Source organism: Winogradskyella alexanderae (assembly GCF_020166335.1).
Lineage (GTDB): Bacteria > Bacteroidota > Bacteroidia > Flavobacteriales > Flavobacteriaceae > Winogradskyella > Winogradskyella alexanderae.
This window is the reverse complement of the sequence record NZ_JAIUJR010000009.1, coordinates 1-115343: the sequence shown is the minus strand read 5'-3', so window position 1 is coordinate 115343 and position 115343 is coordinate 1. Positions and strand designations below refer to the sequence as shown.

Here is a 115343-nt window from a genome sequence, read left to right as displayed (position 1 = left end):
TACCTTTGTGTTTAGTTTTTTTACTTCCGTTAGTAATTCGGCGATTGAGTCTTTAATTGTTTTAAAATCAGTTCTTGAGACATTTCTCCAATCGTCAATCGGAACTTTCTCCAAGAGATCTTCACCAAATTCACTTATTTGATCTTGTAAATGAGCAACTTGTTTTCTCGGGTCTTTTATCGTTTCCATGATTACTTTAGGCCCTTCTGTTGTTACCGTTTTCCATAGTGATAAACTCTTAGTGAATAACGATTCTTGTTGCTCTTGTGATTTATGTTTAGTCGCTTCTAGGGTTAACTCTGCCAACTGTTCTTGTATAAACTTTACAGCATCACTAAAGTCTGAAAAGCTTTGATCTTTGCCTCCTTGCACATGAGACACCCTTCCTCTCCACTGCACTTTAGATTCACCTTTTTCCTCGTAGAAAATTTGATTAAATCGAATCATAAATGAAGCTGTTTGACCTGCTTTTTTTTCCATATCACTAATATTTATTTGAACTACAAATTACGATTCTTTTTTTATAAACTAGACAAAAGTCTAGGTATAGAAATACTAAAACAAAAGTTCACCATTAGATTTTACAATTGTTCATCTATTCTGAAAATTATGTAACTTTAAACTGCTGAATTTTTTAGTGGCCTTAACTCGCAAATGTTCAACTTTGTAGATTAGTAGTTAAGATTTTGCCTGTAACTGTATCTAATTTTAACAAATGGTATCCCTTTTTTTTCAAGTATCATTAGTCATATTTATCCTCGTAACCTTGTTATGGGTCTGGAGTGTGCTTATAAAAAATGTAAGTATCGTCGATATTTTTTGGGGTTTGGGGTTTGTAATTGTTAATGCGTTTTATGTGTTTATGTCGGGAGAACTAAATCCTAGGAAAATAGTAATTCTAACATTAGTTAGTATTTGGGGACTTAGGCTTGCCATTTATCTAGCCCATAGAAATATTGGTAAAGGTGAAGATTTCAGGTATCAGGAATTCCGAAAGAATTTTGGCTCAAAACGGTATTGGTGGATTAGTTATTTCCAAACTTTCTTATTACAGGGTGCCTTAATAATGATTATTTCTTTACCCCTTTGGGGCGTCAGTTTTAGCACAAGCACAGGAACACTAAATCTATTGGATTATGTTGGGATTGTAGTATGGGCTATTGGATTTGCCTTTGAAGTTGGTGGTGATTATCAGTTGGCACGATTTAAAAGTAACCCCAACAATAAAGGAAAGGTCTTAAATTTAGGATTTTGGAAATACACCCGACATCCGAACTATTTTGGTGACGCCACAGTTTGGTGGGCTTATGCCGTTTTTAGTATTGCTGCCGGAGGTTATTGGCACATCATAGGTTCTATTGTAATGACCTTCTTGATCATAAAAATATCTGGTGTAAGCTTACTTGAAAAAACCCTAAAAGAAACAAAACCACAATACCGAGAATACATTCAGAAAACAAGTGCCTTTTTTCCATGGTTTCCAAAAAAATAAATGATAATGGATTTTATAACTAAGAATATTTGGTTCATACTTTTTGTGGTTTGGGGATTACCATTGGGGTATTACAGAAGTAAATTTCGCAAAATCGTATATCAAACCGATAGTTGGCTCATAAACATAAAACCTCTTTTTTTAAAAGAAATCAAAGGTCTTTTCGGTAATATTTATCCTGAAAATCGCAAGTACATTAAGTTTAGAAACTTCTATCTTTTCTATCTCACTATTTATTTCTTATTATTCATTGCTTATCTAGTTTTTGATAAAAACCAATAACCATAAGCCTAACAAACTATATTATTAGTGCTTAGATATTGCTTAAGTAGAATAAATAATCTTACATTTAATAGTGATTTTCAACGGAATTATCTTTTAGTATTTATCTTATGTTTAAAAACTTAAAAGTAGTAGAACTGGCAAGCGTTTTAGCTGGACCTTTAACAGGAACTTTCTTCGCGGAGCTAGGTGCTCAAGTTATTAAAATAGAAAATAAACTCACCAATGGAGATGTTACAAGAACATGGAAACTCCCAACTGAATCCAAAGAAAGAGCTATCTCTGCTTATTACTGTGCTGCAAATTTCAACAAAGAAAGCCTATTACTTAATATTACGGATAGCTCAGACTATGAGATTTTAATCAGTCATATAAAGGATGCCGACATTGTCATAACCAATTATAAACCAAGTACTGCTAGAAAACTTAAATTGACTTATGATGATTTGAAACAACACAAGCCATCTCTCATTTTTGCGGAACTTACTGGATTTGGTGACGGCGATTCAAGGCCTGCTTTTGACGTTGTATTACAGGCTGAAACTGGGTTTATGTTTATGAATGGTGAACCCAATAGGAACCCTGTAAAAATGCCAGTAGCTTTAATTGATGTACTCGCAGCCCATCACTTAAAAGAAGCGATTCTCTGTGCAATTATTAACAAGTTAAACACTGGCAAAGGAAAACATATTAAAATTTCGCTTTACCAAAGTGCTTTGGCTTCTTTGGCAAATCAAGCTACCAACTGGTTAATGGAAAATCATATTCCACAACCCATGGGCACACAGCATCCCAACATTGCACCCTATGGAGATATGTATAAAACAAAAGATGGCAAATTGCTTGTCTTAGCCATTGGTTCAGATAAGCAATTTGAAAATTTGTGCATTCTTCTAAAAATAGAATTGGATGAGTTTAGAACGAATGACCAAAGGGTAGCTAAAAGGGAAGCCTTAAACAGGAAAATAAGTGAATACATGATCCAAAAGACATCAAATTATTGGGTTTCTCATCTTGATAAAAGAAACATTCCTTATGGCATTGTAAAAAATATGCAAGAAGTTTTTGAAGATCGCAAAGCACAGAAAATGTTACTTCATGAAGATATTGAAGGCATTGAAACGGTTAGAGTTAAAACCTCGCTTGTTTAGCAATTGATGGATATTTTTAAAACCCCAGCAAAAACTTAAAAGCTAATATCTTCAAATGCTATTAATAAATTATGTGCGAACCGTTTTGTGTTCATTGGATAAGAAGAAATATAAAATGAAAAAAATAATTAAAAGAAGTCTGGTATCATTCCTAGAAAAAAAAGGATTTCTGATGGCCAGGGTTACCGAGAGGAAAAAAATTATTGAATTAATTGAGAGTCTTCGCCCTATTAATGTTCAAAATGAATTGATTAGGCTTGGACCAAAGGGTGATGGTGGTTATTTGGTACCAGACGATCTGGAAAATATTGAAGCATGCTTCTCGCCTGGTGTTGATAAAATAAGCGAGTTTGAGTTAGAATGTCTAAAACGAGGCATGAAGATTTTTTTGGCGGATAAATCTGTAGAAAAACCTAATTTCAATTTACCTGAAGACAAGTTTGACTTCATAAAGATGTTTGTTGGATGTACAACTAATGATGACTTTATAACTATGGATGATTGGGTAAGCATCAAATGCCAATCGGATAATTCAGACTTATTATTACAAATGGACATAGAAGGTAGTGAATACAATTCACTAATAAATATGTCTAATCACTTAATGAATAGGTTTAGAATTATGGTTATTGAATTTCATTCATTGCAAGACCTTTGGAATCCACATTTCTTTAATTTGAACCAAACTGTATTTGATAAAATATTGCAAACGCACATTTGCGTCCATATACATCCCAATAACTGCTGTGGTATTTACTCAAGATACGGCATTGAGATTCCGCGAGTGGCAGAATTTACATTTTTAAGAAAAGATCGGGTTACATCTAAAACTTATGCTAATAGGTTCCCTCATCATTTAGATTATGACAATACAGACAATGAACCCATTTCACTTCCTAAAATATGGTATAGAAATATCTAAAGTGATTGATAATACTGTGCGATTCTGAGAAAGAAGATAATATTACCGCTCTTTAAACATTATATCTATAAAAAATAAAAACAGCACCAAATTGGTGCTGTTTTATCTTAATTGGACTAATTTATTATACCAATTCACCCATTTCTTTATGCATTCCTTTTTTAATCAAAAATTCCTCTATAACACTTTCAAAACTTGGCTCTCCGATGGATTGTAGGTCATAAAAAACTCTTGTACTAGGCTTATTGATATTTATAACGCGACTAAGATCTATAGGCGTACCTATAATTACTGCATCACAATCACATGCATTTATAGTTAATTCTAGATCTCTCAATTGCTCATCACCATATCCCATTGCTGGTAAAATGGTTCCGATTTCTGGATATATTTCAAAGGTTTCCTTTAATTTGCCAACGAGATATGGACGAGGATCGATAATTTCGGATACGCCAAATTTTTGAGCAGCAACGGTTCCCGCTCCTATCTTCATACCACCATGGGTTAAGGTTGGCCCATCTTCTACAACTAATACCTTTTTGTTTCTAATCACCTTAGGATCTTCAACTCTTACTGGTGAAGCCGCATCAACTACAGTGGTATTCGGAATTACTTCAGCTAAGATATTTCTAACCTTAGTAACATCCTTAGGTCTTGCTGTATCTATTTTGTTGATAATTACAGCATCAGACATTCTAAGATTTACCTCACCAGGATAATACTTCATACCATGACCAGGGCGATGTGGATCTGTTATGGTTATATGGAAATCGGACTCATAAAATGGGAAATCATTATTCCCTCCGTCCCAAACAATAACATCGCAGCCATCAGGATCATTTTCTGCTGCGCGTAAAATAGCTTCGTAATCAACACCTGCATAAATCACATTACCTCTAACAACATGAGGCTCATACTCCTCCATTTCCTCAATTGTACAGTCATGTTTCTTAAGGTCTTCTAATGTTGCAAAGCGTTGTACTTTTTGTTTTTCTAAATCACCATATGGCATAGGATGTCTAATAGCAACAACCTTTAGATCATGTTCCATCAATAGTTCTATTAACCTTCTGGCTGTCTGACTTTTTCCACAGCCAGTTCGTGTTGCACAAACACTAATTAGAGGTTTGAAACTTTTTATAGACGTATCCTTTGTGCCTAATAGAACAAAATTGGCACCAGCTGCATTAACAATGGCGCTTTTATGCATAATGAAATCATAAGAAACATCAGAATAAGAAAATGCAACATCATCAATTTGTAATTCCTTTATGAGTTCAACAAGATCTTTTTCATCATAAATCGGAATGCCATCAGGATATAATTTACCAGCTAATGCAGCAGGATACTTTCTGTCCGAAATATCAGGAATTTGAGCTGCAGTAAAAGCCATAACCTTGTAAGCTTCATTATCACGATAAAAGGTATTGAAATTGTGAAAATCGCGACCCGCTGCTCCCATAATTAGAACTCGTTTCTTCATAGTATTCAATTATTTAATTTATTATATAAATCAGTGAACTAAAACATTTAAAGGTACGCCATACTTGGTAGGGAAACTATGATTTTTGTCACCTTGAAAAGTCAAAAAAGTAAATCTTTCTATTCCTTTAAATATTTTTTCCTATTGGGCATGTCTAATATTTTTTTGGCATATAGTAATTAGAACCATACTTCCGTTTTTAAACTGACACATATCATTGCTACAGGTAAAAAATCTAAATAGCTTTAATAAGGTATTAATCAATGTGAACTGCTTTGCAGTTCTACAGTCTAAATTATAGAATCATGAAACCTTATGTTTATTTTCTTTTAGTGTTATTTATCCCCTTTGTAATAGCATGTAGTTCAGATGATGAAGATGAAAACCTCACTAAAAATGGACCATTTCCTTTAAGTGAACTTGCGGGAAACTGGGAGGCCTCAAAAGCTCAATTCAGTGTAAGCACAACTTCTGTTGATATCGTTGAGGATGGCGGGACAACTCTGATGTCCGTACAATCCAATGGCCGTTTTACCATTACGCTCAACCCTGTAGACCGCAATTCCTATACGGTGAGTGGTGAAATGTTCTGGGAAGAATGGCAACAAACATTTTACTTTGCAATTATTTGGGATGATTATCCAAATGATTGGGATACGTATGGTCATACTTATGATGGTACTAATTTTACCCTAAATGGTGGTCCTGACACGGGAGAATATGATTTTGACAATGATGGAGATTTGGAGAGTTGTACGGTTCATTTTATTTTTAATCGTATATGACAGGCTTTCAAACCAAAGTTTAAACCATAGATGGTCTCGTAAATAAGTGTGCCTTTAAAAGCTATAATATGAAAAGAAATATAATTGTATGTATTCTGATAATATTAACGATATTTAGAATAAACGCGCAAGATCATAAAAATCATGGAGAAATTGAACCGTTAGGAAAAGGGTTTAGAGTAGTTGGAATCATTGGACATACGCTGGTAAACAATGAAGGTTTAGATAACGTTTTTGTTCCATCTTGGGGTCTCGATTTTGAATATTGGTTTAATCATAATTGGGGAATTGGGCTACATAATGATGTTGAAATTGAAACCTTCGTGATTAAAAAATCAGAAAATGAAGAGATAGAACGAGTTAATCCTCTTGTTCTTACTCTAGATGCACTTTATCAATTCGCCAATGGATTTGTAATTACACTAGGTCCGGGCATTGAGCTAGAAAAAAAAGAATCTTTTTATTTATTTAGAGTTGGTATTGAATATGAAAAAGATATTAGTCAATCGTTCTACATATTACCCAATCTATTTCTAGACCAGAGATTTGATGGCTATAACACTTGGAATATAGGATTGGGAATTGGGATGCGATTATAATATTTGTTAATTCTAACCAAACTTTACACTTCAATATTTTAATTGTAGTTCTGAAAATACAAATCAACGTTAGTCGTGAATGCTTTTAGAACTGATTGATATCATTTCTATTCTTAAAAATTCAAAATAATTTAACCTGTTGTAATTGACGTATAATTTGATACAAGCGTTATGAGACAAACTTAGAATTAAATAAAATTCTAAGGTCCATCATTATATATTGAAAATGACAAAAAAGATGAAGCGCCCTTAACTATCATGAGTTTTGACGTCCCATAATCGTTCCTGCAATAATGGTTTTTATTGATTAAAATGAAACTAAATATTAAAATAATCCACTGGTTGCCTAGAATAATTTGTATTCTAGCAATTTTGTTCATTAGCTTATTTGCTCTTGATGCCTTTGATCCAAAATTAACAGTCTGGCAACAAATTATTGGTTTTCTTATGCATCTTATCCCATCTTTTATCCTTATACTATTCTTAATAATAGCATGGAAAAAAGAATACATCGGAGGTATACTTTTTATACTGATTGGGCTTGGCCTCAGTCCTTTTGTTTTTATTCATAACTACAACATGAACCAGTCGGTTTGGTTAAGTCTATTGATTATTCTTATGATAACTATTCCGTTTGCTATAGTTGGAGTCCTTTTCATTATAAGTAATAGAATAAAGAGAAGGAGACAAGCATTTAATGAAAACAATAAACAAAACTAAGGTTATTAATGATTTAGTGTTAAGACAATACACTTTCTTGACTTTGTTTTTAAATATTAGTTTTATTCAATATTTTTAGCATTGGGAAGAACCTGTAGGTGCAGGTTCTGTATTTAATTAATTAAACAATTCCACCTTAAAATATGAATTTAAAAACAAGAGTAAGGATTATAAGTTATTTAGCTTTCTTTATAATTTTCCTTATTATTTGGTCCATTTTGCATTTTACATTTAATGATTTAGAAAACCCTTACAAAGGAATGATTAGTGCCGTAATAACAGCTATTGTTGCGCCTAGAATTAATATCTACCAAGCACAATCTGGAAAAAAAATACAACTGAAATGGCTATTTCTAAAAAAACCAATTAATATGCGTAATTAATCATGAAACAACTTTTCTTGATAATTCTACTATTTTTTGTAGGTTCCAGTTTGTACTCACAGGAAAACAGAATTGAATACAATCCGGACAAAGATGACAATGACCTCGCAGCATTTATGAATATGATGGGTTTTGATTATCATAAATTTGAAATGAAATCCAAGCAACCGGCCTTCATAAATGTCTATGTAGATGAATATTTAAATGATAAGCTCATTAATCACTTTGATCATATTGCTGCAAATAAAGACAGTATACCAAAAGACTACTTTAATCTGGTATTTACAAAACTGAATGCAAAGCTTTTTACACTTAAAGTTTATACTTTATCTAAAAATGATAGTATTGAACAAGTTCAGTTCAGAATAGGTGAACTCGGTCTTTTTAGAAAGCTCCGTGTGAATAGGAAAACATTTGATTACAGCTGGAAATTGACGGAATTTACGAATAACATAGGGCCAAAAATTGAACTGAATAAAAAAATACCAATCTTATACTATGCCACAGCCCTACAACAGAATATAGATGAGTCAACGGTTAATGCATTTTGCAGTATTCCTAATATCCTGAACAACAGAAATTTGATTGAAAATCAAGGAAAAATTAAACACTTTTTTGAGATTGGGATTGAGCTGGTAGAAAAAATCGAATAAAATTTACATTATAAAAAAGCATATGACCACGACTCCAGAACACGATGCCCGAATCGCAAACATAAAATTTTCTTCCGTATATCCGCATTATGTCAGTAAGGTGGAGAAAAAAGGCAGAACAAAAGCCGAATTGCATCAGGTCATAGAATGGTTGACCGGATTTAACGAGGAAACAATCCAAGACCTCATTGAAGAACAGTTAACTTTTAAGACCTTTTTTGAGCGTGCAACTATTAACCCTAATGCGCATCTCATATCAGGTGTAATATGTGGCTATCGCATTGAAAATATTAAGACACTATTAACCAAACAGGTACGCTATTTAGACAAGTTAGTTGATGAACTTGCTAAAGGACGAAAAATGGAGAAAATATTGAGGCAACCCTAATATGCCTTAAACCATAAATAAATAAAGTAGAACAACCAAATTCAAAATTGAATCGTACTTATAGTAAATATCTTGTCTCATGAAAAATTACACAAACGCCTTAATTTTCGCAATTGCTATTGTAATATCATCAATATTTCTTGGTAAGGCCTATAAAGATAGAGCTAAGACTGACGGTGAAATCAGTGTAACAGGATTGGGTAAGGCAGATTTTTCATCAGATCTTATTGTTTGGGAAGGAAGTTTTGGTGCTCAGAACAAAGACTTAAAACAAGCCTTTGAACTTTTAGAAAATTACAAGGCCATCATAACAAAATATCTCGTTAACAAAGGAATTAATGCTGAAGATTTGATCTATAGTGCTGTAAAAACAAATCAACGAAATAAACAGCTCTATTCTTCAAATGGTAATTACATCGGCGAAGAATTTGTTGGATATGAACTGAGGCAATCCGTTCAAATTGAATCTAAAGATGTTGACAAGATCGAAAAGATATCTCGAGAAATAACTGAACTGCTTAACCAAGGTGTCCAGTTTTATTCAGAGTCACCGAGATATTATTACACAAAATTGGCAGATCTAAAAATTGAAATGATATCAAAAGCCACTGAAGATGCTAGGCTTAGAGCAGAAAAAATTTCACAGTTTTCAGGTGGTGATTTAGGTAAGCTTGTCTCCGCAAAAATGGGAATATTCCAAATAACAGGTCAAAATTCAAAGGAAGATTATTCTTGGGGTGGAACATTTAATACAAGTTCAAGAGAAAAAACGGCATCTATTACAATGCGTTTAGTGTATGAAGTCGATTAGATCATATTTGGAAACGCAACCATTAATCTGTTTAATGTTTCCTCATAAATTGCCTCATATTTTGGCACTACTTTGTGTATGTCAAACTTTTTAGACTGCACTTTAGCATTGGCTTTAAACGTGCTTAATGTGGCTGAATTCCTCAGAATTTGTAGCGCATTACGGGTCATATCCTCAACGGCATTGACATCACTTAAATAACCTGAAAACCCATCTTCATTTACTTCTGGCAAACCACCTGTATTTGTTGATATTACCGGTACACCACTTGCCATAGCTTCCAATGCTGCCAAACCAAAACTTTCAGTTTGCGATGGCAACAAGAAAAGGTCACTAAAACATAATATTCGGTCTATTTCATTACTATTTCCGAAGAATATTACCTTGTCTGAAATACCCAGTTCTTCAACCATAATTTCAGCGCCTTCTTTTTCAGGGCCCTCACCTACCATCATAAGTTTTGCTGGTATTTCCTTTTGAATGTTATAGAAAATCTTAATAACATCAGGAATTTGTTTCACTTCCCGAAAATTACTGATATGTGTAATAATCCGTTCGTGATCTTCTGCCATCATAGCGCGTTGGCAATCGGTAAAGTTGTTAACGTGACGATCTAAATCTATAAAGTTAGGAACAACGTTTATATCTTTCTTAATATTAAACAATCTCAAGGTATCCTCCTTTAAACTTTCAGAAACCGAAGTCACAGCGTCAGATTTATTAATGCTAAATGCTACGGCAGGCTTGTAGAATGGATGACTGCCTACCAAAGTAATATCTGTTCCGTGCAGCGTAGTTACAATTGGAACTAGTATACCTTCATCCAATAGCATTTGTTGGGCCATATATGCGGCATAGGCATGAGGTATGGCATAATGTACATGTAAAAGTTGAATACCATGCAGTTTAACCATATCAACCAACTTACTAGATAGGGCCAATTCATAAGGCTGGTAATGAAACAAGGGGTATTCTGGTACATGAACTTCATGAAAGTGCACATTGTTGCTCAATAATTCTAAACGAACAGGCTGGCTATAAGTTATAAAATGAATCTCATGACCTCTGCGCGAAAGTTCAAGTCCTAATTCTGTAGCCACGACTCCACTACCGCCAAAAGTAGGATAACAAACAATACCAATTTTCATGTAAATTTTATTACGATGGTTGACCTTTAAAAGGTCGAAGTTATTTAAAATACTTACAATCTGTAGTATTTTTAACTAATAATTAAAAGGATCAATCAATAATAGCTTCGTAAATAAGACGTTGTATTTCTGTTCTAACGTTTTCCCTAAGTAAAAGATTTTTCCCAGCCTCAGGATAGGTTCTGTTTGCCAAGAACACGTAAATAATTTCTTCTTCTGGATCTGCCCAGGCATAGGTGCCTGTAAAACCGGAATGTCCAAAACTGGTCATAGATATACATCCGCAAGTAGGACCTTCTTCCCCAAGTTGTGGTTTATCAAAGCCCACGCCTCTTCTGTTATCGGCTTCACAAAAATAACAAGTATTAAATTTATCTATGGTTTCGCGTTTTAAATAGCGTTTGCCACCATAAAATCCCTTCTGTAAAAACATTTGCATTATTTTGGCAACATCATTGGCATTACTAAAAACACCTGCGTGTCCTCCTATGCCACCTTGCATGGCTGCGCCCATATCATGTACATAACCATGAACTTTTTTATATCTAAAATAATCGTCTACTTCTGTAGGCACAATGTCTTTTAAACTAAACTTATCTCTTGGATTGTATGTAGTGTAATTAGCTCCCAAAGATTTATAGAAACGATCTTCTGTTATTTCGTTCATAGGCTTGTCATAAAACCCTTCAAGATATTCCTTCAAAATGTAATATGGCAAATCGCTGTATCTGTAGCGCAAACTAGATAGCAAATCGCTGTCTCGTATAATTCCTTGAATAGAATCCTTATAGTCATTTCGTAAAAACAGTGTATTTGTAACTTCAATATCAAAGCCCCTACTTCTACTTTTTCTGTAATACTTGGCGTCTGGTTTATTTGTAACAGAATCTAATGTTGCGTAGTAAAAGGGTATCCAAGGTTTTAGCTGTGCATAATGTGAAAGCATTTTCTTCAGTGTAATATCCTCCTTGTTGGTACCACGGTACTCAAGCATTAAATCACTTAATTTCGAATCTAAAGAAACAGCACCTTTTTCTTCAATTTCCATTAAAACTGGCAATGTTGCCAATATTTTGGTTAATGAGGCAACATCATAGATATCATCAAAATCAACCTTGTTTTTTTTTGCGTAAGTATGGTAACCAAAATTCTTGTTATAAATGACCTTGCCTCTTCGTGCTACCAATAATTGAATTCCTGGTGTCATTTTATTATTAATGGCATAATTAGAGACCGAATCCAATTTCTTAAGTAATTCTGAATCCATTCCTACATGCTCTGGCAAACCATAGCTTAAATTTGATATTGAGTTAAACCCAATGCCTGTTTCAACCGGGAAAAATTGCCCTGCACTTACTGGCAATTTTCCTTTTGCAGCAATTGCACCAAATATGAGTTGGGCCGATTTCTGCTGCGCAATTTCACTGTTTTGATAACTCATTATTATACCTTCGATATTATCTATTGATAAAAGATCATTCAAGGCATAGGGTCTGGCAAAAATATCAAGGATTACCGTATTGTTGCGCGCAATCTCGTATAACCAAGCGAGTTCTTTTTGTTTAAATCTAAAATCTTTCCATGGATTATCGTTAGACTTATGGAAACCAACAATTACGGTATTATAATTTTGTAGTTTAGCCATAAGGCCATCCAATTTATCATCTTCGATTTTGTGGACTCTTGTATATTTTTTTAGTTCGTTATAAAACGGCGTACCATCGTTATCACCGAGGGCTACATATGCTATATTCCGTGTTTCTAAATCACGGAGAGGTAGTATAGATTTATTACTTTTTACAACAGTTAAGGCATTTTCCATCAAGGATTCATACAATACATCATCTTTTAATCTGACTAAATCCTTTTTTAAATTGATTAGTTCAACAGGCTTGTAGTTGTTTAGACCAACCTTATATTTGGCCATTAATATTTTTTTGACCGAATGTGCTAATCGGTCTTCAGTAATTATACCTTCTTCGTAAGCGTCATGAAATTTTTCAATACCATACACGGGATTTTCAGACATTAACATAACATCATTACCCGCTAAAAAAGCCATTAAATCTATTTTACCACCAGTATTTGTGGAACTCATATTAATGCCATCAATGTCTTTGGCAATATAGTCTGCCGCACCTTTCATTGTTAGCGCATCAGTAAAAATTAGCCCTTTAAAACCTAATTTATCTTTAAGGATATCCGTAACAATGTATTTGGATAATGAAGAAGGGAACCCTTTTCTTTTTTCCAAACTAGGTACATTTAAATGTGCAACCATAACACTAGACAAACCTTCATTTATAAGTTTCCTATATGGATAAAGCTCAACAGAATCAATTCGCTGTTCACTAAATGAAACAGTAGGTAATGTTTTATGGCTATCGTCTTCGGTGTCACCATGCCCAGGGAAATGCTTTGCATTTGCTAATACACCGGCACTTTGCATACCTTTCATAAAGGCCAATCCCTTCTTTGTAACATTATCCCGATCTTCTCCAAACGATCGGTTTCCAATAATGGGGTTTTTAGGATTTGTATTAATATCTACCACAGGAGCAAAATTAAAGTGAACTCCTAAACGCCTACAATGTTCCCCTACCTGTCTACCAGTTTGCTCGATTAGTTTATTATCTGAAATCGCTCCTAGGGTCATATTCCAAGGAAAAGCATATGTAGAATCTAAGCGCATGCTTAGACCCCACTCTGCGTCCATACCAATTAGTAATGGAATCTTTGAAACCGCTTGAAGCTTATTATTCAATTTTGCCTGACGCATTGGACCGCCTTTAGAATAGATAATGCCACCTATTCCGTATTCGTTAACAAGCCTAAAGTTCTTTATATTATCAGATGCATTTGCAGAAGACATTACTTGAATCATAAATAATTGACCTATCTTTTCTTTTGTTGTAAGCGAAGCATAAACACTATCTACCCACCTATTTTGTTCAACAATATCAGAGGCTAAAAGGGGGTCTACAGGATTATTTTGAGCAACTAAAAATTGTAAAAACAAACAAAAGAATATAAGGGCAAATTTTCGCATGTGATAAAATTCTATTCGGATTAATTTATAACGAATACTATGCCAAAATAATATAATTAGAACTAAGAATAAAGTGTTTAAGATTCTTTTATAAACTGTATAGTTAACAGTCGTTAGAAAGGTAAATTAGCCTATCAAGTCTATATGCCTATCATGATATCCTAATAGATAAAGTATACCATCTAGGCCGATGCTCGAAATGGAATTCTGTGCATTATCCTTAACCTTTGGTTTGGCATGAAATGCAATTCCCAATCCAGCTAGATCTAACATTGGTAAATCATTGGCTCCGTCTCCAACAGCAATAGTTTGGCTAATATCAATTCCCATCTTATTTGCTAAAAGTTGAAGGTATTCTGCTTTCTTTTGCCCATTTACAATATCGCCGATATAGCCACCAGTTAATTTGCCATCCTTAATTTCAAGCTCATTGGCATAAACATAATCTATATCGAGTTTTTTCTGAAGATAATGACCAAAATAGGTAAAGCCTCCAGAAAGTATAGCCGTTTTAAAACCATAGCTATGCAATGTGTCTACCAATCTTCGAGCGCCTTTAGTTATTGGTAAACGCTCAGCAACCTCCTTTAAAACATCCTCGCTTAAACCTTCAAGTAATTTCATTCGTCGTTTAAAGCTTTCGTTAAAATCAATTTCGCCTTGCATAGCAGATTCCGTAATGGCCTTTACCTGTTCACCAACACCCGCTAGCTCTGCAAGTTCGTCAATAACTTCTGTCTGGATTAATGTTGAATCCATATCAAAGCAGACCAACCGACGATTTCGTCTAAAGATGTTATCTTCTTGAAAGGCGATGTCTACATCCAGTTCATGAGAAATATCCATGAATTTCTGCGTGAATTCACTTTTATTATCAATTTTTCCTCTTACAGAAAGTTGTATTGAAGCTCTTGGATACTCCTCTTCTCTTACTAAGGAGATGCGACCCGTTAAACGCTTTATCGCATCTATGTTGAGGTTTTTTTCAGAAATAACTTTCGTTACTTCCGATATTTGCTCTGCTGCAAGTTTTTCGCCTAATATAGTTATGATGTAACGGTCTTTTCCCTGTAAATTTACCCAGCTTTCATAATCTTCTTGCGTTATGGGCGTAAATTTTGCTTGAATCCCAAGCTCATACGCTTTAAATAACAAGTCCTTAAGTACAGCGGCAGATTTTTTTCCAGAACTAATTTCAAACAAAATTCCTAGTGAGAGTGTATCATGAATATTGGCCTGACCAATATCTAAAATCTTTGCACCATAATTTGCTAATACACCCGTAAGTCCAGATGTTAACCCAGGTTTATCCTGACCAGAAATATTAATTAAGAAAATGTCTGTAGCCACTATTAAATATTATTGATTTGGTCGTCTGTAAAAATGGCCATTCTAATTGAAAAATAAAAATAATATGGCTTTAGAAAATGAAAAGATTTCTGAGTATCAATAAATAGTGTCAATTCAAAAATCGACTGTGCCAGCTCTCGCTTGCAGGTACCTCCCAATTTTCCTTAAATTCAGCAATATTTGTTACCAGGTTGTTAAATACAATGGTTTTTTTACCAATTGCTCGCTCCTTAGCCATCTTTTTAAAATCCACGAGTGATTTATATGCCACAAACTCCCCTTGCTTGTAGGAAACGTTCATTTTGTCCATTAAATCAACATTATATTTGTTTTCTAAATCCTGTATAAACCGAACTGAGGCATCGATTGAACATCCTGTTGCTATATTCAAGCTTTGGTTTAAAGCTATTACTATAAAACGCTTATAAACAATTTTATAGCCTGATTCCAAATCCTTTCCGTGCGCAGTCCAGTTTTTAATAAAAGTGTCGAGACGTGATTTAATTTCCTCTATCTCGTCTTCAGTAAAACTTCTGTTTGATTGGTATATCCAAACACGAGATTCGTCTGGTAATGTATCGAAATCTACAAGCATTTTAAATTTTTATGTGGCATCAAATAAACGTGTAGTCAACTCTTAAAGTTGCTCTATTTTAGTGATCACCTTTTTAATAATATACTGACGTTCACTTAAATCAAAGTATTCTTCTTCTTTAAATGTGACCTTATAGGATTTTCCAAAGTTAGATTTCTTAAGCAGCTCATAGCCTTCAAACTCTTGAGTAATTAGGAATATGTGATTTTTATCAAAATCATCCTTGGTTTCAATATAAGAGATAGCGTCGTTGCGCATTGAAATGAGTTCTACTTCAATGGACAAATTGCTTTCAACATCGCGACTGCCTTCCATATCATCCTCATCATCTATAAACCCTACGAGCTCCTCCGAAGAAAAAATAGACATAAAATCATCAACACAAATAGTTGCCATGACCATACCAACTTCTTCACCTATTTTCTCAAAATCTGTGGTTTTCTGTTTGCTGAAATATTTTGATTTTGATTTGTGTTCGTTATAGCTTGTTATCAAGCAAAGGCCAAGAGCCATCTGCTTTTGTTCCATTGAATCCGATGGATCTATTTTCTTCTTTTGAATACATTCGCATGTATCATTGGCCATAAGTTCAAGAACTTCTTCTTTAGACTTATTTTGGGCAAAAATTAGGTTAAAGCCAACTAAAGCAATTAAGGTAAAAGTGATTTTTTTCATTTATGCAATCTATGAATTTGCAATTACTTCGGCAATATCCAATACTGATATTTCGCCTTCTTTTTCTTTAAATTTCACACCATCCATCATCATCGTTTTACAATAAGGACAACCAGTTGCGATAATTTCAGGCTTAGTTTCTAACGCATCTTCTGTTCTCAAAATATTAATATCCATATTGCCTTTTTCTGGTTCTTTGAACATTTGCGCACCACCTGCACCACAGCACAGTGCAGTAGATTTATGTCGCTTCATCTCAACCAATGTGGCATTCGTCTTTTTAAGCACATCTCTAGGTGCTTCGTATTCACTGTTAGCTCTGCCCAAATAGCACGGGTCATGAAACGTAATGCGTTTTCCTTTATAGGTATTGCCTTCCAGTGTTAATCGTCCTTTGGACATTAATTCTTTTATATATTGAGTATGGTGAATAACATCATAGATGCCACCAAGACCTGGATACTCATTTTTGAGGCAGTTAAACGAATGTGGATCACAGGTTACGATACGCTTTATACCATAGCCGTTTAAGACTTCTATATTCATCATGGCCTGCATTTGAAATAAAAATTCATTTCCTGCACGTTTGGCAACATCACCTGTATTGCTCTCTTCACTACCTAAAACCGCAAAATCTACATTGGCTTTATTTAGAATTTTCACAAAAGCCTTTGTTATTTTCTTAGCTCTATCGTCATAGCTACCTGCAGAACCAACCCAGAACAATATTTCTGGTTCTTTGCCTTCGGCCATAAATTCTGCCATAGTTGGTACTCTCAGTTTCTCACTCATTACATTAATCTAATTTGTCTTATTATTTTTTGGTGCCGAAATAACCGCTAGAAAACCACCTCCAGCACCAATTATTGCACCACTTATTAAAAATCTATTGTCGTTGCCCTTCAACAATATCATTGCTACAATTCCGATTGCAACAAGAATTAGACCGAGAATAAATAGATTTTTCCTATTCATAGAATTTATTTGATTTAAACCTATAAAAATTTCTAAACTTCATTTGCCCAATTTAAACGGTCTTGTTGATTATATGGCCAAGGTGCGCCGTTGTTTTCAATATTTGACATCATATTGTTCAGTTCCATTGGTGCAGCACTTTGTTCCATTACCAAATAACGTCTCATATCCAATATTATTGATAATGGGTTAATACTTACCGGACACTCTTCTACACAAGCATTGCAAGTTGTACAGGCCCACAACTCTTCGTTGGTGATATAATCGCCAAGTAATTGCTTGCCATCGTCTTTGAATTCTCCACCGTTAGCATCAATATTCTTTCCAACCTCCTCAAGTCGGTCACGCGTATCCATCATTATTTTACGTGGTGATAGTTTTTTTCCTGTAAGATTTGCGGGACATGCAGACGTACAACGACCACACTCCGTACATGTATAGGCGTTTAATAGTTGAATCTGGTTTAAATCCATCACATCACTCGCACCAAACTTTGCTGGCTCCTCTTCTACATCTCCTTCAGCAGGTGCAGCAAATGGATCTGCATTAGGATCCATCATTAGCTTAACTTCATTTGTTACTGTCTCTAGATTATTGAATTTCCCTTTAACTTCTACACTGCCATAGTAGGTATTAGGAAAAGCCAAAAGGATATGCAAATGCTTAGAGAAGTAGAGGTAATTTAAAAACACTAGTATTCCTAAAATGTGCAACCACCAAGCAGTACGCTCGATCGTATAAAGCGCCGATGGCGATAATCCCTCAAACCACGGTGCAATAAATTGCGATACAACATTACCAGACCCTAATTCTTGAAATTGTGTATCTGTTGCGTTCATAACTAAAAACAAACACATTAAAACAACTTCGAAGTAAAGAATTATATTACCGTCGTTCTTGGGCCATCCTTTCATCTCAGCACTTAAAAACCGCTTTACGTTGATAATATTTCTTCTGAGCCAAAATACTGCTACTGCAACTAAAACAAGTACTGCTAGAATTTCAAAAGATCCAATTAAAAATCCATAAACAGAAGGTGGTAGGACCTCTAATCCTATACGATGCGTTCCAAATAGTCCATCGATGATTATTTCTAGAACTTCAATATTAATTATAACAAATCCAATATAAACTACAACATGCATTATACCAGCAATGGGACGTTTAACCATTTTGCTCTGCCCAAGGGCAATCATGGCCATATTCTTCCAACGTTGTGCTTTACTATCACTAGCATCTACTTCTCGTCCAAGTTTAATATTTCGGATTAGTTTTTTAACGTTTCGTGTAAAATAACCTACTCCTAACATTAAGGCGATTGCAAAAATTATATTTGGGATATATTCCATAACGTATTTTAAGGTCTAATTTTTTTGTTCTTTTGCTGGTGCTTGATAGGGTATTTCCTTTTTTGATAATATGCGTCTATATCTTGCAGGATGTAATTTAATGTCCAATAGTAGAAGTTCCATTTCTTTAGAAGCCGCCTCTAGATTATTGTAGAGTGAATCATCGTTAAGTAACTTTCCAATTGTACCTTCATTGTTGTCTATTGCAGATAGCATTTCTTGTGCATTAACAAGTGTCTTGTTCAGATTATCAATCGTTTCGGTCAATCCAGCTTCCTTAATTTCCTTGGAAAGCTCGCTTAGATCCTTGCTGGTTTTATCAAAATTATCTAAAACAGAAGCAATTTTTTCATCATTCGTTGCAATCACTTCCTGAATGCTATTGGATAAATTCTTGAAAGACTTTAAAGTTTCATTGAGTTCCGCAATAGTCTTTTTTAAACTCCCTGCACTTTCATCGACAACCATTGCGTTTATGCTCGTCATTAAAGTATCTGCAGATCTTATGGCGCTATCTAAATCTGTACTTATTCCTGAAAAATTATTCTTTAATGTTGTTACTAATCCTGGTTGCACTTCTGAAGGTATATAATCACCTGGTTTGGCTATGTCCTTATCATTAGCCCTTATAATAGCGAGCGCATTTCCTCCCATTAGTCCAGTCTCATATAATCTAATTGTACTATTTTTTGAAAATTCCAGTTGTGGGTTTACAGAGAAAGAGACTCTAGTCTTTCCTGTTTCAAAGTCATAACGTATATCTTCAATTTTGCCTACTTTATTTCCACGTATGGTCACAGGAGAAGACATACTCAGCGCATTATAATCAAACTCCGTATAATAAGTTTGTTTATCGGTAAATAAGTCTTCGCCTTTTAAATATGAAAATAGATATATAAAGAGTGCTATTCCGGAAAGTACTAGAACAGCCGTTTTGATTTCTCTTGAGATTTTCAATGGCCTTGAATTTGATTGAAAACAAAATTAAAAATATTTTTATTAATAATGTTTCTATTTAGTGGCTATTTAAGGACCTCTGAAAGTGGTATTTGCTTCCCATTTTTAAAAGCAACAATAAAGCTAGAAGCGTAACCTTTTGTTCTGGCTTCTTGTAATAAGGTTTCTGCCTCCGTAAAGTTGGAAGTACTCCCGTAGTAATATTTGTATAGATTACCTACTTTGTTCTTGGAAATACTAGACAAACCATTAAAATTATAGGATCTCGTAGCCAAATTTTTTGAACTAGCAGCAATTTGTATTTTAAATGTTACGCCTTCGTAAATATTATCAAAGTCATTCAAAGATTCTGTTCCTATGGGATCTAATCCTGTAATTCTTGATCCAATATTTTGATCCAATTCTTTTTTATAAGATAGAATTGCATCTTTAATTGCTTTTGCCATTGCGGACTGACCACTTCTTGAATTTAAATAGGCACCTTCATTTTTATTAGTTAAAAAACCAACCTCAACAAGAACACTTGGCATATAAGTGTTTCTAATTACAAGTAAACTCGCCTGTTTTAAACCCCTGCTTTTTCGTTTTGCTTTACCCATGAAATTGTCTTCTATCTTGCGAGCCAAAACTATACTTTGTTCTACATATACCTCTTGCTCTATACCGATAGCGATTGTTGATTCTGGTGAACTCGGATCAAAACCAGCATAGTTCTCTTCGTAATTATCCTCAAGAAAAATAACTTCGTTTTCTCGCTTTGCTACTTCGAAATTACGGCCAGTATTTTTCTCCCCTAAAACAAAAGTTTCTGTACCGTAAGCCTGCGAGCTGTGTGCATTACAATGAATTGAAACAAATAAATCAGCATCTGCTTTGTTGGCGATATTAGCGCGTTCATAAAGCTCAACAAACACATCCTTTTTGCGTGTGTATATAACCTCAATAGCTTCATTTGCTTCCAGTGCCTTACCAACTTCTAGTGCAATTTTTAATGCTATATCCTTTTCCTTATGACCATTGCCTAAATTACCTGGATCTCCTCCTCCATGACCAGCATCAATAACTACAACAAATTTATCTGTTTGTGACACTAAAGTATTTGTCGCTGTTAAATATGTGATAAATGTAAGTAGTAGTGATAATAAGATGTATCTACCTTTCGTTTGCATATGAGATTTAACGATTTTGTGTCTTAGTTATTACACGTTTTATCAGAGTATGTAAAGATTTATAAACTTTATAACTTTAATAAATAATCACAAAAAAATATCTGTACTTTTGGCGATTCAAAAACCGAGCCATACTTTTACAAAAATACATTTAAAAGGATTGCGTACAAACAGCCTACACATACTTTTTACCTTGAGTTTTACAGTGTTTATCAACACTTTAGGATTTGCGCAAGAATTACCAAAAAAAAATACATCCATTCCTCCTAAACAGCTAAAAGATACAGTTATTGTCGGAGTGGATTCAATGTTAAGTAAACCAATAAATACAAAAGAAATTGATTCTACCCAACAAGACTCAGTTAAAAAAGATGAGTTCTTAAAAGATGTAGTCACTTATAAAGCGACGGATTACGTAGCTGTTAATCAGAAGAAACAAAAAATATACCTGTTCAACGAAGCCGTTGTTCAGTATGAGGACATGGAGATTAAGGCTGGAATAATCGAAATAGATTACAGCAAAAATTTGGTATATGCCGGAAGGTTAAAAGATTCGACAGGTTATTCCCAAAAACCAGTATTTACTCAAGGTGCAAATGTAATTGAGCCCGATTCCATCATTTTCAATACCGATACAAGAAGAGCTTTAATTTTTAATTCTGTCACAGAGCAAAGTGGTGGAACCGTTATTGCAGAGCGAACAAAACGTGAAAACGATTCGGTATACTTCATAGGTCGAGGCAAGTTTACAACCTCCGAGAATATAGATGATCCTGAATACTACATCTTAATGAACAGGGCTAAGATAGTTCCTAACAAAAAGATTGTCACTGGCATGAGTCAAATGTACATTTATGATGTACCAACTCCTATTGCTATCCCGTTTGCTTATTTTCCTATGTCTAAAAAACAGACCTCAGGTATCATTTTTCCTTCTTTTGGAGAAGATACAGGTAATGATAGAGGTTATTTCTTACAAAATGGTGGATACTATTTCGCAATTAGTGATTATGTAGATCTAGCAGTATTAGGCGATTATTATACTAATGGAAGTTATGGCCTTAGAATTGAGAACAACTATGCTGTTCGTTATAAATTCAGAGGAAACCTAAGCTTTAGATATGAAAACCTACTCAACAGTGAACGTGGTTTTCCTGATTTTGCTCAAAACACAATTTATAACCTTAGATGGTCTCACAGTCAAGACGCAAAGGCAAACCCAAATTCAAGATTTTCTGCATCTGTTAACCTAGGAAGTAGCCAATATTACCAGCGCTCTATAAATCAATTAAACCAAGCTAACTTTTTAAATAACACACTGGCCTCTTCTGTTTCTTATTCAAAAACATTTCAAGGCGAACCACAAGTAAATTTAAATGTAACTGCCACGCATTCGCAAAACACAAACACTGAGTCTATAAATCTGACTTTACCGACCGTTCAAGCCTCGATGAGCAGAGTTTTTCCATTTGCTCCAAAAACTGGTGCAAAAAAAGGTGCTATCCAAAATATAAACTTTCAAGTTAATACTAGAGGTGAATATAGAATTAACACAACAGATTCACTGTTTGGTAAGAGCGAAATGTTTGATGATGCCATTGCAGGAATGCGCCACAGTATTCCGCTAACCACCAACTTCAAAGTGTTTAATCACTTCAGCGTAAGTGCAAGTGCAAATTTAGAGGAAACTTGGACCTTAAAAACAATCCGTAGGTTCTACGATCCAGTCTTAGAACAAGTTGTTACCCAAGATGTTAATGGATTTGATCGATTTTTAACTTACAATTTTAGTTCTAGTATAGGAACAACCTTGTACGGTATGTATAATTTTCAGAAAGAAGGAAAAGACCCAAAGATTCAGGCGATAAGACATGTTATGAGGCCTTCCATTTCTTATAATGTCACACCTGCTTTTGATCAATATTTTGATACTTATGAAGTTCCGTCTGAGGTAATTGATGCAGATGGTACGACACTAGAGGAATATACCAGGTTTGAGAATTCAATCTTTGGAAGACCTAGCAATAATTTTTCAAGTAGTTTAGGGATCACTGTTGGCAACAATTTCGAAGCTAAAGTGAGAGACAGGGATTCAACCAAAACTGAACCCAAGAAAATTTTTCTGCTTAATAACCTAAATTTTGGTACTGCTTACAATTTGGCGGCAGATTCCTTAAACTGGAGTCCTGTTAGAGTTACAGGTGGAACACAGATTTTGGACAAAAAAATGAATATCAATTTTGGTATGACTTTAGATCCCTACGCCTTAGACAGCAACAATAATAAAATTAGCACCTTTAATATTGACAATGGTGGCAGCTTATTTAGACTGACATCTGCTAATTTGAACATAAGCTATGCCCTTTCAAATGACAGTTTTGGAGGTGGCGAGGACGAAGAAGACAGCGCTTCTTCAAGGGAGGCTGCACGTTCTGGTGGACGAACCGATGGCCTATTTGGTAAAACTCAGGATTTTGCCGATAAACGCCTATCCGATGATGACAAGAACTCAGATGAGGAGAATGAAAACAATGAGTTTTACAATTACAAAATGCCATGGTCATTGAGACTTGCCTATGCAGTAAACTATAGCAATACGAGACGACAAAATCAAATCTCATCACATTCACTCATGTTTTCTGGTGATATTGAATTATCGCCAAGATGGTCTGTTGGCGCTTCATCTGGGTATGACTTTTTGAACAAAGGATTTACTTTTACACAGTTGCGTTTTGAAAGGGACTTGTTAAGCTGGCGAATGAACTTTACTTGGGTACCTTTTAGTAATCGATCTTCATGGAATTTCTTTATTGGTATAAAGTCTAACCTACTCAAAGATTTAAAGTACGACCAAAGACGCCAACCAGATCAACAGCTTTAAAAGTTTAAGTTTAAAACATTCCTATTTTCTTAAATTGGGAGTGATTACGATTAAAAACATACACTATGAAAAAAATTATAAATACTTCAAAGGCTCCTGCACCAATTGGACCATACAACCAAGCAATACTAACTGGAAATACCCTATATACATCAGGTCAGATAGCTATAGACCCAAAAACAAATGAATTGATAAAGGGTTCCATAGAAGACGAAACGACTCAGGTTATGGAAAATTTGAAAGCTGTTTTGGCAGAGGCTGGAATGACGTTTGAAAATGTTGTTAAAACCTCGATATTCATAAGTGATATGAACAACTTCTCAAAAATTAATGCCGTTTACAGTACCTATTTTGATGAATCCTATGCACCAGCACGCGAGACGGTAGAGGTTTCTAGCTTACCAAAGTTTGTAAATGTTGAGATAAGTATGATTGCCATAGTTTAAATACTTAAAGACACCATTGTTTTGAAATTTAAACGAGAGGAACTACGAGATTTTCTGGACGCTAAAGTAGAATTATACAATAATCCTAAATTCATAGAATCTGACCCTATTCAGGTACCACATATATTTTCAAAAAAAGAAGATATTGAAATAATTGGATACTTAACAGCTACAATAGCTTGGGGCAACCGCAAAAGCATTATTACCAATGCTAATAAAATGGCTGAGTTGCTTGACTATTCGCCTTTTGAATTTGTGATGAAACACCAAAACTCTGATTTGCAGAAACTAGAAGGTTTTGTGCATCGTACTTTTAATGATCAAGACTTTAAACAATTTATAAAAAGCTTATATCATATCTATAAAAATCATGGTGGTTTGGAGTCAGTTTTTGAAAAGTATGCTACAAAAGATTCGTTACAGTTAAGTATACACAAATTCAAAGCGCATTTCTTTGAAATAAATCACTTAGCACGAACACAAAAGCATGTCAGTGACCCTTTGAAGAATTCAGCTGCAAAGCGAATAAATATGTTCTTGAGATGGATGATACGCAATGATAATAATGGTGTTGACTTTGGCTTATGGTCACGTATTAAGCCATCACAACTAAGCTGCCCCTTAGACGTACATTCCGGCAATGTTGCCCGTAAGCTTGGCTTACTTAAAAGAAAACAAAATGATGCTAAGGCACTTGCTGAACTAGATAAAAATCTCAGAAAACTAGACCCGATAGATCCTGTAAAATACGACTTCGCTCTTTTTGGATTAGGTGTATTTGAAGCGTTTTAACTTCATATTTTTATTACCCCTAAAAACAAAAGCTTGACCCATTAAATGATGTCACTATTTTTATAGTTTTTAAGTATGGAAAGCCTAATTACTCAATTCTATAAATATGTTTTATTGAAATCCCATGACCATCTTTAGTATCTTTACCTTCTAATAAAATTGCGATAATGAAAAAACTCCTTCTTTTATTCATCCTAGCTATCTCATTGTGCCAGGCTCAAAACTTACAAATTCCAATTGATACAAGCTACATTACAACCAACTCTATTAAAATTAAGGGGAAAACTATAGATTATAAGGCCGAGACCGGTTTTCAACCTGTTTGGGATAATAGCGGAATAGTAATTGCATCACTAAATTACACCTATTATAAGCGCACCAATGACTCTAAAGCAAATAAGAGACCACTATTGTTTTCATTTAATGGTGGACCAGGATCTGCTTCAGTTTGGATGCATCTTGCTTACACTGGTCCTAAAATTTTAAATATTGATGATGAAGGCTACCCTATACAACCCTATGGTGTTAAAGATAATTCAAACTCCATTCTTGATATTGCTGATATAGTTTACGTAAATCCTGTTAATACAGGATACTCAAGAAAAATTGCCAATAAAGAGGGTAAATTACCAGAAGACGAACTTTTTTTCGGAATCAACGCGGATATTGAGTATCTCGCGGGTTGGATGAATACTTTTGTAACCCGTCATAACCGCTGGGAATCGCCGAAATTCATAATTGGTGAGAGTTACGGGGGAACTCGAGTTATGGGATTAGCTTTAGAATTACAAAACCGACAGTGGATGTATCTTAACGGTGTTATCATGGTGTCTCCAGCAGACTATAAAGTCCTGCGCGTGGGTGGTCCCCTATCCTCGAGTTTAAATCTTCCTTATTATACTGCTGCAGCTTGGTATCATAAAATGTTATCTCCAGAATTACAATCTAAAGATTTATTGGATATCTTACCGGAAGCTGAATCTTTTGCTATAAATAAACTAATGCCCGCATTGGCAAAAGGTGGCTTCATATCTAATCCTAAACGACAAGAAATTGCAGAAGAGATGAGCTTTTATTCAGGCCTTTCTTCAAAAGTGATTCTTCAGCAAAATTTGGATGTCCCCAACCGCTTTTTCTGGAAAGAACTTTTGCGCAATAAATCTGGAATGACCATTGGTCGTTTGGACTCTAGATATTTAGGAATAGATAAAGTTGAAACAGGCTCAAGTCCAGAATACAACTCAGAAATTAGCTCATGGCTGCATTCATTTACACCTGCAATTAACTATTATATGGCCAATGAACTAGGGCTCAAAACAGATATAAAGTATAACGTGTTTGGTAATGTTGGAGATTGGGATAGAAGTTATGATAATGTAAGAGATAACTTGAGACAAGCTATGGCACAAAACCCTTATCTTAAAGTCTTAACACAATCTGGTTATTATGATGGTGCCACCACCTATTTTTCGGCCAAATACTCGCAATGGCAAATTGATCCTAGCGGAAAATTTAAAGATCGTTTTTCGTTTAAAGGTTATCGCAGTGGCCACATGATGTATCTTCGAAATGAGGATTTGATAAAAGCCAATGACGATTTGCGTGAATTTATTGAAAGTGCTTTACCCAAAGGAAAATCAGCAAAATACTAACAAAAAAGGCTTTCCAAATGAAAGCCTTTTTTGTTATGACAATATAAGTTTCTAACCTTTTAACCAGGCTTTGCGTAAAGCTATTTGGTCTGCCGAAGCATTCTCATCTTCAATTAAGCCTTCTGCCTCTGCAGTTGCCTCAGTCAACACTGTTTTTATTGAAATCGTTTCTCCGTTTCTATTCAATTCTACGTCTATCTCCTCTCCTTCTTGCCAACTGAACATGCCTGTAATAATCTCCTGGGCATTCATTAAAGTTAAATCTTTGCCATTGACCTTCTTAATAACATCTCCAGTTTTTATACCTTGGGAAGCCCAAAAAGAATTTTTCAAAGCCATTTCCGAAAAGAATATTTCACCTTTCTGAGGGTCTGCATCAAAAATGATATTTTGGCCTCCTGCAAAAATATAATTTGTAGGAGCTTCAGATGTGCCGTAAGTTAAGCCAACCATTTCAAAAAACTCATCATAATTGATTGGTACATCACCCTCAACATGAGTTTTAAAAAACTCACCAATACTTGGGTAGGTCATTGAAGTTATCTCATCAATAATTTTATCGTCTTCAAAAGGTTTATTCTTACCATATTTGTTTGACAATTCTTTCATAAGCGAAAGCATACTGCGTTGACCCTTGCTTTCCTTACGCATTAGAATGTCAATGCACATCCCAATTAAGGCACCCTTCATGTAAACATTGTAATAGTTTGATGCGTATGGTTCTTCCAAAACATTTTCACTCATAATGGTAAAGCTCATTGCATCGTCCAAATTCTTGGAAATGTTAATTTTTTGAATGATCGAGTTGTAAAACTGATTATTGTCAATTAGGCCTTCGTAAACCTGAAAATGTTGTGCAAAGTATTCAGTTACGCCTTCGTACATCCATAAATGCTTTGAAAATGTTGGCTTATTGTAATCAAAATAGTGCACATCCTCAGAATGTACTGATAATGGTGTTACGATATGGAAAAATTCGTGGGCAACAACATCTACCATTTGAGCTTTTAAGCCTTCTAAGGAGCTATCCTCTGGAAAAACTACAACCGTTGAGGTGTGGTGCTCTAGAGCACCAAACCCTTTTGGAGAGGTTTCATCTCCTCGTGAAAGGTAGACATAGATATCGTATCTAGGTGTAGAGTTAATATCTCCTAAGTAGGCCTTTTGAGCCTCCATCATTTCATATACCGTTTCTTTTAGACTTGATGCTGTGTGTTGCTTTGTTGGAGAGTACAAGCTCAACACTATTTTAATATCACCAACCATAAATTCCTCAACATCTAGTTTACCATACATCATAGGGTTATCAGTAATCTCAAAATATCTTGGTGCATAATAGCTACTTGTAATCGAAGCCCCGTCCTCCGATGTTCTTGTGCCTTTAGTTTCTAAGGCAGATGTTCTTATGAAATCTGCAGGAGCGGTAATATCTAAAGTATAAGTACTATTCTTCAAAGAATCGAAATAACCGACAAATCCGTGAAGATTTAAAACGTAGTTTTCAGGTTCTATATTAGTTCCTGCTGGTGAAAAGGGCTGTTCACCCTGTATACCACCCGAGGTTTCAATATCAAAGGTATCATTTACAAAATATTCTATCCTATCGAGCTTGGTAGCATCAGTAATAGTCCATGAATTAGTATCTATTTTAGTCACCTGTAAAGTATTGCCCTCGTAATCTATCGCCTTAAAATCATCAACATATTTTCCAAAATCACTTACAGAATACGTGCCTTGGACTACTCTTGGGAGTCTATACGTTACTGTTTCTTTTGTAAATCTTCCTGGATTAATTGTCACGGGTACTTTATCGTCTGTTACTTCAGAAAGATTAAGACTTGTTACGATTGGGTTACTAACGGCCAAATCATCAATTGTTTGTTTTGCAGAACCACAACCTACTAAAACAATGCTGAGACTAAATAGGGCTAAAAACTTCTTCATTTTTTTAAATTATTTTTCTAAATGTCGCACAAAACTACGACCTGTTACGCCTTATAATCTAAAGGTTTTGTTAAATTCGTTTCGTGTCAAGTCCTGTTATTAGCATATTAATCCCTTTTAAAAATACGTCACATTACATAAGAGAATGTATAGAATCAATTCGTAATCAGAATTATACAGATTGGGAAGCCATTTTTATTAATGATCACTCAAATGATAGCTCACAAGATATTGTAAGGAGTTATAGCGAATACGATACCAGAATTAGGCTTTTTCCAAATGAAGGATCAGGTATAATTAATGCCTTAAGAACAGCATATCTTTTTTCTTCGGGTGATTATATCACAAGAATGGACAGCGATGATATAATGATGACCGATAGACTTTTACATATGTTAAACGATTTAAAAGCTTATGGCAAAAGGCACTTGTCCGTAGGGATGGTCAAATATTTTAGAGAGGATGGCGTAAGTGACGGTTATGCTAGATATGAAAAATGGATCAATGGTCTAACAAAAACAGGCAAAAATTACTCAGAAATTTATAAGGAATGTGTTATTCCATCACCATGTTGGATGCTTCACAGAGATGATTTTGATTTATGTGGCGGTTTTAAACCAAATATTTACCCCGAAGATTACGACCTAACGTTTAGGTTTTATAAAGCAGGTTTTAAGTGTATTCCATGCAATAAGGTATTACTGCACTGGAGGGATTACAGCAACCGAACTTCAAGAACACACGAACATTATGCTCAAAACTATTTTTTAGATATTAAAGTGCGTTATTTCTTAGAATTAGATTACGACAGCACAAGACCATTGACAGTTTGGGGAGCTGGAACTAAGGGTAAGACAATAGCCAAATTATTATTAAAGAATAATATCCCCTTTTTTTGGATATGTGATAATCCAAAAAAAATTACCAAAAAAATTTACGAACAAAAGTTATTAAGTTTTGAGTATTTAAAAGAACTACATAATCCGCAAAGCATTGTAACAGTGGCCAATGAAGATGCGCAATCCGAAATTAAAGACTATTTTAAAAAGCGTCAAATGATATCAATGCAAGATTATTTTTTTTTCTGTTAAATTTCTCCAAAGTGCATTATTGTTATCACCATTCATTTTCTATATTTGAAACGCTTTACACGTCAAGAAGGAATGCAGTTTAAACATCCAGAATTACTTTACGCTCTCTTTATACTAATAATTCCTATTCTTATTCACCTATTCCAGTTAAGGCGTTTCCAGAAAGTTGAATTCACGAATGTAAAGTTTTTGAAATCGGTAAATCTGCAAACCCGAAAAAGTTCTCAAATTAAAAAATGGCTTACACTTATAACCCGGCTGCTATTAACAGCTTCTATTGTTTTAGCCTTTTCACAACCATTTATTCCAAAAACTAACAATTTTAACGAAAAGCAAGAAACTGTTATTTATTTAGATAATTCCTTTAGCATGCAAGCAAAAGGACAAAACGGTTCCTTACTTAACGAAACTATACAAGATGTCATTAATACTATTCCTGAAGACGAAACCTTAAGCTTATTTACTAACGACAAAACATTTGCAAATACGAGTATTAAGGCTATTAAAAACGAGCTAATTAATCTTAATTTCACTCCTATTCAATTAAACTATGATGCCGCACTCCTGAAGGGCAAACAGTTATTCTCAAATGAAACAAATACAGAAAAAAATTTGGTTTTGGTTTCAGATTTTCAAGTTAAAAATGGGCTAACTAATATTGAAACTGATAGTGCTTATAATCTTAGTTTTGTTCAGCCGAAGTCTAATTTAAAAGCCAATGTCAGTATTGACAGTGTTTACGTTGAAAACACAAATGCTGAAACCATAGACTTAACAGTTAATCTTAAAAATTATGGAGAGCCATTAGAAAACGTAAGTGTTTCTTTGTTTAACAATGACGAATTGCTCGCAAAAACTGCTGTTCGTATAAACGATGAAGCAAAAACAACCTTTACAGTGTCTAACAATACAAAAATAAACGGAAGGCTAGAGCTGGAAGATATTGGGCTTCAATATGATAATAGTTTTTATTTTAATATTGAACAAAAACCTAAGATTAAAGTATTAGTAATTAATGAAAATTCTAATAGCGCGTTCTTAAATCGAGTTTATACCGAAGACGAATTTGAATATAGTGCCTACCAGCTTGATGCACTAAATTATAATATAATAAAAGAGCAAAATTTAATAATAGTTAATGAGTTGAAATCATTGTCTAATGCACTTATAACGGCCTTAGTCGATTTTAAAAAAGACGGAGGCAGTATTTTAATTATACCTTCAAATAATATAATATTAAATACTTATAATCAGTTATTTGATAATATAAGTATATCTAGTTATGATATCAATATGCAATCAAATAAACGGTTAACCACAATAAACTATGACCATCCACTTTTAGCTAATTCATTTTATGCTAGAGTAAATAATTTTCAATATCCTCGAATAGACAATACCTACAAGTTTAACAACAATGTAAATGGCATTTTGTTTTTCGAGGATGGTAGTGTGTTTTTACAAGGGATAAAAAATGGTTTTGCTTTCTCATCCTCATTAAATAATGATAATACTAATTTTAAAAACTCACCTCTCATTGTTCCCGTACTTTATAATATCGGACTGCAAAGTTTAAAACTTCCAAAACTCTATTACAAATTAGGACAACCAAATGCAGTAGCAATTGAAACTGCAATTGGGCAAGATGATATATTGAGCCTTCACAAAAACGAATTAGTTATTATTCCGCCACAAAAATCCTACAGTAGAACTGTAACCTTAGAAATCGGTGAATATCCTGATAGCGCTGGCATTTTTCAGGTGAAAAATGGTGATGCAGTACTTCAAAACATAAGTTTTAACTATAGTAGAGATGAAAGCAATACGAATTATTTAAACTTAGAATCTTTTGGAAATATTAATACCCATACAAGTCTTGCAAATACCATAAAAAGCATAAAAAGTAATGCAAATGTTAATGCCCTATGGAAATGGTTTGTTATTTTTGCGCTGATATTTCTAATTATAGAATTGCTCATTTTAAAATATCTTAAATGAACGCACTCCTAAAATCTGCAACAGTGGTTGATTCAAAAAGTGATTTTCACAACCAGACTGTTGATATTTTAATTGAAAAAAGTCGTATCACTAAGATTTCAAAAAGAATTTCCAATCCTAATAACTACAAAGAAGTTAAGCTAGCAAACCTCCATGTGTCATCTGGATGGTTTGATAGTAGTGTCTCATTTGGTGAACCTGGTTTTGAAGAAAGAGAAACAATTTCAAATGGTTTAAAAACCGCAGCAAATTCGGGTTTTACTGCAATTGCGCTAAATCCAAATACACAGCCGGTTTTGGACAGTTATGCTGATATCACTTTTGTGAAATCAAAAGCTGATGGCGCAGCGACCTCCTTGTTACCAATTGGAGCTTTAACAAAAAATAGTGAAGGTACCGATTTAGCAGAACTTTATGACATGGGTAATGCCGGTGCAGTAGCATTTTACGATTATCAAAAACCAATAGCAAATCCAAATTTGGCTAAAATTGCTTTACAGTACGCAAGCAATTTTAACGGTCTAATCTGTTCGTTTCCACAAGAAACTAAAATTTCAAGTTTAGGTGTCGTGAATGAACATGTTAACAGCACAAAGTTGGGCCTGAAAGGCAATCCTAATTTAGCGGAAGAATTGCAAATTATAAGGGATTTGTTTTTATTAGAATACACAGAGGGAAAATTGCATATCCCAACTATATCCACTGCTAAATCTGTTGAACTGATACGAGAGGCAAAAGCGAAAAAGCTTGATGTAACGTGTAGTGTAGCAATCCACAACCTTATTTTAACTGATGACACTCTTAAGGATTTTGATACTAATTTTAAAGTATTGCCACCATTACGGACTCAAAAGGATTGTGATGCCTTAATTGAAGGCTTAAAAGATGGCACAATAGATATGGTAACTTCAGATCACAATCCAATTGATATTGAGAATAAGAAAGTTGAATTTGACTATGCCAAATACGGTACAATTGGTTTAGAATCTGCCTTTGGCGCACTTCAAACAATTTTCACAACAAAACAAACCATAGCGTTATTAACCAAAGGAAAATCTAGGTTTGGAGTTTCAGAAAACTCTATTAATGTTGGTGAAACAGCAAATTTGAGCCTATTTAATCCCGATGAAACATACACTTTTTCGATATCTAACATCTCGTCTAAATCAAAAAACAGTGCCTTCATAAATAAAGAACTAAAAGGTCTAGTCTACGGGATAATTTCTAATAGCAAAATTATCTTATAAAATGAATGCAAATGCCCCAGAAAATGGCAAAACGTTAGCTGTAGTTGCCTATATTACAATTATTGGTGTTTTAATTGCCTTTTTTATGAATCAAGAAAAGCAAAATAAACTAACCGCATTTCACGTTAGGCAAAGTCTTGGGCTATGGCTGCTATACTTTATTTTAGGTTATGTAATTAGCGGTTTTGATAGTTGGATGCTCACCTACAGTTTCTGGATTTTCTTCGCTGTTTTATTCGTTTACGGTATTTTAGGTGCTGTCTCTGGCAAATTAAATAGTATTCCTATTTTAGGCGATGTCTTTCAAAAAATATTCAAGTCTTTGGGCAACTAACTGATTATGACAGATTTATTTTACGTTAAAAAACCTTCAAGCTTAACAACCAATGCGCCCTTATTGATTATGTGCCACGGCTACGGAAGTGATGAAAATGATTTATTCTCATTTGCTCAAGAACTCCCAAAAGAATTTTTCATAATTTCATTACGTGCACCATACAGGATGCAACCTTTTGGCAATGCATGGTATGCTATTAATTTTGATGCCGAAAAAGGCAAATGGAGCAATAATGAGCAAGCGCACAATTCTGTAGAATTGATTTCAGACTTTATAGACTATGCCTGCACCAAATATCCTGTAAATCCCAATAATGTTACACTTTTAGGTTTTAGTCAAGGTACGATTTTAAGCTATTCTGTTGCTCTAAATCACCCTGATAAAGTAAAAAACATTGTTGCGCTTAGTGGCTATATAAATGAAGATTTATTACCTGAAAGTTTAAATAAAGATCATTACAAACACTTAAATTTCTTTTGTTCGCACGGATTTGCAGATCAGGTTATTCCTGTTGAATGGGCAAGAAAAGCACCAGAATTTCTTCATAGATTAGATATTAATCATACTTATAAAGAATATCCGGTTGGGCACGGTGTTGCTCCTCAAAATTTTCATGATTTTAAAAATTGGCTAGAGCAATATATTTAGTACTGTACAGGATACATGAGATACTCAACCAATTTATATTTTAAGTCGTTGTTCTCATCAATTTCATAAGTAACAAATATCTCGCCCCAGTTTTGTGAATCTGTGAAATCTGCAATAAGCCATTTATGATTTAATATCCTTACTTTATTTATAACCATTTTAGATTCTGTCATAGAAACATAAGGTACAATTGGGTGGTCTTCACCTTTATAATTATTCATACTATATAGTCCGTCAATAATGGCAGGAATTAATTCTTCTGTTTTGTAACCCATATCTTCAAAATAGGTCAACGCAGCTTCATTACCTTCAATATTAAAATGAGCAAGCTCATAATTGTTCTCCTCTAATGTAGCAAGCCTCTGTTCTTGTTCTAATATATTTGTTTTATATGCCTGAATATCATTTTCATACTTATCAATGATATTTTTTGAGTTTACATATTGAAAAACAATTAGTAAAACAGAAAACAAAAACAGATACATAAAAATCCTATTCTTCATTATTTATTTGTATTTGTAAGTTATCGTAAGCTAAATAGACGTTTTCAGGAAGTTTTGGTTGTACCTCGTCATGAAAACCCATATGATGACTAATATGTGTTAAATAAGCACGTTTTGGGTTTGCTTTTTCAATAAAATCTAAAGCCTCTTCGAGATTAAAATGGGACATATGAGGTTCTTGACGCAAAGCATTCACGACTAAAACATCTAAATTTTTTAGTTTTAAAATCTCCTCATCCGGAACGGTCTTCATATCGGTGAGATAGGCAAAGTCTTTAAATCTAAACCCAAATACTTGGAGTTTATAATGAAAGCCTTCAATGGGTATGACGTAAAGATTACCAGCCATAAATGGTTTGTTACTTATTTCATTCTTAATTACGCTTGGGACTCCGGGATATTTTGCCTCAGACGTAAAAATATAGTCAAATCGCTTTTCTAAAGCCTTAAAAACGCGCTTATGAGCATACAAGGGTATATCACCTTGCCTAAAAAAGAAAGGCCTAATGTCATCTAGACCCATAGTGTGGTCTGCATGTTCATGAGTAAAAATGATACCATCGATTCTTGAAACCTGAGCATTTAGCATTTGCTGTCTAAAATCAGGGCCACAGTCAACTACAAAAACATGGTCTTCCCATTCAACAAGAACAGAAACTCTTAATCTTTTATCTTTTGGGTTTGTACTTAAGCAAACAGGATGTGTACTGCCAATAATTGGTATTCCTTGGGACGTACCAGTTCCTAAAAATGTTACTGTCAAGACTGTTAAGTTTAAGACAAAAATAATGCAATTTTTTTGTTTAATACCTTAAAATAGTACCTTTACAACATAAAGAAGAACCCAAATTCTATGGAAGACATAAGGTACAAAGGTGACTTTGATTTAGAAAATATACCTTCATTAAATGACAAGGCTCTAAGGATAAATCTGAACAAAGATATTTACGGCACTTTCGCTGAAATTGGAGCAGGACAAGAAACTGTACGTCAATTCTTTAGAGCTGGCGGTGCATCAGGTACTATTGCAAAAACCATGTCTGCCTATGATAAAGACTTCAGTGATGCCATTTATGGTATTGAAGATGATAAAAGATATGTCACTGAAGCACGATTAAGGAAAATGCTTAATCATGAGGTTAATCTTATAGAACAACGGATTACAAGAGTAAAACATCCTAATAAAATATTTTTCTCTTATGCCAATACAGTTGCAACTATAGATTTTGCAAAAAAATATAAAGGGCATGGATGGGTTGGTATTAAATATCAGGTAGCACCAGACCAGGAATACAACGACATCGTTTTACATTTAAGATTTAAGGAAAATGATGCCAGACTTCAACAAGAAACTTTGGGTAAATTGGGTGTTAACCTAATTTATGGTGCGTTTTACAAATACAATCAACCACGTAAATTATTACGTTACCTCTATGATCATCTAGATAAAGACCAATTAGAAATTGACACAATTAATTTCTCAGGCCCAATATTTAAAGATGTAGACAATAGATTAATGAGTTTACAATTGGTTAAAAATGGGATGACTGATGCCGTGATGTTTGCTCCAGATGGGAATAATGTATTGCCTGCTCGAGTTCTTTACAAGAAAAACATCCTTGCATTAAGAGGAAGTTTTAGACCCGTCACAAAGGTAAATATGGATATGCTTGAAAAGTCATATGAAATGTTTATCAAAGAAAATAAGGTCGAAAAGGAAAGAACGCAAGTAATTTTTGAAATTACCCTATCAAATCTTAGAGCAGAAGGTGAAATAGACGAACAAGATTTTATGGATAGAGCACGTCTACTCTGTTCTCTAGGTCAAACGGTACTTATATCTAATTTCCAGGAATACTATAAACTAGTAGAATATTTCTCTCAATATACCAAGGCTAGAATGGGATTGGCAATAGGTGTTAACAACCTTGTCGATATTTTTGATGAAAAATATTACCGCCATTTAAGCGGTGGTATTCTCGAAGCTTTTGGTAAGTTATTCTACAAAGACTTACGTGTTTATCTGTATCCACTAGAAAATAAAGATGGTAGTCTTACTACGAGCGAAAATTTAAAAGTCCATCCTCGTATGAAAGAACTGTACAAATTCTTTAAGTACAATGGTAAAGTTGTAGACATTATTGATTTCGACCCATCGATATTGGGAATTTTTTCAAGAGATGTACTTCAGAAAATAGCAAATGGCGAATCTGGCTGGGAAGAGATGTTACCTGAAGGAGTTTCAAAGCTAATTAAAGAACAAGCCTTGTTCGGTTGCGAAACAGAAGAAGTACTGCGATAGGCTGCTTACTGCATAATTACATTTTACTTTCTTTCTTTCTTTGTTTTTATTAATAATTCTTGATTTTAAACTAAAAAATCAAGAACTAATTACTAATTTCATGCGGAACATTTTAGAATTTAATAATGAAAAACGCATCATACGCCCTTGTAATTTCAATAGCTTCTTTAGTACTCTCCTGTGCAGACGGAAGTAAAGCCAGCTTTAAATCTAGTGGCAATTTTATTTCTCAAGTTACCGATACTGATCAATGGAAACTGGTCTGGTCAGACGAATTTGTAATTGACTCTATAAATACTAAAAATTGGAATTACCAGGTGTTGCCTGCTGGACAATTTAATGGAGAATGGCAAAGTTATACTAGCAGTAGTAGTAACGCATACATTGAAAACGAATGTTTAGTTATTGAAGCAGTGCACGAGAGTGAAACACATGGGTTTAATCAATATACTTCTGCACGTTTAAATACTGCCAATAAGCAAAGTTGGCAATATGGTAAAATTGAAGCACGAATAAAGTTGCCAAAGGGAAAAGGCATTTGGCCAGCATTTTGGATGTTAGGAGCGAATATTAATGAAAATGGTGGTGATACACCATGGCCTTTTTGCGGAGAAATTGATATTTTAGAATTGTATGGTACCAAAAATGACGCTGTTGTTGAAGCCAACCTGCATTATGCAGATCAAAATGATTCACACACTATGATGGGTGCTGTTCCTTACAAATTGAAAGAAGGTATTTTTGCAGACAATTTTCATGTCTTTGGACTAGAATGGGACAAAAACAATATAAGTTGGTTTGTTGATGGCAAGAAATATACATCAACTTCAATTACTAGTGAGGAAAGATCTGAGTTTCATAATGAGTTTTTTATTTTACTTAATCTTGCTGTTGGCGGAAATTATGCCGGTCGTCCTGACGAAACAACATCATTTCCGCAAAAAATGTTAGTTGATTGGGTAAGAGTTTATCAAAAAAATATCGACAACTAAGAAATACCATATTTATAATTAGCCATAAATGACCTATATACTCAAGAATAAGAACCTAGAGCTTCATATTGACGATCCATTAAAACACTACGATTTCCCTCGTTTTGATTGGACAGGAAAACTAACGTTACTCAAATATAAAGGGGTTTTGGTTTCAGGTAATGAGAAAATAAAAGCAAATGAAATTGAACAATTTGGTCGAGGTTTTTATAATGAATTTGGAATTAATACACCAATTGGTTTTGATGAAATTGCGATTGACGATTGGTTTCACAAAATTGGTGTAGGGCTCTTAAGAAAAGACAAGCCTCACTACTTTTTCTTGAACAACTATGATACTGATCCTGCGATTTTTAACGTTAAGGCCAAAGACAACTCCATTGTTATGTCGTGCAAAGGGCAATTTAAGAATGGCTATGCTTACCTACTTGAAAAAAAGATAAATCTGTTAGAAAATGGTTTTATAGTACACTATACTTTAAAAAATAGTGGAGATAAACCAATTGTTACTAAAGAATATAATCATAATTTCCTTGCGATAAACAATAATTTAATAGGTAAGGATTATCGCTTATCCTTTGATTTTGAAATTAATCCAAGTACGTTTAATGATTTGGTTAATCCTAACAATGTAATGACCTTAAATGGACAGCATATAATGTTTAAACATAAGCCAGAAAGCGATTTTTTTATAAGTAATATCTCAGGCGGCAAATTGGTTAAAGCAAAATGGTGTTTGGAAGATACCAAAAACAAAATAGGTATTACTGAAGAAGCTAACTTCAAAACAAACTCTATAAATCTTTGGGGATGCGGACATGTAATAAGCCCTGAACTTTTTATTGATATAAACATAGCTCCAAGTACCAGTAAATCTTGGACACGACAATACTCCATCTATCAACTGGATTAAAATTAAAAAAATTCATTTTAGATTATTACCTTTCCAGCTTCGAGCAAACACTAAACGGTTGAAAAACAACTTGGGCAGTGTTATTTAACTAACTGATCAAAATGAGTAAGAAATCGTTATTTACAATTCGTATTGCACTGATTGTTGCACTTGGTGGCTTCCTGATGGGATTTGACGCATCCGTTATTTCCGGAGTAAATAAATTTATACAGATAGACTTTAATTTAACAGATTTAGAGCTCGGATTTTCAGTGAGTTCACTAACCATAATTGCCGCTTTGTCCATGATGGTTTCTGGTCCTTTAAGCGATAAGTTTGGAAGACGTATTATGCTGAAAATATGTGCCATTGTTTTTACCATTTCAGCTGTTGGTTCCGCCCTAGCACCAAACTTTCTCTTATTTCTAATCTTCAGAATGCTTGGTGGCTTTGGTGTTGGTGCTTCATTGATCCTAGCACCGATGTACATTGCCGAGATTTCCCCACCAGGTCAGCGAGGTAAGCTCGTTTCCTTTAACCAATTAAATATTGTACTTGGAATTACCGTAGCCTTTTTTAGTAATTATTACATTCTTTCTTTAGGGAATTCTAATGCAGAATGGGTTCAGTCTCTAGGAATTGGTGAAAATAATTGGAGATGGATGTTAGGAGTTGAGGCCATACCAGCAGTATTTTACTTTTTTGGATTACTTTCTGTACCTCGAAGTCCACGCTGGTTAGTAATGAAAAACCATTTAGATGAGGCAAAAACTGTACTACAACGTTTCTACGATGCAGATCGTGCAGAAAAAGACATGATAGCGATACGTACTTCTCTAGAGTCTGACAAAAACAAAGAAAAAGTTTCAATAATGGAAATTTTTAAACCAGCTATGCGTTTGGTTATAACCATAGGTTTGGTAGTTGGTGTCCTCCAACAGATTACAGGTATTAACTCAGTCTTTTTTTATGCTCCAATGATATTTGAGCAATCTGGTATTGGCACTGATGCTTCATTTATACAAGCAATTTTAGTTGGTGTAACAAACCTGGTTTTTACTGTTTTAGCCATGTTACTCATTGATAAGCTTGGTCGTAAACCATTACTAATCTTTGGAGTCACAGGAATAGGTGTTTTTATGTGTTTGCTTGCCTACGGGTTCAATACTGCTACATATAGCCTTTCGCCAGAAAAGGTAAATCAAATATCCAATACAGAAATAAGAGAAAAAGTAGCCGTTTTGGAAGGTCAATCATTTAAAAACGATGTTGTGTATAAAAACGAAATCAAAACATTATTAGGCAATGAAAAAGCAAAGCAATACGAATCTGAATTGATAACGGCCGCAATCAGCATGAACCCTAATTTAATACTTATTGGAATTTTGGGCTTTGTTGCTTGTTTTGCAATTTCTCTAGGTCCAGTTATGTGGGTTTTGTTTTCGGAGTTATTTCCACTTAGGATACGAGGTGTCGCTATTTCCTTTGTTGGCTTTGTAAACTCAGCTGTGTCAGCAGGTGTGCAGTTTTTATTCCCCTGGGAATTATCTACAATTGGAAGTGCAATGACCTTCTTAATTTATGGTCTTTTTGCATTTGCTAGTCTCATATTTATTATAAAAGTAATACCGGAAACAAAAGGAAAATCCTTAGAAGAACTCGAAGCGCAATTGGTGAAATAAGTTCTTTTAAGGATTTAAGTACTAAAAAAATCTTCTTAAATTCCTAAGATTTGCTCAGCGTGAGCTTTGGTTTTTACTTTGGTAATTACATCCTCCAATACCCCTTCTTCATTTATTACAAATGTAGTTCTGTGAATACCATCATATTCCTTTCCCATAAATTTCTTTGGGCCCCAAACTCCAAATGCTTCAATTACTGCCTTGTCCTCATCTGCGATTAGTGGATATTGAAATCCATATTTGTTTTTGAAATTGGCCTGGCGCTTTGCACTATCTGCACTTACGCCAAGGATTTCATAACCTTGTGATTGGAATTTATCAAAGTTGTCGTTAAGATTGCATGCCTCAGCAGTGCACCCAGGAGTACTTGCTTTTGGGTAAAAAAATACAACTAACTTTTTGCCTTTATAGTCAGATAATTCCACTTTATTTCCTTGTTCATCTTTGGCCGAAAAATTCGGTGCCTTGTCTCCTACTTTTAAATGTGTCATTGTCATATTTTTTTCAACTATCGTAAAATTACAATGTATCTTAAAGGAACCAAGGACAGATTATGTTATAAATTAGTTAAATCAATTATTCCTGAACCAAAGATTCAAAAAGTAATTTCCATTTTTGCATAATTTTATCTGGTGAATAACGTTGAATATTTTCCTGAGCTCTTTCCCCCATTTGCTTTCTTAAGTTTTTGTTCTCAATAAGTGTCATCAGTGCTTCTGCTAGCTTTTCAGTGTCATTTGGTTTAACTAACAATCCATCCACACCGTGTTTAATAATCGCACGAGGTCCATAAGGGCAATCGAAAGAAACCGCAGGCAAACCAAGGGACATGGCCTCTGCAATAACTAACGAAAAAGCTTCAATTCTCGACGAACATACTAAAATGGAGGACTCAAGGTATGCGCTTTTTATGTCTGTAGTATGTTGATGAAATTCAACGGTGTTATTTATGTTTAGTTGTTGAGCTATTTTTTCAAGATTTAATCTTTTACTGAACTTTCCATATATTTTCAATTTCCAATCTGGATTATTGAATATCACTTTCTGCCAGGAATGTAAAAGCAGATCAAAACCCTTAACAACGTCGTGTCGGCCAACAGCAATTACCGTCTTCTTTTCTAATTTCGCTTTATCATTGGCATCTATGGTAATTGGATTACTTATTGTATAAAGGTTTTTTAAATGGGGCCAATCTCTTTTATGTTCTTCCGTCAATACAACAAATTTGTCATATCCTAACCCTCCTTTATTATTTAAAAATGTTTTAATAGACCTTACTAGTTTTCTTCCATAAAGTACGTTTGTATTTTTGGTAACGTGCCTCTGATAAATTATAGGACAATTTGTAGTAATAAAACGATTTAAATGTAATCCAAAAATATCATCAAAGACAACCATCACAATATCGGGTTTTATATCTTTTAGTGATTTATTAATACGTTTTATTTTATTGAAATAACCTAATAAACCCTTATTGTAAATATCTAAATGATGTAGTTTAACCCTATTATTAATGAAATATCGAATTTTGGTATTATCACTTTTCTGGTCTAGTAAAATAATATCTATTTCATAATGGTAATTTTCAATAAAATAATTAGCTTGTATAGCTATTATTCTTGAAAGCCCACCAACACCACTGACTTCTGGCGTTATATATACTAATCTCATAACTTACTTCTTTTATATCAAACGGAAACAACTAATTTTATAAATAAAATCATATTTTTATTTTTATTTTTTGCTAAAATGCGACAAAAATCGTCTAATCTCTAATAAATTTAAATTTAAATTTAAGTGACCAAAAATGAAAAGGTGGGCTTTGTTATAAATAAGTTAAATGAACTTTATCCTGAAATCCCAATTCCCTTAGATCATAAAGACCCCTACACCTTATTAATTGCCGTGTTAATGTCCGCACAAAGTACAGATGTGCGTGTTAATCAAATTACTCCACTATTATTTAAACAAGCAGATAATCCATATGATATGGTTAAGCTAAGTGTTGATGAAATCAGGGAAATAATTAAACCTGTAGGCTTGTCGCCAATGAAAAGTAAGGGCATCCACGGACTTTCTCATATTTTGATTGACAAGTATGATGGTAAAGTTCCTCAAACTTATGAAGCATTAGAGGCACTGCCAGCGGTTGGTCACAAAACTGCCGCAGTAGTGATGTCACAAGCTTTTGGCATCCCGGCATTTCCAGTAGATACACATATTCATAGACTAATGTACCGTTGGAATCTTACTACTGGCAAAAATGTAATGCAAACAGAAAAAGATGCGAAACGACTATTCCCAAAAGATCTTTGGAACGATCTTCATCTTCAAATAATTTGGTATGGAAGGGAATACTCACCTGCTAGAGGCTGGGATTTAGATAAAGATGTTATCACTAAACGAATTGGAAGAAAATCAGTTATAAAAGACTATTACAAAAACAGAAAATAGGATCTATTGGTATAATTCTTGATAAAACAGTATCAAACAACCATACCTTGAAAAGACTTTTACTTATAATATTAGCAACCTATTTGACCTCTTGTGTACCTACACGAATCGCACCAAGGTTTAAAAGTGAGGATTATAGAATAATGCAGGCTAAAAAGTTTAAACGAAAACTTCCGCGAGAGACATCATTTATATTCAAAGACCCAAAGAAAGCAGATGAGTTCTATCACTACATAAATACAAAGTATCGGTTAAATCATAATAATGTTGGCTATAATGTCCCAATTACAATAGAAGGTAAAACGTGTTATTTAACCTATAACGAGGCTTCAATTGACGATAAAAAAATGAATTTACTAGGTTTGGTAGTCGATGCCAAACTAGAAGATGAAGGCTTCACGCCTTTGTTTGATAATTATATAGAAAGGAAAGGGCATTGGTACATTATATTAACAGTGTACGATGAAAACGTTAAAAACTGTCTGTTAAAAGACCATCCTTTGCAGGAGAGTACGATTGAGTATCTCAGAAATTTAAAAAAGGTGTATCTGAACACACATAATTACCAAGAGCTATTATTCATAAAAAAATCCTGATTTTACAATCAGGATTCTTTTCCAACTTAATTTAGAAGTGCTTCAAACTTCAATTTATTATAATTTATAACACTTAAAGCCTTAGAATAATTCAAAAGGAAACTAATCGTTTCATCTTTTGGTTTTAGGTTTAAATTTTTTGGGGTTCTAGTAGAGTAAATTTTTGCCATATTAATAGTTTAGGATTTATTATATGACTAAAACGCAATTTATTCTACTTTATTATATCAATTTGTTAAAACTATATTATTCTGCTTAATAACCTTGCGCATATTAATTAGCGCGTAACGCATTCTACCCAATGCCGTATTAATGCTAACTCCTGTGCGCTCAGATATTTCCTTAAAGCTCATGTCTTGATACATGCGCATTATCAACACCTGTTTTTGATCCTCAGGAAGCTCTTCAATAATTCGTCGCACATCTTCTTCTACTTGTTCTTTGATAATGGATTTTTCTGCGTTTAAACTCGAATCACTCAAAACAGAGAAAATGCTAAACTCACCGGCATTATCAAACTTTGGCATCCTACTATTACGCCTAAAGTGATCTATTACCAAATTGTGAGCAATACGCATTACCCAAGGTAAAAATTTACCTTCTTCATTGTACTTGCCTAATTTCAAGGTTTTAATAACCTTTATAAAGGTGTCTTGAAAAATATCTTCTGTTATGTCCTTGTCGTAAACTTTCGAGTATATAAAACTGTAAATGCGCTGTTTATGCCTATCAATCAAAGTTGCTAATGCATTTTCATCGCCTCGTATATAACTGGATATCAACGCAGCGTCTTGGATAAGTTCTTTCTTCATAATAATTACTTTAATGCCTAATAACTAGGTTATTAGACTTGGGGTTTCTAGCTTTTAATTAAAGTAATATTATGTTATACGCTGTGTTTTTTTAAAATGATTATGCATCAAATATAACAACAATCATTCCGAAAAAACAAAATTTAGATAGAAATTTTAACATTTTATCGGATAAAATGTTCCTTTAATAGATAAATTAGATGTAGTATCTTTGCAAAATTATATCCTAAAAATTTCTATGAACACTACTATTCTAGACGTAAATCCTAAAGATAACATCATCATTAAAGGTGCGCAATTGCACAATCTTAAGAATATTGATGTTGTTATCCCTAGGAACGAATTAGTAGTAATTACTGGCTTATCTGGTTCAGGCAAATCTAGTTTAGCCTTCGACACATTGTATGCAGAAGGCCAAAGACGTTATGTAGAAAGCCTTTCTAGTTATGCCCGACAATTCTTAGGTAGGTTAAATAAGCCAAAGGTAGATTATATTAAAGGAATTGCACCAGCTATAGCTATTGAGCAAAAAGTGAATTCTACTAATCCGCGTTCTACGGTAGGTACCACTACAGAAATATATGACTATCTAAAACTGTTGTTTGCCAGAATTGGTAAGACCTACTCTCCCATTTCGGGCAAGCTTGTCAAAAAACATACGGTTACAGATGTTATTGACTACATCTCTAGTTTTGAAGAAAATACTAAATTATTACTCTTATCTCCTATTATTTTAGAAGAAGGCCGAACGATAGAAAATAAGTTACAAACGCTCCAAAAACAAGGTTATGCTAGAGTTAAGGTAAATTCCAACGTTTTAAGAATAGAAGATGCTTTAAAGACCAATATTACATCTGAGACAGAGCTCTTTTTAGTAGTTGATAGAATTGTCTTTAAAAATGATGAAGATTTTCTAAATAGATTGGCCGATGCCATTGAAACTGCATTTTTCGAAGGTATAGGCACCTGCATCATTGAAACTATACATGATAGTAAGCAAATCATTTTCAATAATAAATTTGAATTAGACGGCATGACCTTTTTGGAGCCAAATGCCCATTTATTTAGCTTTAATAATCCTTATGGTGCATGTCCAAAATGCGAAGGCTATGGAGATGTAATTGGCATCGACGAAGATTTGGTTGTACCAAACACGGCCCTTTCGGTTTATGAAAATGCTATATTCCCCTGGAGAGGGGAAAGCATGAGCTGGTATAGAAACCAACTAGTGAATAATTCGCATAAATTCGATTTTCCCATCCACAAACCTTTTTTTGAACTGACTGATTCGCAAAAGGCACTTATCTGGTCTGGTAACGACTACTTTGAAGGCTTAGATAGTTTCTTTGCTGAGTTAGAATCTAAGGCTTATAAAATTCAAAATAGAGTGATGTTATCACGCTATCGTGGTAAAACAAAATGTAACGTCTGTAAGGGGAAACGTTTACGAAAAGAGGCAAATTATGTTAAGATAAACGGATGTACTATTACAGACCTAGTCGACCTTCCGATTAAAGAATTAATATCATTTTTCAAGGATTTAGAGCTCAATGATTATGATACCAAGGTTGCTAAGCGTCTACTTGTTGAAATAAATACAAGGCTTGAATTCCTGTCAAGTGTTGGATTAGATTATTTAACCTTAAATAGAAAATCTAACACACTTTCAGGTGGAGAAAGCCAACGTATCAATTTAGCTACCTCACTTGGAAGTAGCTTGGTAGGTTCCATGTATATTTTAGATGAACCAAGTATTGGTCTTCATCCAAAAGATACTGAGCGTTTAATTAGTGTTTTAAAGTCACTTAGAGATTTAGGAAATACCGTTATTGTTGTAGAGCATGATGAAGATATAATGAAGGCGGCAGATACCATTATTGATATTGGTCCAGAAGCAGGAACTTTTGGCGGTAAAGTAGTCGCTTCCGGCAGTTACAAAGACATAATTGTATCCGACACACTTACAGCAAAATATCTAAACGGTCAGTTAGAAATAGAAGTACCTAATAAACGAAGAACCTCAAAATATGAAATTAAAATAAAAGGTGCCCGAGAAAACAATCTGAAAAATATAGATGTTACATTTCCATTAGGTATGTTAACCGTGGTTACAGGTGTTTCTGGAAGTGGTAAGAGTACCTTAGTTAAAAAGATTCTATACCCTTCAATTCAAAAAAAGCTTACAGGATTCAGTGATAAAGTTGGCCAATTCACTGAAATGACTGGTAATCACAGTAATATTCAAAATGTTGAATTTGTAGATCAAAACCCAATAGGAAGGTCATCACGTTCAAATCCCGTGACCTATGTTAAAGCATATGATGATATAAGAGCACTTTTTGCATCTCAAAAGTTAAGTAAAATCCGAAATTACCAGGCCAAACACTTTAGTTTCAATGTAGATGGTGGACGTTGCGAAACTTGCAAGGGCGAAGGTGAAGTTACCATTGAAATGCAATTTATGGCGGATGTACATTTAACATGCGAAAGTTGTGGTGGAAAGCGATTTAAAAAAGAGATATTAGAAGTTCAGTTTGAAGATAGATCAATACATGATGTTCTAAGTATGACTATAGATGACGCTATTGATTTTTTTGAAACCCATAAACAAACTAAGATCAAAAACAAACTTCAACCGTTGCAGGATGTGGGTTTAGGCTATGTTACCTTGGGACAGTCATCTTCAACCTTATCAGGTGGCGAAGCACAACGTATTAAATTAGCCACGTTTCTTGGAAAAGGTAGCAAAAGTGAAAACTCACTTTTTATTTTTGATGAACCTACAACCGGTTTACATTTTCACGATATTCAAAAACTTTTAAAATCATTTCAGGCCTTAATTAAAAAAGGGCACTCTATCATTGTGATAGAACATAATATAGATTTAATAAAATGCGCTGACTATATAATTGATCTGGGTCCACAGGGAGGAAAACAAGGTGGTAATCTTGTTGCCTTTGGCACACCTGAGGAAATCGCTTCAAACAAAGACTCTTTAACAGGCAAATATCTGAAAGAAAAACTTGGTTAATAAAACAAAAATGAAAACGCTAGTAATAGCGCAAATGAAGTAGGTATAATAAAAATGGTAAAAATAAAGGTAATTACACCACTTTTAATCCACGTCAAAAACCAGTGTTGTCCATAGAATTTCATCAAAGCAAATAAGAAATAGAAATAGGTTGAAAGCGCAACTAGCCAGTCTATTCCATCTGGTATTGGGAATACAAATCTGTTTAGCGCAAACAAAATTGCAAAAACGGTAAACAAAAAAGAGAAAAAATAAAAGCTAAATACTAGGTGGTGCGCATATGTCCCCTTATTGAAATAAAAAATCTTAAGAATAAATGCGAAAAGCGGTAAGAGAAAAAACATCGCTATTGGAATACTATCAAAAAAGGCCTGTACCATTCCTCCTGCTCCACTACCTTCAATAAGATTAAGCAGATTGGCAAATAGACGACGTTCAAGAAATCCCGCATTATCGCTCATACCCATTTCTTTATAAATGGATTCTTTACCTGAGCCAGATGCTATCATGGAATCTATGCGCTTTTTGTCAAAACCCCATTCAGATTTAACCATGTTGCGTTCGTTATTGGCATTTTTAATAATAGAATCTGCAATTTGGAAATCTTCATCTTTTAACCCTAACTTTTCCTGATTCTCTTTTAGCGGTTTGAAAACCTTTTCTAATTGGACCGAATCCAAAACGACTTTAGAATTTTCTTTAATTAATTCTTCCTCCGATTGTGCACTAACTACTTGCTCATTGAATTTGTTAGCTTGAGATACCAATTCCCTGGTGCTAAATGAAATAACAAAAAAGAAAATCACAGAGATAAATAAATACATCTGGGCTGGATGTAAATAAAGTAAGCGTTTACCTTTTATAAACTCCATGGCCAAGTGGCCAGGTTTAAACACTAATGGCAAAAAGCTCTTTAAAAACCTTGCATCAAAAGAGAAGTAATTACTTATGGTATTGTAAAATAATACTCCAATTGTTAACTCATCATTTGCCTTTTGCCCACAATGCGGACAAAACTTGAAGTCTTGATCATAGAACTGATCACAATTTTGACATTTCTTCTGGTTGGTACTCATAGTTTGTCAAAGCTTGAACTAAAAATAATGATTTTTATAAGATATACAATATAAAATAAGACGATTAAAGGTAAAGTCATTTATATAGCAAAATGGCAATCGAAACTTCACATTTTACCACAATATTCTAAATATCAGTACTTTATATTTTTTGGCACGCTGTTTGTACCATAGCTAATAGAATAATTTAAAACCCTATAATTATGAAACGATTACTATACTTAATTGCAGTTTTAGTGACGGCTAGCACTACTGCTTTTGCTACGAACTCAAATACAAACGAAGCTGATTTTTCAACTTACAATTATATGAGAGGTTATGGTAATTCTTTCATATTTATGGAAGCGGGAATTGAATTCTCTGTATTTCCAGATGGTCAATTCGATTTCTTCATCCCTCAGTATGGGCCAAATGTAAATGTTGGAATAAACAGACCTGGATTTGCACTTAGTTTTAATACTGGATTCAACTATAATCCATACGTTCAGTATGATAGTTTTGGTGCCATTATTCAAATTGAAAACACACCAATATTCTATGACTTTTATGGTAGGGTAAATCAGATAGGAAACATATTTATAAACTATAATGGGTTTGGACGTATTAATAGAATTGGAGGCTTAAATATTTTTTATAGAAATAATGTCTTTTGGAGATACGACGGGTTCATAAATATCTATAACAGAGCCTACGTTTGGAGACCTTGGCATAGATTTTACGCCATTCCTCCTGTTAACCTATGCATTGTAAATGCATTTCCTTATAGACAGTTTTATAGACCAGTTAGACATATTTGGTACAGACCTTACAGAAACAATGTTAGACATTTTAATATTAACGGTAGGCGCGGTAACACACAATTTGGAAGACGTAATGCAACGCATTCTAATAGATACGCGCAAACACCAAGAAACAGGACTGAACGCAATATCCAAAGATCGGTTCAGCGTAGAAATGCTGAAATTAACAGAACAAGGTCTACACGTTTAGCTGATAACTCTAGTAGTATGCGCTCTAGAACAAACAGAAGTGAATCTTTAACAGGTCGTTCTTCAAGTAGAACTATTGAACGTGGTGCTAATACAAGATCACTAAATAGGGAAAGTACTTTGAACAGAAACAGAACAAACAGAAATAATAATGTGAGTTCTCGATCTAATGCGAGAGTGACTTCTCAAAACAGAACAAGTAGATTAAATAATACACGTTCAAGAAATATAAAAGAAAATGTGACCAGAAGTAGGTCTTCGGTGTCCAATAAGCGATTAGGTACTAAAAGTACTTCGGTTAGAAAACCAAAAGCGACTAAATCTCGTACATATAGCAGAACAACGTCGCCTAATAAAAGAAGTAATAGTATAAGTATAAGTCAAAGTAAAAGTAAAAGAAAGTCGTCGTCTGTATCGACAAGATCTAAAAACAGTAGAAGAAATAACCAGAGTTCTACGAGATCTAATTCAAGACGAACACGAGCTTAATAAAATGATTTTTTTGGTTGGTTAGTAGAAGTCCCGTATGTTGTATGCCTCAGAGCACCTTACGGGATTTCTCGTTTTAAAAAGTATCTAAATATTTAGGTACTTTTTTATTTGCTGAGAAATATCGTTAGAAACTCTTAACCTTAATACCATTGTGAAATATAAGATCATGACAAATAAGGATTTTAATGCAATGTTAACAATTGGATGGAAATTAAAATCCCAGAAATAAAACAACAAGAACAAAATAGCTAATACAATACAAATTTTGATAGATTCTACTGAGTAGGGTTGAATATTAAATTCACTTTTAACAAATAGTACTTTAATTGTGTTATAAATAGCAATCGATAAAAAGGTAGCGATTGCAGACCCGTTTATACCATAAACAGGAATGAAGATAGCGTTTAAGATAATTGCTAAAAGCGCGAGAATAACGCCAAAAACCAATACCATTTTATAATAATCACTATTAAACAAAATTGCATTATTACTCCCTAAACTGTTATCATAGAGTTTGGCGATACTGATAATAAATACAACAAATAGTCCACCAGTGAACTTTGGTGGAAGAATTAAATACAACTGATTGATGTTTAATACAATTAACAGAAAAATAAAACCACTAATCACTAAAAGATTTATAGAGCTACGCTTATATAAGTCCTCTAATGCTTTACTATCACCTTCATTTAAGTATTTAGCCGTTAATGGCATCATTATTTGATGCATAGCACGCTGTGGTACGGCAATTACCGTTGCAATAAATATAGCCACACTATAATAAGCGACCTGTTCAATATCCTCTACCATTAGCCCAATCATAAACTTATCAATATCTAATATCATCATTGCAACAGAGCCCGCAATAATCATAAGCAAGGCATATTTAAGAATGGCGTTAAAATTTTCAGGTATCTGGAAATTAAGTTTCGGGAAGCGTATTGAAAACGCATAAAGTTTCATCAATGCTGTTCTTAAAACATAAACTATAACTAATCCAATAATAAACTCTTCAACATTCAAATATTTAAAATGTACGGCCAACAATAAGAGCATAATAGCGAACCTATGAAAAACCTCTTTCATTAAATTTCCAAATACGGTTTGCAGTTGCACCTTAGTCCAAGCAAAGAATATTTCAAAATATGCCATAGCGATAGCTAAAATGAATATGTGCCAAGTGTAGTTGGCAACAATAGAATTCTCACGCGATAAGATAGCGCCAATTGCATCATAGGAGAAATATCCAATTAATGTCACCGGTATAATTAATACTAAAGGCAAAAAAAGCATAATGGTTAAAAATCCATTAGTACTATTCTTTGAAACAAATGCTGAATAGTATTTAATAATTGCATTATGCGCACCAAAAGCCATAAAAGGCATCATAATATTTGCTGTTGACAAAAGAAAAGCCACTAATCCATAATATTCATCTGTAAGAAAGTTCGTATATAGAAACAGCGTGTTTATGGCCCCCAAACCAAAGCCTAAATATGTGGTTACAGTGTTTTTGAATGATTGGTTTAAAATGATGCCCATTGCAAAGCAATTTACAACATTATTTAATCTTGTAACACCTACTAAACACTATATATTACGTAGTATAATGCTAAGCGATTTTGTCAATGCCTTTCGACTGTAAGACTGCAATCCTATTGCGTTTACTTCTAAGGTGCTGTTTTTAAAATCTTCATAAAAGACCAATATCTGTTTTTTTAGAGCTATCTCATTTTGGTAGTTATAATAAACACCTGTATTTGTAGATTTTAAAATGGTTTCGACATCAGAGCCAACTGGGCCTAGTGCTAAAATCGGTGTTTCTGAAATCATATACTCAAATAACTTCCCTGGAATAATTGCTTTGGTTTCCTCAGAATCTATTTCAATGAGTAAAAGTACTCTAGATTTCATTTGATAGGCAATTGCCTTTTCATGTTCTACATACCCAACAACATTAAGAAACGGCTCTAATTTATGAGCTTTAATAGATTGGATTACGTCATCACTAACAACTCCAATTAAGTTTAACTGAAGACTTTTTGCAAAACTTAAATTTTCAGTCACTAATTCAGATAAGACCTTCCATAAAATTATTGGGTTTCTTTCAGAAAGTAGTGAGCCAATATGTGATAGTGTGAAGTTTATATATTTTGTCTGCTTAGGTATATTATGATGGTCATATCCATTTGTTATAACAGAAATTGGCGTAGTCGTTTTTAATAAAAATTCGTTTTTAGTATTATTACTGGTTACAATTAATTTATCGGCTTTATTTAGTACTTCTTTCTCTAATTTTTGATGTTTTGCTTTGGCTTTCTGAGTTAATTTTAAGGCTTTGTGATAACCAATATTAGTCCAAGGATCACGGAAATCTGCTAGCCATTTTAAATCAAGTCTTTCTTTCAATCCTAAACCAATTAAATGAAGACTATGCGGCGGACCTGTGGTGACGACACAGTCAATTTTATTTTCTGAAATATATTTATCCAAAAACTCAATGGAAGGCTTTACCCAATTTTTTCGGGCATCAGGAATAAAAAAATTACCCCTTATGTAGAGTAGTAACCTTTCGATAATTGACTGTTTCTTCGCTTTAGGAATTACACCTGAACTTATCTTGTTCGTGCTTTTTTTCGAAAACAAACGCGCTAATCTATAAGGCTCTTTTATAGGTTGTTTCAGAACCTTTATCTTTTTTGATACCGTGTCCAATAAACTATTATCAATTATGGGATAGTTTGGATTTTCAGGACAATAAACAATTGGTTCAATATCAAATTCTGGTAAATACTTTACAAATTTCAACCACCGTTGAACTCCCGGACCTCCAGCAGGTGGCCAATAGTATGTAATAATTAAAACTTTTTTAGATGACATTGATGTAGATTAGTCAACATTCTGATTTTGTCGTATCTTATAAAATATGCCTAGACAAAGTAATATTGCCAAAATAGCGGAACTTGCCAAAGCTATTTGACTTCCGGTTTTAACCACTTGCGGTTCAAATTTAAATTCTATTGTATTTGTCCCACTAGGAATTTCCATGCCTCTTAAAACATAGTTTACTCGTTGATGAGGTACTTCCGCGCCATTAATAAGAGACACCCAGCCAGGTTGGTAATAGATCTCAGAGAAAACAGCAAATCCTTTATAGGTGCTATTTGATTCATACTTTAGATAATTTGGTCTGAATTCTTTCAACTCAATTGTAGCAGTAGAATCAACAGAATAATCTCTATTTAAGTTATTTTCTGAAAAAATACTATTCTGAATAATCGCCTTAAATTTAGTATCCAGACTATCTAACAATCTTATTTCTTCATTGGCGCTATCTACAATTTCAAAACCACTAACAAACCATGCGTTTCCATTTGCCTCTTTGTTTGTATACGGCAAAATATTCCCCTCTTCTTCAATAATAATATACTTGGTATTGAGCATGTTTAGAACATTCATGTTATTTCTATAAACATGAAACTCCATAAGTTCGTTATAGCGCCCTAGCTTGGCCGCATGGTAACCAAATAGTGAATTATGGAAATATGCCGCTCTACCCGGTTGACTCTGACCCTGAGAGGACATGTCTAGTACCCTGAAATGGCCTTTATCCTTTAGAATTTCCTTATCGGCTTGTGTTGGCTGATAAGGGTTGTCTACAAGTCTCGCTGGTTTAAAATTATCTTCATTTACATAATTTCTGTTGATGGTTACTAGATCAAACAAAATCAAAATTGCAAAAAGCACAACTACCAGCTTTTCAGATAATTTATCCTTCAAATAAAGATAAACTACTCCAGCTGCAAGTAACACCAAAACTAACGTTCTTATTGTATCTGAAGTGAAAAGGGCTTTTCTATCTTCAATTAAGGCATCTACAAAGGGCTGGCCATAAGCTTGAAGGTAACGATCATCTCTCAATCCTTCAAAATCAAAAAGGGATGTTTTAAACAATAAGAGAGCAATGCAAAATCCTGCCGTTATAAAAACGGAATATTTGAGATACTTTAGTTTTTCTTCATTCTTTTGAAAATCAGTGAATAATCTCACCAAAGCAAAAACACCAAGAACAGGTACGCAAAGCTCTAATATGACCTGAATGGAGCTAACGGCTCTAAACTTATTATAAAGCGGTACAACATCAATAAAAAAGTTAGTTAGTAGCTCAAAATTCTTACCATAAGAGAGCAACAAAGACAAGATTGTACCTCCAAGCAACCACCATTTTAATCTACCTTTCACCAAGAATAGGGCCAAAACAAAAAGAAAAATAATGACAGCACCAACATAAGCTGGAGCTTCAACAATAGGTTGGTTGCCCCAATACATAGGCGCCTCTCTTGATGCTTCTAACGCTTCAATAGGTGATGCTCCAAGATTTATATAAGCTTTGTAAGTTTCAGATTCCTTACCTACATCCTCTCTATTTCCGCCACCCATAAATCTGGGAATATAGAGATTGAACGTTTCCAATATACCATAACTGTATTCAGTGATATAATCATCGGTTAATCCGGTTGAAGGCTCCTTAGACGATCCATCGGGATTAATGGTCAATTCGCTTTTACCCCGTGTACTTGATTTTACATACTCTTGGGTTGCCATAAAATTAGTGGCATTAAGGCCTACAGCTAGAATCGCCGCAATAGCTAATAAACCAATAGATTTAAAAAATTGTAATAATTGGTTTTTCTTGTAAGCATCTACAAAATAGGATATTCCCAAAACTAGCACCAATAGTAGAAGATAATAGGTCATTTGAAAATGATTGGCAACAAGCTCAAGTCCTAAGGCTAATGAAGTTAATAAAAAACCGAATATGTATTTTTTTCTAAAGGTTAGGATTATACCGGCCAATACTAATGGCATATAGGCTATAGCATGAGCTTTTGCATTATGGCCTACACCAAGAATTATAATTAAATAGGTTGAAAAACCAAAAGCTAGGGCACCTAAAGCACTCAATTTAAAATCTACCTTAAGCGATAATAAAAGGATATAAAACCCTAAAAAATATAAGAATAAATAATCTGCCGGTCTTGGGAGAAATCTTAGCGTTAAATCTAGTTTCTTAATGTAGTTATTGGGATACTTAGCGCCTAGTTGATAGGTGGGCATGCCACCAAATGCACTATTGGTCCAGTAAGTCTCCTCACCTGTTTCTTTAGCAAATTCCTTTTGCTGTTGGGCCATACCAATGTAGTGCATAATATCACTCTGATATATCTTTTTGCCTTGTAAAACTGGGCTAAAATAAGCTAAGGAAAGTAAGATAAAACCAATTAAGACTAAGATATGAGGCAATAACTTTTTCAGAAAAAATTGCATGAAATAGATATAATTTGAATGGTTCCGAAAAGTAATTATTTTTTTAAAAAGAATCCGTAGTTCCTTTTAGTATATACTATTCAATTTCTTCATAATCGATATATTCTCCCACCTTATCGTTAGAACTTTTATTCTTATTGGGCATTTTATCGATTACGGTTTCTCCTTCTCTGCCTCTTCTTGTATTGGTCTCATTTTGATTTTGAAAACCTCCAAAACGGTCTTCAAATCTTCTCTCTGCCTTTTTTGCTACAAAACGAAGTAAAAAAGGCGTAACAATGCGCGCCACTATTTTTAATCCAAAATAGACTAACAAAATAATAAGTATAGTACGCAACAATCCCATAACTGACGCTATATAAGTCATTTAATTAAAATCTAATCAAAAATACAATTATCATAATTTATAATACGTTATTATTCCCTAAAAAAACTATAAAATATCTATATTTGATTTTAATCTAACGTAAATGAGAGTACTCAGATCACTTATTACAGGACTAACATTACTATGTTTTTTAAATGCATTTGGTCAATATACCGAGGTTATTAATTCTAATAGGCCGGGAGTTTCTGAAAGTGCTTTTTCAGTTGGTACAAATGTTGTACAGTTTGAAGTCGGAGCTTACACAGTTAAAGAGGAGCATACACCATTAAACTATGAGGTGAGTGGTTTTGGTCTCGATTTTTCTGTTAGGTATGGTCTTTTATTTGAACAACTTGAGTTATCACTCGATGGTGTTTATCAAAATGACAACATAACATTTAACAACGCTGCAATTCCAGTAGAAAATAATCGTTCCAACTTTAAAAATTTTACAATTGGAGCAAAGTATCTTTTATACGATCCGTACAAAAATGCTGAAGAAGACAAACCAAATTTATACAGTTACCATGCGAATAGAAAATTTAAATGGAAATCATTAATTCCAGCAGTTTCCGTTTATGGTGGGGCAAATTTTGATAGTGATATTAATCCTTACACGGCACCAGGAATTGAAGGTGTAAGTCCAAAGGTTATGATAGCAACCCAAAACAACTTTAATGGCGGGTGGGTATTTGTCATGAATTTTATACAGGATAGAATTGGAACAGATGACCCAATATTTCAATATATCCTAACCTTAACACATTCATTTTCCCCTCAATGGGTTGTTTTTGGAGAGGCCCAAGGAATTAATAGTGACTTTTATGCAGATAATATTTTTAGGGTTGGTGGTGCATATTTGTGGACAAAAGATTTTCAGTTAGATGCCAATATCGCATTCAATACTAAAGACACACCTTCAGTTTTTAATATTGCATTTGGTGCATCTTATCGCTTAGATTTCCATAAAGACAAGCAAGTCAATAATGGTTATTAACCGAAAAATCCTTTAACTAACTAAAATGGTTACAATCAAAGAAGTTACGTCTAAGTCTGGGCTCAGGAAGTTTGTAAAATTTCCATTTAAACTTTACAAAGATTCAAAATATTGGGTTCCTCCGATTATTTCCGAAGAGGTCAAAACCCTTAATAAAGATGTAAATCCTGTTTTTAAAGATGCCGAGGCAAGATTTTTTTTGGCATACAGAGAAAAGGAAATCGTAGGTCGTGTCGCAGCAATTATTAATTGGTTGGAAGTGAAAGGTCAAAAACAGAGGAAAATGAGATTTGGCTGGTTTGATTTTATTGATGATTTTGAAGTCAGTAAAGCACTTCTTGATACTGTTGAACACATAGGACGAGAAAATAATCTTGAATATTCCGAAGGACCAGTGGGCTTTTCAAATTTAGATAAGGTTGGTGTCATAACTGAAGGATTTGATAGCGTTGCACCAATGGTTACATGGTATAATCATCCTTATTATATAGAACATTATATTAAACATGGCTATACAATTGAAAAGGGATATGTAGAAAGTAAATTTGCCTTTAGTAATGTAAATCCTGAAACTTTTGTGAAAGCACAAGAATTAATAAAACGCAGGTACAATCTTAAAGCTTTGTCCTTTACAAAAACAACTGAGGTTATGCCCTACGCAGATAAAATGTTTGATTTATTTAATGAAAGCTATGCTGGACTATCATCTTTTGTAGAAATAACTGATATCCAAAAAGCTTATTTCAAAAAGAAATTTATTGGTTTTATTAATCCTGAATACATAAAATTTATTGTTGATGGTAGAGATAATTTAGTTGGTTTTGCTATCGTAATGCCTCGCTTTGCTGAAGCACTGCAAAAAGCTAAAGGAAGATTGTTTCCATTTGGATTTAGACATATATTAAGAGCGAAAAAGAATAGCAAGGACGCTATTTTCTATCTTATTGGTATCCATCCAGAATACCAAAATAAAGGTGTACATGCGGTTATTTTCAATGAATATTACAACACATTTGTTGAGAAAGGAATTGAAAAATGTTACAGAACACCTGAGCTAGAAGATAATGAGGCTATACAAAAAATATGGAAGCATTTTGATCCTGTAATTTATAGAAGACGTAAAACTCTAAAGAAAGTACTATAAAAAATGGCTTTGTTAAAACAAAGCCATTTTTTAATTACATATGTTATGGTATCTATTCTCCCATAGTCTCAATGAGGGCTGCAGACATTCTTTTGTAAGTACCGTTATTAAGTCTATCTCTAATAGCATCAAACGCATCCAAGGTTTGTCTAACATCATCTAAAGTATGTGTTGCCGTAGGAATCATTCTCAACAGAATTAAGCCCTTTGGAATTACCGGATAAACCACTATGGAACAGAAAATACCATGATTCTCTCTCAAATCCCTTACTAAGGCCATTGCCTCAGGAATACTTCCTTTTAAATAAACTGGTGTAACACAACTTTGTGTGGTTCCTATATCAAAACCGCGCTCTTTTAATCCAGATTGCAGTGCTTCTACAATAGTCCAGAGATTTTTCTTCAATTCTGGCATTGTTCTAAGCATTTCCAAACGCTTTAATGCACCTACTACAAGTTGCATTTGAAGCGATTTTGCAAACATCTGAGAACGCAAATTATATTTTAAGTAATCAATAATTTCTTGGTCTCCTGCAATAAATGCACCAGTACTAGCCATTGATTTTGCAAAGGTTGCAAAGTAAACATCTATTTCATCCTGAACACCTTGCTCCTCACCTGCACCCGCACCTGTGGCACCCAATGTACCAAATCCATGAGCATCATCAACCAAAAATCTGAAATTGAATTTTTTCTTAAGCGCTACAATTTCTTTCAGCCTACCTTGTTCTCCGCGCATTCCGAATACACCCTCTGAAATAACAAGTATACCACCTCCAGTTTGTTCAGCCATTTTAGTTGCACGCTCAAGATTTTTTTCAAGGCTTTCAACGTCATTATGCTTGTAGGTAAATCTTTTACCCATATGCAACCGAACACCGTCGATTATACACGCATGAGCATCAACATCATAAACTATAATGTCGTCTTTACCAACTAATGCATCAATCGTAGACATTATGCCTTGGTATCCAAAATTTAAGAGGTAGGCCGCCTCTTTATTGACAAATTGTGCTAACTCGTTTTGCAACTTCTCGTGCAGGTCCGTGTGACCTGACATCATTCTAGCGCCCATTGGATAGGCCGAACCATATTGTTTTGCCGCCTCTTCATCTACTTTTCTCACTTCAGGGTGATTAGCCAGTCCTAGGTAATCGTTAATACTCCATGTAATAACATCTTTACCCTGAAATTTCATTCTATTAGAAATCTGACCTTCTAGTTTTGGAAACACAAAATAACCTTCAGCCTGAGAAGCCCATTTACCTAAAGGACCTTTATCTCTATAAATCTTTTCAAATAAATCTTTCATTAGTTTCGTTTGCCATTAATAATTTTGACAGTGCTCAATGAGCAAATCAATGCTTAAAGTTTAGTTAGTTTAAGTTTTTTAATTCGTGCAAAATTACTTAAATAAATTATGCTGTCATAATTTATTTTAAGGACTATTCACACAGTAATTAACATAAAAAAAGCCTATCATAGTTAAACCATGACAGGCCTTTTTCTTTTCAATTTATATTTTTATTTTATGTATTCAATGGTAGTGTGAACTTCATTTTTACTGTCAAAAAAGCCTTGATCCTGCATCCATTTGTCACTATACACTTTGCTCATATAACGCGAACCATGGTCTGGGAAAACAACAACCACTTTATCAGTTTCTTTAAATTCACCTTCTTCATTCAGTTGCTTAACAGCTTGCATTGCGGCACCACTTGTGTATCCAACGAATATTCCTTCTGTGTTGGAGATTTCCCGAGCAGTATGTGCACTTTCTTCATCAGTAACTTTTACAAACTTATCTATACTATCAAAATCTGTAGCGGTTGGTATTAAATTTTTACCTAATCCCTCAATTCTGTAAGGATAAATCTCCTTATCATCAAATTCTCTAGTTTCGTGGTATTTTTTAAGAACAGAACCGTATGCATCAACACCTATGATTTTTACATCTGGGTTTTGTTCTTTTAAATATTTAGCAATTCCGGAAATTGTGCCTCCAGTTCCACTACATGCAACTAAATGTGTAATCTGGCCTTCTGTCTGCTCCCAGATTTCAGGACCAGTGGTATTGTAGTGTGCATCAATATTTAATTGATTAAAATATTGATTGATATAAATTGAACCTTTGATTTCGTCATGTAGTCTTTTTGCAACCTGATAATACGATCTTGGGTCATCAGCATTAACATGCGCAGGACAAACATAGACCTTAGCTCCCATTGACTTGAGCATATCTATTTTATCAGCTGATGATTTTGAGCTAACCGCTAAGATACACTCATAACCCTTAATAATACTAACCATTGCTATACTGAACCCAGTATTTCCAGATGTCGTTTCAATAATGGTATCTCCAGGAGATAAAATACCCTGTCTTTCAGCTTCTTCTATGATGTGTAATGCGATTCTGTCTTTTGAAGAATGACCTGGATTAAATGCCTCAACTTTAGCAAAATATTCGCCTTTGAAGTCGGCAGTCATTCTGTTTAATTTGATCAATGGCGTACTACCTATTAACTGCAATACGTTATCAAATACATTTTTGTTGTTACTCATAAATGCTATTTATCAATCACCAATTTAACAAATTGATAACTTAAACCTCGCAAAAGTAACATTTTTTTTTAAATCAACTATTTATCCCTTCTAAATCGAGTAAAAATGCGAATTCCTCTGCATCTTCTTTTAAGCTTTCAAACCTACCCGAGGCCCCACCATGACCCGCATCCATGTTTGTTCTTAAATAAAGTGCCTTATCATTCGTTTTCAGTTCTCTTAATTTTGCAACCCACTTTGTTGGTTCCCAATACTGTACCTGTGAATCATGAAGACCAGAAGTAACCAATATATTCGGGTATGCCTTCTCTTCAACATTATCATATGGCGAATAAGATTTCATATAGTTGTAGTATAACTTATCGTTTGGGTTGCCCCATTCGTCATATTCGCCAGTAGTTAATGGAATAGAATCGTCTAACATTGTGGTCACAACATCTACAAACGGCACTGCTGCAATTACACCATTATATAGTTCTGGGGCCTCATTAATCACGGCACCAATTAGCAGGCCACCTGCACTACCGCCCATTGCGTATAGGTGCTTAGAGGAAGTATATCCATCTTTGATTAGCTGGATTGAACACGCAATAAAATCAGAAAAGGAATTTTTCTTCTTTAAAAGTTTACCATCTTCATACCACTTGCGCCCCAAATATTCGCCTCCTCTAACATGAGCAATTGCATATATAAAACCTCTGTCCAATAAACTCAATCTAATTGTTGAAAAGTATGGGTCTACAGTACTCCCATAACTTCCATATGCATATTGAAGCAATGGATTTTTGCCATGTTTAACGAGCCCTTTTCTATAAACTATTGAAATTGGAATTTTTGTACCGTCCTCTGCTACAGCCCAAATCCGCTCTGACACATAATTCTCTTTTTTGAATGTACCACCCAATACCTCTTGTTCTTTGAGTATGGTTTTGGATTTTGTTTGCATATTAAATTCAATAATAGAAGATGGTGTAGTCAAAGCATTATAACCATAGCGTAATGTATCTGTATCAAAATCAATATTTGTTGTAGTATAGCATGTATACGTTTCATTATCAAATGGTAAATAATAATCCTCTTTGTTGTCCCAACGTTTGATTCTTATTTGATTTAATCCGTTTCTCCGTTCACTGATAACCAAATAATCTTTGAATATATCTACATTCTCAATCAATGTGTCCTCCCTGTGGGAAATAAGCTCCTCCCAACCATCAATGCCAGTACTTAATACTGGAGTTTTCATTATCTTAAAATTTGTTGCCCTATCCTTATTTGTTAGTATGTAAAAATGATTGTTGTAATGCGAAATACTATACTCCAATCCTCTAATGCGTTCTTGAAATAGCTTAAATTTACCTTTTGGACTATCCGCTTCTAAAATGTGATATTCATTAGTAAGTGTAGAATAACAAGCAATAACTATATACTTACGTGATTTGGTTTTATAAACAGTCACACCAAATGTTTCGTCACCTTCTTCGAATATTAGTTTGTCTTCTAATTGACCCAATGTATGCCTGTAAATTTGATGCGCTCGCAACGTAACTGAATCCTTTTTGGTGTAGAAAATGGTCTTGTTGTCATTGGCCCAGCTTGATGAACCCGTTGTGTTTTCTATTTTATCACTAAATACTTCACCTGTCTTTAAGTTTTTGATTTGTATAGTATATTGACGCCTCCCTGTTTCATCCACACCGTACGAAACCAATTCATTGTCTGGACTTATACTTATACCTGCTAACTTAAAATAAGGCTTTCCTATAGCCATTTCATTACAATCAAAAAGCAGTTCTTCTGGGTTATCAAGTATCTCTTTTTTTCTTGTATATATAGGGTAATCCTTGCCTTTTTCAAATCTTGTAATGTACCAATAGCCATTATATTTATAAGGTACCGATGAATCGTCTTCTTTAATTCTAGACTTCATTTCTTCAAACAATTCTGTTTGAACTTTTTTTGTATGCGCCATTTTACTATCACAATACTCATTTTCTGCGATAAGGTATTCTCTCACTTTGGGATTTTCTCGGTCCTTCATCCAGAAATAATTATCTATCCGAATGTCGTCGTGCTTTTTAAGTTCAAATGGAATTTTATCGGCTACTGGATAATCGCTATTCATTTTCTTTAACAATGCTTTATTATAATTGAGGTCAAAAAAGTGGCGCAATTTACTAATTTTGTGCGGTACAATTAAAAAATCGCATTTATGTTTGGAGATATGATGGGCATGATGAATAAATTAAAAGAAGCCCAAAAAAAAGTTGAAGAAACAAAGGAACGTCTAAATACGGTCTTACTAAAGGAATCTAGTAATGATGAAAAGCTATCTGTAACTATTACGGCAAATAGATCTATTAAATCTATCTCTGTTGACGATGAACTATTAGGGGACAAAGAAATGCTTGAAGATTACTTAATCCTGACCATTAATAAAGCAATTGAAAAAGCCACAAAAATAAATGAGGCTGAATTAGCGGCTGTTGCTAAAGAAGGAATGCCAAATATTCCTGGCATGGACATGCTCAAATAAATTTAAACAGCCCTAATTTAAAGTTATCAAGTTTAGAATTGTTTTAAATTTTCTAATAAGAAGTTGTGCATACTATCAGTATAATCTAGGTGTGTGACCATTCGTAATTTGTTATTACCCATACCTATAATATGGATGTTTTTAGCTTTTAACCAGTTAAAAAAATCACCTTCAGTTATTGATTCATCGAGTTCAAATATGATGATATTTGTTTCGATTGGTTCCACCTTTTTAATTATGGCTAAGGATTTTAAGACTTCACCAATTTCTTTGGCTTTTTTATGGTCTTCTTTCAGACGATCAATATTGTTATCTAGTGCAAATAGTCCTGCAGAGGCCATGTAACCAACTTGCCGCATTCCGCCGCCAAGAATTTTACGAATTCTTATTGCATTTTGCATTAATTCCTTTTTACCAATCAAAACAGATCCCATAGGACACCCCAAACCTTTGCTTAAACATACTGAAATTGTATCGAATAGTTCTCCATAATGTTTTGGAGTTTCATTGGTTTCAACAAGAGCATTCCATAGTCGTGCACCATCGAGATGGTATCCTAAATTGTGTTTTTTAGCAACTTTCCTCAATTTCTTAAGTTCATTAAAATCCCAACAAGCACCACCGCCCTTATTTGTAGTGTTTTCAACGGCAATAAGTGAGGTTAATGGACTATGGTAAAAATCAGGAGGATTAATTGAGGCTTCTGCATGTTCTGCTGTAAACATTCCCCTATGTCCATCAACAAGCTTACAAGAAATGCCACTATTAAATGAGGCACCACCACCTTCATAATTATAAATGTGGGCGTATTTATCACAAATAACCTGTTCCCCTGGATTGGTATGTAACTTCAAAGCAGCCTGGTTAGCCATACTTCCCGTTGGAAAGAAAAGTGCTTGGTCCATACCAAACATAGCGGCTAACCTGCTTTCTAAAGCATTAACGCAAGGGTCCTCTTTATAGACATCATCGCCCACTTCGGCATTGGTAATTGCTTCAAGCATTTTTGAGGTTGGCCTTGTTACTGTATCACTCCTTAAATCAATAATCATAATGTGAAAAAATTTTCATAAAAATACTGCATATTTTGATTTAAATAAATAGTTGAAGCCTGTGAAATGTAGGGTTAAAATTTGAGCTTTATCCATACAACTGATTAATGAGTCATTTATCAAATATTTTAACTGTTAAAATTTTTAACAAGTATCTTTATAAGGCTATTAATCCAATTTTTCAATTAATTAATCATGAAACATTTAACTAAACTTGCGTTACTAGCTCTGCTAGTAGTATTTGCTTCTTGTCAAAATGAATCTGTTCAACAAAATGGGCCAGAACAGGCGCCATTAAGATTTATTGACGGAGAGGTCGTATCCGATGGACTGATGGATAAAGAATTAGTCTTTGATGAAAACAGTGAAATTCTAAGAAGCCCAAATGAATTATTTGACGCTAAAACAAACAATTGCGAACCAGATATAGATGGTTTAGAAGCAAGTCTTCCCAGCCAAGTTACAGTTACAACTACCTCAAAACCTGGAGATGACGCTTACTTTAATTTAACCATTTCAGATGATTCAGGATTTTTATCTGGAACTGAAATACCAGCGTGGTGCGCTGATCAAGATTTAAGCCTTGAAAATAACGAAACTGCAACTTTTGATGTGTATTCATCTTATGGTGAATTACCTGCAGACAAGTTCGAGGTACCTGAAAATTTTGATAAAGTTAATTGGTTATTGAACCAATCTATTATTGGTACTGCAAGTCCTAATGGATTAGGTGAATATACGTTCGGCCACATACAATACGCAATTTGGTTGTTAATCGATGATTCAACATGTCAATTGTGTACTTTTTTAACAAACCCTACAGGTGATTGGAATATAGATGGGAACGATGTGGCAAAAGCACAAGAACTGAGCGATCTTGCAATGGCACAAGGAGGAGGTTTTGTTCCTGGATGTGGACAACTCATGGCAATTGTACTTGTTCCTGAGGGTAAACAATCGGTAATTATCACCAAAGAAGTTCCTGCCGAGGAAGATTGTGAATATACAACTGTAACGGATGGAGAATGTAATGGATGCGATGCGAGCATGTCAGTAAGTTTTTCTTGTGACTGTCAATGTGTAGAAGTTAGTGCCTGTAAAGATTTATCAAATATTGTATTGTTAACCGCCGATGGGTCTGAAGTAAAATATGAGGACTTAGATGGTCAAACGGCCACTTTATGCTCACCTGACGGATCACCAATAGTGTCAGTATGGGTTAAAGCTGGATGTTTCCGCAGTGGAGATGGGCCAGGTTATGGAAGACGATTTGACAATCCAAATTCCGAATGTGCTCCTACAAATGCATGTCAGGATTGTACAGGTAAAGTTACCGACTTAACTCTAAATTGGGATTGGCATAACGACTACAGAGTAAGAGCTTATCAGCGAAATGAAAACACTTGGCATGCAACTAAGATATTTGACCAAGTTGTTGGGCCAAATGAAGATTTCTCATTGAGTGGAGTTAACCAAGACGGAACTTTTGGTAAATGGGTTTATATATTTGTTGGTCGTAGTTACTACACGAAAATCAAAACCAATTGCCAAATTAATATAGGTCCAGGTTACAGACGTGGTGTGATTGAGGTAGTAAGTGGGCAAAGTTCTTTAGGTGGTGAACTGTGTGAATATGAGCCCCCGCACAATTGGTGCTGGTGGTGGTAATTTAAGAATTATTAAAAGAAACAAAAAAGAGGTGCCGAAAAGCACCTCTTTTTTTTTATTAGTACTGTTCAGAAGCTAAAATTAACATTTGACCTTAATTTCGTTTGAATTTTGATACAATGATATTTTTAGATCTCCATATAAATTTATAGATCATTGGTAAGGGATCTCTTAAAGCAAAAAATAATGTTGAATTGTTTCTTAAGTAAGTTATATTAAATACTAGCATTGGGTTTTTTAATAATTTCTTAACCAAACCTTTTAGGTCAACAAAATCAATCTGTTTAGCAGTTTGAAGGTCAAATTTTTGATTTAAAGTTGCAAGAATACATAGATATGGAAAATTAACACCGGTAACTTCAGATGCATCAACATTTCTCCAAAATCTAGGGTTTAATTCAATAACCTTAAAAATCTGTTGATCTTCATCATATCTAAAATCAATATTAGCCACACCAGACCAGTTAAGACTTTTCATTAATTTCTTTAAAACTTCTAATAATTCTTGATCTTCCACAAAGTTAAAAACCGAAAGAGGTTCTAAACCATTATTATTGAAAATACCTGCTTTCTGAATGGTATATGCCATTATTTCTCCCCTTTCACAAAGCACATTACAGCAAATATCATAACCATTAATATATTCTTGTAAAATGGTATCACAAGAAAATTTTTTGTCATGATAATAAATCTGAATATCTTTTTGATTGTATAAAACTCTTATTCCCATTCCACCACCAAATCCTTTCACAGGTTTTGCTATAATTGGAAATTTTAAATCAATATTCTCGGGGTAAGAATTTGGTTTTATAACTTCACTCTGAGGACAAGGTAGATTATTTTGTTTTAGATGATTATACAATATTCCTTTATCAATGGCTTTCTGGAAATTAGCTAGACTCGGCAAGGGACATAGCTTCCCAACTTCTTTCAGACTTGCCTTATGTTCTAAAATTTTTTCAATACCTATTTCAAATACTGGTAAAATAATATCTATGCTGAATTTTTTTACTGTTTTGTCAATGTTCTGAAACCATTCTAAATCACTTTCATGGGGTAAGTATATAAAACGGTGTACAGAAAAAGAATACCTAAGAAAACTATTTCTTTCTGAGGACAAGATGAAAATCTTAACATTCTTTAAATTAGAAAAACAATTTATGACTTGTAAACTCAGTAGTTTGTGATCATCACTGTCAGGAATAAGAACAGAAAAATTTAGGCCAGGTTGATGCATCCGTAATTATTAATATTGCTAACGTTCTTTATTTATTTAAGCTAAACTAAAGTTATTACACCTATTATCATCTAATAGCAGTTTATTGGCTTGAATTTTCGTTTAACTATTGGTGAATAGAAGATACATATTATATAGTATTATCAATGATGCTCAACTAAGATAATTTTTAATCGATTTTAAAAAATCATTAAAATTTATGGTATCTTATTATCTGAAATTATATTTGTAAAAACGTATAATTAAAATGATTACATCAGATCAAATTAAGAATCTAAATACACGCCTAGCTAAGCTAAGGCAGTATCTTTGACTTAGATGCAAAACTTATTGAAATTACCAACGAAGAAGAGCAAACTTTTGACCCAAATTTCTGGAATGACTCAAAAAAAGCAGAGAAAGTAATGCGCTCCATTAGGGAGAAGAAGAGTTGGGTAAATGACTTTGAAAACGCCAAAACCCTTTATGAAGACCTTGAAGTAATTTATGAATTCTACAAGGAAGATGAGGCCACAATGGATAACGTTGAGGCCAGATTCGAAAAAGCAAAAAATGCCATAGAAAAACTAGAATTTAAAAATATGCTTTCTGAAGAAGGTGACAGTCTTAGTGCTGTTTTACAGATAACCGCTGGCGCAGGTGGTACCGAAAGCTGTGACTGGGCGAGCATGCTAATGCGAATGTACCTAATGTATGCGGAAAAAAACGGCTTTAAAATCAAAGAACTAAACCATCAGGAAGGTGATGTTGCAGGCATCAAAACCGTAACACTCGAAATAGATGGCGACTATGCCTTTGGCTGGCTTAAAGGTGAGAATGGTGTTCATCGATTAGTAAGAATTTCTCCGTTTGACAGTAACGCCAAACGCCATACCAGCTTTGCCTCAGTCTATGTATATCCATTGGTTGACGATTCCATAGAAATTGAAATAAATCCAGCAGATATTGAAATTACTACTGCGAGATCTAGCGGTGCTGGTGGCCAAAACGTTAATAAGGTCGAAACAAAGGTGCAACTGTTACATAAACCAACAGGAATTCAGATTCAATGTTCTGAGACGAGGTCGCAACATGATAACCGTGCAAGAGCGCTTCAAATGCTTAAGTCTCAGTTGTATGAGATAGAGTTACAAAAACAGATGGCACAACGCGATGATATTGAGGCTAGCAAAATGAAAATTGAATGGGGAAGCCAAATACGAAATTACGTAATGCATCCTTATAAATTGGTAAAAGACGTCAGATCTGGACATGAAACAGGAAACGTTGATGCTGTGATGGATGGTGATATAGAACCATTCCTCAAATCGTATTTGATGATGATGGGCCAAAAAGAAGAAAACACAAACAGTTTGTAAATGATTTCTATCGACGCGGTAATATTTGACCTTGGTGGTGTTTTAATAGACTGGAACCCTGAATATGTCTATTTGGATGTATTCAATGGAAACCGTAAGAAAATGCAGTGGTTTTTTGATAACATTTGCACAAACGATTGGAATGAAAATCAAGATGCTGGTTATCCTTTAGAATTAGCTACTGAAGAACGTGTTGCTCTTTTTCCAGAACATGAAGAATTAATTAGAATGTATTATGGAAGATGGGTAGACATGCTTGGTGATTCTATTCCAGGAACAGTAGCTATCTTAAAATCACTAATTAAAAACAATACTCTGAAAGTTGTAGCGCTTACAAATTGGAGCCATGAAACATTTCCAATTGCTTTAAATCGATTTGATTTTCTCCATTGGTTTGAAGGGATTGTAGTTTCAGGTGAAGAAAAAACCAGAAAACCATTTAAAGAAATTTATGAAATTACCTTAAACAGATTTAATATCGAGGCAGAAAATTCAGTTTTTATAGATGACAATTTAAGAAATATTGAAGCCGCAAGACAATTAGGCATTAATGGCATACATTTTGAAAATCCAGAAATGTTAATCAATGATTTAAACAAGTATAATATAAAAGTTTAATATGATCACAATTTATCATAACCCTAGATGCAGAAAATCAAGAGAAGGACTTCAGCTATTAGAAAATTCGGGCCAACCGTTTGAGGTTGTTAAATACCTAGAAAATCAATTATCCTTTTCAGAATTGAAAAACCTAATTAAGAAGCTAGGTGTAAAACCAGAAGATTTAGTCAGAAAGAATGAAGCAATCTGGAAATCTGAATATAAAGGTAAAATAATGACAGATGATGAAATAATTGAGGCCATGGTCACCAATCCAAAATTAATAGAGAGGCCAATTATTGTTAATGGTAAAAAAGCTAGAATTGGCAGACCTGCTGATAAAATTTTAGAAATTATTTAAAAAATGATCATGAAAAAGCTACTATTTATTGTACTTACCCTCGTGCTGAGCACAAATGTGTACAGTCAAGTGCGCAGAGACAGAATGGGTAATCCACAGGTTAGAAGAGAGCCAACAGAACAAGAAATTGAGAAGCGTCAGCGCATGATTGAAGAGCGTAAACAAGAATATATCACAAACTTCCTCACTACACTAGAAGCAGATGAGTTTCAAAAAGAAATCATTAGGCAAAATCTAAACTCCTTCTATGATGCAAAGGTTGCCTTGCTTAAAACACCTTTCGAACATAGTTTTGATAGAGAAAATGCAATTAAACAGCTTGAAAAGTCTCATTTCAAAGAATTAAAGTCCTTAATTTCTGAAAGTGATATGCTTAAAATTGAAGATATGATTTCAGGTGAGTTTGACGAAAAGGCAGTTGTAAAAGAGAAGAAAAAGAAGAAAAAACGAAAGCGTAAAGGTCAATAAAACTTCGTAATCATGACGTTAGCGGAAACGGAAATGGTTACGGTTATGACTTTTAAGGTTAGGTAAACGTTCTCATAAAATAATTCATTAGCTATATTAATTTAGCAACAAAGATGACAATTCTCATGTTAGTCAAATAGATTTTTGTCTAAATTGCTAGTATGAATACTATTGCAGAGCGTATATTCGATTTTCTAAAAAACTTTCCTCCTTTCAATATGCTCTCCCGAGAACAGTTGCTCTCCATTTGCAAAGCTGTCGACGTTATTTACCTTGAAAAGGACGCAACTATTTTTGATATCGGACAACCTGTAAAAGACTACTTTTTTGTTATAAAGGATGGCGCTGTTGGTCTATTTAATCCTGACAATGCTTTTGTAGACGAATGCGATGAAGGTGATATTTTTGGTTTACGAGCTTTATTAAGGAAAGGTGACTATTTGCTTAAGGCAAAAACACTCGAGGAAACAATTTTGTATAGTATCTCATCCAATTTACTTGAAGAATACATTACTACTAATTCTGACGCCAGCCAATTCTTAATGCACTCATTTGTGTCTAACATAGCAATCAATTCTGAAACCTCTAGAGATATTACAGATAATGAAGATTTTGAATATTCAGAATTACAAACGGCGGACTATTCAAAAAATCCAATAACTTGTAGTGATCGCACGACCATAAAGGATGCAGCAATAATTATGTCTGAGGCGCATGTAGGATCGATAGTAATTATAAGCAATAATAAACCCGTTGGAATAATTACCGATAAAGACTTAAGAACTAAAATTGCAACAGGGCTTTTTAAAATTTCAGAACCGGTATTAAAAATAATGTCTACACCCGTAAAGTGCTTTCCTAAAAATATATCAATTGCAGAAGCTCAAATTGCCATGCTAAGGCATCGGATTTCCCACTTGTGCATTACAGAAGATGGTACAGAAGACACAGAATTAGTTGGCATACTCTCCGAACACGACATTATAGTGGTTAGAGAAAATAATGCTTCTTCGCTGGTTAAGGAAATTAAACGTTGTAATACTGTAGACCAACTAAAAAACATCAGATTAAGAGCAAATGAACTCTTATCGCGCTATCTAGAGCAGCAAATCCCTATAAATTTTGTGTCAAAATTAATTTCGGCAATTAATGATACAATTACCCAAAGAGTTATCAACTTAGAAATGAAAAAAATCGGAGCCAAACCTCCTTGCAAGTTTGCTTGGTTGGCAATTGGTAGTCAGGGAAGGCAAGAGCAGTTACTATATACAGATCAAGATAATGCCCTCATATTTGAAGATGTAGCACCAAAAGCATATTCAAAAACGAAGGAATATTACTTAAAGCTCTCAGAAAAAATCAATAACTCATTAGAAATAATTGGATTTGAGCTTTGTCCAGCACAAATGATGGCCAGTAACCCTAATTGGTGCCTATCACTATCAGAATGGTCCAATCAATTTAGAAGTTGGATTAAAACACCCGACCAAGACAATCTTATGTTGTGTACAATTTTCTTTGACTATGAACGCGTGTATGGTGATTCTGAACTCGTGAACTCGTTATCCGAGAAAATATTCGATGCAATTGAAGAACGCGACATATTTCTAAATTATTTAGGGAGAAATACGCTACAAAACCCACCTCCATTAAGTTTTTTTAGACAATTTCTAGTCGAAGATGATGGCAAGCACAAAGATCAGTTTGATATTAAAGCACGCGCTATGATGCCACTTGTTGATGCGGCCAGGCTTTTAATCTTATCACATAATATAAAATCAGTAAATAACACAATAGAACGCTATTTCAAATTAGCCGAATTAGAGCCGCAGAATAAAGACACATATCTATTGTGCATTGATGCTTTTAAAGACCTACTCCGTTTTAGAACCGAGCAAGGTATAGCAAATAACGATTCTGGCAGATTCATAGACTTAGGATCGCTAAGTAAAGGAAACAGATTGAAATTAAAGCGGAGCTTTAAAGCTGTGAAGACAATTCAAGAATTAATTAAAACACGATTTAAACTAACGCAATTTATGTAATATGAAATGGTTTAAATCTAAATCATATCCTACATATTGGGAAAACTACTTAGCTCAATTCAAACAAACCCAATCTGAAAACTTACATGATTTAAGATTTGTTGTTTTTGACACCGAAACTACAGGATTAAACACCAAAAAAGATAGGATTTTATCCATAGGATGTATAGCTATACAAAATTTGAAAATAAAAGTTGCCGACCAATTAGAGTGCTATTTAATTCAAGAAAATTTTAATCCAGATACTGTGAAAATTCATGGTTTACTAAAAGAAGGCTCATTAAAAAAGCTCAACGAAGAAGAAGCAATTCTTGAATTTATTAACTACATCGGAAACTCAATTATTGTTGCTCACCATGCTTCATTTGACATCGCTATGATAAATAGTTCCTTAAAGCGAATGGATCTACCAAAACTTCGAAATAAAGTTTTAGATACTAATCATCTTTTTCGAAAAATGAAGATAAACCAAAACAAAGAACACTTTAGCTTAGATGAAATAGCTAACTATTTTAGTATTCCGCTTCACGATAGACATACAGCCTCTGGTGACGCGTATATTACTGCATTAATTCTTCTTAAAATTATTGCTTATTTAAACAAAGAGAAACAATACAATTTAAATGACTTATTAAGATCAGACCAGAGAATAGGCTTGATTTAAAACAAAACACACCCAAATTTGAGTGTGTTTTCAATCTAACTAAATTAAATAAACATATCTGATTACTACATAACCGCTTTTAAGCTACAATACTTAACTTCTGTTTCTTCTTTTCTATCACATCAGATTCTTCAAATTGATTTGAGGTATTCTTTTCCCCTCCTGCCTTTAGTGCTTTATCACCTGCAAAAAATGTTTTATGATCATCACCTAGATCAGAACCAGCCATTCTCTGATGTTTAACACATGACACTTTTTTTCGGATTTCTTGACGCTGCACGCCTTGCACATAAGCCAGCATGCCTTCGGCACCGAAATAACCTTTTGTCAAATCATCCATATGCAAAGCAGTTGTATGATATGTTGGCAGTGTAATCAAGTGATGGAAAATACCTGCTTCTGTTGCACCGTCTTTTTGGAATGATTTAATTTTTTGATCTGCACGTTTACTTAATTCAGAGTCATCATACTTTTCGTGCATCAGGTTATTTTTATCATAAGCACCCATATTTTGGCCCTCTAATAGCATTTCCTCATAAACCTGATTTCTAAAATTCAATGTCCAGTTGAAAGATGGCGAATTATTATATACTAATTTTGCTTTCGGCTCTACTTCCTTAATTCGATTTACCATATGGGCAATTTGCTTAATATTAGGTGTTGGCGTTTCAATCCACAATAAATCTGCACCATTTTGAAGACTTGTAATACAATCTAGTACTACTCTGTCAATATTTGAACCTTCCTTGAATTTATATAGACCATTTGGTAAACGCTTTGGTCTAACAAGTTTACCATCACGCTTTAATAAAACATCATCTTGCTTAGCATCTTTTATTGAAATTTCTTCTGCATCTATAAATGCCAAATATTTAGAGGCTAAATCTCCAGGTTCGTTGCTTACCGGCAACTTTTGTGTCAATCCTGCTCCTTCAGAATCCGTCCTTGCTACAATAATACCATCGTCTACTCCTAATTCTAAGAATGCATATCTCACGGCATTGAGCTTAGCGATAAAGTCTTCATGTGGCACGGTTACTTTACCATCCTGATGACCACATTGTTTCGCATCCGATACTTGGTTTTCGATCTGAATTGCACAGGCGCCAGCTTGAATCATTTTCTTTGCTAACAAATAAGTCGCTTCCTCATTGCCAAATCCAGCATCAATATCTGCAATAATTGGTACAATATGTGTTTGAAAATTGTCAATTTCATTTTGTACATCCTCGCCATTTTCAAGTCTCCTAAACAAATCGTTTAATTCTATTGCATCCGCCTGGCGCAAAAAATCATAGATTTCTTCGATTAATGAAGGAACAGCTGTTTTCTCGTGCATAGATTGGTCTGGTAATGGTCCAAATTCTGAGCGCAGAGCGGCAACCATCCAACCTGAAAGATACAAATAGCGCTTATTTGTTGTTTTATGGTGCTTTTTAACAGCAATCATTTTTTGCTGTGCTACAAAACCATGCCAACAACCCAAAGATTGTGTATAGTTGGTATTGTCAAGATCGTAGTCTGCCATATCCTTACGCATAATTGATGCGGTGTATTTTGCAATATCCAAACCCGTTTTAAAACGGTTCTGTAGGTTCATTCTCGCAACATGTTCTGGTTTAATTGTCTTCCATGATTCACCGTATTTGCTTTTGAGGTCCTTTACGGCTTCTAGTACTGAGCAATAGTTGCTTTGTGGTAAATTTTTCATAATTTTGATGGGTATTAATTATTAATATCGATCCCGTGTAATGTTGCCGCATTAGCGGGATTTGTTTTTTTTTATAGTTGTTTGTATGCTGACAGCGTTAAAAATTCTTCGAATTCGTCTTGAGTGACCAATCTCTTAAATAGTTCTATAGCTTCACAAAATTTTGTACTTTCAATACGTTCTTCCGTAACCTCAGTTACAATTTTTTCAACTTCATCATCAAAGAAAAAATCGAACAATTCTTTATTAAACGTTCTTCCGTCGTCAAGATTAACTTCATTTTTAAGCCATTGCCAAAGTTGAGTTCTTGAAATTTCCGCGGTAGCGGCGTCCTCCATTAAATGATATAATGCCACAGCACCGTTACCTCTTAACCAGGCTTCCATGTAAAGTATACCAACATTGATATTCTTTCTTATCCCACTTTCTGTAATTGTCCCTTCAGGAATTTCTAACAAATCAGATTCAGTAACGGACAAATCTTCTCTTTTCCTAAAAATTTGGTTTGGAGTGGGCATGTACTTATCAAATTCTTGCATAGCCACTTCAACAAGGGCAGGATGTGCTACCCAAGTACCGTCATGACCATTCTTTGCTTCGCGTTCTTTGTCTATTCGTACCTTTTCGAGTGCTTCTTCGTTTGCCTTAGGGTTGTTTTTAATTGGAATTTGGGCCGCCATGCCACCCATTGCGTGAATGCCTCTTCTATGACAAACCTGTATCACCAAATTAGAATAAGCTGCCATAAATGGTGTTGTCATAGTTACCTGATCTCTATTAGGCACTATGAAACCTTCGTGGTTTCTAAATTTTTTGATGTAGGAGAAAATATAGTCCCATCGGCCACAGTTGAGGCCTACAATATGATCTTTGAGTTCATAGATTAATTCATTTAGTTGAAAACTCGCTGTAATTGTTTCAACTAAAAGCGTTGCTTTAAACGTACCCTTTGGGACGCCTAAATAATCCTGTGCAAATTCAAATACCGCATTCCACCAGCGTGCCTCCAAGTAGTGTTCAAGCTTTGGAATGTAGAAATATGGCGCGGTGTTTTGCGACAATAGAATTTGAGTATTGTGAAATACATAAAGACCAAAATCAAACAAACTACCGGATACCTCTTCTCCATCTACTAGCAAGTGACATTCGTTAAGGTGTAAACCTCTGGGTCTTACCAATAAAACTGCTGTTTCTTTATTAAGTTTGTAATGCTTTCCACGTGTTTCGTCTATAAGTTCAATTTCCTTTTTGTTTGCATCTAGTAGATTTTGTTGCCCTTCCAAATTATTTGTCCAGCTAGGCGCATTACTGTCTTCAAAATCTGCCATGAATGTTTTTGCACCAGAATTAAGGGCGTTTATGACCATTTTTCTATCCACTGGCCCTGTAATTTCAACTCTTCGATCTAGCAAATCATTTGGTATATCGTCTACCGTCCAATTACCCTCTCTAACATCTAAGGTTTCGGTTGGGAAGGTTGGAAAATTACCTTTGTCAAAATAATCCTGTTGTTTTTCTCGGCTTTGAAGTAATTGAATACGTTGTGTGTTAAATTTTTTATGCAGTTCACGAATAAACGTCAATGCTTCTTCAGTTAATATGTTTGGATAATACTGATCAACATCTTTAGAGAAGCTTACATGATCTGGGATTGCAACTAGATATTCCATATTGATTTGATTTAATGAAACAATGTTACAACAAGTTTTTGAAAAAAACAAGCGAACGTTCGCTAAACTATATTTTTCGCTTTTTATCGATGTTCGCAAATAGTTTTATATTTGTTTTATGGAACAAGATTATATCAAGCTAATATTCGGGTTAAAATTAAAGCAAGTTCGCACAGAACGTGGACTTTCGCTTTTTGGGCTATCAAAATTATCTGGTCTTTCAAAATCCTATCTTAACGAAATTGAAAAAGGTAAAAAATATCCAAAACCCGATAAAATTGCGCTACTATCGCAACATCTTGATATGCCTTATGATGATTTGGTATCGCTTAAACTTGATAAAAATCTAGCTCCAATTGGAGATATACTTCAATCTAAAATTCTTAAGGAAATACCACTTGAATTGTTCGGAATTCAAGAAAGCACTTTAATAGATATTATTTCCAACGCTCCAGTCAAAGTTACAGCCTTTATCAGTACAATTATTGAAATTGCGCGCAACTACAATTTTAGTAAAGAAAGCTTCTATCTAGCCTCTGTAAGATCTTTTCAGGAAGCAAACAATAATTATTTTGACGACTTAGAACAGGCAGTCATAAAGTTTGCAAAGACCTATCAAATAAATCTTGAGGAAAAAATTTCATCAAAAGAACTTGAAGACATTTTAATTGAAGAATTTGGATATACCATTAATAATGATGAGCTAGGCGCCCATGTAGAACTTGAGAACCTGAGATCTATCTACGTACCGAAGACAAATACACTTTTAATTACCAAAAGTATTGATGATGCGCAGCGAGCTTTTATTTATGCTAAAGAACTAGCTTACAATTATCTAAAAATTAAGGAACGTTTGTATACATTTTCATGGATAAAATTTGAAAATTTTGATGAAGTTCTAAATAATTTTTATGCTTCATACTTTGCTGGTGCACTTACCATCCCAAGGGGAAGTTTTGTGAATGATATCAATAATTTATTTAGTCAAAAACGTTTTAACATAAAGGATTTTAAGGCTTTACTATCTAAATATAACGGTTCACCAGAAAGCATCTACCAGAGATTAACCAATATCTTACCAGAAGATTTTAATCTCAAAAATTTGTTTTTTCTGCGCTTTTCGCATCGAAAAGGCTCTAACAGATTTGATCTAAACAAGGAACTGCATTTAGCCAAGCAACAGACTCCCAGATCAAATGAAAATAATGAACATTATTGCAGAAGGTGGATGTCATTAAAGGTTTTAAATGAAATTAGTGATAGAAATACTGAACATGAATTTGATATCCAAATATCCAACTACCCTGAAGAAAATACACAATATTTAGTTTTGGCCTCGGCTACAAAAGATCCATTTAGATCCGACCGTTTTAGAAGCATTGCGATAGGAATAAAGATTAATAGTCAGCTCCAAAGGAAAGTTAACTTTTTAGAACATAAGTCGCTAAAGAAAATTGATGTTGGTGTTACCTGTGAGCGCTGCAGCATTAGTAATTGTGAAGATCGGCAGGTTCCAGCAAAATTTCTCGAGTCAAAAGCAAAAGAAGAAAAAACCGCCTCTATAGTTGAGGAAATTACGAGGAGATATAGCTAAAGAAAACAGTACTATAGTAATAAACACATAGTACTGCTTTCCTAGCATTGACCAATTAATTTATAACACGTTATCCATTATCTCTTGAACAATTTCAGGATTTAACAATGTACTAGTATCGCCCAAATTACTTGTATCTTTTGATGCGATTTTGCGTAAAATACGCCTCATTATTTTACCAGAGCGTGTCTTTGGTAATCCTGTCGTAAATTGAATTTTGTCCAACTTGGCTATTGGTCCTATCCTGTCCGTAATCAACTGATTTATTTCTTTACGCACATTATCGTGGTCTCTGCTTTCGCCTGTATCCTTTAATGTAATATAACCATAAAGCGCATTCCCCTTTACATCGTGAGGGAATCCAACTATTGCTGATTCTGCCACAGCGTTGTGCTCGTTGATTGCATCTTCAATTGGCGCAGTACCTAAATTATGGCCAGACACAATAATTACATCATCCACTCTACCGGTAATTCTGTAATAACCTACTTCATCTCGTAAAGCTCCATCTCCAGTAAAATACATATTCTCAAAAGCAGAAAAATAAGTGTCTTTATAACGTTGGTGGTTACCCCAAATGGTTCGCGCCATTGATGGCCACGGGAATTTAATACACAGCCTTCCATCTACCTGATTACCCAAAATTTCGTTTCCATTTTCATCCATAAGAGCAGGTTGTATCCCAATAAAAGGCAAAGTTGCATATGTTGGTTTAGTTGGTGTAGAAAATGGTATTGGCGTAATCATAATCCCTCCTGTCTCGGTTTGCCACCATGTATCTACAATTGGACATTTCTTCTTCCCTACATTATCATTATACCAGTGCCAAGCTTCTTCATTGATAGGTTCTCCAACTGAACCAAGTACTTTCAATGATGAAAGATCGTACTTTTCGACAAGTTCAGATCCATGTTTTGCAAGTGCTCTAATTGCGGTTGGTGCCGTGTAAAACTGATTTACTTTATGCTTTTGTACTATCTCCCAAAAACGCCCAAAATCTGGATAACTCGGAACGCCTTCAAACATTACAGTCGTAGCGCCATTTGCCAAAGGACCATAAATAATATAACTATGCCCTGTGATCCATCCGATATCTGCCGTACACCAGTAAACGTCCTCTTCTTTGTATTGAAAAACATTCTTAAATGTGTAAGCAGAATAAACCATATATCCAGCAGTGGTGTGCAACATGCCTTTTGGCATACCTGTAGAACCAGACGTGTATAAAATAAACAATGGATCTTCTGCCTCCATTACTATAGCAGTGAAATCATGATAGGCTTCATCTAACAATGGTTGCAACCAATAGTCCCGGCCATCTTTCATTTTAATATCTGAATTAATCCGCTTTGCCACAAGCACAGTCTCTACACCAGCACAATCGTCTAAAGCTTCGTCAACTATCCCTTTAAGATCAATGGACTTTGATCCACGATACGATCCATCTGACGTAATGACCATTTTAGCGTCACAATCGTTAATTCGTGTCGATAAAGCCGTTGAAGAAAAGCCGGCAAACACAACAGAATGGATTGCCCCAATACGTGCACATGCTAATACAGCAACTGCAAGCTCAGGAATCATTGGTAAATAAATACAAACCCTATCTCCTTTTTTAATTCCTTTATCATGAAGAACGTTTGCAAATTTACATACCCTCTGATGTAAATCTCTATAGGTAATATGTTCTGCTGGATCATTTGGGTCATTAGGCTCAAATAAAATTGCCGTTTTATCACCTCTTGTATGCAAATGCCTATCGATACAATTTTCAGTAATATTGAGCTTTGCACCTTCAAACCACTTGATTTCGGGTTTTAAAAAATCCCAACTTAATACCTTACTCCATTTTTTTCGCCAGACGAAATGTTCCTCTGCTATTTCTTCCCAGAACGATTCGGGTTTAGAAACTGACTTTCTGTATACCTGAAAATATTCTTCAAAATGTTTTATGTGATAATTACTCATGGTTGATTGTATTTTTATGAATTCCTATTTGATTTGTTTTATAGACCGACTTTATTTCGTCAATAATTGCAACATCATCTATAGTTGACGGGATATTATACTCTATTTCATCTGAAATATTACGAAGTAATTTACGTAAAATTTTTCCAGAACGTGTCTTTGGTAGTCGTTTTACAACTAGCACATCCTTAAATGCGGCAACTGCCCCAATTTCATGTCGAACGTCATTAATAATTTCTTTTGCAATTACTTTATCTTTTAACTCTTCGCCAGATTTTAAAACTACTAACCCAAGTGGTTTTTGTCCTTTTAAATCGCAGTGAATGCCAAAAACGGCACATTCTGCTACTGCTTTGTGACTGGATACAATTTCTTCCATTTCGGCAGTAGAAAGCCTATGGCCAGCAACATTAATAATATCGTCTACCCTTCCCGTTATAAACACATAGCCATCTTCATCTTTGTAACCGCCATCACCCGAAAAATAGAATCCAGGAAACCTATTTAGATAACCAGCCTTAAAACGTTCTGGATTACCCCAAAGATTAAGCAATGTTCCTGGTGGTAATGGTAACTTGACTGCAACATATCCTTCTACTCCAGCTTCTACTTCCTCACTTTGTTCATTCAAGATTTTAATATCATAACCTGAAACTGGCACAGATGCTGAACCCGGTTTTACTGGCAATAGTTCAACACCACACATATTAGCAAGCATTGGCCAACCACTTTCAGTTTGCCACCAATGATCTATCACGGGAACATTAAGGTGTTTCTCTGTCCAATTTAGAGTTGCAACGTCGCAACGTTCTCCTGCCAAGAACTGATATCTTAGACTACTAAGACCATATTTTTTAATGTATTCACCATTTGGGTCTTCTTTTTTAATAGCTCTAATAGCTGTGGGAGCGGTAAACATAACACTAACGTTATGCTCGCTTATAACGCGCCAAAATGTTGAAGCATTTGGTGTCTTAATGGGTTTACCTTCAAACAAAACCGTGGTATTTCTATTAATTAAGGGTCCGTAAACTATGTAACTGTGACCAACAACCCACCCAACATCACTTGCAGCCCAATACACCTCTCCTTCGTTTACACCATATACATGTTTCATTGAAAACTTTAGTGCCGTTGCATAACCTCCAGTATCTCTAATAATTCCTTTGGGTTTTCCTGTTGTGCCTGAGGTATATAATATATATAACGGATGTGTAGATTCTACAGAGACTGATTCAACAGGAACCGATTTAGCAATTAATTCTGAATAATCTATATCACGCAGTTTATATGGAATTTCTACACCTAATTTCCTATCATATACTACTACAAATTCTGGCTTGTGATTTGACATCTCAATAGCCTCATCAACAAAAGGTTTATATGGTATTATGCGTTCTATCTCAATACCATTTGATGCTGTAATTATTGCTTTTGGATTACAATCATCAATTCGTATCGCCAGCTCATGTGGCGCAAATCCACCAAACACGACCGAGTGGATCAGACCCAATCTTGCACAGGCTAACATTGCATATATGGCTTGCGGAATCATTGGCATATAGATTATTACAGTATCACCCTTTGATATTCCTAAAGCCTCTAGACCACCCGCAAGTCGAGCAACCTCACTGTGCAACTTATTATATGTAATGAACTCTTTAGAATGAGTTACTGGTGAATCATAAATAATAGCATTTTCATTTCCGTAGCCGTCTTCTATATGCTTATCAATGCAGAGATAGCTAATATTCAATTGGCCATCTTGAAACCATTGTGGATAACCGTATTGATCTTTGCTCAAAATGGATTTAGGCTGGTTAAACCAACTAATTTGTACAGCTTGCTCTTTCCAGAATTCACAAGGATTGTCAATACTTCTATTATAAAACTCTTGATATTTCATGATTTGACTTTTTTAGTATTAAACAAACCAAACCAATTAGGGTTCAAGACTTTGAGCTTTACAAGGGCCCAAATAATAACAACGAAGCATAAACCTACAACAACAGATTCTATTGTACCTGTGGCGGTTTCGCTTTCTAGTTTAAAACGGAAAAATAAGGTAACAATAACGTATAAACTGATAATAATATCAGACGCTAGTGCGTTTAATCGAAGTCGTTTCATTGTATTTTACTTTAATTACACATTGTTTGTTTGCACACAAAACCAACGGGAATTAAAGATGAAACTAAGTTGCTACAAGCTCCTTAATTTCTGAAACTATTTTTTTTACTGAAAACGGCTTTGTTAAATATTTGTCTGCTCCCAGTTTTAAGCCTTTTTCAATATCAGAAGCTTTATTTTTTGCAGTTAAAAATACGACTTTAGTATTATTTAACTTATTGTTTTCTTTAATGATTTTAAGTGTTTGATAACCATCTACTTTAGGCATCATAACATCTAAAATAATAACGTCTGGAATTACATCTTTTAAAATCTGTAGCGCTTCACTTCCGTCTCTTGCGATATACACTTCAAAATCATGTTTTTTGAACGTATATTCCAACGTCATTACAATGTTTGGTTCGTCGTCGACGATTACTATTTTCTTCATTATCTCAACACCTTTACAATTTACTTAAAAGGTAACGTAAAACCAAAGGTTGCGCCACTTTTTTGATTGTTTTTTGCCCAAATCTTTCCATTATGGTTTTCGATGATCTGTTTGCAAATAGATAAGCCCAAACCACTACCCTCAGGCTTCTGTATGTTTTGATTTTTTGATTGATAAAATTTGTCAAAAACAAAAGGTAAATCCTCTTCAGGTATTCCTTTGCCGTTGTCTTTAATTGTAATTTGCAACAAGCCTTTGTCGTATTTATAATCTGCAACAATTACTCCCTTTTTTGCCTCACAGAATTTAATTGCATTTGAAATCAAATTTGTCAGAACTTGCATTATACGATCTTCATCATAATCTGCATGAAAATCGCTTTTATTGGAATGCACCAAAGTAATCTCTCTTTTGTTGGCTATATTACTCAAGTTGTCAATCGTTTTTTGAATGGTATCTCTAATGTTATATCTTTTAATTTTAAAGTTCGTCCTCCCTTTTGACAATTTTTCAAAATCAAGTATATTGTGTATTAATCGCGATAAACGATCACTGTCTTGAAGCATATTATTTAAGAACTGACTTCTTAATTCGCTAGGCATTTCCTCGAGATCATCCATTAAAAGTTCTGTCGTAGCTCTAATTCCAGTTATTGGTGTTTTTAATTCATGAGCAACAGTATCTAAGAACTCGTCTTTTTGTTTGTCTTTTTCGACCAACTCATTGTTAGCATCTTGTAATTGATCTGCGAGCTTTTTAAGTTCTTGGGATTTTTCTTTTAGTAATTTATTTCTTGAAATCGTCTCCTTAGATTCTTCAAGTATTTTCAACACCTCAACCAAACTAACCTCTTCTTCCTTTACTACACTCGATATTAAAATTTTTGCTGATGCACCACCTATACTTCCCGTTAATAACTTTTCAGAAAAATTAATAAGTCTAGCATCAGCCATTTGGGTATCCTGAGGCAAATCGTACTTTCTGAAAAATAGACTTATAGCGCGTTCGGTTCGGGATTCACCAAGAAACTTAGTGAGTACATTTCTAATTTCTGCCACATAGGCTTCTCCTTTCCAAACCAAGGCACCGTCTTGCAAATCTGTATAGTTTTTGCTGTCTACAAACATTTCAGCGTAGTTGCGCTCACGATAGTTCCCCTTCAGAGAAACAGAAAGAATTACATAACATAATATATTGAAAAGCATAGACCAGAAAAAAGCATGTGCAGGAGGACTGAGAAAGTCAATGCCGAATAAAGCATGAGGTTTTAGTACCTCAAGACCGTAAAGTCCATTTTGCACAAATTCATCAGATCCTGTAAGCGCCTGGATTGAAAATGGTAAAATCAATGTGTAAAACGTTACAAAAAACCCAGCGATAATTCCAACGATACTCGCCTTGGACGATCCTCTATTCCAAAATAAGCCGATAAAAAATGAGGGAGCTAGTTGCGCTATAATTACAAACGCTATCAATCCAATTGAGTAGAGTGACAATTCATATGAAAAGTTAACATAGAATGCATACGCCACGATAATAATTGTGAAAATTGAAATTCTTCTAATATTCTTTATGTACTTAGCATTGCGCTCAGGATGACTTTTTATAAACCGGTCTAAAAATCCATAAGGAATAACCAGGTTATTACTCACCATCGTTGATAATGCTAACGTTGCTACGACAACCATAGATATTACAGCTGAAAACCCTCCGAGAAAAACTAATAAAGCTAGAAAAGTATTATCATTTTGAAGTGGTAACAGCAATGCATAATACTCGGCAGATTCAGAATTCCCAATTGTTAGATTTCCTGCCCAAGCAATAAAGATCACAAAAATATTGAATAGCAGTAGGTAAAGCGGAAACATCCAAATGGCATTCTTAAGATGCTTTTCTCTCACATTCTCTAGCACCGAAACTTGAAATTGCCTTGGTAAAAGAAAGATTGCCATAAAAGAAAGTATGATAGTATACAGCCAATTGAAACCACTTTCAATTCCGTTAAATTGAATGAGTGATTCAAAATTTTCTGATTTTGACATATTCTCATAGATAGAATCTGTTCCATCAAACAAAAAATAAGTTACATAAATTCCAACCGCTAAAAAGAACACCAATTTCAAAATAGATTCAATTGCAACCGAAACAACTATTCCCTTGTGCTTCTCTGAGGCGTCGGTTACCTGTGTGCCAAAAAAAGTTGCAAATACCGCCAATAATAATGCAATGTAAAAGGTGGAGTCATCATATACAGATGTTGAAACATAGCTTGTTTTATCTGATAAAATCTGAAAGGTCTCTGATACTGCTTTAAGCTGAAGTGAAATATAGGGTACTATTCCGAAGAGGCAAATTACTGTAACTAATGCACCCAAAAATCTATTGTTGCCATATCTGAGAGAAATAAAATCTGCAATTGAACTTATCTTATGTTGTTTTGATAGTCTTATGATTTTTCGAAGTAAAACAATCCATAATGGCGCCGCTATTACAGGACCCAGATAAATAGCCAAGAAATCAATTCCAATAGTTGCAGCAATTCCAATACTACCGTAATAGGTCCAGGCAGTGCAATACACTGCTAATGACAACGTATAGACAACCGAATTATTAACCCATTTGCTTTTTGCATTTTTCTCTGCAAAAAAAGCAATGGCGAACAAAGTCACCAAATAAAGAACAATTATGGAAAAAAGAACATAATTACTCATAGTGCTTCTTTAAAACGATAAATGAAATTATAATTGACAGAAACCAAATACTAAATATTGAAAAATAAAGAACTGGTACTCCAAAAACAGCGCCATCAGTATTAAAGATTAACAGCAAAGGCACGTTTAGCAATAGAAAAAGCCCTAGGGAGAGAATAATTAATTTTTGCTCGTGTCTTTTCTTCACGTTTATTTTTATTTAGAATATGAAATTTAGTAAAAGTTCATTAAACCTATTAATTAAAACAAAACAGTGTTGACAACGCAACACTGTTTCACCCTAACTAATAAATCGCCACTAGTGGCTGTGAGCTTCACCTGCTCCTGAAGGTATCCTAATATTTTCAACAATTTCTTGTACATGTTCTGGCGGTGCCGAAGTCAGTCTTGAAACAACAACTGAAATAACCACATTTACCAGCATGGCAATTGTGCCAAAACCTTCTGGTGAAGTGCCAAACCACCAATCTTCCTGTGTGCCTCCGCCAAAGAAATCGAGCTTAAATTTCATCATATAAAATAACATTAATGAAATACCAACAACCATTCCCGCAATAGCACCTTCTTTGTTCATTCGCTTATCAAAAATTCCAAGGATAATTGCTGGGAAAAATGATGCTGCTGCCAATCCAAATGCCAAAGCAACTACTGCAGCAACAAACCCAGGTGGATTTATACCAAAGTAACCAGCAATCATCACAGCACCTACAATGGCAATACGCGCCCACATTAATTCGCCCTTATCAGAAATATCTGGTTTAATTTGTTTTTTAATCAAATCGTGTGAAATTGAAGTAGATATTACCAATAATAGTCCAGCAGCTGTTGATAATGCGGCTGCTAAACCACCAGCAGCAACTAAAGCAATTACCCAGTTTGGTAATTTTGCTATCTCAGGATTAGCCAATACCATTATATCGCGATCTACATAGAGCTCATTATTACCATCTGCAGAATTGGTTATTGTGCGCTCTCCATAATTACCGCGTTCTTCATTAAAAACAGGCTTCTTACCTACAATTGATGGACCTGCAACATATTGTATCTTGCCATCATTATTCTTATCCGTCCAAGCGATTAAACCTGTATCTTCCCAATTTTTAAACCAAGCTGGCACATCTGCATATTTTGTATCGCTTACTGTTTCAATTAAGTTAGTCCTTGCAAAAACAGCAATAGCAGGAGCGGTAGTATAAAGTATTGCAATTAGCAATAAGGCATACCCTGCAGACTTACGAGCATCCTTTACTTTAGGTACGGTAAAGAAACGAACTATTACGTGTGGTAATCCTGCTGTACCAACCATTAAGGCCAAGGTAATTGCAAAGACATCCCAAGTGGATTTGCTACCATCAGTATACTCTTTAAACCCAAGCTGGGTATGAAGTTCGTCTAACTTATCAAGCAAGTAAGTACCATCTTCTACTGTGCCACCCATTCCTAACTGCGGTATTACATTCCCTGTCATTTGTATTGAAATAAAAAATGCGGGTACCATAAATGCAAATATCAACACACAATATTGTGCCACCTGTGTGTATGTTATTCCTTTCATTCCTCCTAAAAAGGCAAAAACCAAAACTACGGCCATACCAATAACCACACCAAGCGTAATATCTACTTGTAGAAATTGTGAAAACACCACTCCTACACCACGCATTTGTCCTGCAACGTAAGTAAATGAAACAATTAATGCACATATTACCGCAACAGTTCTTGCGACATTTGAGTAGTAACGATCACCTATAAAGTCTGGTACCGTAAACTTTCCAAATTTCCTAAGATAAGGTGCTAACAACAAGGCTAAAAGCACGTAACCACCTGTCCAGCCCATCAAATAAACTGAGCCATCATAGCCAGTAAAAGAAATAATCCCAGCCATAGAAATAAAGGATGCGGCACTCATCCAATCGGCCGCTGTAGCCATACCATTAGCTAATGGTGATACACCTCCACCAGCTACATAAAAGTCTTTTGTTGAGCCTGCTCTAGCCCAAATTGCAATTCCGAAGTATAGTGCGAATGTCACACCTACTAAGATCCATGTCCATACTTGTACACTCATAATATTTTTGATTTTAGAGGTTGACTATTCGTCGAAACCGTATTTTTTATCCAATTTGTTCATAATCCTCACGTAAACGAAAATCAGTATTACGAATACGTATATAGAGCCTTGTTGTGCAAACCAAAAGCCAAGCTTAAAGCCACCAAGTCTAATTTCATTTAAAGCATCCTTAAAAAGAATACCACAGCCATAGGATACTATAAACCAAATGGCAAGAAGTATTGAGAGGTATTTTACGTTCTCCTTCCAATATGCGGTTGCATGTTTTTGTTTATCTGACATTATTGAGAAAGTTTTGTTATAAGAAAATATGTGTTTGTAATCTAAAAATGTTCGAAGATTCAGCACCAGTTGCTCCTCTTGATCCTGTGGTGAATTCGGCAGTAATTTTCGCAAAATGACTGTTTAAGAAATAGTTAAGTCCTATTCCGAACTCATTACTTGTGTTTGGCGTAAAGTCTAAATCTGCAGTGTTATAAGTTAGATATGGCATAAGTTTTAGATCTCTGAATAACAGACCTACTTGACCATGAACAACAGAACCAGATGATGGGACGAGACCACCAGAGGCAAAACCATCTGTACTGCCATAATTGAAATTATAATATGCACCTAGGGCACTAATAGCGAGCTTTTCGTTTAGAGGTGCGTCATAAAATGCATCTACGGCAAAATGTGTTACGGATTCCCGGTCTTCTAAATTATTAACTGCCAACGCGTTTGGATGATGAAAAAAACCAGCACCGATGCTGAAAACTTTCTTCTTACCTAGATAGGAACCTACGAAATAAGGCAACTTATCTGATTCTTTGTCCAAAAGGTCATATTTAAAATATCCTGCATAATTCCAGACACCTTCACCAGTTGCATTATCAACCTGATAGGAAGGTGTCGAACCAAGTAATCCAATATTATTTCTTGCATTATTTGCAGATATTCTATACTGAAAATTACCAAGTGAACCTTTAGCATAAATACCTAAATGACGTGCAAATTGATCACTCGTAGTGATATTATTCCAAGGAAACAATCTTACATCCGAATTACCAGCACCTGGATTGTCTAAGGTCATCATGTTTAGTGTGCTTTGGTTGGTTAATCTTGAAATACCATTCCAATAGTGTAAACCGGAACCAACATGTAGTTTTTCAGGTACTACTGCAAACTCTGCCCATGCATCATGAAGAAACAGCAAACTGCTTTGATTATCGGATTGTGTGTTAGGATTTGCGGTAAGGTTCCCAGCATTCAGATTGTTTAAGCCAAAATGGGTTAATATTAAAAATCTTGGCGAAATCTGTGCATAAGCTAAAAAACGAGATCTTCTAATGGAATATCTCAGACTCTTTTGGTTTGAGTTACCCTCGAGCCAAAGTTGATGCCACATAATAAACCTAACATACTTACTCCCGTCTTCATTCAATTTTATCTGTAACGGTTTGTAAGTATGATCGGCTTCAGCATCTTCTTGTTGTCCCCAAGTAGCAATTGGTATTAAACCGATTACGAAAAGGAATACAATTAGACGTGCTTTCTTCATAAAAGTTTTAGATTTAGTTAGTTAAACATTGGTTTTGTGTGCACTACTAAACTCTAAAAAAGAAAAGCTGGAAAAAAAATTGCTATATATATTTGTTAACTTATTATAGTTATTCTCTAAAACGCTCCCATTTAATAAGCATAAACTTGTCACCAAGCTCTGTAACAAGTGTACCAGCACCTGAAAGATTTGATGCATCTGAAAAGAATTTGGACAACTCTTCTGAATTGAGGATTTTATAAGTGGGATGGTAGGTGGAATTGTAAGGGCGTTTTATATTGTATTTCTTCACCCAGTTCATTATGCTAACATGAGAAATGCCCAAAATACGTTCTATCTCACGATAGGTCAATCCTTCTAAATATAACTGTAAGGCTTTGTTGACATAGTAATCATCAATCTTTTTTCCAAGCTTATTAACAGTGAAAAAATAATTACATGCTTTGCATTTATAGCGTTGTCTATTATTAACAATACCGCTCTTTACATAATTGTCTGAACTGCAATTGGGACAGAGGTTAATTTTCATATATATTAATTTAGCATAAATATATCAATTTAGCATAATATATACAACTTACTAAATTTTGTTTTACCATTATTTGGAAAGCAATAAACAAAATCAATTGTTTTTTGAGGTCTTTAGTCGACTGAAATACGATTTAGAAGCTTCTAAAACCTTAGGTGCTAATAAAATTGTAGACAACATTGTCGGAATAGCCATTAGAGCAAAGACGCCATCAATAAAATTAATCATCGCCTCAAATTCCGTAATCGAGGCTAATACAATACTTGCAATATACAAGTAGTTGTAATAGTGTTTATTTTCTGCGCCAAAAAGAAATGACAAACATTTACCACCATAATACGCATACGAAAACAGGGAAGACACACTAAAAAAGAAGACGCAAAGCATTAACAAATATTGGCCATATCCAGGCATTGCATTCTGAAATGCATTTGCCGTCAAACTTACACCATTATCACTTGTGGTTTCCCAAACACCTGTTACTAATATTGCTAGTGCCGTGAGGGTACATACTACCAATGTATCTATGGCTGGTCCGAGCATTGCAACCAAACCTTCCCTTACAGGCTCATCTGTTTTAGCTGCGCCATGTGCTAACGGTGCAGTTCCCAAACCGGCTTCATTAGAAAACGCGCCACGTTTTATACCATGTAAAATCAAAGCGCCTAACACACCTCCTAAAAACGACTCATCTTTTGGGTAATAATCTGCATTAAAAGCGTCTGTAACAATCAATGCCAAAAATTTAGGTACTTCAGTGTAGTTAATAGCCAGAATTATCATTACCAAAATAAAATATAATAGCACCATTGAAGGTACCAGGCGTGATGCCATTGTACTAATCCGTTTAAGACCTCCTAAAATCACCAAGCTTGTAAACACAACAAGAACAAAGGCAATGACCAAATTAGACTGCAACGACACCTCTACACCATTTGGAATTAAAATTATGTCGTTAATAGCCTGCTTTAACTGATTTACATTAACCACTGGCAAAGCACCCAACATGCCAAAAAAACTAAACATAACAGCCAGAGGTTTCCAATGTTTCCCCAAACCCTCCATGATAAAGTACATGGGGCCGCCTTGTACAACACCTTCGCTATCCTTGCCACGATACAAAATAGCCAAAGTTGAGGTGAAATATTTAGTAGACATCCCAACAATGGCACTTACCCACATCCAAAACATGGCACCAGGGCCTCCAACGGAAATGGCCAAAGCTACACCAGCAATATTACCCATTCCAATGGTTGAGGATAATGCGGTGGTTAAGGCCTGGAAATGGGAAATCTGACCAGGATCATTAGGGTCATCGTACTTGCCTTGTAAAACACTTACGGCATGACCTACATATCTGAAGGGTAAAAATTTAGACCGAACTAACAAGTATAGCCCACCTCCAACGAGAAGAATTAATAATGGCAAACCCCAAGCCAAGGATGAGAATTGCTCGAAAATATAATTGAGTGTCTTCACAGAGGTTAAAAATAAGGAATCTCAGCAACTGTTGATAATTTGAAAACTCTAACTTCGCTTACTTGTGCTGAATTCGTTTAAGTACCAACCAATAAAACAAATTGAAACTGAATTTATCTTATCAATATGCGCAATACGAAAAAATAACCCATTTTATCCTCTAAGAAAGTTATGGCGTGAATCTGATTAAATGAAGATTAAACTACTTTTATGTAATTATCAATAATGGTATTTCGGAATGGAATGCGACTTTCTTCACAATGGGTTCTTTTAATAATTGCTCAAAAAATCCGTGTTCGTGATAATTAAGCACAACCAGGTTGTCATTATTTCTTTTACTGTAAGCTACAATAGATTTTGATACACTGGTATAGCCTTCAATGGTAATAAAGTCTAATTTAGGCTTGGTTAATAGTTCAGCTAATTTTGCTTTGTGTGCTAGAGCATCCTCATTTAATGGCGCTTTTGAACCTTCAACATAGAGTACCTCAACAGTACAATTCCATAAGTCACAAACATAATTTACTACATCCAGGTTTGCTTCTGTAAAAGGATACTTGTACGCTGTTGGGTATAATATTTTGTTTAGGGGCACAAAGTGAAAATCTTCTGGAACGACGAGTACCGCAATATCCTTTAACCGCTTAACAACCCTTACAGTATTGCTGCCAAGAAAGATTTCACGTGCACCAGTGGCTCCTTGTGTTCCTAAGACCACAAAATCAAATGTTGTTTCTTTGACTAAAGCCTCTACAGCATCTTCTAGATCGCCACCAACAGCAATAGTTTCGAATTTAAAATCCGCACGTCCTCTCTGAGCAATTGCTTTTTTCTTCAAAACCTGGAGTTCTTCTACCGTTTCTTGTGAGTGGTCTTCAAATATATTTGTCTCATGATCGGAAATTGCCACGTCTGCGAGATTAGCTTTCACTCTAAAGGCATGCAATAAATGAAACGTTACTTTTTCATCTTTGAAAAGTCCAAACGCATAAGTTAATGCATTAAAAGCATTCTCAGAAAAATCTGTTGGTACTAGGATTGATTTCATCTAAAAATATCAAAATAATTAATACCTTAATTTAATCAATATTTACCTATTAAAAAAGTAAGGATCACATTAAAATTAAGCATCATATTGTACCAGCAAACCCAAATAGCATCCTGACGATTGTTCTTATTATTAATTTCTAAACTATACATTTGTAAAACAACCCATTAAACTTGGATACTAATAGGCTTTACTTTATTGATGCAGTGCGTGCATTTGCCATTTTAATGATGTTGCAAGGCCACTTCATAGACACATTGATGGACGTGAGCTATAGAGATGAGGCTAATACTGCCTTTCAAATATGGACGTATTTTAGAGGTATTACAGCACCCACGTTTTTTACCATATCTGGTCTTATTTTTTCATACCTCCTTATAAAGGCAAAACGAAAAGGTAACATAAAGCAACGCATAAGGAAAGGGTTGGTCCGTGGTCTAATGCTTATTGGCCTTGGTTATCTATTACGTATTCCTGTTTTTCAATGGTTAATCGGCGAGTTTAACAGTTATTTCTTGGTTGTTGATGTATTACAGTGTATTGGTTTGTCCTTGATTGGCGTTGTGCTTTTGTATCAAATTACGTTAAGAAAAACACTCATATTTTCCATTTTAATGTTGCTTGTTGGTCTTGTAATTTTTACGACTGAGCCTCTATACCGTAACCTTGAGCTTGCCAATACTCCAGAAATTATAGCCAATTATATGACCAAGGTGCACGGATCGATTTTTACCATCTTACCTTGGTTTGGGTATATGACATTTGGAGCATTCATTTCTACCTTATTTTACAGGTACCTTGAACGTCCAAAGTTTAAACTGGGGATAATTATCGGATTTATTGTTGTTGGTTTATTTTTAATACAGAAATCCTCCTTTGTCTTGATGAAGCTTTATTTCTGGAGTGATATTGTGTTGTTTAAAGATGTGGCCTACTTTAATTATCTGTATACTAGATTGGGTAATGTACTTATCCTCTTTGCATTATTTTACCTATTTGAATCTTTTATTAAACAACCTCTAATCCTAAAAATTGGTCAAAAAACCCTGTCGATATATGTGATTCATTTCATAATAATTTGGGGAAGTTTTACAGGTTATGGACTAAACCAAATCATTGGAAAGACACTTGTGCCATGGCAAGCTATTATTGGTGCACTTATATTTTTAACAACCGTATGTTTAATATCCTTCTACTACGCCAAGACCAATGCGTTTTTGTATGCTAAAATTCGACTATTGATAGATAAATTGAAAAAAACTTAGTATTGGTCGTACCATGCAAAATTTTCTTCAATGATACGGGCTTTTTCCGCTTTAATAAAATCTAGATAGGCCAATGCTGTTGGCGAGAGGTTTTTCGATTTTTGCCAAACCAAATTCCAAGTGGTTACGATTGGTAAGTCTTTGTAAGGTATAATTTGTAGATCGCCATTTTTAAGTTCGTTTTTAATACCAATTATTGGCATAATTGAGTAACCTAAACCTGCAATAACAGCTTGTTTTAGTGCTTCATTCGATGTTAATTCCATACGTTTTGGGGTGTCAATATGGTGACTGGCTATAAAACTTTCCATGGCGTTTCTTGTTGCAGAACCATTTTCACGATACAACATTGGATAGTTTTCAAAAATCTTCTTCTTGCTTACATTTCGATTAAACTTCCCTTTTGTGCCACCAACTAGATATAATTTGTTAGCCATTAACTCAACACGTTCAAGACTTAGTTGATCGGGAACTACAGATACCAGGGAGAAATCCACTTCATTTTTCTCAAGACTTTTCACAACACTTTGCTTGTTTGTTACATCCATATTTAGATCTACACCTCTGTGCTTATTGGTAAAATCCGATAAAAAGTAAGGCATAACATACTTTCCTGTAGATACTACAGAAATTTTTAACCTTCCTGCAACTTGGCCTTTATACGAAAGCGTTTTATAGTTGATTGCTTGTACTTCATTTAATATTTTCTCTGCAGCTTCAGCAATTTCCTGCCCAAAATCTGTCACGTAAAGCTGTCTTCCAACCACTTCTGTTAATGGAATTGAAAATTGATCTTGAAATTTCTTTAACTGAATTGATACTGCTGGTTGACTTAAAAACAGTGCCTCTGAGGCCTTAGTGATACTCTTTAATTCTGTAATCTTCAAAAATATTTGAAGTTGATGCAAAGTGTAATTCATTAGTTTTCGTTATGTATATCATTAAAAATATATATAAAAATAAATAAAATAATTGTTTCAATTTTGTGGCGTAAATAATTTTAGTAAATATTTAATAATCACTGAACATGTCAAGATTAGAAACTAACGCTTCCATTAAAAACATTAGAAAAAGCGAATCAAAAAAATCTACATTAAAGCCAAAGGCTTTAGCAGCACTTACAATTTTAGGACTATCAGGATTACTGGCATTGTCGTATATGAATGGTAATATTTTTATGGAGCAAATTGCCATCTGCGCGTTTATAATTACATGTGTTGCCGTGATGAAGCTCATGGAAACAAATTAAATTACACCGATTTTACACTTAAACCCATAAAACAACTATTAAAACAGATACCATGTCAAATACCAAAATAAAAGAAGTAGAAAAAGCACAACAAAAAGTACAACTGGTCGAGGGCCTTTTTAAACCTTCTGAAGCTACCCATGTTGTAAATGCCTTAATAGATCAAAAAATCAACTTTCATAAAATTCAAAAACTAAGATTGTGGGAAGGTTCTGAAGAGGCAGACACAACTTATGAAAACAATCGCATTAAAGAATTAAATGATGCAAAACAAACCGCTAAGGATTACATCGCAATAGCCAGAAAAGAAGGTTACAACGTTGTTATCAATAGTACTTTAAACATCTCTTTTGTTAAATAGTCAATGCTAAATAATTGCAGATTGCAATTTATTTGAAATGGACTTACATCTTTTATTCGATAATTTAACGAATCCTGCGCTTCTTTTCTTTTTCTTAGGGATTATTGCGGTGCAACTTAAGAGTGATTTGGAGATACCGCCAAATTCATCAAAGTTTATTTCGTTATATCTATTACTATCCATAGGATTTAAGGGTGGCCAAGAGCTCTCTCATAGCGACTTGAATATGGAAATTATTTGGTCGCTATTATTTGGAATCTTTTTGGCTGTAATCGTTCCGATTTATACTTACTTTATATTAAGGCGTAAATTCAGCGTAGCAAACGCTGGTGCTATTGCGGCAGCTTATGGCTCTGTGAGCGCCGTGACCTTTGTCACTGCAATATCATTTCTGGAAATAGAGCAAATTTCTTTTGGAGGTCACATGGTTGCAGTTATGGCTCTAATGGAGGCACCTTCGATTATTGTAGGATTATTGCTAATTTCAATGTTCGACAAGGAAAATGCTCTAAAAATACCCATGGGTAAAGTTGTAAAACATGCCTTAACTAATGGTAGTGTCTTGTTAATCCTCGGAAGTTTGATTGTTGGTTTCCTTGCCAGTGAGCAACAAGCTGAAGGCATAAAACCGTTTACAACAGACATTTTTAAGGGTTTTTTAGCCGTATTCTTATTAGATATGGGGATAACCAGTGGCAAAAAACTGTCGGCCTTTTTGAACAAAGGTTGGTTTGCATTAATCTTTGCAATCGTAATACCTATAATTAACGGATGTGCGGTTGCAATAATCAGTTCACTATTTACACAGAGTGAAGGTAATAGACTTTTATTTGCAATTCTTGGGGCAAGCGCATCTTACATTGCTGTACCCGCAGCAATGCGAATTGCAGTTCCAAAAGCAAATCCAAGTTTGTATTTGCCAATGGCCTTGGCAATTACATTCCCATTTAATATTACACTAGGATTCCCATTATACTTGTGTATTATCCAATCGTGCCAAATAATTTAAATAGTTGTTTTTTAGTATTTTAATTGGGCATTTTATCAAATGCCCTTTTTATTCAATCTACAGTATAAATTCTGTTTTAGATTTAACTACCTTTAGATAATCGATTAATTTATTCTATGGATAAACAAACTATAGAAAAGTTTTATAACGCCTTTAGTAATCTTGATGCAGTGAAAATGACAGATAGCTATCACGATGATATCACATTTACAGATCCCGCTTTTGGTGTTTTAAAAGGTCAAAGAGCTAAAGCAATGTGGCATATGCTATGTGATTCTCAAAAGGAAAAGGATTTTAGAATTATTTACTCTGATGTATCTGCTAAAAATAATTTGGGCAATGCATATTGGGAGGCATTTTACACCTTTAGTAAAACAGGAAGGAAGGTACACAATAAAATAGAAGCCTCATTTGAGTTTAAAGACGGTTTAATTATTAATCATACTGATGTATTTAGCCTGCACAAATGGGCAAAACAGGCATTAGGATTTAAAGGTTTCGTTTTAGGTAGAACAAAATATTTTCAGAATAAACTAAAAGCACAAACCAACTCGCTTCTTGATAGGTACATGAATGAAAAAAAGCTACCTCGTTAGGACTTAGATAGCTTTTTTTAATAGCAATGTTTCTTTTTAGGGACTTTTAAAGTTTACTTTATGTTTCATTGCGTATTAGTATGTTCAAAACGTATGCCAAATTTTAAACACTTGAAGTTACCTAATGCCTCGTAAAACATTAAACTTTTAGGAATAAACGGTGATATTTTAGACGAAATTAAACTTTTGGTAATATTCCTCGATTAACTGTAGCCCTTAACCTTACCTTCTACCCCCTCGAAAAACGAAGCCAAAAGTTTGAAATCTGCTTCGACATTATCGGTAGGATAAAATGGTTCAGAAATTTTATTCTGTTTGTTTTTAAAATCTAAGGTGAACATTATGATAGGGACTTTAGCCGCCTTAGCAATGTAGTAAAATCCGGTTCTCCACTGCTCTACCTTTTTCCGTGTACCCTCTGGAGCAAGAGCTAACCTGAATTCATCCTCGTTCTCAAAAAGTTTTGCTATAGCTTCAACTTTATTTTGACCTGAGGTTCTATCTATTGGTCTTCCTCCAATGGCTTTAAAATAGTAACTCAGCGGCCACTTGAACAATTCTTTTTTACCTATGAAATTTACTTTGATATTTACAATTTTCCTTAATAATAACCCAATGTAGAAATCGTGCCAGCTTGTATGTGGCACTGCAATAATCACAGCTTTTTTAATTGAATCCTTAGAAAAGTTTGTATTACCAACAATTTTCCATCCCAAAATTTTAAAATAAATGAATTTCGCAAGCCAACGCATTCTACATCTTTTTGTAAAGTGCCATTAACTTTTCTCTGGTAATCTTAGTCTTCCAGTTTTTACCAATGGCATTTTCCCATAGCGGATCTAAACTCAAAGCCACATTAATCATAATATCAATTTGATCCTCGTCTAAATCGGAACAAATACCTAGAGGTAGTTTAATGTTATGCTTGGTTTTCATTTCTTTGAACATGGCTACGCCTTCGGGATAATAGTCTTCTAAATGGTCAAAAACAATACAATTTCCAATACCGTGTTTTACACCTAACAAATAACTTAAGCCATAACTAAGGGCATGGGCTACACCTACTTGGGAGTAAGCAATACTCATACCACCGTGCCATGATGCCATCATGAGTTTATCTTGAGATTCTTCTTTTGTCAAATGACCTCCCAAAAAAATCTCTTTACATAAGTCAAATGCTTTTTCGCCATAACTTTGGCTAAACGCATTTAAAAACGTACCATCGAGGGATTCCACACAATGCACAAAACAGTCCATTCCAGTATAAAACCACTGGTCTTTTGGTACATCTTTAGTAAGTTCAGGATCTAGAATCACCTGGTCAAAAGGCGTATAATCACTGTTTATTCCGAGTTTTCTATCTGGGCCAGTTAAAATTGTTGTTCGCGAAACCTCTGCTCCTGTACCTGAAATTGTAGGTACTCCAACATGGTAAATCGCAGGGTTTTTAATTAAATCCCATCCTTGATAATCTTTAGATTCTCCCTTATTGGTAAGCATTAACGAAACGGCTTTTGCAATATCCATAACAATGCCACCACCAATTCCAATAATTCCAGAAGGCAATTCGCTGTACTCAAGAATAATCTCTTCGACATACTTGTCTATCTGCGATGTTTTCGGCTCTTCTTTTGTTGGGACGTAAATGATCTTATCCTTGTAGGAGAGTGTAATTCTAGAAGTTAACCAATGATTGCCTTTAAAAACATCATCAACATAAAAAATGAAAGGCGCATTGCGTCCATTGCGTTTTGGAGCTAAAATTTCATCTAATTGATTAAAACTTCCGCGTCCAAAGACCACTCTAGACACCATTGGATAATTTTTATATATCATTTACAATAATTCTTGAACAAAAATATAACTTAGTTTAATTTTTTAGTTTGAAATAACTTAAAATTTCAGTTAAACTTTCTGCTGTTTTATATGTGATTCCGTTGGTCTCTTTTTTACTTACTTTTTCATGTTGCCAAGTCGTATGAAATGGTACATGAATGGCTTGAGCACCAATATTAACCAGCGGTAAAATATCTGATTTTAAAGAGTTGCCAACCATCAAAAACTCAGATGGACTGATGTCTAAGTGCTTCAATAATTTTGAATAATTGGCTTCTTGCTTTTCGCTCAATACCTCAATATGATGGAAATAATCCAATAATCCAGATTTTTCGAGTTTGCGTTCTTGGTCTAGTAAATCCCCCTTTGTTGCTAAAATAAGCCTGTATTGTCTAGACAAGGTTTGTAGCGTTTCCTCAACACCATCAAGCAGTTCTATAGGCTTATTAATCATTTCTTTTCCAATATCGAGTATTTTACCAATTATTTCATTAGAGACGGTTCCATTGGATAATTCAATCGCCAGTTCTACCATTGATAAAATAAAACCTTTAACACCATAACCATAAATCGGTAGGTTTTTTATTTCCATTCTAAACAGTTCCTGATCTATTTTATTAGGCGTCTCATAATGCGACAACAAGATACCCACCTGTTCTTCGGCTTGACGAAAATAAGTTTCGTTTACCCATAGGGTATCGTCTGCATCAAAGCCAATTACTTTTATATTCTTAAAATCTATTTCCACAACTTTTTTGCTTTCTCTAAATCTTCAGGTGTATCTATTTCTACACCTTGAATTTCGGTTTCTACCATTTTAATTTTTTTACCGTATTCGAGGTATCTTATACATTCAATTTTTTCGGTAGCTTCGATAAATCGCATTGGTAAAATCGTAAAATCCAATAGAGCTTTTTTTCTAAACGCATAAATACCCTTATGTTTAAAATATCTAGCACCAGCATTCTTGTCTCTTGGGAAAGGTATTGGACTACGGGAAAAATATAATGCAAAATTATTCTGGTCTACAATCACCTTAACTGTATTAGGATTATTAATTTCTTCCCAATCAGTAATTTCAACCATTAAGGAGGCAAGGTCAATTTCTTTATTAGTATCATTATTAAACACTTCAAGAACCTTGCTTAAACTTTCACGCTCCGTAAAAGGTTCGTCTCCCTGAACATTGACCACGATATCACAATCTACAGAAGCAACTGCCTCCGCAATTCTGTCACTTCCTGACTCATGCTCTTTTAAGCTCATTATTGCTTTACCTCCATTATTTACAATTTCGTCATAAATAATTGAACTATCTGTAACCACGTAAACCTCAGTAAATAAACCGGTTGCCACAGTAGCCTCATAGGTCCTTAAAATCACGGATTTCCCAGACAGATTTTGCATTAGTTTTCCTGGAAATCGAGACGCACTATAACGTGCTGGTATCATTGAAATAATTTTCATCTGTTTCAAATAGCAAATCAAAAATAAGGGTTTAGCCTGAGTTTTTTCGTTTGGGTTTTATCTTTTTGTACACTTTAAAGAATAAATAAAGTATAATAATTACCAACACCATTCCCAAAATTGGCAGAAAAATTGAGATAATGGACATAATAATCGAAACAATAGTCTCAATAGTTGAAAAAACTGGATTTGCAATACCTGCGGTCGACAGGGTTGACCCAAGTCGGGTTGTACTCGTTGTACTTTTTATTGCAGTTGCAGTACCTCCACCTGCAATAATAGCAAGTGCCCATGTAATAACGGGACTTAAATCTGAAATGGTAGATACCATTACGGCAGTACCAGCAATTGTTGCCAATGGCAGTGCAATTGTATCTAGTGCATTATCGATTACAGGGATATAATAAGCAATAACTTCAACTAGAGTTGCAACGCCTAGGGTGATTAAAGCCAGAGTACTTCCAATCCATTGCCACGAATCATTAAGTTCCCATAACTCAAAATATGAAGCTAAGCTGAGCACGAAAAGTGGCAAAAAGACCCTAAAGCCAACTGAAGCTGCGAGACCAATTCCAAGAAATATACTCAAGACTGTTTCTGAAGTCATATTCTTAATTTAGTTGATTTTCAGCAAACATTTCATTTTTAAAGCCAATGAGATATAACTTTTCTTTAGCTCTAGTAACTGCTGTATACAACCACCTTATATAATCTTTATCCATACCATTGGGTAAGTAAGGTTGCTCAATAAAAATGGTATTCCACTGACCGCCTTGTGACTTATGGCATGTTATGGCATAAGAAAATTTAACCTGTAGTGCGTTAAAGTACTTATTGTTTTTTACTCCAAGGAATCGCTTGTAATTGGATGCTTCGTTAGCATAGTCCTTTGCTACCTCTTGATAAAGCCTATTAGACTCTTCATAAGTTAGAGAGGCACTTTCCGCATTTATGGTGTCCAGCAACAAAACCGTTTCAAAAGGCCTCATTCTAGGATAATCGACCATTTTAATTTTCACCTCGGCAAATTTAAAACCGTATAACTCTTTAATATTGAAAATCTCTAATACTTCAATAATGTCGCCATTTGCTATAAAACCTGCTTCCGTGGTAGGCTTAATCCAGAAATAGTTATTTTTTACTACCATGAGATAATCACCAGCAGATAATTCAGTTTCATTAAATAAAATTCGTTCTCTGATTTGTTTGTTATAAAGGTTGGCACGCTTGTTACTTCTTACAATAATAGCTGTTTCTTCATACCCTTCATTACTGTAGGCATCATTTATAGCATCCATAATTTCGTAACCATCCGTCAATCTTACGATATCCTTATAAGGCGATACATTAAACTTAAAGCTGTCATAAAAATTCGATTCCAATACGGCTCTTAATTCTGTTGCATTTTCCAAGATACCAGAATCTTGTTCTTGTCGTACCACTTCATCTAATTCTATGCTTAATACTTCTTTATTATAGTTTAAACTTAGTTTGCCTTCGTCCAAGGCAGGGCTTAAATCGGACTTTACTGGAGGTAACTGAGCCATATCGCCAATTAGGAGAAGTTTACAGTGGTGGCCAGAATATACGTATTGCATCAAGTCATCTAGAAGTGAACCATTTTCAAATAATTTTGAGTCTGAAGGCACATCTGGTATCATTGACGCTTCATCAACAATGAAAATGGTATTCCTGTGTTTATTAGGTTGCATAACAAACTTTACACCACCACCCTTTTCCTTTTTAGGAAAATATATCTTTTTATGAATCGTAAAAGCCTCCTTTTTCGAATAATTAGAAATCACCTTTGCTGCTCTACCAGTTGGTGCTAATAATACTGCACTTGTCTTAGCCTGCCACAAATTGGCAACAAGTGTACCAACAATACTTGTTTTACCAGTACCAGCATAGCCTTTTAGTAAATATAGGGTATTGGATGATTTGTCAAATACAAATTGTGACAACTGCATAAGGACCTTATCTTGCTTGGCTGTAGGTACAAAAGGAAACTTAGATTTAATAAGCGAATAAAATGCAGAAGCATTGGTAATCATATATAGAAAAATAGATAAGCAAGATAGCATTATTCTACCTTAAAAATGTCATTTAGATGTCTGTTCTCTATTTTAAGCGTTTTTTATTTAGATAGTTTTTACGAATAAAAAAAAATTGTAGATTTGCGATAGACCTAATTAATTAATAAAAATATGTTAAACGTAATCATCGCTGTCGTCGTAATTATATTGTTAACCATTGGTATCGTTTGGTTAATAGACAAGTTTGTGCCAAGTAAACTTAAACCTATAATCAACATTCTTCTTTGGGGTTTGATCATATACTTGGGTTACATTACGTTTATGTCTGTATATAAAGAAATTCAATTTAACCAACTTAAAGTTAAGCGCTATGCTGTAGTTATCGAACGCTTAATAGATATTAGAGATTCGCAATTAGCTTATAAAGAGGTAAAAGGTGAGTATGCAGATACTTTTGATAAATTGATAAATTTTATAGAAGTTGATAGTGTACCTATTACGCAGAGAAGAGATACCCTTGTATTGGATGAAGAACGCACGCGAGCTTTTGGCGGTGTTGAGACCATGAAGACCATCACCCTTATAGATACCTTAGACCACTGGTTTGTTAAAGACTCTATTTTTAAAGGAAGTGATCGTTACAAAACAATGGCCAATGTAGGTGTGGGTGAAGATGGTGCTAAATTTAAATTAGAAGCAGGTAAACTTGAGGACATCCCTGTTTTCCAAGCAAGTGTAGAAAAGGCCGTAATACTGAACGATCAAGAAAAGTACTTGGTCGAAAAAGAGAAGCAAGTTGTTTCTGTAGATGGTGTAAATGGACCTAAACTAACAGTAGGTTCTATGGAAGAGGTTAACACGACAGGAAACTGGCCAAAAAACTATTCTAAAAAACAGTAGTTTTGACTAAAAATAATATTAAGGAATTGTCCATTCAAGTAGATTTGAATGGACTTTCTTTTTGCATATTAAATAGAACACTAAATGAGATTGAATTCTTAAAAAGCGTAGAGTTTGAATCGCGCTTAAGTCCTTTTGATATTTTATCTAGACTAAAAACAGAGCTAAGTTCAAATCCCATTTTTTCTCAGGATTTCAAGGAAGTTTTGGTTATACATCAAAACGAAATTGCTTCTTTGGTTCCGGAATCACTTTATGATAAACACTATAAAGTTGATTACTTAAAGTTTAATTCAAAAATTTTAAAGACCGATTTTATAGCAACAGACCAACTAGAGGTAAATAAAAGTATTAATGTCTACGTCCCTTATGTAAATATCAACAACTTTATCTTTGACACTTTTGGATCATTCACTTATAAACACGCTTCCAGTATATTGATTGATGCGATACTTCAAAATGCAGATTCAACATATGACAAACCAAAACTATTGGTAAATGTGAACCGTTCTACTATTGAAGTTTTGGTATATAAGGCAAATGAACTCCAATTATTTAATGTATTTGATTACAGTAGCAAAGAAGATTTCATTTATTATATTCTTTTTGTCTTTGAACAATTGCAATTGGATGTAGAGGTCACAATTGTAGAATTATCTGGTAATATTGAAAAGGATGATGAATTATTCCACGTTTTATACACATATGTGCGTCATGTTAATATAATTGAAACGAAATATTCATTTGATTTTAGTGAGGCACTAAAAAAAGTGCCATATCACAAAAACTTCATAATATTGAACTCATTTTAGTGCGAATTATCTCAGGCTTACATAAAGGAAGGAAACTATTAGCACCAAAGAAATTACCTGTTAGACCAACAACAGATATGGCAAAAGAGGCATTATTCAACATCTTGAATAACCGCTATTATTTTGACGAAATAACCGTTCTCGATTTATTTTCAGGAACAGGAAATATAGCCTATGAATTTGCTTCACGCGGCACTGAAAATATTTTAGCAGTAGATGATAATTTTGGCTGTATAAAATTCATAAGGCAAACATCAGAATCACTGGACATGCCTATTGAAGCTGTTCGTTCCGACGTGTTTAGATTTTTGGAAAACAACACAAAACAATTCACAATTATCTTTGCTGATCCCCCTTATGATTTCGACCAAAATTTATTTGAACAAATACCAGAATTAGTTTTCAAAAACAATTTGCTTGAAGAAAGCGGTCTTTTAATAATAGAGCATTCCAAACATACCGATTTGAGCAATATTAATAATTTTTCATTTACAAAGTCGTACGGTGGTAATGCTTTTAGTTTTTTCGAATAATCTATTAGTCAAAAATGTAGGCTCTTTCTTAATCAATCTTTTTCACTACCTTTAAAAGCCTTTCAAAGATTTATTCTTTATTTCTGCTTTGTTTTTCACTTCTTTTGGTATGAATAATTAGTTATTAACCAAAACCAAACAATAATGAAAATTGTAAAAACAACATTAGTATTATTATGCTTTATTTTATTTAATCAGTTATCTTTTTCTCAAGACGACACCCCAAGCTATAAAGAAATGGTAGTAGACAACCCAACTGCGGAAGCAGATATGAAAGTTGTTGGGGACTATGTAAACGCTTTGATCAACAACAAAATGTCAGTTGCAGAAAGTCTTCTCCATGAAAAATATATGAGCTATGGCCCAGCTGCTAACGACTCAGTTGCAAAGCAAGAATCTATGAAAAATTGGATGGAAGCACATAAAGTTCGAACCAATCAAAGTATAGGTTTTGTGTCTCAAACATTTAAAGTAACTCAAGGGGAATTAGCAGGTCATTGGGTATCACAGTGGGGAACGTACAGTTTTACACAAGACGGTAAGGATATAGAAATACCTTATCAACTTACGGCGCGTGTAGCCGACGGAAAAATAATCAGCAGCACCACTTATTTTGATAATATGGCAGTTGTTGAGAAATTAGGCTATACAATTACACCACCTAAAGAAGATTAACTAAATTAAATTAAACTATATGAAAAATTTATTATTACTAGGGGTTCTAATCATTTGTTTTACTTCGTGTGAGAAGCAAAAACAACGTTATTTTGCAGAATCAGCTGAAACCAAAACCTTAGAAGCGGGTATCGTGGCTTACGAAAGTGGCGATTGGGAAAAGTGGAGAAGTCACTTTGCCGATACAGCCAAAATTTATGTAAACTCAAAAGACCCGATTACCTTAGCAGAACGAAGAACTGAACTTTCAGCTATGACTGAAGCTTTCTCATCCTATGGATTTGACAAGGATAATGACTATATTGAAATGGTGCTTGACAAAGATGATGAAATATGGGTTTATTATTGGGCACAGCATAGTGGTACAATGGTAAATGGTACAGAGCTATCCATGCCTGTTCATCTAGCAGTTCAATTTACAGAAGGCAAAATAACTGAGGAACACATTTACTTTGATGCTACAGCAATGAATGCTGCATTAACTGCAATGCAAAATGAATTAGAAGCTGAGGCTTCAGAAGAGCAATAATAATTAGCTTTAATAAAAAACCCTTCTGTATTCCAGAAGGGTTTTTAATATAAGTAAATCTGTAAGCCGAATTCTGTACTCCAATTGAGCCCTTATCATTTATCTAAGAGTATTGTTACCAATACACTCTAGCTGTCTACCCTCCAACATCGGGCGTGCAACCCTTAAACGTTGGTTTACATGACATTGCACCACATAGAGTTTACCGGATTTCACTACAGCTTAACCTGTACATACTTTCTGTTGCACTTTTCCTAGCCTCTCGACTGGTGGCTGTTAACCACTATGTTGCACTACGGTGTTCGGACTTTCCTCCATTCTGCTTATACAGAACAGCGATAAGGCGATTAACTTGGTCATAAATGTACAATAATTATACCATCAAAGTCATGTCACTAATTGTTAATAACTCCTATCATTTTAGAGGAGCATAATTCTTTAATTTAGCCGATCTTTTTAACTTTGTTATTCAATCAAATTGCATGGAACATTTTGTAGTATCCGCTAGAAAATACAGACCGCAAACATTCAAAGATGTTGTGGGTCAGCAGGCTATTACAAATACCTTACTAAACGCTATTGAGAATAATCATTTAGCACAGGCATTGTTATTTACAGGTCCACGTGGTGTGGGTAAAACTACTTGCGCAAGGATCTTAGCCAAAATGATTAATAGCGATGGAAATACTAATGAAAACGAAGATTTTGCCTTTAACATTTTTGAACTTGACGCAGCTTCAAATAATTCGGTAGATGATATTAGAAATCTAACAGATCAAGTCAGAATTCCACCTCAAATTGGTAAATACAAGGTGTATATTATAGATGAGGTACACATGTTGTCTCAAGCAGCATTTAATGCGTTTCTTAAAACGCTCGAAGAACCACCAAAACATTGTATTTTCATTTTAGCAACAACGGAAAAGCATAAAATTATACCGACCATTCTTTCCCGTTGCCAAATTTTCGATTTTAAGCGAATAACTGTAAGCGATGTAAAAAACTATCTTAAATATATCGCAGAAGAACAAGGCGTTACAGCGGAAGATGACGCGCTTCATATTATAGCACAAAAAGCAGATGGTGCAATGAGAGACGCTTTGTCTATTTTTGATCGTGTAGTAAGTTTTTCAGGCAACAACTTGACCAGACAAGCCGTTACCGAAAACCTAAATGTGCTGGATTATGAGACCTATTTCAAAAGTACTGATCTGATATTGGAAAATAAGATTCCTGATTTATTGTTGCAGTTTAACTCCGTTTTAGCAAAAGGCTTTGACGGACATCATTACATTGCAGGACTTGCATCTCATTTCAGAGATTTAATGGTATGTAAAAACCAAGAGACTATTGAGCTCCTAGAGGTTGGTGAAGACACTAAGCAAAAATATATTGACCAAAGCAAAAGAACAACCCACAATTTTTTATTGGAAGGAATTAATCTTGCGAATGAGTGTGATTTGAAGTACAAGAGTAGTAAAAACCAGCGTTTACTTGTTGAATTAACATTAATGCAATTGGCCTCTATCACTTTTGATGGAGAAAAAAAAAACAGTAAACACTTTATAATACCACCGTCCTATTTTAAATCCAAGGGAATTGAATCTATTCCTGTTCAGATCCTGATAGAAAAAGCCGATAAAGCACCTAAACTACAATTACAAGAAGAGCTAATAACAGTTGAAGAGCCAGTTGCAAAAGCAGTAGCAGAGCCGAGCGTACCCAATATTTCGATTAATAAACCTACCAAAATTATATCTGGACTTTCATTAAAAAGTATAAAAGAAAAAAAGGAGCACAAAATTAAACAACTGGATGTTGTTGTTGATGAGGAAGAATTACCACGCCAACCTGTGAAACAGGACGATTTAATAAAGGCATGGAATGACTATACACAGTCATTACAACGTAAGGGTGAGAAAATTTTGGCCTCTATTTTTGAGATGGAAACTCCAAAAATTAATGAAACAGCTATCTGCCTTACCTATTCTAACAATACAAACAAACTAGAACTAGAAAAAGCGCAATTTCCATTACTTACTTATTTAAAAAAGACCCTAAATAATTACGACTTGCATCTCGATATTACAGTAAATGAAGAAATTGCCAAAAAATATGCTTTTACACCTCAAGAAAAATATGAGAAATTAAAAGAAAAGAACCCAAATATTGATGTTCTGCGAAAAACGTTTGGTCTAGATATTTAAAATTAATGCTATGCTAGGATTAAAATTACCAACTGACCCACGATGGGTAAATATTGTAGAAAAAAACATTGAAGAAGTACTTACCGATCATGCCTATTGTGAACAAAAGGCCGCTAGTACTGCAATTTCACTAATTGTGAGTTTTCCGGAATATACAGAACTTGTTCAGGCAATGACAGATCTTGTCAATGAGGAAATGAGCCATTTTAAGATGGTCCATGATAAAATAATAGAAAGAGGTTGGATTTTAGGCCGAGATCGTAAAGATGCTTATGTTGTAGAATTAATGAAGTTCTTTCCAAAAGGTGGAAGCAGAACTACACAGTTGGTACACCGATTATTATACGCGGCATTAATTGAAGCACGGAGTTGTGAGCGATTTAGGCTTTTATCAGAAGAGCTAGAAGATAAAAAATTAGCAAAATTCTATAGAAAACTCATGATAAGCGAGGCAGGACATTATACTATGTTTTTGAAGTTTGCGAGAAAATATGGTAACCGGGAAGAAGTTGATAAAAAGTGGCAGGAACTTTTAAATTATGAAGCCGTAATAATGAAAAATCTCGGCACTAAAGAGACTATACATGGATAAAAAAAGCTTCGGTTTCCCGAAGCTTTTTCTTGTTCTATACTGATAACCTGTTATATTTTCATACCAAAACCAAATTGTATCACATTGTTTTTGGCTTCACTATTTGTAAAATCTTCATCTAGAATATTTGATAATCCAAATGAAAATCTTGCATCAATAAATAAATCTGATGTAATCATATATTCTGCACCAACAACACCAGAAAAGGCAAAAGTTGCGAAAGCATCTTCGTTTTTCCATGTTTTAAGTGCAACTTGAGGCCCTACACCTAATGAAAAACGATCTGAAGTAGATAATCTAAGTTGTATTGGTAACTGAATGTAATCTGCTCTTAAATCTTCGTCTTTTCCTCCTTCTGCAGACCACTGTAATTCTGTAAGAAGGGAGACATTATCAGAAAGACCAAACTCAGCAAACCCACCAAACGCAAATCCGTTGCGGTGTTTATTTTCAAAATTTGCATCAGGATCAAAATCGAGATTAGAAATATTTAAAGCACCTCGAATACCATAACTAACATCTTGAGCCATAGATACACTTGTAAAACAAACAACAATAATGGCTAATACATATTTTTTCATAATAATAAATTTGAGATGGCCAATATAAATTAAAAAATCAAAAATATTGCCTTTACTGGATTTATTGGTTAATTCTACGGACAAAATACAATTAAAAGTAATAAGAACTAGACAACTTCACTTGAAACTGTCTCGTAATAAACACTTTTAATAATACCATCTGAGAGTCCTATTTTTGGAACATAAATGTGCTTTGCTCCACTCCATTTCATAGCAGACAAGTATATTCGTGTAGCGGGAATTATTACATCTGCTCTATCCTGGTTTAAATCAAGCTCTGTTATTCGCTCCTCGTAAGAGTAACTTTGCAATGTCTTATAATAAGTTGTGAGATAAAAATACGTAAGTGGTTTACCAAGATCCTTACCTGAGATTTTAAAAATCTTGTTAATATTTCCACCGGAACCTATGAGATCAATCTTATAGTAATCTTTGGTGCTTTCTTTAATCCACTTTTCAAGCTCCACCCATGTTTCGTTTTTAACGATATCGTTCAATAACCTTACGGTTCCAATTTTAAACGATTTAGATTTCACTTTTTCACCATTATGAATAATTGAAAACTCTGTACTACCACCACCCACATCTACATAAAGGTAAGTTTTATTGGGATCTATATAGGTATTTAAATCAGTCGCCGCAATAATCGCTGCTTCTTCTTCTCCATCAATAATATCTATACTTATACCACACGAATCGAGTATTTTTTTACTTAATTGGCCACTGTTGTTAGCCTCGCGCATAGCAGAGGTTGCACAAGCTTTATACCTTACAACACCATGAGATTTAATAAGTAAACTAAAAGCCATCATGGTATCTAGCATGCGCTGTTGATTGTATTCTGAGATTTCACCATTCATAAAAACATCAGCACCTAGTCTAATAGGTACCCTTACCAATGAATTTTTCTTAAACACAACTGGTTTACCAGGTTGCTCAATTATATTTGAAATTAATAACCTAACCGCGTTAGAACCAATATCTATTGCAGCATATTTTTCAATCTTCAGCATATTATCCCTCTAATTTTTTTAAATAGTAATTATACGTCTCAAATTGAGCTCTTACCTTTTCTTTAATGTTACGTTTATACGTATTATCCTGATACTCATTAATGATTCTGGCTTTTACATTATCCCTCCAGCAAATCTCAAATAATTCTTGCAGTTCGTTTTTTATGTCCTCATCATAGATAGGACAGGTTACTTCTACTCTTGTGTGGATATTTCGTGTCATCCAATCTGCAGAAGAAATAAAAATCTTCGGGTCGTCATTATTTGAAAAAATAAACAAACGCGTGTGTTCCAAAAATTTATCGACGATACTGATTATCTCAATATTTTCGCTCATACCTTCTACACCAGGCACCAAACAACATAAGCCTCTAACTATCATTTGAATCTTTACCCCAGCTCTACTAGCCTCATAAAGTTTATCAATGATTTCATAATTAGAAATACTGTTCATTTTCAGTTTGATGTAAGCAGGTTTACCTTGTTGTGCATTTTCAATTTCTTGGTTGATTAATGCATTCAACTTTGAGTTGGTATAGTGTGGTGAAGTTATGATGTGCTTGTATCGATAGATTTTATAATTCACTTCGAAAAAACCAAAGACCTTATTTATATCCTTAAGAATTTTTGAGTTGGATGTAAGCAATGTAAAATCTGTGTAAATCTTGGCTGTAGATTCATTAAAATTACCAGTACTAATAAATCCATAGCGTTTAAGCTTGCTATTTTCCTCGCGCTCAACAACACACATTTTGCAGTGTACCTTTAATCCAGTAACACCAAAAAGCATTTTCACGCCTGCATCCTGCATTTGTTCTGCATAATTTATATTGGCCTCTTCATCAAACCTAGCACGCAATTCTATGGAAACAATAACTTCCTTTCCGTTTTTAGCAGCGTTTATAAGTGAACTTGCAACATGGGAAACTTGTGCAAGTCTGTAAATTGTGATTTTTATGGTTTTAACACTTGGGTCTAAAGCTGCTTCCCGCAAAAACTTAACGATATAAGAAAAGGTGTGGTAAGGTGTGTAAACAAGAAAATCCTTATCTGCAATTGTTTTAAAAATACTGGTTTGTAAACTTAAACCCTTTACTTGGAGCGGATTAATTTTTTGGTAAAGCAAATTTTGTCTTCCCAAACTTGGGAAACCCATGTAATCCCTTCTATTATGATATCTACCACCTGGTATTATACTATCCTTAGAATCAATATCCATTATGTGAAGTAGGTACTCCAATGTGTCCTTATCTATTTGCTTATCGAAAACAAAGCGGACTGGCTCACCACTCTTGCGATCCTTGACGCTGGAAGACAATTTTTCAACAAAACTTTTACTTAAATCACTATCAAAGTCCAATTCACCATCTCTAGTGATTTTTATCATATGAGCTGAAATTTCGTCGTAGGTAAAGATGTTAAAGATATCATCAAGACAATACCTCAAAATATCATCTACCATAATAATATAATCCGAACCATTTTTTTGAGGTAGCACGATAAAGCGATCCATACTTTTAGATATCTCAATCAACGCAAACCTATCTTTTCCTTTACTATTTGACATTTTAACGGTGAGATATGCTGCACTGTCCTTTAACTCAGGTAAGTCAAGATCCTCATTTAAAATTATGACAACTAATGCTGGACTTAACTCTTGATAGTAGTAATTCTTTATAAAGTCATGATGATTGGCATCGATCCCTTTTTCGTCAATTATATAAATGTTGTGAGATTCTAATTGTTTGTAGATATCAGCTAAAATGTCAAGACTTTCAGACTGTTGATTAATTACAACATCCGTAATTTGGTTTAAGAGTTCCTCAGCCTTAATGCCACCAAGTTCGCTTTTCCCTCCCTTGCCAGCTTCATAGATACGCTTTACTGTTGCATATCTTACTTTAAAGAACTCGTCTAGGTTATTTGAAAAGATACCTAAAAACCTAAGCCGCTCTATAAGTGGTACAGTCTCATCAGCTGCTTCCTGCAAAACCCTTGCATTAAACTGTAACCAGCTTAATTCTCTATTAATATATCGATTTTTATGTTTTGTCATTAACGCAATTCCTTTGGAATGATAATTAATTCTGTCTTGCCTTTCTCTATGGCTCTCCAACTATTTGTATCAAATATAATTTTAACCAAACCACTCGTTGGTAGATTATCAATATAATTATCGCCAAATATATTAGAAATAGACGTGAATGCATGGTTGTGCCCAAATATCATTACAGAATTAATAGAATCCTTTAGATTTCTTAAAAAATTAATAACATTTGAACCGTTAAAGTCATATAAATCCTCGATAATCGTCACTTCATTTTCGCTTTTTTCTGACATTTTTAAGAAAATTTTACAGGTTTCGTGCGCTCTTTTGGCTGGACTTGAGAAAATTTTTTCAGGAATAGTATTGTTTATTAGGAAGTGTTTTGACACGAGTGAAGCGTCATTTAAACCTCTGGTTTTCAATGGTCTTTCCTTGTCATTAACGTTAAATTCCCAGGATGATTTACCATGTCGCATAAGTATAAGTGTCTTCATAAGATTCGTTTAAATGCAATTTTTATCGATAAAATGTTGCGTATTTCCGTTTTATCGATTATTTTGCCGCTTTAACACTAATGTTTGTTTATAAAATTGTTTATAACTTCATTTGTTTGTAAAATTAATGTAAATGACCCCAAATCAAAAACATATTAATCCATTCTTAAGCGACTTTGCATTAATAGAACTTCCCTCAGTATATCAAGTTGAACAAAAACAAATGATGTTGAAAGCGTAATTGCTGTCTGCTCATTATGCGGTAATGGCATGCCTTTTAGCGACATGTGACATTAGAAGTTATTATGTGTAATATGAAAAACAAGTACAATTGTATTTCTGTACCTGGTAGATTGAGAAAGCATTTTATATTAATGCTACTTTTCCTTATCCCCTTATATGGACTAGCCCAGGTCGTAGGACAGCAAGAACCCTCAATTAGAACTGGTGTTACATTTCAGTGGTCAGACATACAAGACACCAATGGTAATGGTGACATTAATGATACTGAGAACAATAGAGCCGCTACTATTCAATCCATTACGGTAAACGGTGGCGTATATAATACATTTGCTGTACCATCAGGGTATCAGTTAACACGTTTAGGCCCTGGCGGTCATAATCCTAACGCAATAATACTAAACAGCCAGAATGCAGTACCACCTTTTACGGCTGGCGCATTTAGTGGTGAATTGATAGGTACCAGTGCTACCGCAACCCCAAACATAAACGACAGCACCCCATGGGATGACAGAGCCCTAGCTGCCTTCCAATCACGTAATCTTAATTTTTTCTTTGGCTCTAACGGAAATGGCCGTAATATCTGTTTAGATTTTGATGCCGTAAATGGCACCAATGGCGTACCTGAAACCGATGCACAGAAACAAACTTTATTTTATGACCCTGCAATTCCTTCAAATGCTGGTGGAATAATCGCTATAACAGAGCGTGGTGGTAACAACTGTTTTTATGTGCGATTACATGGTACCTTACCAGGTCAAACTACAGAAACTGTATTAGGTGATACGTTTGTAAGGACTGATGGAAATTTAACGGGAGGTGATGGACCGAATCCGCCTTCGGCCGGTTCCGATTATTGGGAATCGGATCGAGAAATTAGCAATGGCCAATCCATAGCAATTGCCTTATACGAGCTCAATAGGATTGCGCCCACAGGATCAATGATTACTAAAATTGAGTTTATTTCCGCAACCAATGATGATGGTGACGGAAAATTTTTCATTTTACAGAAATACGCTTCTGACCAACAAGAATTTAATTGTATTGATGGAACCTTTAATGGCGACTTAAACGAAAAAAATAATGTACCACCAGGTTCAACGTATTCTATCGTTTCTGGGCCAACTCCAGCGGGTCAGTCATTTACATTTAATCCTGATGGTACTTACACTTATGAACCTTCTCCTGGTTTTGCAGGTGATGTAACTTTTGAGTTTCAAGTATGCCTACCAGCTCCAAATAACTCTGTATGTGATACAGCTGAAGTAACTCTTAGTTATGTAGAATTACCAGACGACCCAACATTTACCATAAGTTGTAGTGGTTCACCTAACGAGTTTAATATCACCGTTACAGGGCCTCTAGGAGCTGAATATGAATACACAATTGATGGTGGTACCAATTATCAAGATTCACCTATATTCTCTGGCCTTCCTCCAGGAAGTTACGTATTGATTGTGAGAAATAAATTAGTTGGTTGTGAAACACCTTATACTAGTAATCCAATAATTGTTGAAACACTTAATTTTGAATCTGTTGTCACAGATGTTTTATGTAGAACTGAAGCTACAGGAGATATAGATATAACTGTTATTGGAGGCCAAGCGCCATTCAACTTTTCATGGAATAATGGTGCAACAACTGAAGATTTAACAGATGTTATAGCTGGAAATTATAGCCTCACAATTACTGATGCAAATGGCTGTTCAATTACAGGTAATTTTACAATTGCTCAACCTTCTCAACAGTTATCATCTTCAAGAAATATTGTTAATGTAGCGTGTAATGGCGAAAATACAGGCTCTATAGATTTAAGCGTTACTGGAGGAACAGCTCCTTATACATTTGCCTGGAGTAATGGTGAAACCACTGAAGATATTTCTAATTTAATTGCAGGTACTTATAATGTTACTGTGACCGACGCTAATGGTTGTACAACAACAAATTCTGCCGAAGTTACTGAACCTGATGCAGTTCCATGTCAAATTATAGTAGAAAATTGTCCACCAACCATAGATATTGCATGTAGTAATGACGATTTAGGTACGCCAGTATTTTGGCAACCACCAACTTTCAAATATCAATGTTGTACTTCGGTACCGGGAGATGACTATTCATTTAATATGGAATTTGATCTTCCTGAGAGTAGTTTTGGAACCAATTGTTGGGAATTTAATTTTGCCCAAAGAGTCGGTAGCGATAATCTTAGGTTATTCCAATCTACAGGAGTTGGTTCTAGATATGATGATTCTTACTTAATTGCACCAACTCAATATTTTGTATTTGAAAATGGTGATACCGATATTAATATTGAATTAATCGATGTTACAGCAACTGTTAATTGGACAATAGAGTTACTAGATCCAGACACAAATGCTGTAATCTATACAGATTCGGTTAATGGAATCACCACAGATGGTAATCAAACTATTATTATTCCTGATACGGTGCCAAATGGTGCGTACAAGCTTAAACTCAATTTTGATAGTCCGGACGCAAATGGTGGTGATACGATTGAAATTGACAGTATTTATTATGATGCATCTCTTATAGATGCTAGTTGTATTGGTGGAATTAACTTTACTGTAACCTCTAATTACAATCCTGGTGATCTTTTCCCTGATGGAAGTACTGCTGTAATTTACACTGCAACATATACTTACCCAGATGGAAGTACAGAACAATTGACTTGTGATTTTGTGGCCGAAGTATTCGATATAACACTTACTGAATCAACTTCAAGTAAAGAAGACGTTTCTTGTAATGGTGAATCTGATGGTTCATTAACTATCTCTGCAACAGGCGGAACTGAGCCTTATACCTATAGCCTAGATAATATCGATTTTAGTAATACGACTGGTACATTTAATAACTTAAGCGCAGGTAATTACACCGTTTATGTGCGAGATGATAACAGTTGTACTGATACCATTGAAGTCACTGTTTCAGAACCAGACGTATTAACTTCTTCTATTAATAGTACAACAGAAGTATTGTGTTTTGGTGAAGCTACAGGAGCTATTGACTTAGAAGTACAAGGCGGTACAGCTCCATATACCTATAGTTGGAGTAACGGGTCTACAGACCAAGATTTAAGTGGATTAACTGCCGGAACTTATGATGTCACAATTACCGATGCTAATGATTGTACAACTACAAATCAAGTTATTATTACTGAACCTTCTGTTGCTCTTACAGCATATTCTTCTGGAATAACTAATGCTGATTGTATAGGTAACAATTCAGGTAGTTTTACAATTAATGCAAGTGGTGGTACTAGTCCTTATCAGTATTCAATAGACAATGGAACTACAAATCAATCTAGTGGTCTATTTGAAAATTTAAGCGCTAACAATTATGATATTCTAGTTACAGATGCTAATGATTGTACTTTTAATCTAAGTGTAACTGTTGAGAATGATGATACAGAAACACCACAAATCTCAGTTCCAGGGAATATAACTTTTGAAGGTTGTGATACAAGTGATATCACCTCCTCTAATTCAGTATTTAACTTTAATGATTCTGGATCTGGTGATGTACAATCTGAATTTTCTTCTAACCCAAGTTATAATGCTTCTGATGATTTTAATATTCAAAGCATAACTTATATTGATGTTGTTACATCTACTGACAATTGTCCAATTACTGTTTTAAGAACATTTACAATTACAGACAATTGTAGCAACACTGCAACAGCAACGCAAACTATAACAGTTCAAGATACTACCGACCCAACTATTGATACTGTTGCTAGCGATAGCACTGTAGAATGCGATGGTGCTGGTAATACTGCCGACCTTAACACATGGTTGGCTAATAACGGTGGCGCTGTGGCTTCTGATG

The 115343-nt window shown here is 34.5% G+C and carries 103 protein-coding genes and 1 other RNA gene (1 of these 104 running past the window's edge); 49 read left to right on the top strand and 55 right to left on the bottom strand.

Translation table 11 applies throughout. From position 1 onward, the window contains the following. Positions 1 to 480: the 5' portion of a hypothetical protein gene (locus tag LBU54_RS13135; protein ID WP_224530644.1), read on the bottom strand. Its footprint begins 75 nt before the window's first position; only the first 480 of its 555 coding nucleotides appear in the window; its start codon is at positions 478 to 480; the stop codon falls past the left edge of the window. 235 nt (positions 481 to 715) lie between these two features. On the opposite strand from LBU54_RS13135, the gene LBU54_RS13130 reads away from it, so the two are divergent. From LBU54_RS13130 to LBU54_RS13120, 3 genes are all read left to right on the top strand, one after another. Continuing rightward, positions 716 to 1492 (top strand): DUF1295 domain-containing protein, encoded by a 777-nt coding sequence (locus LBU54_RS13130; RefSeq protein ID WP_224530641.1) that lies wholly within the window; start codon positions 716 to 718, stop codon positions 1490 to 1492. A gap of 392 nt (positions 1493 to 1884) precedes the next feature. Next, positions 1885 to 2925: a CaiB/BaiF CoA transferase family protein gene (locus tag LBU54_RS13125; protein WP_224530639.1), complete on the top strand. Its 1041-nt coding sequence runs from the start codon at positions 1885 to 1887 to the stop codon at positions 2923 to 2925. A gap of 115 nt (positions 2926 to 3040) precedes the next feature. After that, complete coding sequence (locus tag LBU54_RS13120) at positions 3041 to 3847, top strand: hypothetical protein (RefSeq protein WP_224530635.1); 807 nt, start codon at positions 3041 to 3043, stop codon at positions 3845 to 3847. 124 nt (positions 3848 to 3971) lie between these two features. On the opposite strand, the gene LBU54_RS13115 is transcribed toward LBU54_RS13120, so the two are convergent. Continuing rightward, the gene (locus LBU54_RS13115) at positions 3972 to 5330 is read right to left on the bottom strand and encodes a cyclic 2,3-diphosphoglycerate synthase (RefSeq protein WP_224530632.1); all 1359 of its coding nucleotides are present in this window, start codon (positions 5328 to 5330) and stop codon (positions 3972 to 3974) included. 305 nt (positions 5331 to 5635) lie between these two features. Between LBU54_RS13115 and LBU54_RS13110 the strand changes: the two genes are divergently transcribed. The 6 genes from LBU54_RS13110 to LBU54_RS13085 all read left to right on the top strand — a co-directional run bounded on the left by LBU54_RS13110 (position 5636) and on the right by LBU54_RS13085 (position 9669). Continuing rightward, positions 5636 to 6115, top strand: coding sequence for a hypothetical protein (locus LBU54_RS13110; protein ID WP_224530630.1), 480 nt, complete (start codon positions 5636 to 5638; stop codon positions 6113 to 6115). A gap of 68 nt (positions 6116 to 6183) precedes the next feature. Continuing rightward, on the top strand, positions 6184 to 6714 hold the full coding sequence (locus tag LBU54_RS13105) for a hypothetical protein (RefSeq protein WP_224530627.1): 531 nt from the start codon (positions 6184 to 6186) through the stop codon (positions 6712 to 6714). A gap of 312 nt (positions 6715 to 7026) precedes the next feature. Beyond that, on the top strand, positions 7027 to 7434 hold the full coding sequence (locus LBU54_RS13100) for a DUF7670 domain-containing protein (RefSeq protein WP_224530623.1): 408 nt from the start codon (positions 7027 to 7029) through the stop codon (positions 7432 to 7434). 385 nt (positions 7435 to 7819) lie between these two features. Beyond that, a complete protein-coding gene (locus LBU54_RS13095) occupies positions 7820 to 8470 on the top strand; it encodes a hypothetical protein (protein ID WP_224530622.1) in 651 nt (216 codons plus the stop codon). Positions 8471 to 8492: 22 nt separating this feature from the next. Beyond that, positions 8493 to 8858 (top strand): DUF2200 domain-containing protein, encoded by a 366-nt coding sequence (locus LBU54_RS13090; protein WP_224530620.1) that lies wholly within the window; start codon positions 8493 to 8495, stop codon positions 8856 to 8858. 79 nt (positions 8859 to 8937) lie between these two features. Continuing rightward, positions 8938 to 9669, top strand: coding sequence for an SIMPL domain-containing protein (locus LBU54_RS13085; RefSeq protein ID WP_224530616.1), 732 nt, complete (start codon positions 8938 to 8940; stop codon positions 9667 to 9669). Here LBU54_RS13085 and bshA read toward each other — a convergent pair. The 10 genes from bshA to LBU54_RS13035 form a co-directional block, all read right to left on the bottom strand. Then, positions 9666 to 10817: an N-acetyl-alpha-D-glucosaminyl L-malate synthase BshA gene (gene bshA / locus LBU54_RS13080; protein ID WP_224530615.1), complete on the bottom strand. Its 1152-nt coding sequence runs from the start codon at positions 10815 to 10817 to the stop codon at positions 9666 to 9668. The two genes, LBU54_RS13085 and bshA, sit on opposite strands and share 4 nt — an antisense overlap. Before the next feature lie 91 nt (positions 10818 to 10908). After that, on the bottom strand, positions 10909 to 13866 hold the full coding sequence (locus LBU54_RS13075) for a glycoside hydrolase family 3 N-terminal domain-containing protein (RefSeq protein WP_224530612.1): 2958 nt from the start codon (positions 13864 to 13866) through the stop codon (positions 10909 to 10911). Between the two features lie 126 nt (positions 13867 to 13992). Continuing rightward, the gene (gene serB, locus LBU54_RS13070; protein WP_224530610.1) at positions 13993 to 15216 is read right to left on the bottom strand and encodes a phosphoserine phosphatase SerB; all 1224 of its coding nucleotides are present in this window, start codon (positions 15214 to 15216) and stop codon (positions 13993 to 13995) included. Between the two features lie 109 nt (positions 15217 to 15325). Further along, positions 15326 to 15811, bottom strand: a complete 486-nt coding sequence (locus LBU54_RS13065) for an ABC transporter ATPase (protein WP_224530607.1) — start codon at positions 15809 to 15811, stop codon at positions 15326 to 15328. Between the two features lie 42 nt (positions 15812 to 15853). Then, entirely contained in the window at positions 15854 to 16486 is a 633-nt protein-coding gene (locus LBU54_RS13060) for a hypothetical protein (protein ID WP_224530604.1), read from the bottom strand. Between the two features lie 9 nt (positions 16487 to 16495). Continuing rightward, entirely contained in the window at positions 16496 to 17278 is a 783-nt protein-coding gene (locus LBU54_RS13055) for a (Fe-S)-binding protein (RefSeq protein ID WP_224530601.1), read from the bottom strand. Between the two features lie 9 nt (positions 17279 to 17287). Next, positions 17288 to 17461: a hypothetical protein gene (locus LBU54_RS13050; protein WP_224530598.1), complete on the bottom strand. Its 174-nt coding sequence runs from the start codon at positions 17459 to 17461 to the stop codon at positions 17288 to 17290. A gap of 32 nt (positions 17462 to 17493) precedes the next feature. Then, positions 17494 to 18810 (bottom strand): (Fe-S)-binding protein, encoded by a 1317-nt coding sequence (locus LBU54_RS13045; RefSeq protein WP_224530595.1) that lies wholly within the window; start codon positions 18808 to 18810, stop codon positions 17494 to 17496. A 15-nt stretch (positions 18811 to 18825) separates the two neighbouring features. Next, the gene (locus LBU54_RS13040; RefSeq protein ID WP_224530593.1) at positions 18826 to 19767 is read right to left on the bottom strand and encodes an MlaD family protein; all 942 of its coding nucleotides are present in this window, start codon (positions 19765 to 19767) and stop codon (positions 18826 to 18828) included. Positions 19768 to 19832: 65 nt separating this feature from the next. Beyond that, entirely contained in the window at positions 19833 to 20936 is a 1104-nt protein-coding gene (locus LBU54_RS13035; RefSeq protein WP_224530589.1) for an N-acetylmuramoyl-L-alanine amidase, read from the bottom strand. 109 nt (positions 20937 to 21045) lie between these two features. Here LBU54_RS13035 and LBU54_RS13030 point away from each other — a divergent pair, with 109 nt between their 5' ends. The 4 genes from LBU54_RS13030 to LBU54_RS13015 all read left to right on the top strand — a co-directional run bounded on the left by LBU54_RS13030 (position 21046) and on the right by LBU54_RS13015 (position 26707). Further along, positions 21046 to 23817 (top strand): putative LPS assembly protein LptD, encoded by a 2772-nt coding sequence (locus tag LBU54_RS13030; RefSeq protein ID WP_224530586.1) that lies wholly within the window; start codon positions 21046 to 21048, stop codon positions 23815 to 23817. A 65-nt stretch (positions 23818 to 23882) separates the two neighbouring features. Further along, complete coding sequence (locus LBU54_RS13025; protein ID WP_224530583.1) at positions 23883 to 24263, top strand: RidA family protein; 381 nt, start codon at positions 23883 to 23885, stop codon at positions 24261 to 24263. 21 nt (positions 24264 to 24284) lie between these two features. Next, on the top strand, positions 24285 to 25055 hold the full coding sequence (locus LBU54_RS13020; protein WP_224530580.1) for a TIGR02757 family protein: 771 nt from the start codon (positions 24285 to 24287) through the stop codon (positions 25053 to 25055). Positions 25056 to 25222: 167 nt separating this feature from the next. After that, a complete protein-coding gene (locus LBU54_RS13015) occupies positions 25223 to 26707 on the top strand; it encodes a S10 family peptidase (protein WP_224530577.1) in 1485 nt (494 codons plus the stop codon). A gap of 51 nt (positions 26708 to 26758) precedes the next feature. Here LBU54_RS13015 and LBU54_RS13010 read toward each other — a convergent pair whose 3' ends face one another. Further along, positions 26759 to 28651: a M61 family metallopeptidase gene (locus LBU54_RS13010; RefSeq protein ID WP_224530574.1), complete on the bottom strand. Its 1893-nt coding sequence runs from the start codon at positions 28649 to 28651 to the stop codon at positions 26759 to 26761. A gap of 83 nt (positions 28652 to 28734) precedes the next feature. On the opposite strand from LBU54_RS13010, the gene LBU54_RS13005 reads away from it, so the two are divergent. The 5 genes from LBU54_RS13005 to LBU54_RS12985 are packed head-to-tail and all read left to right on the top strand — an operon-like array spanning position 28735 to position 33972. Continuing rightward, positions 28735 to 29742, top strand: a complete 1008-nt coding sequence (locus tag LBU54_RS13005; RefSeq protein ID WP_224530563.1) for a glycosyltransferase family 2 protein — start codon at positions 28735 to 28737, stop codon at positions 29740 to 29742. Between the two features lie 45 nt (positions 29743 to 29787). After that, complete coding sequence (locus LBU54_RS13000) at positions 29788 to 31740, top strand: BatA domain-containing protein (RefSeq protein WP_224530561.1); 1953 nt, start codon at positions 29788 to 29790, stop codon at positions 31738 to 31740. Next, positions 31737 to 32987: a dihydroorotase gene (locus LBU54_RS12995; RefSeq protein ID WP_224530551.1), complete on the top strand. Its 1251-nt coding sequence runs from the start codon at positions 31737 to 31739 to the stop codon at positions 32985 to 32987. Before LBU54_RS13000 ends, LBU54_RS12995 begins: the two co-directional genes overlap by 4 nt. Position 32988: 1 nt before the next feature. After that, positions 32989 to 33321 carry a hypothetical protein gene (locus LBU54_RS12990; protein WP_224530549.1) on the top strand — a complete coding sequence of 111 codons (333 nt, stop codon included), beginning with the start codon at positions 32989 to 32991 and terminating at the stop codon, positions 33319 to 33321. Positions 33322 to 33327: 6 nt separating this feature from the next. Further along, positions 33328 to 33972: an alpha/beta hydrolase gene (locus LBU54_RS12985; protein WP_224530548.1), complete on the top strand. Its 645-nt coding sequence runs from the start codon at positions 33328 to 33330 to the stop codon at positions 33970 to 33972. Here the strand turns inward: LBU54_RS12985 and LBU54_RS12980 are convergent. Both LBU54_RS12980 and LBU54_RS12975 read right to left on the bottom strand, forming a co-directional pair. Next, a complete protein-coding gene (locus LBU54_RS12980; RefSeq protein WP_224530546.1) occupies positions 33969 to 34475 on the bottom strand; it encodes a hydrolase in 507 nt (168 codons plus the stop codon). The genes LBU54_RS12985 and LBU54_RS12980 overlap by 4 nt on opposite strands. Beyond that, entirely contained in the window at positions 34465 to 35238 is a 774-nt protein-coding gene (locus LBU54_RS12975) for an MBL fold metallo-hydrolase (RefSeq protein WP_224530545.1), read from the bottom strand. The genes LBU54_RS12980 and LBU54_RS12975 overlap by 11 nt, the downstream gene beginning before the upstream one ends. A gap of 90 nt (positions 35239 to 35328) precedes the next feature. On the opposite strand from LBU54_RS12975, the gene LBU54_RS12970 reads away from it, so the two are divergent. The 4 genes from LBU54_RS12970 to LBU54_RS12955 all read left to right on the top strand — a co-directional run bounded on the left by LBU54_RS12970 (position 35329) and on the right by LBU54_RS12955 (position 40343). After that, a complete protein-coding gene (locus tag LBU54_RS12970; protein WP_224530544.1) occupies positions 35329 to 36777 on the top strand; it encodes a TonB-dependent receptor in 1449 nt (482 codons plus the stop codon). Positions 36778 to 36902: 125 nt separating this feature from the next. After that, the gene (locus LBU54_RS12965) at positions 36903 to 37769 is read left to right on the top strand and encodes a glycoside hydrolase family 16 protein (protein ID WP_224530543.1); all 867 of its coding nucleotides are present in this window, start codon (positions 36903 to 36905) and stop codon (positions 37767 to 37769) included. A gap of 28 nt (positions 37770 to 37797) precedes the next feature. Beyond that, the gene (locus LBU54_RS12960) at positions 37798 to 38682 is read left to right on the top strand and encodes a hypothetical protein (RefSeq protein ID WP_224530542.1); all 885 of its coding nucleotides are present in this window, start codon (positions 37798 to 37800) and stop codon (positions 38680 to 38682) included. Positions 38683 to 38783: 101 nt separating this feature from the next. Then, positions 38784 to 40343 (top strand): sugar porter family MFS transporter, encoded by a 1560-nt coding sequence (locus LBU54_RS12955; RefSeq protein WP_224530541.1) that lies wholly within the window; start codon positions 38784 to 38786, stop codon positions 40341 to 40343. 35 nt (positions 40344 to 40378) lie between these two features. On the opposite strand, the gene bcp is transcribed toward LBU54_RS12955, so the two are convergent. Together bcp and LBU54_RS12945 are read right to left on the bottom strand one after the other, a co-directional pair. Next, entirely contained in the window at positions 40379 to 40834 is a 456-nt protein-coding gene (bcp, locus tag LBU54_RS12950) for a thioredoxin-dependent thiol peroxidase (protein ID WP_224530540.1), read from the bottom strand. A gap of 85 nt (positions 40835 to 40919) precedes the next feature. Further along, positions 40920 to 42014, bottom strand: coding sequence for a glycosyltransferase family 4 protein (locus LBU54_RS12945; protein ID WP_224530537.1), 1095 nt, complete (start codon positions 42012 to 42014; stop codon positions 40920 to 40922). A 126-nt stretch (positions 42015 to 42140) separates the two neighbouring features. On the opposite strand from LBU54_RS12945, the gene LBU54_RS12940 reads away from it, so the two are divergent. Next, complete coding sequence (locus tag LBU54_RS12940) at positions 42141 to 42797, top strand: endonuclease III domain-containing protein (protein ID WP_224530536.1); 657 nt, start codon at positions 42141 to 42143, stop codon at positions 42795 to 42797. Positions 42798 to 42844: 47 nt separating this feature from the next. Then, a complete protein-coding gene (locus LBU54_RS12935; protein ID WP_224530535.1) occupies positions 42845 to 43393 on the top strand; it encodes a hypothetical protein in 549 nt (182 codons plus the stop codon). Between the two features lie 227 nt (positions 43394 to 43620). On the opposite strand, the gene LBU54_RS12930 is transcribed toward LBU54_RS12935, so the two are convergent. After that, on the bottom strand, positions 43621 to 44205 hold the full coding sequence (locus LBU54_RS12930) for an RNA polymerase sigma factor (RefSeq protein WP_224530533.1): 585 nt from the start codon (positions 44203 to 44205) through the stop codon (positions 43621 to 43623). 238 nt (positions 44206 to 44443) lie between these two features. On the opposite strand from LBU54_RS12930, the gene uvrA reads away from it, so the two are divergent. Further along, complete coding sequence (gene uvrA, locus LBU54_RS12925) at positions 44444 to 47236, top strand: excinuclease ABC subunit UvrA (protein ID WP_224530531.1); 2793 nt, start codon at positions 44444 to 44446, stop codon at positions 47234 to 47236. Here the strand turns inward: uvrA and LBU54_RS12920 are convergent. After that, positions 47233 to 48312 (bottom strand): DUF3667 domain-containing protein, encoded by a 1080-nt coding sequence (locus tag LBU54_RS12920; RefSeq protein WP_224530524.1) that lies wholly within the window; start codon positions 48310 to 48312, stop codon positions 47233 to 47235. The genes uvrA and LBU54_RS12920 overlap by 4 nt on opposite strands. 203 nt (positions 48313 to 48515) lie before the next feature. Here LBU54_RS12920 and LBU54_RS12915 point away from each other — a divergent pair, with 203 nt between their 5' ends. After that, on the top strand, positions 48516 to 49790 hold the full coding sequence (locus LBU54_RS12915) for a hypothetical protein (RefSeq protein ID WP_224530521.1): 1275 nt from the start codon (positions 48516 to 48518) through the stop codon (positions 49788 to 49790). An 87-nt stretch (positions 49791 to 49877) separates the two neighbouring features. Here LBU54_RS12915 and LBU54_RS12910 read toward each other — a convergent pair whose 3' ends face one another. The 4 genes from LBU54_RS12910 to LBU54_RS12895 all read right to left on the bottom strand — a co-directional run bounded on the left by LBU54_RS12910 (position 49878) and on the right by LBU54_RS12895 (position 55488). Continuing rightward, positions 49878 to 51335 (bottom strand): oligosaccharide flippase family protein, encoded by a 1458-nt coding sequence (locus tag LBU54_RS12910; RefSeq protein ID WP_224530519.1) that lies wholly within the window; start codon positions 51333 to 51335, stop codon positions 49878 to 49880. A gap of 48 nt (positions 51336 to 51383) precedes the next feature. Continuing rightward, entirely contained in the window at positions 51384 to 52673 is a 1290-nt protein-coding gene (locus LBU54_RS12905; protein WP_224530510.1) for a glycosyltransferase, read from the bottom strand. 9 nt (positions 52674 to 52682) lie between these two features. Continuing rightward, complete coding sequence (locus tag LBU54_RS12900; RefSeq protein ID WP_224530508.1) at positions 52683 to 55121, bottom strand: YfhO family protein; 2439 nt, start codon at positions 55119 to 55121, stop codon at positions 52683 to 52685. 76 nt (positions 55122 to 55197) lie between these two features. Beyond that, a complete protein-coding gene (locus LBU54_RS12895; protein ID WP_224530506.1) occupies positions 55198 to 55488 on the bottom strand; it encodes a DUF4834 family protein in 291 nt (96 codons plus the stop codon). Positions 55489 to 55591: 103 nt separating this feature from the next. Between LBU54_RS12895 and LBU54_RS12890 the strand changes: the two genes are divergently transcribed. Both LBU54_RS12890 and LBU54_RS12885 read left to right on the top strand, forming a co-directional pair. After that, positions 55592 to 56485, top strand: coding sequence for a transporter (locus LBU54_RS12890; RefSeq protein ID WP_224530504.1), 894 nt, complete (start codon positions 55592 to 55594; stop codon positions 56483 to 56485). Between the two features lie 25 nt (positions 56486 to 56510). Further along, complete coding sequence (locus LBU54_RS12885) at positions 56511 to 57629, top strand: GTP cyclohydrolase (RefSeq protein ID WP_224530501.1); 1119 nt, start codon at positions 56511 to 56513, stop codon at positions 57627 to 57629. Positions 57630 to 57681: 52 nt separating this feature from the next. On the opposite strand, the gene LBU54_RS12880 is transcribed toward LBU54_RS12885, so the two are convergent. The 3 genes from LBU54_RS12880 to LBU54_RS12870 form a co-directional block, all read right to left on the bottom strand. Continuing rightward, on the bottom strand, positions 57682 to 58941 hold the full coding sequence (locus LBU54_RS12880; RefSeq protein WP_224530497.1) for an aminotransferase class I/II-fold pyridoxal phosphate-dependent enzyme: 1260 nt from the start codon (positions 58939 to 58941) through the stop codon (positions 57682 to 57684). Between the two features lie 212 nt (positions 58942 to 59153). Then, on the bottom strand, positions 59154 to 60191 hold the full coding sequence (locus LBU54_RS12875) for a PLP-dependent cysteine synthase family protein (RefSeq protein WP_224530494.1): 1038 nt from the start codon (positions 60189 to 60191) through the stop codon (positions 59154 to 59156). Between the two features lie 73 nt (positions 60192 to 60264). Next, on the bottom strand, positions 60265 to 62313 hold the full coding sequence (locus LBU54_RS12870) for a S9 family peptidase (RefSeq protein ID WP_224530713.1): 2049 nt from the start codon (positions 62311 to 62313) through the stop codon (positions 60265 to 60267). 87 nt (positions 62314 to 62400) lie between these two features. On the opposite strand from LBU54_RS12870, the gene LBU54_RS12865 reads away from it, so the two are divergent. Then, positions 62401 to 62724 carry a YbaB/EbfC family nucleoid-associated protein gene (locus LBU54_RS12865; RefSeq protein WP_224530492.1) on the top strand — a complete coding sequence of 108 codons (324 nt, stop codon included), beginning with the start codon at positions 62401 to 62403 and terminating at the stop codon, positions 62722 to 62724. 32 nt (positions 62725 to 62756) lie between these two features. Here LBU54_RS12865 and LBU54_RS12860 read toward each other — a convergent pair whose 3' ends face one another. Further along, positions 62757 to 63776, bottom strand: coding sequence for a threonine aldolase family protein (locus LBU54_RS12860; protein WP_224530486.1), 1020 nt, complete (start codon positions 63774 to 63776; stop codon positions 62757 to 62759). 195 nt (positions 63777 to 63971) lie between these two features. Here LBU54_RS12860 and LBU54_RS12855 point away from each other — a divergent pair, with 195 nt between their 5' ends. Continuing rightward, the gene (locus tag LBU54_RS12855) at positions 63972 to 65444 is read left to right on the top strand and encodes a hypothetical protein (protein ID WP_224530485.1); all 1473 of its coding nucleotides are present in this window, start codon (positions 63972 to 63974) and stop codon (positions 65442 to 65444) included. A 94-nt stretch (positions 65445 to 65538) separates the two neighbouring features. Here the strand turns inward: LBU54_RS12855 and LBU54_RS12850 are convergent, their stop codons facing one another. Continuing rightward, a complete protein-coding gene (locus LBU54_RS12850) occupies positions 65539 to 66681 on the bottom strand; it encodes an ATP-grasp domain-containing protein (protein WP_224530484.1) in 1143 nt (380 codons plus the stop codon). A 247-nt stretch (positions 66682 to 66928) separates the two neighbouring features. Here LBU54_RS12850 and prfB point away from each other — a divergent pair. The 6 genes from prfB to LBU54_RS12820 all read left to right on the top strand — a co-directional run bounded on the left by prfB (position 66929) and on the right by LBU54_RS12820 (position 72177). Beyond that, a protein-coding gene (gene prfB, locus LBU54_RS12845) for a peptide chain release factor 2 (RefSeq protein WP_224530483.1) occupies positions 66929 to 68039 on the top strand; the annotation gives its coding sequence in 2 pieces (ribosomal slippage) (positions 66929 to 66991 and positions 66993 to 68039; 1110 coding nt in all). Then, positions 68040 to 68657: an HAD family hydrolase gene (locus LBU54_RS12840; protein WP_224530481.1), complete on the top strand. Its 618-nt coding sequence runs from the start codon at positions 68040 to 68042 to the stop codon at positions 68655 to 68657. It begins immediately after the preceding gene. A 1-nt stretch (position 68658) separates the two neighbouring features. After that, positions 68659 to 69000 carry an arsenate reductase (glutaredoxin) gene (gene arsC, locus LBU54_RS12835; RefSeq protein WP_224530477.1) on the top strand — a complete coding sequence of 114 codons (342 nt, stop codon included), beginning with the start codon at positions 68659 to 68661 and terminating at the stop codon, positions 68998 to 69000. Between the two features lie 9 nt (positions 69001 to 69009). Next, a complete protein-coding gene (locus tag LBU54_RS12830) occupies positions 69010 to 69468 on the top strand; it encodes a hypothetical protein (RefSeq protein ID WP_224530476.1) in 459 nt (152 codons plus the stop codon). Positions 69469 to 69629: 161 nt separating this feature from the next. After that, positions 69630 to 71513: a DUF294 nucleotidyltransferase-like domain-containing protein gene (locus LBU54_RS12825; RefSeq protein ID WP_224530475.1), complete on the top strand. Its 1884-nt coding sequence runs from the start codon at positions 69630 to 69632 to the stop codon at positions 71511 to 71513. A gap of 1 nt (position 71514) precedes the next feature. Beyond that, positions 71515 to 72177 carry a 3'-5' exonuclease gene (locus tag LBU54_RS12820; protein ID WP_224530474.1) on the top strand — a complete coding sequence of 221 codons (663 nt, stop codon included), beginning with the start codon at positions 71515 to 71517 and terminating at the stop codon, positions 72175 to 72177. A 79-nt stretch (positions 72178 to 72256) separates the two neighbouring features. On the opposite strand, the gene LBU54_RS12815 is transcribed toward LBU54_RS12820, so the two are convergent. Both LBU54_RS12815 and aceB read right to left on the bottom strand, forming a co-directional pair. Further along, entirely contained in the window at positions 72257 to 73888 is a 1632-nt protein-coding gene (locus tag LBU54_RS12815) for an isocitrate lyase (RefSeq protein ID WP_224530472.1), read from the bottom strand. Positions 73889 to 73959: 71 nt separating this feature from the next. Continuing rightward, positions 73960 to 75558: a malate synthase A gene (aceB, locus tag LBU54_RS12810; protein WP_224530466.1), complete on the bottom strand. Its 1599-nt coding sequence runs from the start codon at positions 75556 to 75558 to the stop codon at positions 73960 to 73962. Between the two features lie 118 nt (positions 75559 to 75676). Between aceB and LBU54_RS12805 the strand changes: the two genes are divergently transcribed. After that, positions 75677 to 77152: a helix-turn-helix domain-containing protein gene (locus LBU54_RS12805; protein WP_224530463.1), complete on the top strand. Its 1476-nt coding sequence runs from the start codon at positions 75677 to 75679 to the stop codon at positions 77150 to 77152. A 60-nt stretch (positions 77153 to 77212) separates the two neighbouring features. Here the strand turns inward: LBU54_RS12805 and acs are convergent, their stop codons facing one another. The 12 genes from acs to LBU54_RS12745 form a co-directional block, all read right to left on the bottom strand. Beyond that, positions 77213 to 79120: an acetate--CoA ligase gene (gene acs / locus LBU54_RS12800; RefSeq protein WP_224530460.1), complete on the bottom strand. Its 1908-nt coding sequence runs from the start codon at positions 79118 to 79120 to the stop codon at positions 77213 to 77215. Continuing rightward, a complete protein-coding gene (locus LBU54_RS12795; RefSeq protein ID WP_224530458.1) occupies positions 79113 to 81026 on the bottom strand; it encodes an acetate--CoA ligase in 1914 nt (637 codons plus the stop codon). The genes acs and LBU54_RS12795 overlap by 8 nt, the downstream gene beginning before the upstream one ends. Continuing rightward, the gene (locus LBU54_RS12790) at positions 81023 to 81250 is read right to left on the bottom strand and encodes a hypothetical protein (RefSeq protein ID WP_224530451.1); all 228 of its coding nucleotides are present in this window, start codon (positions 81248 to 81250) and stop codon (positions 81023 to 81025) included. Before LBU54_RS12790 ends, LBU54_RS12795 begins: the two co-directional genes overlap by 4 nt. A gap of 64 nt (positions 81251 to 81314) precedes the next feature. Continuing rightward, entirely contained in the window at positions 81315 to 81680 is a 366-nt protein-coding gene (locus LBU54_RS12785) for a response regulator transcription factor (protein ID WP_224530450.1), read from the bottom strand. Positions 81681 to 81700: 20 nt separating this feature from the next. Next, positions 81701 to 84391: a sensor histidine kinase gene (locus LBU54_RS12780; RefSeq protein WP_224530449.1), complete on the bottom strand. Its 2691-nt coding sequence runs from the start codon at positions 84389 to 84391 to the stop codon at positions 81701 to 81703. Beyond that, positions 84384 to 84578 (bottom strand): hypothetical protein, encoded by a 195-nt coding sequence (locus LBU54_RS12775; RefSeq protein ID WP_224530447.1) that lies wholly within the window; start codon positions 84576 to 84578, stop codon positions 84384 to 84386. The genes LBU54_RS12780 and LBU54_RS12775 overlap by 8 nt, the downstream gene beginning before the upstream one ends. A gap of 111 nt (positions 84579 to 84689) precedes the next feature. Next, positions 84690 to 86456, bottom strand: a complete 1767-nt coding sequence (locus LBU54_RS12770; RefSeq protein WP_224530443.1) for a sodium:solute symporter family protein — start codon at positions 86454 to 86456, stop codon at positions 84690 to 84692. Positions 86457 to 86480: 24 nt separating this feature from the next. Further along, positions 86481 to 86741, bottom strand: a complete 261-nt coding sequence (locus tag LBU54_RS12765; protein ID WP_224530440.1) for a DUF4212 domain-containing protein — start codon at positions 86739 to 86741, stop codon at positions 86481 to 86483. Between the two features lie 16 nt (positions 86742 to 86757). Then, complete coding sequence (locus LBU54_RS12760) at positions 86758 to 87999, bottom strand: hypothetical protein (protein ID WP_224530436.1); 1242 nt, start codon at positions 87997 to 87999, stop codon at positions 86758 to 86760. 109 nt (positions 88000 to 88108) lie between these two features. Then, a complete protein-coding gene (locus tag LBU54_RS12755; protein ID WP_224530433.1) occupies positions 88109 to 88528 on the bottom strand; it encodes a transposase-like zinc-binding domain-containing protein in 420 nt (139 codons plus the stop codon). Positions 88529 to 88621: 93 nt separating this feature from the next. Then, positions 88622 to 90007 carry an alanine/glycine:cation symporter family protein gene (locus LBU54_RS12750; protein WP_224530430.1) on the bottom strand — a complete coding sequence of 462 codons (1386 nt, stop codon included), beginning with the start codon at positions 90005 to 90007 and terminating at the stop codon, positions 88622 to 88624. 208 nt (positions 90008 to 90215) lie between these two features. Continuing rightward, the gene (locus LBU54_RS12745) at positions 90216 to 91055 is read right to left on the bottom strand and encodes a universal stress protein (protein ID WP_224530428.1); all 840 of its coding nucleotides are present in this window, start codon (positions 91053 to 91055) and stop codon (positions 90216 to 90218) included. Between the two features lie 173 nt (positions 91056 to 91228). On the opposite strand from LBU54_RS12745, the gene LBU54_RS12740 reads away from it, so the two are divergent. Then, positions 91229 to 92320, top strand: coding sequence for a heparan-alpha-glucosaminide N-acetyltransferase domain-containing protein (locus tag LBU54_RS12740; RefSeq protein ID WP_224530425.1), 1092 nt, complete (start codon positions 91229 to 91231; stop codon positions 92318 to 92320). Here the strand turns inward: LBU54_RS12740 and LBU54_RS12735 are convergent. Both LBU54_RS12735 and LBU54_RS12730 read right to left on the bottom strand, forming a co-directional pair. Next, entirely contained in the window at positions 92317 to 93240 is a 924-nt protein-coding gene (locus tag LBU54_RS12735) for a LysR family transcriptional regulator (protein ID WP_224530422.1), read from the bottom strand. The genes LBU54_RS12740 and LBU54_RS12735 overlap by 4 nt on opposite strands. A 91-nt stretch (positions 93241 to 93331) precedes the next feature. Continuing rightward, positions 93332 to 93556, bottom strand: a complete 225-nt coding sequence (locus LBU54_RS12730) for a hypothetical protein (RefSeq protein ID WP_224530419.1) — start codon at positions 93554 to 93556, stop codon at positions 93332 to 93334. 65 nt (positions 93557 to 93621) lie between these two features. On the opposite strand from LBU54_RS12730, the gene LBU54_RS12725 reads away from it, so the two are divergent. The 3 genes from LBU54_RS12725 to LBU54_RS12715 all read left to right on the top strand — a co-directional run bounded on the left by LBU54_RS12725 (position 93622) and on the right by LBU54_RS12715 (position 95535). Continuing rightward, entirely contained in the window at positions 93622 to 93930 is a 309-nt protein-coding gene (locus LBU54_RS12725) for a hypothetical protein (protein WP_224530416.1), read from the top strand. Between the two features lie 37 nt (positions 93931 to 93967). Beyond that, complete coding sequence (locus LBU54_RS12720) at positions 93968 to 94939, top strand: sodium-dependent bicarbonate transport family permease (protein ID WP_224530413.1); 972 nt, start codon at positions 93968 to 93970, stop codon at positions 94937 to 94939. Between the two features lie 116 nt (positions 94940 to 95055). Beyond that, entirely contained in the window at positions 95056 to 95535 is a 480-nt protein-coding gene (locus LBU54_RS12715) for a nuclear transport factor 2 family protein (RefSeq protein WP_224530412.1), read from the top strand. 203 nt (positions 95536 to 95738) lie between these two features. On the opposite strand, the gene LBU54_RS12710 is transcribed toward LBU54_RS12715, so the two are convergent. From LBU54_RS12710 to LBU54_RS12685, 6 genes are read right to left on the bottom strand one after another with little or no spacing between them, the layout of a single operon-like run. Beyond that, positions 95739 to 96287 (bottom strand): 1-acyl-sn-glycerol-3-phosphate acyltransferase, encoded by a 549-nt coding sequence (locus tag LBU54_RS12710; RefSeq protein ID WP_224530409.1) that lies wholly within the window; start codon positions 96285 to 96287, stop codon positions 95739 to 95741. A 1-nt stretch (position 96288) separates the two neighbouring features. Further along, positions 96289 to 97371 carry an iron-containing alcohol dehydrogenase family protein gene (locus LBU54_RS12705; RefSeq protein ID WP_224530406.1) on the bottom strand — a complete coding sequence of 361 codons (1083 nt, stop codon included), beginning with the start codon at positions 97369 to 97371 and terminating at the stop codon, positions 96289 to 96291. Between the two features lie 34 nt (positions 97372 to 97405). After that, positions 97406 to 98119 (bottom strand): HAD family hydrolase, encoded by a 714-nt coding sequence (locus LBU54_RS12700; protein ID WP_224530400.1) that lies wholly within the window; start codon positions 98117 to 98119, stop codon positions 97406 to 97408. Further along, on the bottom strand, positions 98110 to 98838 hold the full coding sequence (gene kdsB / locus LBU54_RS12695; protein WP_224530398.1) for a 3-deoxy-manno-octulosonate cytidylyltransferase: 729 nt from the start codon (positions 98836 to 98838) through the stop codon (positions 98110 to 98112). The genes LBU54_RS12700 and kdsB overlap by 10 nt, the downstream gene beginning before the upstream one ends. A 31-nt stretch (positions 98839 to 98869) precedes the next feature. After that, the gene (locus tag LBU54_RS12690; RefSeq protein WP_224530396.1) at positions 98870 to 99445 is read right to left on the bottom strand and encodes a DUF4126 domain-containing protein; all 576 of its coding nucleotides are present in this window, start codon (positions 99443 to 99445) and stop codon (positions 98870 to 98872) included. Positions 99446 to 99449: 4 nt separating this feature from the next. Further along, complete coding sequence (locus LBU54_RS12685; protein ID WP_394370861.1) at positions 99450 to 100892, bottom strand: ATP-dependent DNA helicase; 1443 nt, start codon at positions 100890 to 100892, stop codon at positions 99450 to 99452. A gap of 153 nt (positions 100893 to 101045) precedes the next feature. Between LBU54_RS12685 and LBU54_RS12680 the strand changes: the two genes are divergently transcribed. From LBU54_RS12680 to LBU54_RS12660, 5 genes are all read left to right on the top strand, one after another. Beyond that, positions 101046 to 101774 carry a hypothetical protein gene (locus tag LBU54_RS12680; RefSeq protein WP_224530387.1) on the top strand — a complete coding sequence of 243 codons (729 nt, stop codon included), beginning with the start codon at positions 101046 to 101048 and terminating at the stop codon, positions 101772 to 101774. A 2-nt stretch (positions 101775 to 101776) separates the two neighbouring features. Beyond that, the gene (locus LBU54_RS12675; RefSeq protein WP_224530385.1) at positions 101777 to 102586 is read left to right on the top strand and encodes a DUF3822 family protein; all 810 of its coding nucleotides are present in this window, start codon (positions 101777 to 101779) and stop codon (positions 102584 to 102586) included. Then, on the top strand, positions 102586 to 103119 hold the full coding sequence (locus LBU54_RS12670) for an RsmD family RNA methyltransferase (protein WP_224530383.1): 534 nt from the start codon (positions 102586 to 102588) through the stop codon (positions 103117 to 103119). The genes LBU54_RS12675 and LBU54_RS12670 overlap by 1 nt, the downstream gene beginning before the upstream one ends. A 144-nt stretch (positions 103120 to 103263) precedes the next feature. Next, a complete protein-coding gene (locus tag LBU54_RS12665) occupies positions 103264 to 103794 on the top strand; it encodes a nuclear transport factor 2-like protein (RefSeq protein WP_224530380.1) in 531 nt (176 codons plus the stop codon). A gap of 19 nt (positions 103795 to 103813) precedes the next feature. Then, a complete protein-coding gene (locus LBU54_RS12660) occupies positions 103814 to 104323 on the top strand; it encodes a nuclear transport factor 2 family protein (protein ID WP_224530378.1) in 510 nt (169 codons plus the stop codon). Positions 104324 to 104369: 46 nt separating this feature from the next. Here LBU54_RS12660 and rnpB read toward each other — a convergent pair. Continuing rightward, positions 104370 to 104678, bottom strand: an RNA gene (rnpB, locus tag LBU54_RS12655) — RNase P RNA component class A. A 127-nt stretch (positions 104679 to 104805) separates the two neighbouring features. Here rnpB and LBU54_RS12650 point away from each other — a divergent pair. Continuing rightward, on the top strand, positions 104806 to 106530 hold the full coding sequence (locus tag LBU54_RS12650) for a DNA polymerase III subunit gamma/tau (RefSeq protein ID WP_224530375.1): 1725 nt from the start codon (positions 104806 to 104808) through the stop codon (positions 106528 to 106530). Positions 106531 to 106540: 10 nt separating this feature from the next. Further along, positions 106541 to 107122, top strand: coding sequence for a tRNA-(ms[2]io[6]A)-hydroxylase (gene miaE, locus LBU54_RS12645; protein ID WP_224530373.1), 582 nt, complete (start codon positions 106541 to 106543; stop codon positions 107120 to 107122). Between the two features lie 50 nt (positions 107123 to 107172). Here the strand turns inward: miaE and LBU54_RS12640 are convergent, their stop codons facing one another. The 4 genes from LBU54_RS12640 to LBU54_RS12625 form a co-directional block, all read right to left on the bottom strand. Next, positions 107173 to 107703, bottom strand: coding sequence for a porin family protein (locus LBU54_RS12640; protein WP_224530371.1), 531 nt, complete (start codon positions 107701 to 107703; stop codon positions 107173 to 107175). A 107-nt stretch (positions 107704 to 107810) separates the two neighbouring features. Beyond that, entirely contained in the window at positions 107811 to 108716 is a 906-nt protein-coding gene (locus LBU54_RS12635; protein WP_224530356.1) for a Ppx/GppA phosphatase family protein, read from the bottom strand. Position 108717: 1 nt separating this feature from the next. Continuing rightward, the gene (gene ppk1, locus LBU54_RS12630) at positions 108718 to 110772 is read right to left on the bottom strand and encodes a polyphosphate kinase 1 (protein WP_224530353.1); all 2055 of its coding nucleotides are present in this window, start codon (positions 110770 to 110772) and stop codon (positions 108718 to 108720) included. Next, positions 110772 to 111257 (bottom strand): SixA phosphatase family protein, encoded by a 486-nt coding sequence (locus LBU54_RS12625; protein ID WP_224530351.1) that lies wholly within the window; start codon positions 111255 to 111257, stop codon positions 110772 to 110774. The genes ppk1 and LBU54_RS12625 overlap by 1 nt, the downstream gene beginning before the upstream one ends. Positions 111258 to 111571: 314 nt before the next feature. Here LBU54_RS12625 and LBU54_RS12620 point away from each other — a divergent pair. Continuing rightward, a partial coding sequence (locus LBU54_RS12620; RefSeq protein ID WP_224530347.1) for an Ig-like domain-containing protein occupies positions 111572 to 115343 on the top strand: 3772 nt, incomplete at its 3' end.

Coding starts and splice junctions, on each gene's coding strand:
- LBU54_RS13130 (WP_224530641.1), top strand. CDS start 716: ATGGTATCCCTTTTTTTTCAAGTATCATTAGTCATATTTATCCTCGTA.
- LBU54_RS13125 (WP_224530639.1), top strand. CDS start 1,885: ATGTTTAAAAACTTAAAAGTAGTAGAACTGGCAAGCGTTTTAGCTGGA.
- LBU54_RS13120 (WP_224530635.1), top strand. CDS start 3,041: ATGAAAAAAATAATTAAAAGAAGTCTGGTATCATTCCTAGAAAAAAAA.
- LBU54_RS13115 (WP_224530632.1), bottom strand. CDS start 5,330: ATGAAGAAACGAGTTCTAATTATGGGAGCAGCGGGTCGCGATTTTCAC.
- LBU54_RS13110 (WP_224530630.1), top strand. CDS start 5,636: ATGAAACCTTATGTTTATTTTCTTTTAGTGTTATTTATCCCCTTTGTA.
- LBU54_RS13105 (WP_224530627.1), top strand. CDS start 6,184: ATGAAAAGAAATATAATTGTATGTATTCTGATAATATTAACGATATTT.
- LBU54_RS13100 (WP_224530623.1), top strand. CDS start 7,027: ATGAAACTAAATATTAAAATAATCCACTGGTTGCCTAGAATAATTTGT.
- LBU54_RS13095 (WP_224530622.1), top strand. CDS start 7,820: ATGAAACAACTTTTCTTGATAATTCTACTATTTTTTGTAGGTTCCAGT.
- LBU54_RS13090 (WP_224530620.1), top strand. CDS start 8,493: ATGACCACGACTCCAGAACACGATGCCCGAATCGCAAACATAAAATTT.
- LBU54_RS13085 (WP_224530616.1), top strand. CDS start 8,938: ATGAAAAATTACACAAACGCCTTAATTTTCGCAATTGCTATTGTAATA.
- bshA (WP_224530615.1), bottom strand. CDS start 10,817: ATGAAAATTGGTATTGTTTGTTATCCTACTTTTGGCGGTAGTGGAGTC.
- LBU54_RS13075 (WP_224530612.1), bottom strand. CDS start 13,866: ATGCGAAAATTTGCCCTTATATTCTTTTGTTTGTTTTTACAATTTTTA.
- LBU54_RS13065 (WP_224530607.1), bottom strand. CDS start 15,811: ATGCTTGTAGATTTCGATACATTACCAGACGAATCTCGTGTTTGGATA.
- LBU54_RS13060 (WP_224530604.1), bottom strand. CDS start 16,486: ATGAAAAAAATCACTTTTACCTTAATTGCTTTAGTTGGCTTTAACCTA.
- LBU54_RS13055 (WP_224530601.1), bottom strand. CDS start 17,278: ATGAGTGAGAAACTGAGAGTACCAACTATGGCAGAATTTATGGCCGAA.
- LBU54_RS13050 (WP_224530598.1), bottom strand. CDS start 17,461: ATGAATAGGAAAAATCTATTTATTCTCGGTCTAATTCTTGTTGCAATC.
- LBU54_RS13045 (WP_224530595.1), bottom strand. CDS start 18,810: ATGGAATATATCCCAAATATAATTTTTGCAATCGCCTTAATGTTAGGA.
- LBU54_RS13035 (WP_224530589.1), bottom strand. CDS start 20,936: ATGCAAACGAAAGGTAGATACATCTTATTATCACTACTACTTACATTT.
- LBU54_RS13025 (WP_224530583.1), top strand. CDS start 23,883: ATGAAAAAAATTATAAATACTTCAAAGGCTCCTGCACCAATTGGACCA.
- LBU54_RS13015 (WP_224530577.1), top strand. CDS start 25,223: ATGAAAAAACTCCTTCTTTTATTCATCCTAGCTATCTCATTGTGCCAG.
- LBU54_RS13010 (WP_224530574.1), bottom strand. CDS start 28,651: ATGAAGAAGTTTTTAGCCCTATTTAGTCTCAGCATTGTTTTAGTAGGT.
- LBU54_RS12995 (WP_224530551.1), top strand. CDS start 31,737: ATGAACGCACTCCTAAAATCTGCAACAGTGGTTGATTCAAAAAGTGAT.
- LBU54_RS12990 (WP_224530549.1), top strand. CDS start 32,989: ATGAATGCAAATGCCCCAGAAAATGGCAAAACGTTAGCTGTAGTTGCC.
- LBU54_RS12985 (WP_224530548.1), top strand. CDS start 33,328: ATGACAGATTTATTTTACGTTAAAAAACCTTCAAGCTTAACAACCAAT.
- LBU54_RS12980 (WP_224530546.1), bottom strand. CDS start 34,475: ATGAAGAATAGGATTTTTATGTATCTGTTTTTGTTTTCTGTTTTACTA.
- LBU54_RS12970 (WP_224530544.1), top strand. CDS start 35,329: ATGGAAGACATAAGGTACAAAGGTGACTTTGATTTAGAAAATATACCT.
- LBU54_RS12965 (WP_224530543.1), top strand. CDS start 36,903: ATGAAAAACGCATCATACGCCCTTGTAATTTCAATAGCTTCTTTAGTA.
- LBU54_RS12960 (WP_224530542.1), top strand. CDS start 37,798: ATGACCTATATACTCAAGAATAAGAACCTAGAGCTTCATATTGACGAT.
- LBU54_RS12955 (WP_224530541.1), top strand. CDS start 38,784: ATGAGTAAGAAATCGTTATTTACAATTCGTATTGCACTGATTGTTGCA.
- bcp (WP_224530540.1), bottom strand. CDS start 40,834: ATGACACATTTAAAAGTAGGAGACAAGGCACCGAATTTTTCGGCCAAA.
- LBU54_RS12945 (WP_224530537.1), bottom strand. CDS start 42,014: ATGAGATTAGTATATATAACGCCAGAAGTCAGTGGTGTTGGTGGGCTT.
- LBU54_RS12930 (WP_224530533.1), bottom strand. CDS start 44,205: ATGAAGAAAGAACTTATCCAAGACGCTGCGTTGATATCCAGTTATATA.
- uvrA (WP_224530531.1), top strand. CDS start 44,444: ATGAACACTACTATTCTAGACGTAAATCCTAAAGATAACATCATCATT.
- LBU54_RS12920 (WP_224530524.1), bottom strand. CDS start 48,312: ATGAGTACCAACCAGAAGAAATGTCAAAATTGTGATCAGTTCTATGAT.
- LBU54_RS12915 (WP_224530521.1), top strand. CDS start 48,516: ATGAAACGATTACTATACTTAATTGCAGTTTTAGTGACGGCTAGCACT.
- LBU54_RS12910 (WP_224530519.1), bottom strand. CDS start 51,335: ATGGGCATCATTTTAAACCAATCATTCAAAAACACTGTAACCACATAT.
- LBU54_RS12905 (WP_224530510.1), bottom strand. CDS start 52,673: ATGTCATCTAAAAAAGTTTTAATTATTACATACTATTGGCCACCTGCT.
- LBU54_RS12900 (WP_224530508.1), bottom strand. CDS start 55,121: ATGCAATTTTTTCTGAAAAAGTTATTGCCTCATATCTTAGTCTTAATT.
- LBU54_RS12895 (WP_224530506.1), bottom strand. CDS start 55,488: ATGACTTATATAGCGTCAGTTATGGGATTGTTGCGTACTATACTTATT.
- LBU54_RS12890 (WP_224530504.1), top strand. CDS start 55,592: ATGAGAGTACTCAGATCACTTATTACAGGACTAACATTACTATGTTTT.
- LBU54_RS12885 (WP_224530501.1), top strand. CDS start 56,511: ATGGTTACAATCAAAGAAGTTACGTCTAAGTCTGGGCTCAGGAAGTTT.
- LBU54_RS12880 (WP_224530497.1), bottom strand. CDS start 58,941: ATGAAAGATTTATTTGAAAAGATTTATAGAGATAAAGGTCCTTTAGGT.
- LBU54_RS12875 (WP_224530494.1), bottom strand. CDS start 60,191: ATGAGTAACAACAAAAATGTATTTGATAACGTATTGCAGTTAATAGGT.
- LBU54_RS12870 (WP_224530713.1), bottom strand. CDS start 62,313: ATGAATAGCGATTATCCAGTAGCCGATAAAATTCCATTTGAACTTAAA.
- LBU54_RS12865 (WP_224530492.1), top strand. CDS start 62,401: ATGTTTGGAGATATGATGGGCATGATGAATAAATTAAAAGAAGCCCAA.
- LBU54_RS12860 (WP_224530486.1), bottom strand. CDS start 63,776: ATGATTATTGATTTAAGGAGTGATACAGTAACAAGGCCAACCTCAAAA.
- LBU54_RS12855 (WP_224530485.1), top strand. CDS start 63,972: ATGAAACATTTAACTAAACTTGCGTTACTAGCTCTGCTAGTAGTATTT.
- LBU54_RS12850 (WP_224530484.1), bottom strand. CDS start 66,681: ATGCATCAACCTGGCCTAAATTTTTCTGTTCTTATTCCTGACAGTGAT.
- LBU54_RS12840 (WP_224530481.1), top strand. CDS start 68,040: ATGATTTCTATCGACGCGGTAATATTTGACCTTGGTGGTGTTTTAATA.
- arsC (WP_224530477.1), top strand. CDS start 68,659: ATGATCACAATTTATCATAACCCTAGATGCAGAAAATCAAGAGAAGGA.
- LBU54_RS12830 (WP_224530476.1), top strand. CDS start 69,010: ATGAAAAAGCTACTATTTATTGTACTTACCCTCGTGCTGAGCACAAAT.
- LBU54_RS12825 (WP_224530475.1), top strand. CDS start 69,630: ATGAATACTATTGCAGAGCGTATATTCGATTTTCTAAAAAACTTTCCT.
- LBU54_RS12820 (WP_224530474.1), top strand. CDS start 71,515: ATGAAATGGTTTAAATCTAAATCATATCCTACATATTGGGAAAACTAC.
- LBU54_RS12815 (WP_224530472.1), bottom strand. CDS start 73,888: ATGAAAAATTTACCACAAAGCAACTATTGCTCAGTACTAGAAGCCGTA.
- aceB (WP_224530466.1), bottom strand. CDS start 75,558: ATGGAATATCTAGTTGCAATCCCAGATCATGTAAGCTTCTCTAAAGAT.
- LBU54_RS12805 (WP_224530463.1), top strand. CDS start 75,677: ATGGAACAAGATTATATCAAGCTAATATTCGGGTTAAAATTAAAGCAA.
- acs (WP_224530460.1), bottom strand. CDS start 79,120: ATGAGTAATTATCACATAAAACATTTTGAAGAATATTTTCAGGTATAC.
- LBU54_RS12795 (WP_224530458.1), bottom strand. CDS start 81,026: ATGAAATATCAAGAGTTTTATAATAGAAGTATTGACAATCCTTGTGAA.
- LBU54_RS12790 (WP_224530451.1), bottom strand. CDS start 81,250: ATGAAACGACTTCGATTAAACGCACTAGCGTCTGATATTATTATCAGT.
- LBU54_RS12785 (WP_224530450.1), bottom strand. CDS start 81,680: ATGAAGAAAATAGTAATCGTCGACGACGAACCAAACATTGTAATGACG.
- LBU54_RS12780 (WP_224530449.1), bottom strand. CDS start 84,391: ATGAGTAATTATGTTCTTTTTTCCATAATTGTTCTTTATTTGGTGACT.
- LBU54_RS12770 (WP_224530443.1), bottom strand. CDS start 86,456: ATGAGTGTACAAGTATGGACATGGATCTTAGTAGGTGTGACATTCGCA.
- LBU54_RS12765 (WP_224530440.1), bottom strand. CDS start 86,741: ATGTCAGATAAACAAAAACATGCAACCGCATATTGGAAGGAGAACGTA.
- LBU54_RS12760 (WP_224530436.1), bottom strand. CDS start 87,999: ATGAAGAAAGCACGTCTAATTGTATTCCTTTTCGTAATCGGTTTAATA.
- LBU54_RS12755 (WP_224530433.1), bottom strand. CDS start 88,528: ATGAAAATTAACCTCTGTCCCAATTGCAGTTCAGACAATTATGTAAAG.
- LBU54_RS12745 (WP_224530428.1), bottom strand. CDS start 91,055: ATGAAATCAATCCTAGTACCAACAGATTTTTCTGAGAATGCTTTTAAT.
- LBU54_RS12735 (WP_224530422.1), bottom strand. CDS start 93,240: ATGAATTACACTTTGCATCAACTTCAAATATTTTTGAAGATTACAGAA.
- LBU54_RS12730 (WP_224530419.1), bottom strand. CDS start 93,556: ATGAGCTTCATCACGGCAACACATGTAATTATAAACGCGCAGATGGCA.
- LBU54_RS12725 (WP_224530416.1), top strand. CDS start 93,622: ATGTCAAATACCAAAATAAAAGAAGTAGAAAAAGCACAACAAAAAGTA.
- LBU54_RS12720 (WP_224530413.1), top strand. CDS start 93,968: ATGGACTTACATCTTTTATTCGATAATTTAACGAATCCTGCGCTTCTT.
- LBU54_RS12715 (WP_224530412.1), top strand. CDS start 95,056: ATGGATAAACAAACTATAGAAAAGTTTTATAACGCCTTTAGTAATCTT.
- LBU54_RS12710 (WP_224530409.1), bottom strand. CDS start 96,287: ATGCGTTGGCTTGCGAAATTCATTTATTTTAAAATTTTGGGATGGAAA.
- LBU54_RS12705 (WP_224530406.1), bottom strand. CDS start 97,371: ATGATATATAAAAATTATCCAATGGTGTCTAGAGTGGTCTTTGGACGC.
- kdsB (WP_224530398.1), bottom strand. CDS start 98,838: ATGAAAATTATTTCAATGATACCAGCACGTTATAGTGCGTCTCGATTT.
- LBU54_RS12690 (WP_224530396.1), bottom strand. CDS start 99,445: ATGACTTCAGAAACAGTCTTGAGTATATTTCTTGGAATTGGTCTCGCA.
- LBU54_RS12685 (WP_394370861.1), bottom strand. CDS start 100,892: ATGATTACCAATGCTTCTGCATTTTATTCGCTTATTAAATCTAAGTTT.
- LBU54_RS12680 (WP_224530387.1), top strand. CDS start 101,046: ATGTTAAACGTAATCATCGCTGTCGTCGTAATTATATTGTTAACCATT.
- LBU54_RS12665 (WP_224530380.1), top strand. CDS start 103,264: ATGAAAATTGTAAAAACAACATTAGTATTATTATGCTTTATTTTATTT.
- LBU54_RS12660 (WP_224530378.1), top strand. CDS start 103,814: ATGAAAAATTTATTATTACTAGGGGTTCTAATCATTTGTTTTACTTCG.
- LBU54_RS12650 (WP_224530375.1), top strand. CDS start 104,806: ATGGAACATTTTGTAGTATCCGCTAGAAAATACAGACCGCAAACATTC.
- miaE (WP_224530373.1), top strand. CDS start 106,541: ATGCTAGGATTAAAATTACCAACTGACCCACGATGGGTAAATATTGTA.
- LBU54_RS12640 (WP_224530371.1), bottom strand. CDS start 107,703: ATGAAAAAATATGTATTAGCCATTATTGTTGTTTGTTTTACAAGTGTA.
- LBU54_RS12635 (WP_224530356.1), bottom strand. CDS start 108,716: ATGCTGAAGATTGAAAAATATGCTGCAATAGATATTGGTTCTAACGCG.
- ppk1 (WP_224530353.1), bottom strand. CDS start 110,772: ATGACAAAACATAAAAATCGATATATTAATAGAGAATTAAGCTGGTTA.
- LBU54_RS12625 (WP_224530351.1), bottom strand. CDS start 111,257: ATGAAGACACTTATACTTATGCGACATGGTAAATCATCCTGGGAATTT.